We start from the raw sequence: 108865 nt of genomic DNA, 5'->3' as shown, positions 1-108865 counted from the left end.
CGAGGACGTGGTGGCGGAAGCGGATATGTTCGGTGGCGTAGTGGCGGCGGAGTGACAACTGTGGCTCATCTTGAAGATGTTTTCGATTGTCAGGCGTTCCTACTTACACCTTTGTTACACCTGATAAGTATGATGATATCAAAGTTTCTGTTCGCACCAAAGGAAGATGCCTTGTTCTTGAAGGGCCTTCAGGCATAGGAAAAACTACAACGATAACGAAGCTGCTCGAAGAACTTCAGGGAGATGTTTTTCCAACGGTTTTGAGTGCGCGGCGGCCTGCTGACCTAGAATACATTGAAGGCCTTCCCACAATTAAGGGAGCAGGAGTCGTTATCGTTGATGATTTTCACCGCTTGAATGATGATGCAAAGCAGTCATTATCTGACTACATGAAGGTGCTAGCAGATACTGAAGACAGAGATACTAAGCTGATACTTGTCGGAATCAACAAGTCGGGACAGCAACTTATTAGTTTTGGATCAGATGTTGGACTCAGAATTGACATTTTTCGTTTAGAAGCAAATTCCCCAGCGAAAATTCTCGAGCTTATCGCCAAGGGCGAAAGTGCGCTTAATATTGGCATCGAGCATAAGCGAGACATCGCCGAACGGGCTGGCGGCAGTTTCCAGATTGCACAACTGTTATGCCATAAACTATGCGCGTCAGCCGGAGTGTTAGAAACACCGAGTGACACAGTCCGCATTACACGTTCAGTTGATGCTGTCATCGAAGACACAATGACGGAGCTTTCGCGTCAATTTCAGCAGTCGTCTGTGCTATTTGCTAGAGGTCCAAAGATAAAGCGGGCAGGACGAGCACCTTATCTACATTTGCTACGCTGGCTCTCAGAGACTGAAGACGGAGCTCTAGATATCAGAGATGCGATGAACTCACACCAAGATTTAAAAGGAAGCGTTGGGCAAATCCTAGATAAGGAGTTTTTAAAACGCCATTTGGAGGATCTGGATAAAAAGGTAAATATAAGCTCAACTATATTCTTTGATCAGAGTTCTGGAATCATTGGAGCAGAAGATCCGAAGTACCTCTTCTTTCTCCGAAATCTCGTATGGAGAGCATTTGGACGCAAGTGCGGCTTTGCAGGAGATTATTTCCCGGGGCGCTATGACATAGCGCTTTCGTTTGCTGGATCTGAGCGCCCAGTAGCGAAGCGGCTTTACGAGACCCTTGTCGAGCATGATATACAGGTATTTCATGACTTTGCGGAGCAGCATAAAATTGCCGGTGCAAATGTTGAGGACTACTTAGCGCCTATATATAGGTCCGAGGCACAATATGTCGTTGCTTTACTTAGTCCGGAATATCCAAATAGAATTTGGACTAAAGTAGAGTCGGACCATTTTAAAGACCGTTTTGGAGATGGCTCCGTCATCGGTATACGGTATACAAACACGCGCCCTGGCTACTTCTCCGACGACGCGAGGTATGGAGGCATTGGATTTGATCCCGCTGGCGATGTCGATGAGCAAGTACATCAGATCTGCGACATACTGATCAAGAAGCTGTCTGACGAACGGGATCGAGCCTATCGTGCTTCAGCGGAAGAAGCATCTAATGATAACTACGACGAGTTAAAGTTAGATAGCTAACCTTACACTCGTATTATCATCTTCGCATACCTCCTAGAGCCCCCCCCTTCCCACACGAAGCACACAAACAGCCGCTCGCCAACCCGCCCCCCCACCTCCCCGCACCTGCAATGCAACCCGCGCGCCGCGCCGCGCGTCTGCCCCTCTCGGACCAACGGAGGATCGGTGGCGGGTCGGGTGAAGCGTAAGGCGGGGCTGGCGGAGGCGGAGGCGCTGGTCGCACGCGCGGCGCCGCCGCCCGTCTGCGCGCTGTGCGGCCGGCCGCTGGGCGTGAAGGTCGAGTGGCACCACGTCGTCCCCAAGAGCGAGGGCGGCACGCATACCGAGCCGGTGCACCCGATCTGCCACCGCGCGATCCACGCCGCCGCGGACAACCGCGCGCTGGCGGTCGCGGGGACGCTTGACGCGGTGCGCGAACTGCCGGTCATGCAGCGCTTCCTGCGCTGGATCGCGGACAAGCCGCCCGACTTCCACGCGCCGACCAGGCGCGCGCGCTGACTAACCGAGCAGCGGCGATCGCGCGCACTGTCCCGAGTCGCGGTGGTCGCGCGGCGATCCGGGGCAGCAAGGCAGAAGATGGCGGGCTACGGCGGCTTTGTGGCGGCTGCGCCACCCTACGGCGGCTTTGTGGCGGCGGCGTTCATCGTCGCGAAAGAAAGCGTGTCGTTCCAGTCACAGTCGCGATTTACTGCTCTGTTCCGCGACGATTAGCGCAACCCTGTTCATTTCCGCCGGTTACGTGGGCCTCGGGTTCGCCGCGTCGCGCGGTTGACCGCGATAAACATATAAAACTAACCGAGGTTCATCATGCGTAAGCTCGTTCTAGCGACGGCGGTTGCCGTCTCCGCGCTCGCCGCCGCTCCCGCCTTCGCGCAGGACGCGTCCTACCCGTCGACCACCGACACCAGCTACGGTCAGACGACCACCGATACGGCGACCGCGCCCGACGGCACCAAGGCGTTCGGCATCGACCCGTATTTCGCGATCCGCGGCGGCTGGGAGCAGTTCGACAGCGAGTCGAACAAGGCCGGCATCCCGCAGGTCGACCGCCGCAACAAGCTGAACGGTTCGCTGGTCGAGGGCCTGGTCGGCTTCAACGTGCCGCTGAACGCCTTCTTCGTCGGTGCCGAGGGCAACGTCGCCAAGGGCGTGTCGGGCGACATCGACTGGGAATACGGCGCCGCGGGCCGCTTCGGCTTCCGCGCGGGTGAGAGCGGCCTGTTCTACGGCAAGGTCGGCTACCAGTGGGTCAATTTCGACAAGCGCGTGAACACCAATCGCGACTATGACGACGTTACCTACGGCGTCGGCTTCGAGGTCGGCCCGAAGGACATCGGCCTGGGCGGCGTAACCGGCAACGCGGGCTTCCGCCTGCGCGGCGAAGTGTCGTCGTTCGGCTGGGTCCACAGCTTCCGTCCGACGCTGGGCATCGTGACCCACTTCTGATCGGTTGATCAAACCGCCGCGCCAGTTGCGTAGCGCGCGGCACGCGAGGGGAGCGGGACCAGCAGGGTTCCGCTCCCCTCCTCGCGTTCGGGGCCGAGGCGCGTGCGCAGTTACCCCGCACGACGAGCGACGGGCTCAGGCGCGCGGCAGCCAGTCGGCGAGGATCGCGTTGACCGCCTCGGGCGTCTCCTGCTGCACCCAGTGCGACACGCCCGGCAGCCGCCGGATCGTCAGGTCGCGCACGAACCGCTCGGTGCCATTGAGCGTCTCCAGCCCGAGCGCTGTGTCCTCCTCGCCCCAGACGATCAGCGTCGGCACCTCGACCCTGCCGCCGTTCGACAGCTTCATGCGGTCGCGGTGGCGCGCGGCGGCGCGATACCAGTTGATCATCGCGGTTGCCGCGCCGGGAGCTTGCGCCGCCGCGGCGTAGACGTCGAGCACGTCGTCGGGGAAGCGTGACTTGTCGACCGCCATACCGCGAAACGCGTGGCGCACCGCGGCGGCATCCCGCGCGGTCATCGCCGCCTCGGGCAGCCACGGCAGCTGGAACGCCGCCATGTACCAGCTGCGCCGCCGCTGCGGCCAGTGTTTCAGCGCCTCGGCGAAGCAGACCGGGTGCGGCAGGTTCATCACCACCAGTCGCTCCACGGCACGCACCCGGTTGATCGCGAACATCCACGCGATCGCCCCGCCCCAATCGTGCGCCACCAGCGTCAGCTTGGCCGCCCCGCTCGCGTCGAACAGCGCGGCAGCGTCGGCGACGATGCGGTCGGCGCTGTATTGCTCGATGCCGACCGGCCGCGACGAGGCCCCATAACCGCGCTGGTTGGGCGCCCAGACGCGGTAGCCCATGTCGGCGAGCAGCGGCATCTGGTGGCGCCACGAGAAGTTGAGCTCGGGAAAGCCGTGGAGGCACAGCGCCAGGTGATCGCCCGCCCCGGCCTCGGCCACCTCGAACGTCAGGCCGCCCACCGCGACCGCGCGCACCGCGATCCCGCTGTCTGCGGGCGGCGACCAGGCGGGGGTCACGCCCGGCGGCTGAGCTGGAAGGTCGGGGTCACCCCGCAGAAGTTCGGAATATCGGCGTTGACCTCGGCCGAGCGCGGGTTCGCCAGCGCCTGCTGGAACGCCTCCATCGACGCGAACTCGACCTGCGCGATGGTCGAGAAGGCCGGCTCGCCCGACAGGCCGGCGAGCGCGTGGTAGACGGTCGTGCCCGTCACCGCGTCGCCCCAGATCTCCTTCACCAGCGGCATGTGGTGGCTGGCGTAATAGCCCTCGTCGAACGGCTTGTCGGCGTCATAAGGGTAGACGACGGTCATGGTTACCACGGGCGCGCTCCTCTGCCTGACCGATCATCTACGCAGGTCGCGCCGTGATGGGTCCGGGCGTTGTCGTAACCGTTGTGGGGCGCGAGCGGCAAGCGAGCGCGAACGGGCCATGAGGTTAGCCGGCTCAGGTCATCCCGGATTAGATCCGGGATTCCGGCTTTCCATGCCTCGGCACAAGGAAGCGGGACCTCAAATCAAGTCCGAGGTGACGTTCAAGGCGGATTGTCCTAGCCGCGGCGGCGGCGCTTGGCCGGCGGGACCTGTTCCTGCAACGCGGCGAGCAGCGCGGCGGCGGCGGCGGTCTCCGCCTCCTGCTTGCTGGTCCCCGTCGCGCTCGTGTCGTCCTTGCCGACCGCGACGCGAACGGTGAAGCGCGGCGCGTGGCCGGGGCCGGAGCGATCGGTCACCTCGTATGCCGGGGTTGCGCGGCGATTGGCGGCGGCCCATTCCTGGAGCGCGGACTTGGGATGCTGCGGCGCGGCGGCGCCGGCGTGGAGGCGATCGGCCCACAGCCGGCGGACGACGTCGCGCGCCGCGTCCAGCCCACGCTCGCGGTAGAGCGCGCCGAGCAGCGCCTCCATCACGTCGCCCAGCACATTGTCGCTGCCCGCCGCGCCGTCGTCGCGCGCCTGCTTGCCGAGCCGCAGGTAGGGCGCGACGCCCAGGTCACGGATCACCGCCGCGCAGACCGAACCGGTGACGAGCGCGTTGAACCGCTTCGACAGATTGCCCTCGGGCTCGTCCGGGAACGTCTCGTACAACCACTCCGCCATGACGAGGCCCAGCACGCGGTCGCCGAGGAACTCCTGCCGCTCGTAACTGTCGCCGGCGTGGCTCGAGTGCGTCAGCGCGCGCTGGTACGGGGCGATGTCGCGCGGGCGATAGCCGAGCCGCGCCTCGATCCAGCCGGCGAGATCGCTCAAAAGCCCTCCCCGATGCGGCTCCACCGCGCCGCCGACACCCAGGTCCACGGCTTCAGCCACTCGGCCGATCCGTCGGTCGACCAGAAGTTGACGATCGCCTTGCCCTCGATCCGCTCCATCGGAATGTAGCCCATCCCCTCGGGCGGGGCGAAGCGGCTGTCGGCGCTGTCGTCGCGGTTGTCGCCCATCAGGAACACGTTGCCGGCCGGCACGCGGTACACCGGCGTGTCGTCGGCGATCGCGATATATTCCTGGTCGAGCACGCGGTAGCTTCGGCCGCCGGGCAGCGTCTCGCGGAACTGCGGGTAGCGGCAGATCGGCTGGTTGTCCGCGCTCACGTCCTGGAACTGCGTGCCGCACTTGTCCTCGGTGAAATTGGGCGTGATCGGCACGATGAAGTCGGCGACGCGCTGTTTCGGGATCGCGCGGCCGTTCAGGAACAATTGCCCGCGGCGCATCTGGATCGTGTCGCCGGGCAGGCCGATCACGCGCTTGATCACGTCGTGGTCGTCAGGCTCCATGCTGCGGAACACCACCGTGTCGCCGCGCGCCGGGTCGGAGGCGAAGATGCGCCCCGGGATCAGCGGCAAGCCGAACGGCAGCGACCAGCGCGAGTAGCCGTAGTTCCACTTCGACACGAACAGGTAATCACCGATCAACAGACGTGGCAGCATCGACTCCGACGGGATCGAGAAGGGCGCGAAGATGAACGAGCGCAGGATGAAGACGAACAAGGCGAGCTTGAGCAGGAAGCGAAGCGTTTCGTTGGTCTCGGACGCTGCGGTCTTGCCCGCGGTGGTGCTGGTGGCCATGAGCGTCCGGTCGCGCAAGCGGCGGTGCGCGTCAAGCGGCGGTTTCAGGACAGCTGTTCCGGGCTTCGGACCCTTGGCGCGGCTCGCCCGTTCGGGCGCACGACGGATGATCGAAGTGGGATGAGAGACAATGGCTGACTGGTCAACGATCGAGGCACTGCCGCAGGAACGACTGGAGGCGCTGTTCGCCGCCGATCCGGAGCGGCTGAAGCGGCTGACGCTCGACGTCGCGGGCATCCACTTCGACTGGGCGAAGACGCACCTGACGCCTGACATGATCGCGGCGTTCGAGCAACTCGCCAAGGAGTGCGACCTGGCGGGCAAGCGCGAGGCGATGTTCTCGGGTCAGCACGTCAACGTGACCGAGGACCGCCCGGTCGAACACACCGCCGAGCGCGGCGAGGGCAATCCGGACTCGGTCGCGCGCGCCGGCGCCTATCACGCGCGGATGCGCGCGCTGATCGACGCGATCGAGGCAGAGGCGTTCGGCGCGGTCAATCATATCCTGCACGTGGGCATTGGCGGATCGGCGCTGGGGCCGCACCTCTTGGTCGACGCGCTCGGGCGCGACAGCGACCGCTACGACGTGGCGATCGTCTCCAACGTCGACGGCATGGCGCTGGACGACGTATTCGACCGCTTCGACCCCGCCACCACCTTGCTGGTCGTCGCGTCCAAGACCTTCACCACCACCGAGACGATGATGAACGCGGAAAGCGTCATCGCCTGGATGGAGGGTGCGGGCGTCAAGGACCCGTACGGCCGCGTCGTCGCGGTCACCGCCTCCCCCGACAAGGCGATCGAGTGGGGCGTCGACGAGACGCGCGTCGTGCCGTTCAGCGAGGGCGTCGGCGGGCGCTACTCGCTATGGTCGTCAATCGGCTTCCCCGCCGCGATCAAGCTCGGCTGGGACCAGTTCGAGGAGCTGCTGGAGGGCGCGGCCGAGATGGACCGGCACTTCCGCCTGTCCGCGCTGCACGAGAACGCGCCCGCGCTCGCCGCCTTCGCCGACCTCTATTACACGCAGGTGCGCCACGCCGAGACGCGCGCGCCCTTCGCCTACGACGAGCGGCTGCGGCTGTTGCCGAGCTATCTCCAGCAGCTGGAGATGGAGTCGAACGGCAAGGGCGTGACCGTCGACGGCGAGCCGGTCGGGCGCCCGACCGCGCCGATCACCTGGGGCGGCGTCGGGACGGACGCGCAGCACGCGGTGTTCCAGTTGCTCCACCAGGGCACGCATCTGGTGCCGGTCGAGTTCCTGGCGGTGATCGAGGCGGGCGACACGTTGCCCGAGGATCACCACAAGAATTTGCTGCTCAACGCCTTCGCACAGGGTGCCGCGCTGATGAAGGGGCGCGCCAACCCCGACGATCCCGCGCGCGCCTATCCAGGCGACCGGCCGTCGTCGACCTTGCTGCTCGACCAGCTCGACGCGCGGACGCTCGGCTCGCTGATCGCCTTCTACGAGCACCGTGTGTTCGTGAACGGCGTGCTGCTGGGCATCAACTCGTTCGACCAGTTCGGCGTCGAGCTGGGCAAGGAGATGGCCAAGGAAGCGGCGAAGGGCGGCGGTGACTTCGACCCCTCGACCAACGACCTGATCGCGCGCGCGTTCGGCGACGACGAGAGCGACGAAGAACGGGCATGATCGTCGCGCTCGCCGTAGCGGCCGCGAGCGTGCCGAGCGTTGCCGAGATGCGGTGGCAGCGCCGCGTGCTTGTGGTCGCCGCGCCGGCGGCGGGCGACCAGGCGCTGGCGGCGCAGCGCGAGGCGCTGCTCGGCTGGCGACAGGGTGCGCGCGACCGCGACGTACAGGTGGTTGAGCTGATCGGCGATCGTGTGACGGGCGCACGCGACACGGCGGCGGCGTTGCGCGCGCGGTTACGCCTGCCGCTCGACCGGTTCGCGCTGGCCCTGATCGGCAAGGACGGCCACGTCGCGCTGCGCTCGGGCGAGCCGGTGTCGGCCGAGGCACTGCAAGATCGGATCGACGCGATGCCGATGCGGCGCGCGGGGCAGCGCTGATTGCGACGCCGCCGCCAAATCGCTATGTGTACGTCTTGACGGAGCAATACACATGCGCACCAACATCGAGATCGACGACGCGTTGATGGCCGAGGCGATGGAAGCGCTCGGCGTGACCACCAAGCGCGAGGCCGTCGACAAGGCGCTGCGGCGGATCGTCCGATCCACGCGCCAGTTGAAGGCACTCGACGCGCTGCGTGGCAGCGGCTGGGATGGTGATCTCGACGCGATGCGGACCGACAAGCCTCTACCCAGCCACGGATGATCCTGCCCGACTCGAGCGTGTGGATCGACCTGCTGGCGGCGCGCGACACGGCGCAGGCCAATCTCCTGCGGCAGTTGCTCAACGAGAATTTCGTTGTCGGGGTGGGCGACCTGATCCTGACGGAGGTGCTTCAGGGCACGCGCGGCGAGCGGCATTATCAGGAAACGCTGGCGGTGCTGTCGTCGTTCGAGCAGGTCACGATCGTCGGCAGGAACGTCGCCATCGCTGCTGCGCGCAACTATCGACACCTGCGTTCGCTCGGCATCACCGTACGCAAGACGATCGACACGCTGATCGCGACGCGCTGCATCCTCGACGCGATCCCGCTGCTATACAGCGACCGCGATTACGACCCGTTCGTCCAACACCTGGGCCTGCGCTCGGCGATGGACCTCGACCCCGGAGTGAATTGATGGCCGACTACGATTACGACCTGTTCGTCATTGGCGCGGGCTCGGGCGGCACGCGCGCGGCGCGGGTGTCGGCGGCGCACGGGGCGAAGGTGGCGGTGGCGGAGGAGTACCGCGTCGGCGGCACCTGCGTGATCCGCGGCTGCGTGCCCAAGAAGCTGCTCGTCTACGGCGCGCATTTCGCCGAGGACCTGAAGGATGCCAAGCGGTTCGGCTGGCAGGTGCCCGACCAGTGCGCGTTCGACTGGAAGACGCTGACCTCGAACGTGTTCGAGGAGGTCGACCGGATCAACCGCGCCTATACCACGACGATCGAGAACAGCGGCGGCGAGATCATCCACCAGCGCGCGACCATCTCCGGCCCGAACGAGGTGACGCTCGCCGACGGGACGAAGAAGACCGCCAAGACGATCCTGGTCGCGGTCGGCGCGCACCCGATGGTGCCCGAGTGCCCGGGGTACGAACATGGCATCACCTCCAACGAGGCGTTCCACCTGGACGAAGTGCCGCGCCGCATCCTGATCGCGGGCGCGGGCTATATCGCCAATGAATTCGCCGGCATCTTCCATCAACTCGGCGCGCACGTCATCCTGATGAACCGCAGCAAGGAGATCCTGCGCGGCTACGACCTGCAGATCCGCGACCGGTTGCTCCAGATCAGCATGATGAAGGGGCTGGAGTTCCGCTTCGACGCGACGTTCCAGGGTATCGAGAAGAACGACGACGGCTGCCTGACGGTCAGCATGGCAAACCACGAGCCCGCCACCGTCGACGTGGTGATGTTCGCGACCGGGCGCCTGCCCAACACGCGCGGGCTCGGGCTGGAGAGTGCGGGGGTCGAGGTCGACGAGCTGGGCGCGATCAAGGTCGACGCGGACAACCGCTCGACCTGTCCGTCGATCTACGCGGTCGGCGACGTGACCAACCGTATCCAGCTGACCCCGATCGCGATCCGCGAGGGGCAGGCGTTCGCCGACAATCTGTACGGCGGCAAGTCGACGCGGGTCGACTACGACTGCGTGCCGTCCGCGGTGTTCAGCCACCCGCCGATCGGCGCGGTCGGGATGACCGAGGCGGAGGCACGGCAGAAGCTGGGCTCGGTGCGGGTCTATTCCTCCGACTTCCGCCCGATGAAGAACGTGCTCGCCAACCGCGACGAGCGCGCGCTCTACAAGATGGTGTGCGACGGCGAGACCGACCGCGTCGTCGGCATCCACATGATCGGGCCCGACTGCCCCGAGATCATCCAGGCGGCGGCGGTCGCGGTCAAGGCCGGGCTGACCAAGGCGCAGTTCGACGCCTGCGTCGCGCTCCACCCGACGATGGCAGAGGAACTGGTGCTGATGAAGTAAGGTGCGGGCGGCTCGGGATTGCGACTGCAATCCCGAGACTCGCCACGTCGGGCAGCGGGCGAGCGCAGCTCGTCCGTCCGACGGCGTGGCTAGCCGGCGAGGCTCGACCAGTCGGCCGCGCCCATCCCGCCCTATCCTCGACCGCGAGCGATCGGGCGCCGCGCGCAATCCGTCCGGCGACCGAACCAAACTTTAATCTGCATCAATTCGCCCGGTTCGAGCGTATCTTCGTCGGCTCGATGGACGGGCCGGAGATGGATCATGCTACGCAACAAGATGTTCGGCGCGCTCGCCGCCGCGACGCTGCTCGCCGGTGCCCCCGCGATCGCCAAGACCAACCCGCGCGTCGGTGGCGCGGCGATGCTGCCGACCAAGACGATCGTCGAGAATGCGTCGGCGGCAAACAACCTGACCACGCTGGTCACCGCGGTGAAGGCGGCGGACTTGGTCAGCACGCTGAGCGGCCCGGGCCCGTTCACCGTCTTCGCCCCGACCAACGCCGCCTTCGCGAAGCTGCCCGCGGGCACGCTCGACACGCTGACCCGGCCGGAGAACAAGTCGCAGCTGTCCAACATCCTGACCTACCACGTCGTGTCGGGCAAGATGACCGCGAAGGACATCGCGGCGGCGATCAAGGCGGGCGGCGGCACCGCCACGCTGACCACGGTGCAGGGCGAGCCGCTGACTGCGAAGATGACGGGCGGCCGCCTGGTGCTGACCGACGCGAAGGGCGGCACGTCGATGGTGTCGACCAAGGACGTGATGCAGTCGAACGGCGTCGTTCACGTCATCGACACGGTGCTGATGCCGTGAGCCGGCACGCGGGCGGGAGCGGTCGCTCCCGCCCGCTCGCCTATGCCGCGACCGACCCGCGGTCGCGCGCGATGACCGCGAGCGTCAGGCGCGAGATGCAGACGAGCTTGCCCGCCTCGTCCTCGATCCGGATCGACCAGATCTGCGTGATGCGCCCGCGCGATTCCGGCCGTGCGGTGGCGTAGACGTAACCCTCGCCCGCCGGGCGCACGTGATTGGCGTTGATCTCCAGCCCGACCGCGCCGAACCGCGCCGGATCGACCGTCATCGCCCCCGCGATCGAGCCGATCGTCTCCGCCAAGACCACCGACGCGCCGCCGTGAAGCCGGCCGTAAGGCTGCTTGGTGCGATCGTTGACCGGCATCTTCGCACGAAGCCAGTCGTCGCCGACCTCGACGAACTCGATGCCGAGATAGCCCGGCATGCTGTCCGCGCCGATCGCGGTCAATTTCACCAGGTCGGGAACCCCGTCGTGCCAGATCATCGCGCATGTTCCCCTTTGTCGGTGCCGAACGGCAGGATCGTCTCGTACTGAACCAGCGGCGGCGCGCCCGCCACCTGCGCACCGCGGCGCAGCAGGAACGCGTGACGCACGATCTCCGCCTGCTGCTCCAACCCGTAGCGCGCGAGCGGCCAGCCGGGGCGGACCGTATAATCGTACCGGCAGAAGGGATGGCGCGCGAGCGGGAGGTAAACGCCGCGCTGGTGCTGCCAGACGTGGCACATCTCGTGAACGAACAACCCCTGCTCACCCAGCGACGCGTGCGCGAAATCGTCCCGCCACAGCTCGCCCCTGGGGTGGAAGTGGATCGTGCCCGCGGGCGCCATCACGGTACCCCGCGGCTGAAAGAAGATCCACTTGCGGTTCGACACCCGCACCCGCGCGTAATCCACCGCGTCGCCGTAGACCGAGCGCGCGAGGTTGATCTCGCCCTCGGTCAATGCGCGCGCGGTCGGATCGCTCATCCTCACTCCGGCCCGCTCGCCCCCGCGCTGACCACCTTGGCCTCGGCGACCGCGGTCTCGCCGTCGGCGAAGCGGAAGGTCATGGTCGCGGTCTTGCCGGGCGTGAGCGTTGCGGGCACGTCGAATAGCATCGCGTGGCGCCCGCCGGGCTCGAACGGCAGCGTCGCCCCCGCGGGCAGGTCGACGGCCGGGGTCGCGTCCATCGTCATCATGTCGCCCGCGGTCATGCGCGACAGGTGCAGCTCGACCCGCGGCACGCCCGCGACCGTGACGCCGGTCAGCTTTGTGTCCGCCCTGCCGCCGTGCAGCGTGAAATAGCCCGCCGCCGGGCGTCCCGGCACCGCGGCGAGCCGTATCCAGGCGTCGCTCGCCGCCGGCGCCTCGACCTTCGCGCACGACGCGGTCACCGCCGCCGCGGCCGCCAGCACCGCCCACATCCGCCTGTTCACGAAATTTCTCCCAGCCTGGAACAACGCAGCCGGACTAGTCGCGGCGAAATCTTGCGGCAAGGAGTGCGCCACCTATATCGCGCCCAGACATGGAGGGTTGCGCTGCCGTAACGGGGTGTAACTCTCGGTTTTTTTTCATCGTTGTAGGGGCTAGGCAAAGCACTCATGGCAAAAGTTATCGGTATCGATCTGGGCACGACCAACTCGTGCGTTTCGGTGATGGAGGGCGGCAAGCCCAAGGTGATCGAGAATGCCGAGGGCGCGCGCACCACGCCGTCGATCGTCGCCTTCGCCAAGGATGGCGAGCGGCTGGTCGGCCAGCCGGCGAAGCGCCAGGCGGTCACCAACGGCGACAACACGATCTTCGCGGTGAAGCGCCTGATCGGCCGGCGCTTCGACGATCCGGTGACCAAGAAGGACACCGAGCTCGTCCCGTATCACATCGTCAAGGGCACCAATGGCGACGCCTGGGTGCAGGCCGGCGGCAAGGATTACTCGCCGTCGCAGATCAGCGCCTTCACGCTGCAGAAGATGAAGGAAACCGCCGAGAGCTACCTCGGCGAGACGGTGACCCAGGCGGTCATCACCGTCCCCGCCTACTTCAACGACGCGCAGCGCCAGGCGACCAAGGATGCCGGCCAGATCGCAGGGTTGGAAGTGCTGCGCATCATCAACGAGCCGACCGCGGCGGCGCTGGCCTATGGCCTCGAGAAGCAGGACGGCAAGACGATCGCGGTCTATGACCTGGGCGGCGGCACGTTCGACGTCTCGATCCTCGAGATCGGCGACGGCGTGTTCGAGGTGAAGGCGACCAACGGCGACACCTTCCTGGGCGGTGAGGATTTCGACAACAAGATCGTCGATTTCCTGGCGCAGGGCTTCCAGAAGGACGAGGGCATCGACCTCACCAAGGACAAGCTCGCGCTGCAGCGCCTGAAGGAAGCCGCGGAGAAGGCGAAGATCGAGCTCAGCTCGGCGCAGTCGACCGAGGTCAACCTGCCCTTCATCACCGCCGACCAGAACGGCCCGAAGCACCTGGTCAAGACGATCAGCCGCGCCGACCTGGAGCGTCTGGTCGAGGACCTGATCAAGCGCACGCTGGAGCCGTGCAAGAAGGCGCTGGCGGACGCGGGCGTCAAGGCGGACGACATCAGCGAAGTGGTGCTGGTCGGCGGCATGACCCGCATGCCGCGCGTGCGCGAGGTGGTGAAGAACTTCTTCGGCAAGGACCCGCACACCGGCGTCAACCCGGACGAGGTCGTCGCGATGGGCGCCGCGATCCAGGCGGGCGTGCTGCAGGGTGACGTCAAGGACGTGCTGCTGCTCGACGTGACGCCGCTGTCGCTCGGCATCGAGACGCTGGGCGGCGTGTTCACGCGCATGATCGACCGCAACACGACGATCCCGACCAAGAAGTCGCAGACCTACTCCACCGCGGACGACAATCAGCAGGCGGTCACCATCCGCGTGTTCCAGGGCGAGCGCGAGATGGCGGCGGACAACAAGCTGCTGGGCCAGTTCGACCTGGTCGGCATCCCGTCGGCGCCGCGCGGCGTGCCGCAGATCGAGGTCACGTTCGACATCGACGCCAACGGCATCGTCAACGTCAGTGCGAAGGACAAGGGCACCGGCAAGGAGCAGCAGATCCGCATCCAGGCATCGGGCGGCCTGTCCGACGCCGACATCGACCAGATGGTGCGCGACGCGGAGAGCTTCGCTGAGGAGGACAAGAAGCGCCGCGCCGCTGCCGAGGCGAAGAACAACGCCGAGAGCCTGATCCACACCACCGAGCGTCAGCTCGCGGATAACGGCGACAAGGTCGACGCGTCGCTGAAGGGCGAGATCGAGGCGGCGATCGCCGAGGCCAAGACCGCGGTCGAGGGCGGCGATCCGGACCAGATGAACGAGAAGGCGCAGGCGCTCGCGCAGGTCGCGATGAAGCTCGGCCAGGCGATCTACGAGAAGCAGGCGCAAGGCGAGGCGAGCCCGGGCGGCGACGCCGACGCATCGGCCAAGAAGGACGGCGACGACGTGGTCGACGCCGAATTCTCGGAAGTCGACGACAAGTAATCCCTACCTCCCTCTCCCCGCCGGGGAGAGGGTCGGGGAGAGGGGCCGGGTTCTCGACAGAGAGACAGGCTTGTAGCCGCCCTCCCCTCTCCCAACCCTCTCCCCGGCGGGGAGAGGGCTAAATGAGGCCGGCATGAGCACCACGATCGACTATTACGAACTGCTCGAATGCGAGCGCACCGCGGACGCCGGCACGATCAAGTCGTCGTACCGCAAGCTCGCGATGAAGTACCATCCCGACAAGAATGCCGGCTGCAAGGATTCCGAGGCCAAGTTCAAGGCCGTCAGCGAAGCCTATGACTGCCTGAAGGACCCGCAGAAGCGCGCGGCCTACGATCGCTTCGGCCATGCCGCGTTCCAGGGTGGCGGTGGCGGCGGCGGCGCGCAGGACTTCGGCGGCTTCTCCGACATTTTCGAGAGCGTTTTCGGCGAGTTCATGGGCGGCCGCCAGCAGGGCGGACGCGCGCAGCAGCGCCGCGGCGCCGATCTCCGCTACGACATGGAGATCACGCTCGAGGAAGCCTATCACGGCAAGCAAAGCGATATCACCGTCGACATCTCGGTCGCGTGCGACACCTGCCACGGCTCGGGCGCGAAGCCCGGCACCCACGCGCACCAGTGCAAGACCTGCGCGGGCCACGGCAAGGTGCGCGCGCAGCAGGGTTTCTTCGTGGTCGAGCGCGCCTGCCCCGCCTGCCACGGCTCGGGCGAGGTGATCGACACGCCGTGCAGCGACTGCCGCGGCGAGGGCCGGGTCGAGCAGACCAAGACGCTGAGCGTCAACGTGCCCCCCGGCGTCGACGAGGGCACGCGCGTGCGCCTGTCTGGCGAGGGCGAGGCGGGTGCGCGCGGCGCGCCGCCGGGCGACCTCTACATCTTCCTCCACGTCAAGCGGCACAATCTGTTCGAGCGCGAGGGCACCACGCTGTTCGCGCGCGCGCCGATCAGCTTCACCACCGCGTCGCTCGGCGGCACGATGTCGATCCCCGGCCTCGACGGTCGCGCGCACGAGATCCGCATCCCCGCGGGCATCCAGTCGGGCAAGCAGCTGCGCCAGCGCGGCGCCGGCATGCCGGTCCTCCAGGGCCGCGGCCACGGCGACCTGGTGATCCAGATCGACGTGGAAACGCCGACCAAGCTGTCGACGCGCCAGCGCGAATTGCTGGAGCTGTTCCGCGAGACCGAGACGGGCGACGAATGCCCGCAGAGCCAGGGCTTCTTCTCGCGGCTCAAGAACGCGTTCGCCGGGGAGTGAGCGAGATTTCGAAAGTGGATACGGCCGCGCAGCGCTGCGGCCTCGTCGCCGTCGTCGGCGCGCCCAACGCGGGCAAGTCGACGCTGGTCAACGCGCTCGTCGGGCAGAAGGTCGCGATCGTCAGCCCCAAGGCGCAGACGACGCGCACCAAGCTGATGGGCGTGGCGATCCGCGACGAGACGCAGCTGCTGCTGGTCGACACGCCCGGCATCTTCGAGCCCAAGCGCCGCTTCGACCGCGCGATGGTCGCCGCCGCCTGGGGCGGCGCGGAGGGCGCGGACGTGATCGCGCTGGTGGTCGACGCCAAGGGCGGGCTCGGCCCCAAGGTGACCGAGATCGCCGAGGCGCTGAAAGGCCGCTCGGAGCCGATCTACCTCGTGCTCAACAAGGTCGATCTCGCCGACAAGCCCAAGCTGCTGCTCCACGCCGAGCGGTTGAACGCGATGCTGCCGTTCGCCGAAACCTTCTTCATCTCCGCGCAGACCGGCGATGGGGTGAAGGAGTTGAAGGACGCCTTCGCCGCCGCGATGCCCGCGGGGCCGTGGCATTATCCGGAGGATCAGGTCTCGGACGCGAGCGAGCGCGCGCTCGCCGCCGAGGTCACGCGCGAGCAGCTCTACCTCCAGCTCCACGCCGAGCTGCCCTACGCCAGCGTGGTCGAGACCGAGAAGTTCGAGGAACGCGCCGACGGCTCGGCCGAGATCCACCAGCAGATCCTGGTCGAGCGCGTGACGCAGCGTGCGATCGTGCTCGGCAAGGGCGGCGCACGCATCCGCGGGATCGGCGCCCGCGCCCGCGCCGAACTGGCGGTCCTGCTCGACCGCCCGGTCCACCTCTACCTCCACGTCAAGGTCAAGCCCGACTGGGACGAGGACCGCAGCGTCTACCGCGACCTGGGCCTCGACTGGGTCGACTGAGCACCCGCCACCCTCCCCGTTATCCCGGCCTCGAGCCGGAATCCCGCTACCTTCTCTACACCGGCAGACAAGCGGAACTCGGGACCGACAGCGCGCTCGCTCAACCGTGCCCCAGCACCGCCTCGACCCAAGCCGGCACCAGCACGCCCGCCGGCCCCAGCCGCGTTTCGTCGAACCAGTCGCTCCCGGCCGATCGCTCCAGGTTGAGTTCCAGCGTCCGCGCGCCGTGATGCGCCGCCAGCTGCACGAACCCCGCCGCCGGATAGACCGCACCCGACGTGCCGATCGACACGAACAGGTCGCACTGCGCGATCGCGACCTCGATCCGGTCCATCTGGTACGGCATTTCGCCGAAGAACACGATGTCAGGGCGCAGCGCATCCTCGCCGCAGTCCGGGCAGGGCGCGGCGGGCGGCAGCGCGCCCGTCCACTCGTGGCGAATGCCGCACAGGGCGCACAGGGCCGAGCGCAGCTCGCCGTGCATGTGGAGCATCCGCGTCGCGCCCGCGCGCTCGTGCAGGTCGTCGACGTTCTGCGTCACGATCAGCAGCTCGCCCGCCCAATCCGCGTCCAGCCGCGCCAGCGCCTGGTGCGCCGCATTGGGCTCGACAGTCGCCAGCCCCGCGCGACGCTCGTCGTAGAAGCGGTGCACCAGCACCGGATCGCGCGCCAGCGCCTCCGGCGTGCACACGTCCTCGACGCGGTGCCCCTCCCACAATCCGCCGGGCCCGCGGAAGGTCGCGATTCCGCTCTCCGCCGAGATGCCGGCTCCGGTCAGGACGACGATGTTGCCACCATTGCTCATCGCACCGGCTTAACGCCTTATCGCCCCACCCGCACCTGTCGCGTTTCATGAACGCGACGTTGTTTCCGGTTCATGCAACCCGTGGCAAACGCGGCTCGTTTCTTGAACGGAACTGATGAGAACCGGGAGATTGTTCATGCGTAACTTGATGCTTGCTCTGGGTGCCACGACCATGGTCCTGCCGACGCTGGTCGCGACCACGCACGACGCCGACGCGCGCAAGCGCTATTCCTACCGCGAGTGGCGCGGCAACGACGGCCGTCTGCGCTGCCGCAAGCCGAACGGCACCACCGGCCTGGTCGTCGGCGGCGTCGCGGGCGCGCTGGTCGGTCGCACGATCGACACGCGGGGCGACCGGACGCTCGGCACCGTGCTGGGCGGCGTCGGCGGCGCACTGGCGGGTCGCGAGATCGAGCGCAGCGGGGATCGCCGCTGCCGCTGATCGCGGACCAACCGCCGGCGCGGGCCGGCGCGTGATGATCGGTTGATGCAACCGAATGGAGCGGGTGCGGTTCTGTCGACGGAACCGCATCCGTTTATTTATCTGGATCAAGGAGCAATCATGTCGGTCAGAAGCGCATCCGCCCGTTACGAAGGTCTCGGCAAGAGCGGCAAGGGTCACGTCTCGACGCAGTCGGGCGTGCTGTCCGACAATGCCTACGGCTTCAACACCCGGTTCGAGAACGAGCCCGGCACCAACCCGGAGGAGCTGATCGCCGCCGCGCATGCGAGCTGCTTCACCATGGCGCTCAGCTTCGCACTCGCCGAGGCGGGGCACAGCGATGGCACGCTCGACACGAAGGCCAAGGTGACGCTCGACAAGGACGGCGACGGCTTCACCATCACCAAGTCGGCGCTCGAACTCACCGCCGATGTTCCCGGTATCTCCGCCGATGAATTCGCCAAGATCGCCGAAGAGGCGAAGGCCAACTGCCCGGTGTCGAAGTTGCTGAACGCGGAGATCACGCTGACCCACACGCTGAAGACTGCGTGAACGGGTCGTAGTTTTCCATTCACGCAACGTGCGCGTGCGCGGTTGGTTGTTGTTGCATCAATCAGGATGGAGTTGTTCGATGCGTATCATTCTTGCCGCCACGCTCGCCGCCACCGCGATCACCGCCGTGCCCGCGATCGCGCAGACGCCCAATCAGGCCCGGCGCGAGTACAACCGCGATGTACGCGACGCCCGCCGCGAGTACCGCGAGGACCTGCGCGACGCCGACAACCGCCGCGAGGTGCGCGACGCGCGGCGCGAGTATCGCGACAACGTGCGCGACGCCCGACGCGACTATCGCGGCGACGTGCGCGACTGGCGCCAGAACAACCGCTACGACTACAACCGGTTCGAGCCCGGCCAGCGCGGCTATTACGCCGACCGCTACTACCGCGACGGGCGCTATTACCAGACGCGCTCGCTCGGCCGCAATGACCGCATCTATCGCGGTCGCGACAACCGCTACTATTGCCGCCGCAATGACGGCACGACCGGTTTGGTCGTCGGCGGGCTGGCGGGCGGCGCGCTCGGCAACATCATCGCGGGCGGCGGTTCGCGGCTGCTCGGCACGCTGATCGGCGCGGGCGGCGGCGCCTTGCTCGGCCAGTCGGTCGATCGCGGCAACGTGCGCTGCCGCTGATCGGACGCGCGGTCGCGATGGAGGGGCCCGGCGTGATGCCGGGCCCTTTTCGCGTCAGATCAATCCGCCGCCCAGCATCAGGCGAAGCGAGAAGATCACGATCAGCACGAGGTTGAGGTTGCGCCCCGATTTCGACGACGACAGCGCGCCGAACGCGGCACCGACGATCGCAATCGGGATCACGAACCAGTAACCCCAGGCGAGGAACGGCAGGAACGGCACGATGCCAAGCACCAGCGCGACGAGGCCGATCAGGATCGAGAGGATATTGAGCATGACGCCGATGTGGTTCGCTTCGCGGTGTCTTGCAAGAGTGACACACATTTCGTCACACGCTTCCTTAACCGCGCGTGCGGCATGACGCCGCCATCGTTCGTGACGCGGTGGACCTGATGACGCGGCTTCTGTTTTCCCTGTTCCTGCCGCTCGCGCTCGCCGGCTGCGGCGACGCGCCCGAGCAGCCGAGCGCGGCCCCGGCCACCGCCGCGCCGGTCGTCGACACCGCCGCCTCCTCGCCCGCCGCCGACCCCGCGCTGACCGCCGCGCTGCGCGACCAGATCATGGTCGACCCCGCGCTGGTGCAGCAGGCCAACGCCGACGTGGTTCGCCCGCCGACCGAACCGCAGAGTGGGATGGTGCCGCCGACCGACATCGCCGCCGCCGCGCACGCGCAACCCGCTACCGGCGGAGCGGCAACCGGTGAGACGCTGCGCAGCGCCCCCGCCGCCACCGGCGATTGCCGCCAATGCGCCATCGCGCGCCAGTCGCTGACGCTCGGCGCGCTCGCCGCCGCGCAGGGCGGTCGCGCCGGGCAGTGCGCCGCCAACGTCGACTATTCCGCCGGCTGGGCCAACCGACTGCCGCGTGGGCTCCCGCTCTACCCCGACGCGCGCGTCGCGGAGGCCGCGGGCGCGGACGGCGACGGCTGCGCGCTACGCGTCGTCAGCTTCGCCAGCGCCGCGCCGATGCAGCGGCTGCTCGATTATTATTACACCAAGGCATCGGACGCCGGATACACCGCCGAGCACCACGCGAGCGGCGCCGAACACGTGCTGGCGGGCAATCGCCGCGGCGGCGGCACGTTCATGGCGACGATGCGCGCGCGCGCGGACGGCGGCACCGACGTCGACCTGATGGCGGACGGCGGCTGATCGGCCCTGCCTGAGGAGCCACTGACACCTAGTAGGAACTTCTCTCGTCACTCCGGACTTGATCCGGGGTCCCGCTACTGCCCAGCCGCGCGAGAACAAGCGGAATCCCGGATCGAGCCCGGGACGACGACCGGACCGAACACGTCGCCCCACCCGCCGCGCATTCCTTTCGCGGCCAAATCGCTGTACGGCGCCGTGATGAATGCCCTTTCCCTCGTCATGGCAGGCGGCGCGCTCGGCTCGGCCGGGCGCTACCTGACCGGACGCGCCACCACCTCGTTGCTCGGACCCGACTGGCCCTGGGGTACGCTGACCGTCAACATCGCCGGCGGGCTGCTGATGGGCCTGCTCGTCGGCGTGCTCGCGCGCGTGGCCGCACCGGAAGGGTGGCGGCTGTTCCTCGCGATCGGCGTGCTCGGCGGCTTCACCACCTTCTCCTCCTTCTCGCTCGACACGGTGACGATGATCGAGCGCGGCGCGCTGCTGCCCGCCTTCGGCTACGTCGCGGTGTCGGTGGTCGGCTCGGTCGCGGCGCTGTTCGCCGGCCTGTCGCTCGCGCGGGGTGTGGCATGAACAAGGTCGTCGAGAACGTCCGCCAGTTCGTTATCGCACCCGACGACGACGGCATCCGCGTCGACCGATGGTTCAAGCGGCACCTGGACGCGACCAGCTTCACCACGGTCGCCAAATGGGCGCGCACCGGGCAGCTGCGGCTCGATGGCGCGCGCGTCGGCCCCGGCGACCGCGTCCAGGCCGGGCAGACGCTGCGCATCCCCCCGGTTGAGGCGGTGCGCACCACCGCGCGCCCGCAGCGCGAGCGCACGCCCCTCACCGCGGACGAGCAGGCGTTCGCACAGGAGATGGTGATCCACCGCGACGCGCAGGCGCTGGTGCTCAACAAGCCGCCGGGCCTCGCCACGCAGGGCGGCACCAAGACCACCGCGCACGTCGACGGCCTGCTCGACGCGCTGCAGGACGACGCCGACGGCCGGCCCAAGCTCGTCCACCGGCTCGACAAGGATACCTCGGGTGCGCTGCTCGTCGCGCGCACCTCGCGCGCCGCCGCCTTCTTCGCCAAGACTTTCTCCGGCCGCACCGCCAAGAAGGTCTATTGGGCGCTGGTCGTCGGCGTCCCCTCGATCGACGACGGCATGATCGAGCTGCCGATCGCCAAGCAGCCCGGAACCGGCGGCGAGAAGATGCACGTCGACGAGGCGGAGGGTCAGGCGGCGCGCAGCCGCTACCGCGTGATCGAGCGCGCGGGCAACCGCACCTGCTGGGTCGAGCTGCAACCGCTGACCGGGCGCACGCACCAGCTACGCGTCCACATGGCGGCGATCGGTCACCCGATCGTCGGCGACGGCAAGTACGGCGGCCCCGCCGCCTTCCTGACCGGCGGGATCAGCCGCAAGATGCACCTCCACGCGCGCCGCATCCGCGTCGATCATCCCGACGGCGGCGAGATCGACGTGACCGCCGAGCTGCCGCAGCATTTCGCCGAGAGCCTGGCGAGCCTGGGGTTCGAGGAGATGGCGGGCAATTCGATGCCGATCAACGACTTCGTGCCGCCCACCCGCGAGGAGCAGAAGGCGAAGGCGCGCGCGCATGCCAAGGGCGTGCGCAAGGCGCGGCGCGGCGAGCGGCGCGGACGCGGCGCGCGGGACGGCTGACGCGGTCGGCGCCCGCGCGGTGCACCCCGATCCTGCCTTTCGCCTCGACGATGCGGCATGCCGCGACGTCGCGCACGCGGCCGCGTTCGCGCATGTGTTCGTGCACGGGTCGCGCGGCGCCGGGGTGATCCACGCGCCGTGCACGCTCGACGAGGCGGGCGACCTGCGCTTCCACTGTTCGGCGCGCAACCGAGTCGCCCCGCTGCTGCCGGGCGCGCGCGCGATCGCCTCGTTCAGTCCGGTCGACGGCTACGTCAGCCCCGACTGGTACGACACCGCCGGACAGGTGCCGACGTGGAACTACGTCGCGGTCGAGGCGGAGGGGCAGATCGAGCGGCTGTCGCGCGACGCGCTGATCGCGCAGGTCGACGCGCTCGGTGACGAACACGAGGCACGGCTCGCGCCCAAGCCCCAGTGGACGCGCGACAAGCTGCCCGTCGCCGCGTTCGAACGCATGGTCGCGGCGATCGAGGGCTACGTGATCCGCGTCGAGGCGTGGCGCGGGACCGCGAAACTGTCGCAGAACAAGCCCACCGTCGACCGCGCGGGCGTCGCCGACGCGCTGGACGCTTCAGGCCGCGACGATCTCGCCTCCGCAGTACGCACCGCGCGCTGATGACAAACTGGCTTCTCACCTAACGTCACCCCGGACAACACCGTCAGACTGCGCCGCCCAGATACGTCCACCCGGCGTATCCGAACAGCACCAGCGACGCGCCGCCGGTCAGCCCGACCAGCAGGTAACCGATCGCGCTCAGCATGACCGGATTGGGGCGACACAGCCGCGCGTTGCGCGACACGCCCGACATGACGAAGGTCATCAGCAAGCCGTAGGTGAAGGCGACCGCACCGAACATCCGAACCCATCCGCTACCCTGCCGCCCGACGCGGCCAGCGCGGTAAACCATATCCATGTTAGTCGAGCCACCCGGCGCGCCCGGCTTGGTCGCGCCGCCACCACGGCTCGCCGTCCGCGCCGCATCTGTTCCGTCGCCGCGCCGTTACGGGCGCCCGCGCGATTGGTCAGCGCGCCGCGTTGCTGCTACGGGGCGGCGCATGCCCGCACCGCCCGTCCGCCTCGCGATCTTCGATTGCGACGGCACGCTCGTCGACAGTCACGCCAACATCTGCCGCGCGATGGAGCGCGCCTTCGCCGGCGTCCGCGTCAACGCGCCCTCGCGCGCGGCGATCCGCGGCATCGTCGGACTGAGCCTGGTCGAGGCGGTCGCCGCACTAGCGCCGGACGCCGAGCCCTCGTTCCACGACACGGTCGCCGCCGACTACAAGGCCGCGTTCCAGCGGATGCGCGCGGACGGCGAGCTGGAGGCCGAGCCGCTCTACGACGGGCTGGTCGACGCGCTCGACGCGCTCGCCGCCGACGGCTGGATCTTCGGCGTCGCCACCGGCAAGTCGGATCGCGGCCTCGCGCACGTGCTCGCACACCACGGGCTCGCCGACCGGTTCGTCACGCTCCAGACCGCCGACCGCCACCCATCGAAGCCGCACCCCTCGATGGTCCACGCCGCGGTGGAACAGGCCGGCGCCGATCCCCATCTCGCGGTCATGATCGGCGACACGAGCTACGACATGGCAATGGCGCGCGCGGCGGGCGTTCGCGCGATCGGCGTCACCTGGGGGTACCACAACGCGGCGCTGCTTCACGACGCGGGCGCGCACGCGGTGATCCACCGCTACGCCGACCTGCCCGGCGCGGTGGCACCGGCGGCGTTGGAGGTAGGGGCGTGAGCGACCCCGCGCTGCCGCGTTGGGCGGCCTTGTCCGCGGTGCGTATTATCGGCAGCTTCGGCGCGGTGCTGGGCGTGATCCTGGTCGGCCGCGCCGAGACGACCGCGCCCAAGGTGCTCGGGGTCGCGATCGTGCTCTCCGCGCTGTGGATGCTCGCCAGCGTGCCCCGCGCGCTCGCGCGGCGCTGGCGGAGCCCGCGATGAAGCGCTTCTGGCAGGAGGTCCGGATCGACAACGATCGCGTCGTCCGGCTCGACGACCGCCCGGTGCGCACGCCCGGTCGCGCGCCGCTGGCGCTGCCGGGCGCCGCACTCGCCGAGGCGGTCGCGGACGAGTGGCGGGCGGTGGGCGACACGGTCGACCCGCGGGCGATGCCGCTGACCGGGCTCGCCAACGCCGCGATCGACCGCGTCGCGCCCGACCCCGCCGCGTTCGCTCGCGGGCTCGCCGCCTACGCCGACAGCGACCTGTTCTACTACCGCGCCGACCAGCCGCCGCAGCTTGCCGCGCGGCAGGCGGCGGCGTGGGACCCGCTGCTAGACTGGGCGCGGAAACGCTACGACGTGCACTTCGAGCCCGTCGCCGGCATCGTCCATCACGCGCAGCCCGCCGCCACGGTGCAGCGGCTGTCCGACGCGGTCAGGGCGCGCGCGCCCTTCGCGCTCGCGCCGATGTCGCCGCTGGTGACGATCACCGGTACCTTGGTCGGCACGCTCGCGCTCGCGGAAGGTGCGACCGACACCGATGGCTTGTGGAACGCCGCGCACGTCGACGAGGATTGGCAGGCGGAACATTGGGGCGAGGACAGCCTGGCGACTCAGGCGCGCGCGCATCGCCGCCGCGAATACGACGCCGCGGTGCGCTTCCTGTCGCTCGTCTGAGCCGCGCCGCTCAGGCGGGAGTGCGCAGCTTCCGGATGAAGCCGATCAGCCCGGTCTGGCGCGAGCGCTTCAACCGCTCCGCCGCCAAAATCGTGCGCACCTTGGCGAAGCACTGCTCTACGTCGTCGTTGACCAGCACGTAGTCGTAACCGTCCCAGTGGCTGATCTCGTTCGACGCGCGCGCCATGCGGCGGTCGATCACTTCAATCGCGTCGGTGTTGCGGTTGAGCAGCCGCTTGTGCAGCTCCTCCATCGACGGCGGCAGGATGAACACGCGCACCACGTCGCCGCCCGCGATCTGGTGCAGCTGCTGCGCGCCCTGCCAGTCGATGTCGAACAGCACGTCCTTGCCCGCCGCCAGCATGTCCTCGACCGGCCCGCGCGGTGTGCCATATCGCTGGTCGAACACGTGCGCCCATTCGAGGAATTCGTGCGCCGACACCATCTCGCGGAAGCGGTCGAGCGAGACGAAGTGATAGTCGCGCCCGTCCTGTTCGCCCGGCCGGATCGCGCGCGTCGTCGCCGACACCGACAGCGATAATTCGGGCTCGCTCGCCAGCAATTTGCGCGCGATGGTCGACTTGCCCGCGCCCGAGGGCGAGGACAGCACGAACAGCACGCCGCGGCGCTTGAAATCGTGGGTGTCGGGGTGAGGGGCGCCGTCCATGCACGCCTCTGGCCCGCGCACTGCCGCGGCGTCAAGTCGCGCAGGCGGCTGCCGGTACGGTTCGGCGGCGGCGTGGCGCCCGGGACACGACCGCCGCCGGTCGATCAGCGCAGCCGCGCGGCGTGCCAGGCGACGTGATCGGCCATGAAGGTCGACACGAACAGGTAGCTGTGATCGTAGCCCGGCTGCATGCGGAGCTCGAGCGCGATGCCCGCCTCGGCACACGCGCGCTCCAGCAACGCGGGCCGCAACTGCTCGCTCAGGAAATCGTCCGCCTCGCCCTGATCGATCAGCAGTTCGCGGACCCGCGCGCCGTCCTCGATCAACGCCACCGCGTCGTGCCGCCGCTTCGCCGCCGCGTCGTCGCCCAGGTAGCGATCGAGCGCCCTGCCCCACGGCACCTTCGTCGGCGCGACGATCGGCGCGAGCGCGGAGACCGAGCGGAAGCGCTCGGGATAGGTCAGCCCGATCGTCAGCGCGCCGTGCCCGCCCATCGAGTGACCGGTGATCCCCTGCCGCGCCACGTCGACCGGGAACGCCGCGCCGACGATCGCGGGCAGCTCCTCCGTCACGTAGCTCCACATCCGGTAGTTCGCCGACCACGGCGCCTGCGTCGCGTCGACGTAGAAGCCCGCGCCTTGCGCGAAATCCCACGCGTCCTCGTCGGGCACGTCGTCCCCACGCGGGCTGGTGTCGGGGGCGACGAAGATCACGCGGTGCTCCGCGCAGGCGCGGCGGAATTCACCCTTGTCGGTCACGTTGGCGTGGGTGCAGGTCAGCCCCGACAGGTACCACAGCACCGGCAATTGCTCGCCGGCCGAATGCTCGGGCACGAAGACCGAGAAGGTCATGTCCGTGCCCGTCGCGGCGGAGGCGTGGCGGTACACGCCCTGCACCCCGCCGTGCGCCTTCGCCTCCGAGACCGTCTCCAGCCCCGCCGTGGCGACCCGAGCGTCGCTCACGCCGCCTCGGGCTTCCGGTGCATCGCGCACAATTTGTTGCCGTCGGGATCGCGCAGATAGGCGAGGTACAGGCTCAGCCCGCTGCCGCTGCGCACGCCGGGCGGGTCCTCGACCGCGGTGCCGCCCGCCGCGACGCCGGCCTCGTGCCACGCGTTCGCCTGCTCCGGCCCGTCGACCGCGAAGCCGATCGTGCTGCCGTTGCCGTGCGTTGCCGCCTCGCCATCGATCGGGCGGGTGACGAGGAACAGGCTGCCGTTGTGGCGATAGATCAGCCGACCTTTCGGGTCCTGGAACCCCGGCTTGCCGCCGAGCACGCCGAACAAGGCGTCGTAGAACGTCTTCGATCGGTCGAGGTCGTTCGACCCCACCATCATGTGGCTGTACATTGCATACTCTCCTTCAATCGACCGCTCGGTGCGGCGGCCTGCGTCAGTAGATCACCACGCTGCGGATCGATTCGCCCGCGTGCATCAGCTCGAACCCCTTGTTGATCTCCTCGAGGCTCAGCCGGTGCGTGATCATCGGGTCGATCTCGATCAACCCGTTCATGTACCAGTCGACGATCTTCGGCGTGTCGGTGCGCCCGCGCGCGCCGCCGAACGCGGTGCCGCGCCAGTTGCGCCCGGTGACGAGCTGGAACGGCCGCGTCGCGATCTCCTTGCCCGCTTCCGCCACGCCGATGACGATCGACGTGCCCCAACCGCGGTGACACGCCTCCAGCGCGGTACGCATCACCTCGGTGTTGCCCGTCGCGTCGAACGTGTAGTCCGCGCCGCCGTCGGTCAACTCGAGGAGCCGCGCGATCGTTTCCTCGCGCGACATGCCCTTCGAATTGAGGAAGTGGGTCATCCCGAACCGCCGGCCCCATTCCTCGCGATCGGGATTGATGTCGACGCCGATGATCCGCGCGGCGCCCGCCAGCTTCGCGCCCTGGATGACGTTCAGCCCGATCCCGCCCAGCCCGAACACGACGATGTTCTCGCCCGGCTGTACCTTGGCGGTGTTAACCACCGCGCCGACCCCGGTCGTCACGCCGCAGCCGACGTAGCAGCTGGTGTCGAACGGTGCGTCGTCGCGGATCTTCGCCACGGCGATCTCGGGCAGCACGGTGAAGTTGGAGAAGGTCGAGCAGCCCATGTAATGGAAGATCGGCTGCCCCTTGTAGCTGAACCGCGTGGTCCCGTCGGGCATCAATCCCTTGCCCTGCGTCGCGCGGATCGCGGTGCACAGGTTGGTCTTCTGGCTCAGGCACGACTTACACTGGCGGCACTCGGGCGTGTACAGCGGAATCACGTGGTCGCCGACCGCGACGCTGGTCACGCCCGCGCCCACCTCGCGCACCACGCCGGCGCCCTCGTGCCCCAGCACGCTCGGGAACAGCCCCTCGCTGTCCAGCCCGTCGAGCGTGTAGGCGTCGGTGTGACAGATGCCCGTCGCCATGATCTCGACCAGCACCTCGCCCGGCTTCGGCCCCTCAAGGTCGAGCTCGACGATCTCCAGCGGCTTCTTCGCCTCGAACGCGACGGCTGCACGGGTCTTCATACGTATTCCTTCGATCTCTCGCCGCGCGGCCTCAAGCCACGCTGACCAGCAGCTTGTCGATGCGCCGCCCGTCCAAGTCGACCACCTCGAAGCGCCAGCCCTGCTCCTCGAAATGCTCGCCCTCGTTCGGCAGCTTGCGGAACGCGGCGAGCGCCAGGCCCGCGACCGTCGCATAGTCGCGGTCGTCCGGCAGCTCGATCCCCAGCCGATCGGCCAAGGCGTCCGCCGCCATCGTCCCCGCGACCAGCAGCGACCCGTCGTCGCGCTCGACCACGTTGGGCGTCTCGTCCGGGTCGGCGTCCGACGCGAACTCGCCCGCGATCGCCGACAAGAGGTCGGTCGGCGTCACAATCCCCTCGAAATGCCCGTATTCGTCGTGGATCAGCGCCATCGGCACGTCGGCGCGGCGCAGCGCGTCGAGCGCGTCCATCGCGTCGATCTGGTCGACCACCACCGGCGCCTTGCGCACCAGCCGCGCGAGCTCCAGCGTTTCGCCGCGGAACATCGCCGCCGCGACGTCGCGCGCCTGCACCACGCCGATCACCGCCTCGATCGAGCCCTCGCCCACCGGCAACCGGCTGTGCGACGACTCGAGCAGGCGCGCGCGGATCGCGGCATCGTCGAGCTGCGCGTCGATCCACTCGACCTCGGTGCGCGGCGTCATCACCTCGCGTACCGGGCGATCGGCGAGCCGCACCACGCCCGAGATGATCGAGCGCTCGTGCTCCTCGATCACGCCCGACTTGCTCGCCTCCGCGACCATCATGTGCAGCTCCTCGGCCGTCACCTGATCCTCGTTCTCGCGGTTCAATCGCAGCAGGCGGAAGATCAGCGCGCTGCTCTGGTCGAGCAGCCAGCCGAGCGGCTTGGTCGCGACCGCGAGGTAGGTCATCGGCAATGCGACCACGCTCGCGATCGCCTCGGGCGCGCGCAGCGCGAACTGCTTGGGCACCAGCTCGCCGATGATCAGCGACGCGTAGGTGGTCAGTCCGATCACCAGCGCGAACCCGACCGTCTCCGCCGTCTCGTGCGACAGCCCCAGCAGCTCCAGCCGCGCCGCGGTCGGCATGCCCAGGCTCGCGCCCGAGTAGGCGCCCGCCAGGATGCCGATCAGCGTGATGCCGATCTGCACGGTCGATAGGAACTTGCCCGGATCGGACGCCAGCTTGACCGCCGCCGCCGCGCCGCGCCGGCCGGCGCGCGCCATCGCCTCCAGCCGCGCCTTGCGCGCGGACACGATCGCGAGCTCGCTCATCGCGAAGACGCCATTCAGCGCGACCAGCGCGAGAATGATCAGGACGTCGAACCAGGGGAACGGCGGTAACATGGCTGCCACGACCATTGGCGGCAAACGCCCTCGCGAACAATCCGCTTTCTCGCGACCCGCGCCGGGCGACCCGCGCGTCTCGCGCTATCAGTCTATCTTCAGCCCGGCGATATCAGTGCACATCCGGAACAATCACCGCCACGGTCCCGTTCCGGACGCATGGAATTCGTGAAAGGGATAAGAATGAAGCTGCCGTCCAAGTTTCTCGCCGCCGCGGCGACATTGTCGCTCGTGACCACCGCCGCCTGCACCACCGATCCGCAGACGGGCGAGCGCCGGATCAGCAAGACCGCGATCGGCGGCATCGGCGGCGCGCTCGGCGGCTACCTGCTGGGCGACCTGGTCGGCGGTCGCCGTGACCGGACGGAGAAGATCATCGGCGCCGGCCTGGGCGGCATCGCGGGCGCGGGTATCGGTGCGTACATGGACAAGCAGGAGCGCGAGATGCGCGCGCGCACCGCAGGGACCGACGTCGAGGTCGTGCGCCAGGGTGACGACCTGCTGCTCAACATTCCGTCGGGCATCAACTTCGCGTATAACTCGGCCAACGTGCAGCCGCAGTTCCGCGCGACGCTCGACAAGGTGTCGTCGGTGCTCGCCGACTATCCGCAGACCTATATCGACGTCTACGGCCACACCGATTCGACCGGCAGCGACGCCTACAACCAGGACCTGTCGGAGCGCCGCGCGATGTCGGTCGCCGATTACCTGTCGAGCCACGGCGTCCAGGCCGCGCGCATCGCGACCAAGGGCTACGGCGAGACGCAGCCGATCGAGTCGAACGAGACCGAGCAGGGCCGCGCCGCCAACCGCCGCGTCGAGATCAAGGTCGTGCCGATCTCGCAGAGCGACCTGCCCCCGCGCTGAGGCGCCCGCCTTCGCGGGCGCTGTCCTACAACGGACAACGGGCATAACGGAGCGGCGTGGCACCAGCCACGCCGCTCCTTCTCATTTCCGAGACCCCGCCACGCCCGCTGACGCACCGACCGATGCGCGCGGCCACCCAAGCGCGTGCTGCGGTTCCTACGCGCCCGGCCACCCGCGAAGCGCCACCGCCCCGCACCTCGCCGCAGGCATGCGAGTGAGAACACATCGCGTGCGAAACCGAGCCTCGCCCTCAGCGCCATCGGCATCGCGTCCAGCCACTCCAACCCACCGTCATCCCGGCCTTGAGCCGGGATGCCGCTACCGTCTCCCGCGCTGCCCGAGAAGCGAGCCCCCGGATCGAGTCCGGAGTGACGAAACAACGTGCGTCAAACTGGTCGAGAGAACACTGCCCGCATGATCTCCACACGCCCGTATGACTCGGATCAGCTTCAATCCGCCCAACGCGACGCTGACGCCCGCATGACCAACTGCCATCACGCGCCACCCTCCACCACGCGCCTCGGCCTCACCTCAGCCACCGAACCGGTGCCGAACCGATCAGCCTACCGACGAGCACCTCAGACCGACGCCTTGGCCTCACCTTAGCCTCACCTTCCGCCCTCGCGCCGCTGCCGCACCGGTCAGACCACGACCGACGCCGCGCACCGACCGTCTTGGCCTCACCTTTCACCACCGCGCCGCTGCCGCACGGTCAGCCCACGACCGACGCCCCGCACCGACCGTCTTGGCCTCACCTCACCCTCACCTTCCGCCAGTGCACCGAGGCCGAACGGTCAGCCCACCCAGCCAGTGCCTCGCACCGACGCCTCGCACCGGCATCTTGGCCTCACCTTCTGCCACCGCACGAAGTCGAACCGATCAGCCCACCGACGGGCACCTCACATCGACGCTTTGGACTCACCTTAGCCTTACCTTTGGCTCACGGGATCAAGCAGCGCTCCTTCCAAGCCGCTGGATCAGACGTGCCGATATGATGGCGAACCGCCAGCCGCGACGACCGGTCACCACGCTCGTTGGACTGACTTTCGCCTCACCTTCCGCCCGATGGACCACCGACCGGCGCCTGACACCGACGCCTTGGCTTCACCTTAGCCTCACCTTTGGCTCATCGGCTCGAGCAGCGCTCCTTCCAAGCTGATGATCCAGACGTAACGACGCGGAGGCGAACCCCCGGGCGCCACGACCGGCCACCACGCTCGTTGGACTGACTTTCGCCTCACCTTCCGCCCGATCGGCCGCCGACCCACGACGAGGACCGCTCAGTCCGCGCGGGCACACGCTCCATGCCCCGCACCGCTGCCCATCACCGCCGCGCGGCGAAGAAGTCGCGCAGCAACCCCGCCGCCTCGCGCTCGCCGATGCCCGCGAAAAGTTCCGGTCGATGATGGCACGTCGGCTGCACGAAGAAGCGCGCGCCGTGCTCCACGGCACCACCCTTGGCGTCAGGCGCGCCGTAGAACAGCCGCGCGATCCGCGCGTGCGAAATGGCGCCGGCGCACATCGTGCACGGCTCCAGCGTCACCCATAGGTCGCAATCCTCCAGCCGGTCGCGCCCCAGCGCCTGCGCCGCCGCGCGGATAGCCAGCATCTCGGCATGCGCGGTCGGGTCGCGCAGCGCGCGCGGCGCGTTCGCCGCTACCGCGACGATCTCGCCGTCGCGCACCACGACCGCGCCGACCGGCACCTCGCCCGCCAGCGCCGCGTCGCGCGCGGCGTCGAGCGCGGCGCGCATCGGTTGGGGAAGCGGAAACATCCGCGCGGCCTAACCGGGATCGGATCGCGCGCCAACAATCCGCCGGCTTACTGCGCGGCGGGATCGCCCGGCTTGCGCACGGTGACCTGCGGCACCGCCACCGTCTTGTTCTCGGTGCCGACCGAGATGTCGGCGACGTCGGCGTTGAATTTGGGCGCCTGCCCGCCTTCCAGCCGCGGCAGCTGCGCCATCTGCGTCTGGTCGAATCGCAGAAAGCCCGTCAGCAATGCCGCCAGCACCAGCAAGGCGACGATGCTCAGCATCACCAGAAAAGCTCGCATCACACATTCTCCCCATTACGCTTGCGCAACCAACGCCGAACGCGCCTGCTTGTTGCAGCACCGAGGGCATGTCAGGTGTCCGAGGCGGGGCCGCGGATCGGCTGGCGACTTGACGGGCGCGCGGATCACCCGTATCGGCACCGGCTTTCCGGGCAACCGTATTTCAGGATCACAACCATGTCGCGCATCTGCGAGCTGACCGGCAAGGGCCGGCAGGTGGGTAACAACGTTTCCCACGCCAACAACAAGACCAAGCGCACGTTCCTGCCGAACCTGCAGAACGTCACGCTGATCTCCGACGCGCTCGACCGCTCGGTGCGGCTGCGCGTGTCGACCAACGGCCTGCGCTCGGTCGAGCACAACGGCGGGCTCGACAACTGGCTGGTCAAGACCAATGACGAGAAGCTGTCCCTCAAGGCGCGTCGCCTGAAGCGCGAGATCGTCAAGAAGCGCGCCGCGGAACCCGTCGCCGCCTGACATCCACCGTATCGACGGTCCCGAACGGCCTGCCATCCTCGGGTGGCGGGCCGCTTCGCGTTGTGCGTCTAGTCCAGGCGGAACTTGAGCAGCAACGTCGGGCGATACCAGGCCAAGTCGTTGTCGGTAACGACCCACAACATCGTGTGCCCGCGCTTGCGCGTCACGGCGAGCCCCTCGGGGTTCTCGCCCATCAGCGGCGGGCCCCAGCGCGCGATCTCGCGTCCGCTCACCGTCGCGCCCGCGCGAAGCTCCGCCAACGCCAACCGCACCAGCACCGCGTGGAAGCGTAGCCGACTGAATCGGCGGTTGAGCACCAGCACGTCGCCGTTCGGCAGCACCGCCGCGTCGCTCGGGTTGTAGCCCTCGGGCGGGCGGTACCGGAACCGCGCGACGCGAGTGCCTGTCTCGGTCGGGTCGCCGCTGAAGATCAGCGCCTGGCGCAACGCTCGCTTGCCCCCCGCCCGCGCCTGCTCGCTGATGACGACGAAGCGACCGTCGCGCAGCCGCACCATCGACTCGGGGCCGCCGTTAACCGGCCACTTGCGCATCGCCTGCGGGGCGGCGTGCTCCTGCGTGCGGCGCAGATCGGCCGAGTAGCGCCAGATCGCGTTCGCGCGCTCGTACCCGACCCAGGCGTGACCGCGCTCGTGGTCGACCGTCAGCGACTCGGTGTCGCGACTCTCCTTCGCCCAGCCGGTGCCCGGCCCGTCCGGCAGCGACCCCGCCGCCCGCGTGACCAAGTGCCTGCCCGAGATCGCGAAGCGCACGTAATTGCCGCCGTCGCTCAGCAGCGTCGCCGCCCCGTCGTGGATCGACAGCGCCGAGAAGCCGCCGAACGCGGGATCGCGCGACCACAATTGCACCGCCCCGACCGGCGTCAACGCGCCGATGCGGCCGGGCCAGCCGCCCGCCGGCACGTAGCCAGCCGCGTGGACCACCGCGTCGGGCGAGATGAGCGGCAGGCGGTCGAGCCCCGTCCATCCCGGAACCAGCGCGAACACCAGCGCGATCGATAGCGGCCACTTCACGGCACGGCTCTTACGGGTACGCGCCGCGCGCGCCTACCCGTCGTGGCCGGCCAGCATGAACGAACGATAACGAGCGCATTCAGGCTCGGCTCAATGCGAATCGGTCATAAGCATCTCAACGACGGGATGATCCCGCCGAACGATGGCAAGAAGAACGGGAGATCGTACCATGTTCAAGAACCTGACCCTGGCAGTGTCCGCCCTCGCGATGGGCACGGCGGCGCTGGCTCCGATGGCCGCGGATGCGCAGCGTTACGGTCACCGGTACGAGCGCAACTATCGCGATGGCTACCGCGACTATGATCGCCGCTACGACAACCGTCGCTACAACTATAACCGTCGCTGCTCGGGCGGCACGACCGGCACGATCGTCGGCGCGATCGCGGGTGGCCTGCTCGGCCGCACGATCGACAGCCGCGGCGACCGGACGCTGGGCACCGTGCTGGGTGGCGTCGGCGGCGCGGTCGCGGGCAACGCGATCGAGAAGTCGAACAACCCGCGCTACTGCCGCTAACCATCTCGGCCGGCGCGGTCTTGGGCTCGGACCCGGACCGCGCCGCCCTCCCCTACTCGCGTAGCGTATCGAGTTCCCCCGCGTAGCGTATCGGGGGCGCGGGCCGGTTGCCGAAAGGTGGCCGGCCCGTTGTGTTTGATCGCAGGTCCGCCAACGGACCGACGCGCGCAGCGCGGCGATCAAACCGGGCGGCGGGTCGGCGCCAAGCCGAACCCGTTCGACGTGACGGCGGCGGCTTCGCCGTCGCCTTGCTGTGGGGCGTGCTCATTGGGCACGCGCGCGGTGGGAGTGGTGCCGGAGAGCGCTAGCCGGCGACCTATCCTCCGACCTGTCAGATTGGCGGCTGACCGATGGCGCATCGAAGCACCCGCGGTGACGGCAAAGCCGCCGCCGTGACGTCGAACGGGATCGCTGGCGCGACCCGCCGGCCGTGCGCCGGTGGCGCACCGCGCCGCGGCTCTCGGCGCTCGGCCCGTCAATACATATGCTGCCCACCATTGATGCTCAGCGTCGATCCCGTCACGAACCCCGCGTCGTCCGAGCACAGGAACGCGACGCCCCGCGCGATCTCCTGCGCTTGACCCAGGCGACCGACCGGAATCTTCGCGACGATCTTCTCCAGCACCTCGCCCGGCACCGCGGCGACCATGTCGGTGTCGATGTAGCCCGGCGCGATCGCGTTGACGGTGATGCCGGCGCGCGCGCCTTCCTGCGACAATGCCTTGGTGAAGCCGTGGATGCCGCTCTTCGCCGCGGCGTAGTTCACCTGGCCGTACTGCCCGGCCTGGCCGTTGATCGAGCCGATGTTAACGATCCGTCCCCATTTGCGGTCGCGCATGCCGGGGAACACGGCCTTCGCCATGTTGAAGCAGCCGCCCAGGTTGGTGTCGATCACCTCGCGCCACATCTCGTAGCTCAGCTTCATGATCGTGCCGTCGCGCGTGATGCCCGCATTGTTGACCAGCACGTCGACCGGCCCGAGCTCGTCCGCCACCCGCGCCACGCCTATCTGACACGCGTCGTAGTCCGCCACGTCCCACTTGAACGCGGCGATGCCCGTCCGCTCGGTGAAGGCGCGCGCGCGCTCGTCGTTGCCGGCGTAATTGGCGGCGACCGTCAGTCCCATGTCGCGGAGCGCGACGCTGATCGCCTCGCCGATGCCGCGTGTTCCGCCCGTCACGATCGCTACGCGTGCCATTGTTGCGTCCTCTCCTTGTTCGTGCGCGAGGCTAGGAGCGCGGGCTCCAGCCTTCAAGCTCGCGCGTGATGACGCTGCGTAACATTTCGATGCCGACCGGCGTGTCGTTGAGGCACGGGAGATAGGCGAAGTGCGTCCCGCCCGCCTCCTCGAACGTCTCGCGTCCGCGAATGGTGAGTTCCTCCAGCGTCTCGACACAGTCGGCGGAGAAGCCGGGCGCGACGATCGCGACCTTCTTCACGCCGTTGCCGGGCATGGTGGCGAGCATCGTGTCGGTCGCGGGCTCCAGCCACTTGGCGGGGCCGAAGCGCGACTGGAACGTGATGGTCAGTTCCATGCTCAGCGCTTCGCTGAGCAGGCGGGCGGTTTTCTGGCAGTGGCAATGATAGGGGTCACCGAGTTGCAGCGTGCGCTTCGGCATGCCGTGGAAGCTCGCCAGCACCGCGTCGGGGGTGAAGTCGAGCGCGGCCAGCCCCGTGCGCACGCTGTCGGCGAGCGCGTCGATATAGGCAGGATCGTCGTAATAGGGCGGCAGCGTGCGGATCGCGGGTTGCCAGCGCATCGTCGCCAGGTGCGCGAACGCCTTGTCATTGGCGGTCGCGGTCGTCGCGGCGCAATATTGCGGGTAGAGGGGCGCGAGCAGGATGCGCTCGCACCCTGCGTCCTTCATCGCCTGCAGCCGGTCGGCGATCGCGGGCCGGCCGTAGCGCATCGCCCAGTCGACCAGCACGCCGTCGCCGAACGCGTCCTTGAGCGCGGTCGCCTGCGCGCGCGTGATCGCGGCGAGCGGCGAGCCGTCCTCGCTCCACACCTGGCTGTAGGCGTGCGCCGATTTCCTCGGGCGCGTGGTCAGCACGACGCCGCGCAGGATCGGCTGCCACGCGATCCGCGGCAGTTCGACGACGCGGCGGTCGGACAGGAACTCGGCCAGGTAACGCCTGACCGCCTTCGGTTCTGGCGCGTCGGGCGTGCCGAGGTTGATGAGCAGCACGCCGACGCGCGGTCGCGGGATCGGGGGATGGTCGGCAGGGATCATGGGAATAAGCCTCGAGCGCGAGGTTGCAGGGGCAGCGAGCGGAGCCGCTTACCGGTAACGGTGCGCAGCGCATTGGCAACGGCCGGGGCGACCGCCGGTATCCCGAGGTCGGACACGCCGCCCGGCTCCGCGCTGCTCGGGATCAGCTCCACGCTCACCTCCGGCGCGTCGGCGAGCGTCGGCAGCGCGAAGTCGCCGAACATCCGAGTGGTGGCGAGATTGCGCTCGATGCCGGTCGAGCAGCCGGTCGCGAGCGCGACGCCCAAGATCAGCCCGCCCTCGATCTGCTGCCGAACCACGTCGGGGTTGACGGCGCGGCCGCAATCTACCGCGGCGACCAGCCGGTCGACCCGCACCCGCCCGGCGTCGTCGACGCGTGCCTCCGCCAGCACCGCTATGAAGCTGCCGGCGACCGCGTGGGCGGCGATCCCCTGTCCGCTGCCCGCGACCCCGCCCTGCCACCCGCCGATCGCGGAAGCGGTGGTGAGGCAACGCGCGAGCCGCACGTTGCCCCACAGCATGCCAATCCGGTAGCTCATCGGCTCGTTCCCGCTCGCTTGAGCCAGTTCGTCGATGAAGCATTCGGTGAAGAAGGCGTTGTAGCCGTCGGCGAGCCCACGCAGGTGCCCGACCGGCACGCGGACGTTGGCCGGGTGATGGTCGATTGCGAACGCGGATATCGCGTATGGCGGCGTCGCGCCCGACATGGCGTAGCCGTCCGACCCGCCGGCGAGCGCCGCGGCCGCGCGGCGCAGCGGATCGTTCGGCAGCAGCCGCGTCGCGAGCTCGACGCCGGTGGCGGGTGCGGCGACCTTCGCCTGCCAGCCGAGGATCGCGCCGCCGGCCCCCAGTCGCGCGCTCATCCGCGCGCGCGCGGGTGCGCGAAAGCGGTCGCGCAAGGCGGCCTCGCTGCGCGACCAGCTGAGCTGGACGGGGCGCTGCAGCTCGCGCGCGACGGTCGCGGCCTGCGCGGCGACGTCGCTTTCCAGCGCCTGTCCGAACGAGCCGCCGACGAGCATGGTGTGAACGGTGACGCGCGAGGCCGCGATGCCGAGCGCCGCCGCCGCAGCGTCGCGCGCGCTCGTCGGCGCCTGCGTCCCGATCCAGAGTTCGAGCGCGCCGTCACGCCAGTGCGCGGTCGCGCTAGGCGTCTCGAGCGAGGGATGGAGCGCGAGGGCGGCGTGATAATCGGCGGTGTAGATCTGCGCGCCCCGGAACACCGAGGACAGGTCGCCGGCCGCGGTGACGCGGTAACCCTCGCCCGCCAGTGCAATGTCGAGCGCTCGGTCGATCGAGGCGGTGTCGAGCACCTGCCCGCGTGTCTCGAAGCGCGGATCGAGCGCGTGCAGCGCGCGGTTGGCCGCCCACCAATTGTTCGCCGCGACCGCCACCCAGGTGTCACGCGCGATCACGCCGGCGACGCCCCCCACCGCCTCCGCCGCTGCACGGTTGACCGATCGCAGCCACGTGTCGCCGAGCGGGCCCCGGCGGACGCTGGCGAACACCATGTCGGGCAGCCGCACGTCGCCGGCGTAATTGGCCGAGCCGTCCACCTTGGCAGGTGCGTCGAGCCGCGGCAGCGACCGGCCGCTCAGGCGCCGGTCGTCGCCGAAGCGCAGCGGAAGATCGTCGGGCAAGGCGTAGCCGGCCGCCGCCTCCGCCAGTTCGCCGAAGCGCAGCTTGCGCCCGTCCAGCACCACGAACCCGTCCGCGGTGTCGCACGCCTGCCAATCGGCGTCCCAGCGCGCCGCCGCCGCCTTGCACAGCAGCACGCGCGCGGCGGCGCCGGCCTCGCGCAGCACCTGCTCGAACCGGCGCAGCGAGGTCGAGCCCGCGGTCAGCATCACCGCGTCGCGGGTCAGATGCTCGGCCAGCAGCGAGCGTGGCACATGGTCGAACGCACCCGCGAACAGCGCATCGGCGGCGAGCGGGTTGGCGTGGAGCGGGTTGATGGGTGCGGGCTCGACCGCGACGGTGCGCCAGTCGGCGCCCAGTTCGTCGGCGACCACCTGCGGCAACGTGGTGAAGACGCCCTGCCCGTGCTCGACCTGCGGCACCGCGACGATCACGCGACCGTCGCGCGATACCTTGAGAAAGCTGCCGAACGACGTCTCGTCCGCCGCGACCGGCAGGTTGGGCGCGTAGCGACGCGGCCACGCGCCCCAGGCGACCAGCAGGCCAATGCCCGCACCGCCGGCGACGAGGATAGTGCGGCGCGTGGGCGTGGGCATCGCTCGCTCCTTACCGGTCAGGTGTCGCGGAGCAAGCCGGTCCGCGCCGGGCCAGGCACTGCGCTACACGCTCTCGCTCAACGCGAGCGCGCGATATTTGGCGCGCAGCGAGACCTTGTCGATCTTCTCGGTGCCCAGGCGGGGCAGCGGGTTCTCCGCGATCCAGATCTTCTGCGGCACCTTGAAGGAGGCGATATGCTGCGTGAGGAAGGCGACCAGATCCTCCGATTCGACCGCGCCAGCGTGGGCGAGATGGACGACGGCGCCCGGCACCTCGCCGTAGCGCTCGTCGGCGAGCCCGAACACCGCGGCCTCGGCGACCTCGGGATGCTCGTAGAACGCGGCCTCGACCTCCTGGCAGCTGATGTTCTCGCCGCCGCGGATGATGATGTCCTTCTTGCGGTCGACGATGAAGAGGTAGCCGTCCTCGTCGAGATAGCCGATGTCGCCGGTGCGGAAGTAGCCGTCGGCGGTGAAGGCGTCGGCGGTCGCCTGCGGATTGCCCCAATATTCCTCGAAGCAGGCGGCCGAGCGGATGCACACCTCGCCGCGCCCACCCTGCGGCAGCGGCTGCCCGGCATCGTCGAGGATCGCGAGGTCGACCAGCGGTGGCGAGGGGCGCCCCGCCGAGTTGGGCTTGGCGATGTAGTTGCCGCGCCAGTTGCCCGTGCCGATGCCGTTGGTCTCGGTCAGCCCGTAGCCGATCAGCGGCGCGCCCTCCATCTCGGCGTCGATGCGGCGGACGTGCTCGACCGGGCGCGGCGCGCCGCCCGCGGCGATGTCGGCGAGCGTCGAGAGGTCGTAGTTGCCGCGATTGGGATGGGTCAGCATTTCAAAGCTCATCAGCGGCACCCCGACGAAATAGGTCACCTGCTCGCGCTCGATCAGCCGCATCGCTTCTTCCGCGTCCCACTTGGGCATCAGCACCAGCTTGCGGCCGATCGCCATGCTCTGCAGGAACACGGGTACCTCGGCGGTGACGTGGAACAAGGGCACGTTGAGCAGGGTCGCGGGCTGGAGCGTGCTGGCGGTGCCGTCCTGCGCCGCAATGCCGAGCATCATCAGCGCGGAGGCGAGATAGTTGAAGATGCCCTGCACCACCTGAAAGTGGGTGGAGAGCGCGCCCTTCGACTTGCCCGTCGAGCCCGAGGTGAACAGGATCGTCGCGTAATCGCTGCCCGTCACCGTCGGCAGCGTCGCGCCCGACGCGTGCGAGACGATCCCGCCGACCGCCTCGTCCAGCGGGCGCAGATCGTCGAATGTCTCGACCCGCACCGACACGCCGTCGATCGCCGACAGCCGCTTCGCGCGCGGCAGGTCGGCGAAGATCAGGCTGACGTCGACGTCGCGGATCGCGGCCTCGAACTCCTCGGCCTGCCACCAGCCGTTGAGCAGGGTAGCCGTGCCGCCCGCCATGAGGATGCCCATGTACAGCACAATCCACGACGGCGAGTTGCGCGCCGCGACCCCGACGCGGTCGCCGGTCGCGACGCCATAGTGACCGACGAGTGCGTCCGCGACCTGTCGCGCGGCGGCATGGACCTGCCCGAACGTCAGCCGCTCGTCGCCCGCGACCAGGAACTCGGCATCGGCGTGCTGGGTGCAGAAATGCGCGAAGTAGGCGGTGAGCGTCGGCGGTGCAGCGGCGATGTACGGCAGCGACCGGCCGAAACGCTCGACCCGGCCGAGCGGCAGCTGACCGCCCTCGCCCGTCATCGCACCCATCACCGCATCCATCCGCCGGTCGAGCTCGGTTGCCATCATTCTCTCCGCTTGGTGTTGTGCTTTGGCGCCCTTATGGAGGCGGGAATGCTGAGGGAAAAGCCTTGATCCTGCCTATGCTCGCCGTCGCCGCCAACACGGGTGCCGGCCATATCCGCTTCGCCGATCTGGGCCTGCACCCCGACGTGTTCTCGATCGGCTTCTTCACGCTGCGCTGGTACAGCCTGGCGTATATCGCGGGCATCGTCGTCGGTTGGTGGTACCTGCTCAAGCTGCTGGCGCAGCCGGGCGCACCGATGGCGCGGCGCCACGCCGACGACCTCGTCTTCTACGCGACGCTTGGCATCATCCTGGGCGGGCGGATCGGCTACGTGCTGTTCTACGCGCCGGAGATGCTGTCTTCTCCCTTGCGCATCCTGCGGCTGTGGGACGGCGGCATGTCGTTCCACGGCGGGGTGATCGGCACGTCGCTGGGGATCGTCTGGTTCGCGCGCAAGCACGGGCTCAACTGGCTGCGTATTCACGATTACGTCGCCTGCGTGGTGCCGTTCGGGCTGTTCTTCGGCCGGCTGGCGAACTTCGTGAACGGCGAATTGTGGGGCAAGCCCGCCGACGTGCCCTGGGCGATCGTATTCGAGCGCACGGTGCCTACCGGCTTCATCGAGCCCGCGCGGCACCCGAGCCAGCTCTACGAGGCGGTCTTGGAAGGCATCTGCCTGTTCATACTGCTCGCCTACGCGTTCTGGCGCACCAAGGCGCGCTACCAGCCGGGCAGGCTGGTCGGGCTGTTCTTGCTCGGCTACGGCGTGGCGCGCTTCATTGTCGAGTTCTTCCGCGAGCCCGACGCGCAGTTCGCGGGCACATTCTTCGCCAACACGATCCACATGGGCCAGGTGCTGTGCATCCCGATGATCCTGGGCGGCGCGTTCCTGATCGCGACCGCGCCGGGGCGACGCCAGCGGATCGAGCCGACCGCGGGACTGGAGAGCGTCGCCTGAGCGGCCATCCGCTCGTCCCGCCGCCGGGCAGCCCCACCGGCGAGCCGCTGCTCGCCGAGCGGCTGGCGCGCGCGATCACGCTGGGCGGGCCGATCCCGGTCAGCCAGTTCATGGCCGCCGCCAACGCGCATTATTACGCGACGCGCGATCCGCTGGGCGCGGCGGGCGACTTCACCACCGCGCCTGAGATCAGCCAGATGTTCGGCGAGCTGATCGGGCTGTGGGCGGCCGACCTGTGGGATCGCGCCAGTCGGCCAGCGGTGGCGTGGGTCGAGCTTGGGCCGGGACGCGGAACGCTGACCAGCGACGCCCTGCGCGCTATGCGCGCGGCCGGGCTGACGCCGCCGGTCCACTTCGTCGAGAACAGTCCGGCACTGCGATCGGTACAGGCGCGCGCCGTGCCGGACGCGACGTGGCACGACGACGTGTCGACCCTCTCATCCGATCGCCCGCTGATCGTGGTCGCGAACGAATTCTTCGACGCGCTGCCGATCCGACAGTTGGTGCGCGGACCCGATGGCTGGCGCGAGCGGCTGGTCGCGTGCCAGGACACGTTGTTTCTGCCGATCGCGGGCAATGCGATGCCGCCCGGGATCATGCCCGCGGCGCTCGACGCGGCGACGGCGGGATCGGTGGTCGAGACCTCGCCCGCGAGCGTCGCGATCATGGCGGGGCTGGCGGCGATGATCGAGGCGCAGGGCGGCGCGATGCTGGTGATCGACTACGGCTACGAAGGGCCGGCGGTCGGCGACACGTTGCAGGCGGTACGCGGCCACGCCTACGCCAATCCGTTCGAGGCGCCGGGCGAGCAGGACCTGACCGCGCACGTCGACTTCGCGACTTTGGGGCTGGCGGCGGAAGCGTCAGGGTGCCGGCGGGTCGGGCCGGTTGGGCAAGGCGCGTTCCTGTCCGCGCTCGGCATCGACGCGCGCGCGGCGGCGCTGGGTACGCGGGTCGAGGCGGATCGCCGGCGGCTGGTCGAGGAGATGGGCGACCTGTTCCGCGTGATGGCGGTGACCAACCGCGAATGGCCCAAGCCGGCGGGTTTCGCGTGATCGCCTACCGCGACGCGATGCCGGACGACGGTCCCGCGATCGACGCGATGGCGCGGCGCGTGTGGCTCGACACGTTCGGCCATTCGGCGCCCGCGGCCGATATCGAGCGCTACCTGGGCGAGGCGTTCGGCGCAGACGGAGCGCTGATCCGCGATCTGTTCGATCCGGCGTTCGACTACCGCGTCGCGCTCAGCGACAATCGGGTGATCGGCTATGCCAAGATGGGTGCGCCAATCTTCACCGACGAGGTGAACGCGCGCGGCGCGCAGCAGTTGCGGCAATTGTACGTCGACGCGGACTTTCACGGCTACGGCGTCGCGCCGGCGCTGCTTGACTGGGCGCGGCGGATCGCACGGGCGCGCGGGGCGACCAGCCTGCTCTTGACCGTGTGGAAGGAGAATGCGCGCGCGCGGCGCTTCTACGCGAAGCATGGCTTCGTCCACGTTGGCGATTACGCGTTCCAGACCGGCACGCAGGTCGACCGCGACCTCATCTTGCGGCTGGCATTGTGAGCGCGGTGGAGGTGATCCGCGCCGGCGTGCTGAGCACGGTGCCGCACGGGTTCCTGGGACGGCGCGGCGGCGCATCGGACGGCGTGTTCGCGGGGCTGAACGTCGGCGCCGGGTCGAGCGACGATAGGGCGGCAGTGGCGGAGAACCGCGCGCGCGCGCTGGCGGCGGTCAGGCCGGGCGCGACGCTGCTGACGCCGTACCAGATTCACTCAGCCGATTGCGTCACGGTGTGCGTGCCGTTCGCGGGCGACGTGCGCCCGCACGCCGACGCGCTGGTGACCAACAATCCCGCGCTCGCGCTGAGTATCGTCACCGCGGATTGCGCGCCGGTGCTGCTGGCCGACGTGGAAGCCGGGGTGGTCGGCGCGGCGCATGCCGGGTGGAAGGGGGCGCTGGGGGGCGTCACCGATACGACGATCGACGCGATGGAGGCGCTGGGGGCGGAGCGCGGGCGGATCACCGCGGCGGTCGGGCCGTGCATCGCCCGGGCGAGCTACGAGGTCGATCGTGGCTTCCGACGCCGGTTCGAGGAGGCGGACGCGGCGAACGAGCGCTTCTTCGCCGACGGCCGGGAGGGGCACGCGCAGTTCGACCTCGAAGGCTATGTCGTCCACCGGCTGGCATCGGCGGGAGTGCGGCGGATCGAGGCCACTGGGGTCGACACCTACGCCGACGAGCGCCGCTTCTTCAGCTATCGCCGCGCGACGCACCGCGGCGAGCCCGACTACGGGCGGCAGATCGCGATCATCGCGCTGCCGGGCTGACAAAGGGCTAGCCCGGCTAGCAGCCTAGAGGACGAAGCGGCTGAGGTCGGCGTTGCGCGCGACGCTGGCGAGCTGCTGTTCGACGTAGGCGGCGTCGACCACCAGGCTGTCGCCCTTGCGATCTTCCGCGTCGAAGCTGACTTCCTCCAGCAGCTTCTCCATCACGGTCTGCAGGCGGCGCGCGCCGATATTCTCGATCTCGCCGTTCACTTCGGCGGCGATGCGCGCGACCGCGCGGATGCCGTCGTCGGTGAAGCTGACATCGACCCCCTCGGTTGCGATCAGCGCGGTATACTGCGCGGGCAGCGACGCCTTGGTATCGGACAGGATCGAGACGAAATCGTCCTCGGTCAGCCCCTTCAGCTCGACGCGGATCGGCAGGCGGCCCTGGAGTTCGGGCAGCAGGTCCGACGGCTTGGCGACGTGGAACGCGCCGCTGGCGATGAAGAGGATGTGGTCGGTCTTCATCGGGCCGTATTTGGTCGAGACGGTGGTCCCCTCGATCAGCGGCAGGAGGTCGCGCTGAACGCCCTCGCGGCTGACCGAGCCGCCGCGCACGTCGGACACCGCGATTTTGTCGATCTCGTCGAGGAAGACGATGCCGTTCGCCTCCGCGTCGGCGAGCGCCACGCGGCTGACCTCATCCTGGTCGAGGCGCTTGTCGGCTTCCTCCTCGACCAGCTTCTCCCACGCGGCGGGGACGAGCAGCTTGCGGCGCTGCTTGGGGCCCGCGTTGCCGAATGCCTTGCCCATCATCTCGCTGAGGTTGATCATGCCGACCGACCCGCCGCCGGGAATGTCGAACGGCATCTGCGGAGTCTGGCTCAGTTCCAGCTCGATCTCGGTCTGGTCGAGGTGGCCGTCGCGGAAGCGCTGGCGGAAGCTCTCGCGCGTCGCCTGGCTCGAATCCTTGCCGACCAAGGCATCGAGCAGGCGGTTCATCGCCGCTTCCTCCGCCTTGTCCTTGACCGCGAGGCGGCGGCGTTCCTTCTCCAGCCGCACCGCCTCCTCGACCAGGTCGCGCGCGATCTGCTCCACGTCGCGACCAACGTAGCCGACCTCGGTGAACTTGGTCGCCTCGACCTTCACGAACGGCGCGTCGGCGAGCTTCGCCAGACGGCGGCTGATCTCGGTCTTGCCGCACCCCGTCGGCCCGATCATCAGGATGTTCTTGGGCGTGACTTCATCGCGCAGGTCGGCGCCGAGCCGCTGGCGACGCCAGCGGTTGCGCAGGGCGACCGCGACCGCGCGCTTGGCGTCGAGCTGTCCGATGATGTGCGCGTCGAGCGCGGCGACGATCGCCTTCGGCGTCAGATTGTCTTGCATGGGAGAACTCAATTAGCCGAGTCGAGGGTTTCGACGACCAGGCGATCGTTGGTGTAGACGCAGACATCGGCGGCGATCTTCATCGCGCGACGGGCGATCGTCTCGGCATCCTGTTCGTAGTCGACCAGCGCGCGCGCGGCGGCGAGTGCGAAATTGCCACCCGAGCCGATCGCGGCGATCCCGGCCTCGGGCTCCAGCACGTCGCCGTTGCCGGTCAGGATCAGCGTCACGTCGCGGTCGGCGACGATCATCATCGCCTCCAGGTTGCGCAGATACTTGTCGGTGCGCCAGTCCTTGGCGAGTTCCACCGCGGCGCGCATCAACTGGCCGTTGTGGCGCTCAAGCTTGGCCTCCAGCCGCTCGAACAAGGTGAAGGCGTCGGCGGTCGCGCCGGCGAAGCCGCCGATCACCTTTCCTTCCTTGCCCAATGTGCGGACCTTGCGCGCGTTGGGCTTCATGACCGTCTGCCCCATCGAGACCTGGCCGTCGCCCGCCACGACGACCTTGCCGCCGCGCCGGACCGAGAGAATGGTGGTGCCGTGCCAGACCGGCATGGAATGTGGATCGTTCCCGCTCATGGCGCGGCATGTAGGTAGCGCGGCGCGATTGTGCCAACCCCGCGCGGTGGCGGCGAGAGCTGGGGAGAAGGTACTACGCGGCTGTGCATGAAACGGGCTGCACGTTTTCCTATGTTGTAGCAAAACGGGGGAAACAGGCGCATGCGATGCCCTCCTCCAAGGAGAGAATACGTGCGTACCGACGACGAAGACCGCGACTATTACAACCGCCGCGCGGAGGCCGAGATCGAGGCCGCGAGCGCGACCGACAATCCCGCGGCGTGCCGGGCGCATTACCAGATGGCCGAACTCTACCTCGAACGCGCCTATCCGGACGAGGACGCGGCGGCGGACGAGGCCGCCACCACCCGCTGACGCCTCAGCGCGCGCGCTTTCCCCACTCGCGCGCTACCGTGTAGCCGAGATAGCCGGTGCCGAAGAGCGCGTAGAGCGGTTCGGGCAGCGCGTTCAGATAGGCGGTCATGCCGCGTGCGATCGCCTGCGCGGCCGCCGGGCGCACCGCGGCGATCAGCCCGACGGGCACGCTCCACAGCAGCAATGCGTAGATGACGTAGAGGAAGGTCGGGCGGGCGCGCGCGACCCAGGGATCGGCGGCGCTCGCCTCCGCGATGAGCGCGGCGATTTGCGCGCGCACCGCGTCGAGTTCGTGGGTGCGCTCCAGCCGGAGCAGTTCGCGCTTGGCGGCGTCGCGAGTCTGCGGATCGGGAATGATGCGGTCGAGCAGCTGCGCGAGCGGCGCGACGAGGCCGTCGACCAGCGGAGCGATGGTGGGCATTTGGACTCCTCTGCTAGAAAATGGCGGAAAACCGCGCGGTTCGGACGATTGCAGAAATGCGAAGTGGAGGAAGTGGAGGTTGAAACGCGTTTTTGTCGCGCGCCTCCACTTCGCCCGGCGGGGCCTGTCGAGGCCCGGCGGGGCCTGTCGGGCGCGACGCGGCGCGCTCAGCCGAGCCGGTTGGCGAGCCAGCCGTAGAGGAACGCCTCGTTCGCCGGGCGCTGCTCGGCGAGGGCCATGTAGCGTTCGCCCTGCAGCGCCTCGATCGCCTTCACCAGAACCGTCTCCCCGCTCGCGCGGCGGGTAAGGAGGAAGCGGTCGAGCGCCGACAGCGTCTGCGCGCCGAGGCGGCCGTCTAGCGTGACATCCGCGTAGTCGCTGGCGCCGCGGTTGAGCGCGTTCAGGGCGCGCTGGAGAAAGGTGACCGCGACCGCCGGCCCCATGTTGACGCCGGTGTCGAACAGCTCGGCGGCGAGCGCGGGCGCGCGGGTCGCGACCTGGTCGAAGGCCGGGCGCGTCCAGTAAATGCGGCGGTAGATCGCGGCGGCGGCGCCGCGCGAGAAATGCCGCATGTCGCCGGCATAGCCGTTCGCGCACGCAACCGCTTCCGTGATGCCGAAGCGGGTCGCTCCGCCGCGGTCGGCGGGATGATCGGAATAGCCGCCTTCGCGGTCGATCACGGCGTCGATGAGTTGGTCAATCATGATCACATTCCCCCAAGGTTGAGGGCGGAACATTGCGGGAACATCGGCGTGTAGGACAGCGCGCGGCGTGGCAGCCAGACAGGCGGCGTCGTACAACCAGTGATGCAAGATTTGGTCGGGGCGACAGGATTCGAACCTGCGACCCCCACACCCCCAGTGTGATGCGCTACCAGGCTGCGCTACGCCCCGACCGAGCGGCGGCCATTACGCGGGGTGGCGCGGTGATGCAAGGGGATGTGTCGTGCCGGGTGTTTCGGACGGGATGGGCGACTGGGCGGAGAAAGAAGCGGGATCCCGGGTCGAGCCCGGGATGCCGGTGGTGAGTGGCTCCCCCCTTCTGCGCTGCGGTCCTGCCGTGACCCGGCTTACCCTTGTACCCGCAACCTTTGCGTCACCCGCCGACGAGGTTGCGCCATTGCCGGCCGTCCCACGCGTCGATCTTCATCGTCGACGGGGCGTGGGCGCGCAGCACGCGGCCGAACGCCTTCTGGTGATCGGCCTGACCGTGCGCGGCGAGTGCCTCGGGCGAGGACCAGCGCTCCGCGACGCGGATCAGATCGGGATCGGCGGTGTCGAAGGCGAAGCTGTATTCCTCACAGCCTTTCTCGGTCAGCACGGTCGCGACGTGATCGGCGAGCATCTGCCGCGCCTTTGCACCCTCACCCTCGCCCAGCTTGATCGTGCCCATCACCAGGATCGTCATCGCCCGTTCTCCTTCACCTGACTGGCCTAGCGACCGCGCGCCGGTTGCGCCAACCCTTGCGCGATGGTAGCGCCGCGGACTTCCTGCGCGTGGGGTTTCCCTGCGCGCGCCCCGTTTTGCGTGGACACGATGCTCATCTCCCCAGCTTATGCGCAGGCCGCCGGCGGCGCCGCACCCGCGAGCGGCGCGCTCGGCGGCTTTCTCGGGCTCGCGCCGCTTTTTCTCATCTTCATCGTCTTCTATTTCCTGATGATCCGGCCGCAGCAGGCGCGCGTGCGCAAGCTGCAAAACGCGGTCGCCGCGGCGAAGAAGGGCGATTCGGTGATCACCGCGGGCGGGCTGGTCGGCAAGATCACGCGCGTCGAGGACGCGTTCCTCGAGGTCGAGATCGCGCCCAACACGCGCGTGCGCGTGGTCAAGGCGACGCTGGCGGAGATCACCCCGCTCGGCTCCAAGCCCGCCAACGACTGAGCGGACAGGCGAAGATGCTCGATTTCCCGCGCTGGAAGGTTGTCTCGATCTGGGCGTTGCTGGCGGTGCTGGTCGCGCTGGCGATCCCGAGCGTCGTGCCCGGCCTCGCCGCGCGCCTGCCGTTCACCGCGCCGACGATCAACCTGGGGCTCGACCTGGCGGGCGGCAGCTACCTGCTGCTCGAGGCGGACACCAACGACGTGGCGGCGACGCGCATCGAGGTGATGCGCGAGCAGGTGCAGACCGAGATGCGCCGCCAGAACCCGCGGATCGAGATCGGCGAGATCTCCAGCCGCGGGGGGCAATTGTCGTTCCTGCTGCGCGATCCGTCGAAGGTCGACGCCGCGCGCGAGCGGTTGCTGGCGATCACCGGCGGCGGCGCGGGCATGACCGGGCAGCGCGAGTGGGACATCCAAGTGGTCGACACCAGCCGCTTCGTGCTGACGCCGACGCAGGCCGGGCTCGCGCAGGCGGTCGACACCGCGATGCAGGACGCGACCGAGGTCGTGCGCCGCCGCATCGACGAACTGGGCACGCGCGAGCCGACGATCGTCCGTCAGGGATCGAACCGCATCGTCGTGCAGGTGCCGGGGTTGCAGAACCCGCAGGCGCTGAAGGACCTGCTCGGCAAGACCGCGAAGCTCGAGTTCAAGCTGGTCGACGTCAACGCCGATCCGGCGCAGCTCGCCAAGGGGCAGGCGCCGGCGGGGAGCCAGGTGCTGCCCTACCCCGGCAGCCCGTCGGGCATCCCGTTCATCGCGGTGAAGCGCTCCGCGATCATCACCGGCGACATGCTGTCGGACGCGCGGCAGGAGTTCGACCCGCAGACCAATGCGCCGCAGGTGTCGATCACCTTCGACAGCCAGGGCGGTCGCCGGTTCGCGCGCACGACGCAGGAGAACGTCAACAAGCCGTTCGCGATCATCCTCGACAACAGCGTGATCTCCGCGCCCAACATCAACGAGCCGATCCTGGGCGGGCGCGCCGCGATCAACGGCGGGTTCACGACCGAGAGCGCCAACGCGCTGGCGATCGCGCTGCGCTCGGGCAAGCTGCCGGTCGCGCTCAAGGTGGTGGAGGAGTCGACCGTCGGCCCCGATCTGGGCGCCGACTCGATCCGCGCGGGCATCCTCGCCAGTGCGGTCGCGGTCGCATTGGTGGTCGCGTTCATGCTGGTGACCTACGGCCGGTTCGGCGCCTACGCGAACCTCGCGGTCGTCATCAACGTGTTCGTGATCCTGGGCGTGCTGGCGCTGATCAACGGCACGCTGACGCTGCCCGGTATCGCGGGATTCGTGCTGACGATCGGCACCGCGGTCGACGCCAACGTGCTGATCAACGAGCGCATCCGCGAGGAATTCCACCGCGGGCGCAGCGTGGTGCAGTCGGTCGAGCTGGGATACAAGGAAGCGAGCCGGACGATTTTCGAGGCGAACGTGACGCATGCGATCTCGGGCATCATCATGTTCCTGCTGGGGTCGGGGCCGGTCAAGGGCTTCGCCGTCGTGCTGCTGATCGGCATCGCGACCAGCGTGTTCACGGCCGTCACCTTTACCCGCATGCTCGTCGCCGGCTGGGTGCGCCGCACCAAGCCCAAGACGATCAACATCTGAGCCGGGCGCACCCATGAAACTTCTCAAGCTGGTTCCCGACAACACCAACATCGACTTCGTGCGGTTGCGCGGCTGGGCGTTCGGGTTGACGATGCTGCTCAGCCTGCTCGCGGTCGGGCTGACCGTGTACAAGGGGCTGAACTTCGGCGTCGACTTCGAGGGCGGGTTGATGATCGAGGAACGGTTCCGCCAGCCGCCCGACCTCGACCGCGTCCGCGCCGAGGTCGACCGGCTGGGCGTCGGCGAGGCGGCGTTGCAGCAGTTCGGCGATCCCAACACGATCACCATCCGTCTGCCCGTCCAGTCGGGCGGCGACGAGGGCGCGACCAACGCCGCGGTGAAGAAGGTCGAGACCGCGCTGGCGCGCACCTTTCCGGGCGCGGAGTTCCGCCGTTACTCGACCGTGTCGGGCAAGGTGTCGGGCGAGCTGATCCGCAACGGCGTGCTGGCGGTGGTGCTGGCGGTGCTGGGCATCGGCCTGTTCGCGATCTTCCGTTTCGAGTGGCAGTTCGGCGTGTCGACGATCGTCGCGATCGTCCACGACCTGCTGATGACCTTGGGCTTCTTCGCACTGACGCAGTTCGAGTTCGACCTGAACATCGTCGCGGCGGTGCTGACGATCATCGGCTACTCGATCAACGACAAGATCGTGATCGACGACCGTATTCGCGAGAACATGCGCCGGTACCGCAAGATGGAGATGCGCGAGATCATCAACCTGTCGGTCAACGAGACGCTGCCGCGCACCGTGATGACCTCGGTCACGATCCTGCTCGCGCTGGGTGCGTTGCTGTTCCTGGGCGGCCACGTGCTGCGCGGGTTCACCGCCGCGATGATCCTGGGCATCTTCGTCGGCACCTATTCGTCGATCTACGTGTCGTCGTCGCTGCTCATCACGCTGGGTCTGCGCGCCGAGCCCGAGGGTGGCGCCGCGCGGCCGGGACGCGGTGGCATGGAGAATGCCGAACGCGTCGGCCCAAGGAACTGAGCGGGTGGTCACGCGCGGTGGTGGGTCGATGCGGATGGACCGCGCGGGTGCGGCGGGGCCGCTGATCCGCGGGCTGGGGCCGAGCGGCTTTCGCGTCGACGAGAACGTCTACACCGCGCTGACGCTGACCCCGACGCGCGCGGACGGATGGTCGCCGCCGCCGCTCTCCGAATTGAGCGAGCAGGACCTCGCCGCGGTGCTGGAGGGCACGCCCGAGTTCGTGCTGCTGGGGACGGGCGCGAACCTGGCGCGGCCGCCGCGCGCGCTGGTCGCCGCGCTGGAAGCGCGCGGGATCGGCGTGGAGGCGATGGACAGCCGCGCGGCGGCGCGCGCCTGGGGCGTGCTGCGCGCGGAGGACCGGCAGGTGGTGGCGGCGCTCTACCCGATCGACGCGTGATCGGGCGCGGCCGCGCGCCGCGGCTCTCGTATTGCAAGCTTAGCTGCGCCGGTGGTCGGCGATCAGGCGTGACAGGTGAGCGTGGAGCGCCGCGGTGTTGGCGGCCCAGGTGAAGCGTTCGGCGTGGCGGCGCGTGGCGGCGCGCGGCGGTGGGTCGGCGATCAGCGCGCCGATGGCGGACGCGAACGCCGTCGGGGTGCGCGCGACGATGCGGCCGGCGTCGGCATCGGTCACCACCTCGCGCGCGCCGCCGGCGTCGGGGATGACGATCGGCGTGCCGCAGGCGAGCGACTCGATCCAGGCGTTGGCGAGCCCCTCCGAGGTCGAGGCGAGCGCGGTCGCGTCGGCGGCGGCGAGCCAGCGCGGCAGGTCGGCGTGCGGCACGCTGCCGAGCAGGCGGACGCGGTCGCCGACGCCGCGCTCGACGATCAGGCGCTCCAGCGCGGCGCGCTCCGCCCCCTCCCCCGCGATGGCGAGCGTGACACCGGGCAGGTCGGCCACGGCCTCGATCACGACGTCGTGCCCTTTGCGCGGGATCAGCGCGCCGACCGAGACGACGAGCGGACCGGGGACGCCGAGCTCGCGCTTGAGCGCGGCGCGATCGGCCGGTGCGAAGCGGTCGAGGTCGACGCCGGTGTGGTGGACGCGGATGCGGTCGCGCGGCATGCCGAGCGCGGCCATGTCGTCGCGCATCGCGGCGCTGACCGCTAGAAGGCCGTCCGCCCCCTGCCCCGCGCGGCGCACCTGCGCGGCGGTTGCGCGCGCGCGGCCCCAATGGTGGATGTCGGCACCGCGCGCCTTGATCGAGACGGGCACGCCATAGCGCGCGCCTAGCGCGACCGCGGCGAGGCCGTCGGGAAAGAAGAAGCTCGCATCGATCACGTCGAATGCGAAGTCGGCGCGGAGGCGGTCGAGCACCGGCACTAGCGCGCGCGCGAGCGCGGCGGCGTGGAAGCGGCCGGCGGTCGCGGGCAGCGCGGTGAAGCGCGGACGCAGCACGTCGAGCCCCCGCCACATCTCGCGCGGCGGCAGCGTCGCGAGCGCGCGATAGTGCGGGTGGCGCGTGAGCGGCCACGGCGGGAGCCCGCGCGGGGCGACGACGCGCAGCTCGACACCCGCGTGCGCGGCGAGACCGAGCGTCTGCTGCTCGACGAAGACGCCGAAATTGGGACGGGTCTCGTCGGGGAACAGGGTGGAAAGCGTGAGCACGCGCATGCCGCGCAGCTATAAGCGGCGGGCGTTAACGAGTAAGCGTATCGCGTTCGGCCACCCGCTCCGTGACGTGGACCAGACACGAAAAGGCCCGGACGTTTCCGCCCGAGCCCTTCCTGCTACCTGATCGCGGCTTACTTGTTCTGGTAGGTACCAGAGAAGCTGCTGTTCAGGTCGGTGTCGCTGCTACCCGCGCCGGCGCTTGACGACGCGCTGCTGCCGCTGGCGGCACTGCTCGACTGGCCCGTGCTCGACTGTCCGGACGTGCTCTCACCACTGCCGTAGCCGGTCGCGCGCGACGATTGCGAACGCTGGCCGGCCATGTTCTCGCTGGTGCGATCGCCGTAGCCGAACATCGCCTGCTTGTTCTCCTCGTCGCGCCACTGCTTCTTTGCCTCGTCAGCGGACTTGGACAGGGTCACCTTGTCGTCCTCGACCGACTTGATCCAGCTCGACGGGATCGAGTGGTGCTGACCGCCCGCGTCGACGTCGTTCTTGGTCAGGAGAATGCGGTCGCCGCGCACCTTGTCGACGGTGCCGACGTGGCTGCCGTCAGAGCCGACGACTTCGGCATGCTCCTTCACCTTGTCGAGCGAGTCGCGCTGCGTCTGACGATTGGTGCGCCACGAGCTGAACTCGTTCTGGAACTTGGTGCGGTTCTCGCTGCGATACTCGTCATAGTCGCGATCGAGTGCGGCGATCTGGCCCGAGCGCCAATGGTGGTAGTCGGAGTCGCGATCATGCGAGCCGCGCTGGTTGTACTCGCGTTCGTCGTAGCGATTGTCCATCTCGCGGCGGCGCTCCGCCTCGTCGTCGCCAAACCAAGAGCGTACCTCGTCTCCGGCGCGCGCGAAGAAGCCGCGGTCCTCGTAATCGTAGCCCTGCGGCGGGCGACCGTAATTGCCACCGCGCTGCGACGCGCCGCGATCGTTCCCGCCGTAGCGGTTCTGGTCGCTGCCGTAGCGGCCGCGCTCATCGCGGTTGCGGTCGCGATAATTGTCGTCGTCCCAGTGCTTGCGGTCGCCGACGTCGACGAAACGGCGCCCGTCCGAGCCGTAGCTGCCGTGATATTCGGTGCTGCCGCCCGAGCTATTTTGAGAACCGTGCTGGCGCGACTGGCCGTAATTGGACTGGCCGTAGTTCGACCGGCCGTAGCCCGAGCGACTATCGTCCGACCCGCGATCGTCCGAGCGGCCGTAGCTGGAGCGGCCGTAGTCGCGGTCGCGATCATAGTCGCGCGCGTAACCGGCGTTGCCGTACTCGCGCTGGCCGTAGGACGAACCCGAGCGGGAGCGGTCGCGATCACGGTCTCCGCGATAGTCGCGGTCATCGTCGCGACCCATCATGCCCGCGGACTGATAGTCGCGCGCGCTCGAGTAGCTGTATTGGCGGCCGGAGCCGTAGTCGCGGCCATAATCCTGCGGCTGGTCGCGATCGTAGTAATCGCCCTGGGGATTGGTGCCGCGCGGGTAACGTTCGTAGCCCATTAGGTCCTCCTTGCTGGACAGCAACGCGCCGATTTTCTGCGTCGTGTGCATGAGAAGAAAGCCTGAGCGCGTCGCTTCGTTCCTGTTGTTACGCCTATGCAACAGGGTCTTGTCGCACCTGGTGCATGGTTGATCTGCATCACGCCGGACAATCGCAGGGCGCGTACTTGCGTCGGCCGCGCGGCGTCGTGATGATGCGGGGGATGGAGAGCTTCATGGTCGAAGGCAGGCAAATGACAATCGCCGGCAGGGTCGCGGCGTCGCGCGATGGCGCTCCGGGCCGCACGCGGTGACGCCCGCCGACGCGCCCACCGCGCAGGTCGTCGACGCCGACGACCCCGACCTGCCTGCCGCGATCCCCGCCGCGACTCTGGTGATCTTCCGCGAGGTGGACGGTGCCGCGGCCGAGCTGCTGATGGTGGAGCGCGCGCAGAAGATGGTGTTCGCGGCGGGCGCGATGGTGTTCCCGGGCGGTCGGATCGACCCGGGCGACTACGCGCTGGCCGAGGCGCTGGCGCCGGCGGATGCGGAGGATGCCGCGGCGCGGATCGCCGCGATCCGCGAGACGATCGAGGAGGCGGGGCTGCCGGTCGGGCTGGCCGAGATGCCGACGCTGGGCGCGATCGAGGAGATGCGGCGCTCGCTCCACGCGGGCGCGGCCTTCGGCGACGTGCTGCGCGACGCGGGCGCGCGGCTCGACCTCGCCGCGCTGGTGCCGTTCGCGCGTTGGCGGCCGGCGCACCGGCACATGCGCATCTTCGACACGCGCTTCTTCCTCGCGCGCCTGCCCGCGGGTGCGCCGTGCGCGAGCGTCGACGAGACCGAGAACGTCCGGCTCGCCTGGGCGAGCGCGCGCGACGTGCTGGACGAGGCGGACGCGGGTCGCCTATCGATCATCTTTCCGACGCGGCGCAACCTGGAGCGGTTGGCGCAGTTCCCCTCGTTCGACGCGGCGGTGGCGCATGCCCGCGCCACCCCGCAGCGCGTCGTCACCCCCTGGGCCGAGACGCGGGACGGAGAGGAATGGCTCTGCATACCCCAAGACCTGGGCTATCCGGTGGCGGCGGAACCGACCAGCAGCGCGCTGCGGGGGTGACGCGGGGCGCCAAGGTCATCCGCGCGCTGCGTCGGTCGGCGCGGGCGTTGGTGGTGCTGGGCGTGCTGGCGACCGTCGCGCTGGTGGCCTGGGGATCTTTGCGCGGGCGGCCGCAGGACCTGCCGTGGACCCCGCTCGACCTGTCGCAGCCGATCGGCGCATTTACCGGACGGAAGCTGACCGCGCTGGGCGAGGATTTCGGCGCGTGTCGCGCGCTGCTCGACCGCGCGGGCGTGCGCTACACCGCGCTGCCGCCGCGCGATGGCGGCGGGCAGTGCGGCTACGACGACGCGGTGCGCTTCACCGACGGCGGGGCGCGGCGGATCAGCTACGCGCCCGCCGCGCTGGGCGTCGCCTGCCCGGTCGCGGCGGCGCTGGCGAAATGGGAGTGGGACGTGGTCCAGCCCGCGGCGGAGCGCTACCTGGGGTCGCGCGTCGCCACGATCGAGCATTTCGGCAGCTACTCGTGCCGGCGGATCTACGGTCGCGACGCGGGCAATTGGAGCGAGCATGCCACCGCCGACGCAGTCGATATCGCGGGGTTTCGGCTGGCGGACGGGCGGCGGGTGACGGTGGTGCGCGACTGGTCGGGCGACGGCGACGCGCGCGCGCGGCGGCAAGCCGCGTTCCTGCGCGCCGTGCGCGACGGCGCGTGCGAGCTGTTCGCTACCGTGCTGTCGCCCGATTACAACGCCGCGCACCGCGATCACTTCCACCTCGATCAGGCGAGCCGCGGGGCGATGGGGTGGCGGGCGTGCCGGTGAGTGGCACGGGGCGGCGGTCGGGTCGGTGACGGACTGTGAAATCACGCTCGATGCCGCGGCGTGGCGCGACTTTCGCGATATCTACGCCGCGCTGCTGACAGCGCTGGGTGCGCCCGAGTGGCACGGGCCGAACCTGGACGCGATGTACGACGCGCTGGTCGCGGGGCATTATCGCGCCTTGGCGGTGTCGCAGCCTGGGCCGGGCGAGAATGGTGCGCAGCGACGGCCGTTGCGGGTGACGGTGACCAACGCGGAGACGGCGAGCGCGGCGGGGCGCGCCTATCTCGCGCGGCTCGTCACCGTGTTCGACGACGCGCGCGCGCAGTATGGCGTGGAGGCGCGGCTGCTGATCGCGTGACGATCAGTGGAGCGGCGCGCCGGCCTCAACCTTCTCGACCCAGTGCGGGTAGAAGGCGGGTTGGCGCGACGACCAGCCCGACGCTGTCGCCGCGGCCTCGCTGATCGATTGCAGCAGCTTGCGTCGCAGCTCCGGGTGGAGGTGCGGGAGCGCGGCGGCCGAGCAGAAGGCGGCGGGCAGCCACGGGCGCACGCGCGCGCCGATCAGCCGCTCGTAGAGGAAGCGGTAAGCCGAGAAACTGAGCAGCCGACCTTGCCCGAGATCGAACGCCGAGGTGACAACCAGCGGGCTGAGGAACGGTTCAACCGAGTCGAGCCCGCTGTCGTCGGGTACGTTGGCGCGCAGGTCGTCCAAGCGGCGATAGTGGCGCGCCTGCGCGCGGATCGAGGCGGCCTCGACCACGTCGCGCGACCAGCGCAGCATCGCGTCCTGCCGATCAAGCCCGACGTCGAGGCTGCGGCGCACGTAGCGCTGCGTCGCGGCCGGGAAGCTCGCGAATTCCTTCATCTCCGCCAGCGTCATCGCGCCTTCTGCCGGTTTACTCCTCGCGCTCATCTGTCACCCCGCCCGATCCATGCCATGCGAAGCATCATGCGCCAGGATGGTTAACGCCAGCCTTAACGGATGCGTGCGCCGCGTCACAAATGCATCATGGAAGATGCCGCAACGCAACATGAATGCGGTGGAATGATCCCGCGAACACATTTGTTACGTGCGAGCGTGTCCTGCCGACAACGGGTCTGCGCGCCCTCAACGAGAAAAGGGCTGGCGCGCGGCCAGCCCTTTCCCATGTCGAACAGTACGGAGTGTCAGGCGTCGCGCTGGCGTTCCGCCTCGGCCGCGGCGTCGAAGCCCGACGAGGCGGGCGGCTCGTCCTTGCGGCCGGGGATGGTCGAGGAGATCGGGTCGGAGGCGTCCATCGATTCATCCAGACCCTCGTCGAGCTTGGCATCCTCGTTCGACGGGTCCTTCTGCAGCCGCTTGTTGATCATCTTGTCCTGGCCGGCGTCTTGGCGCGCGTCCTTGCTGCCGCCAGCGTTGCCGGCCTGCGTACCGTCGGGCGCGACCGACATGCTGTCGAGCGCGCGGTCGTCGATCGAGTTATCGGGCACCTGAACCTCCATCCATGTTTCGACACATCAACGACGCGCGCGCCCCCCTGTTCCTAGGTCCCGTTCCTAGAGGCGCGTCACCGTCACGCGCTGCTGCTGGAGCCAGGCGCTGCCGAAGATGGTCATGAACGCGATGTCGGTGGCGTCGCGCCCGACGCAGACGCGCGCGATCTCATCGGGGTGAGCCATGCCGGTGGGATCGACCAGGTGCCATGCGCCGCCGAGCCACAGTTCGACCACCGCGTGAAAATCGGGCGGGTCGACGCCGGGCGCGTAGGCGGCGACGCAGCGCGCGGGGATCTCGCCCGCGCGCGCCAGTGCGACGAGCAGGTGCGCGAAGTCGCGGCACACGCCGCGCCGCTCGGCGAAGGTATCGAGCGCGCCGCTGCGTCCGTCGCTGCCCGCACCGTCATAGTCGAGGTTGCCGCGCACCCAGTCGGTCAGCGCGATCGCGAGGCTGCCGCCGCGCAGGCCGGCGAAGGTGCGGCGGACGAAATGGTCGAAGCGGTGCGACTCGCAGTAGCGGCTGGGCAGCAGATAGGGGATCGTCTGCGGTGGAAGCAGGCCAGCGGGGGTGTGCGGCAGCGCGTGGAGCGGCGGCGTCGCGCGGTCGACGCTGACCACCGCGCGGTAATGCGCGACGAGGCGGTGCTCGGCGGTCGCCCAGGTGCGCTGTCCAATGCCCTCCTCTCCGTCCACCGCGCGGATCGGATGGTCGCTCTCGATCATGAGCGACTGCTGCTCGAGCCGCTGATCGGGCAGCGCCGCCGCCTCGATCTGGAGCAGCACGTCGGCGCGCTCGGGAAAGCCGTAATCGAGGAAAGCGTCGATCGAGAGGCGCAAGCGCGATGATCTTTCGTGAGAGTTGCGCGAACAGAAAAAAGGCCCGGCGGTGATCCGCCGGGCCTTCATTCACTAGCCTGTCTCGCTATCGTAGATCAATCGCGACCCGAGCCGAACAGGCGCAGGATGAACAAGAACATGTTGATGAAGTCGAGGTACAAGGTCAGCGCGGCGAGCACCACGGCCTTCGACACCAGCTCGCCGTGGCCGGCGACCTGGAAATACATGCTCTTGGTACGCTGCGTGTCATAGGCGGTCAGCCCCGCGAACAGCAGCACGCCAACCAGCGAGATGACGAGGCCGAGCGGGCCCGACTGGATGAACATATTGAGGATCATCGCGACCAGCAGGCCGACGACGCCGATGACCAGGAAGGTGCCGAACGCCGACAGGTCACGCTTGGTGGTGTAGCCGTAGAGGCTGAGCGCCGCGAAGCCGGCAGCCGTGGCGAAGAATGCCTGCGCGATCGCGACCGGCGAGTAGACGAGGAAAATCGTCGACAGCGACAGCCCCATCGCGACCGCGAAGCCCCAGAACATCGCGCGGAGCTGACCCGAGCTGAAGCGGTTCTGCCCGAAGCTCATCGCGAACACGAAGGCGAGCGGCGCGAGCACGATCACCCACTTGAGCGGGGTCTGGAACACCGCCGCGGCGTAGCCCGACAGCGCGAATGCGAGCGCGACGATGCCCGTCAGCAGCACGCCCGAGGTCATGTAGTTGTAAACAGACAGCATGTACGACCGGAGACCCGCGTCGTGGGCGGCGTCCCGCGTACCGGCCTGTTCCGCCCCGAAGCGAGCGGTAGAGGACCGAGGGTCCGACCAGTTTGCCATTGTCAAATTGCTCCTTCGTCCGGCATGGAACGCCGGATCAGTAACGAATATTGCGCGCGGGCGATCCGTTTTCAAGCGAGCCGGGGGTCAGGCGGGCGACCGAGCAATTGTTCGTTACACGCCTGGTCGCGCCGGTTCGCGGCGAATCGTGGAGGCACCATGCACCGCCTGTTCGTCGCCCTGCGCCCGCCCCCCGATATCCGCGACGCGTTGATCGACGCGATGGACGAACTGCGGGGCGCGCGGTGGCAGGACGAGGAGCAGTTGCACGTCACCTTGCGCTTCATCGGCGCGGTCGAGCGCCCCCAGGCGGAGGACATCGCCGCCGCGCTGGCAGCGGTGTCGGCCCCGGCGATCGAGGCGCGGGTCGACGGGGTCGGCACGTTCGACCGGCGCGGGCGGGTCGACACCCTGTGGGCGCGGATCGTGCCCGCGGACCCGCTCGCCGCGCTGCACCGCAAGGTCGACCAGGCGCTGGCGCGCGCGGGCGTGGCGCGCGACGAGCGCCGCTACCTGCCGCACCTGACGCTGGCGCGGTTCGGGCGGTCGAGCAGCGACGCGGGCGCGATCGCGCGCTGGGTGGCGGACCACGCCGCGCTGTCGACGCCGTCGTTCGTGCTGCCCCACCTGATCCTGTACGAAAGCCATCTGGGGCACGAGGGCGCGCAGTACGAGTCGGTCGCGCGCTGGCCGCTGGCGTGACTAGGTCGGGTGCGCGCTCGCCGCTGGCGCCGCGCTCCCCTGCCCGCTAGGCTCGGCGACAACGACACGAAAAGGGGACGGGGATGGCGGGACCAGAGACAGCGGGGTCGCCGATAGCCGGCGAGGTGCCGCAGAGCGAGGTGCGCGCGAGCGGTTACGCCTGGTACGTGCTGGCGTTGCTGTTCGTCGTCTACATCCTGAATTTCGTCGACCGGCAGGTGATCTCGATCCTGGCCGAGGACATCAAGCGCGACCTGCACCTGAAGGACGAGGACCTGGGGTTCCTCTACGGCACCGCGTTCGGCGTGTTCTACTCGCTGTTCGGGATTCCGCTCGGGCGGCTGGCGGACAGCTGGTCGCGGGTGCGGTTGATGACGATCGGGCTCGGGCTGTGGTCGACGATGACCGCGCTGTCGGGCTTCTCCTCGTCGGGCGCGCAGCTAACCGGGGCGCGGATCGGCGTCGGCGTCGGCGAGGCGACCGCGTCGCCATCGGCCTACTCGCTGATCTCGGACTATTTCCCCAAGAAGCTGCGCGCGACCGCGCTGTCGATCTACTCCGCGGGCATCTACGTCGGCGGGGGCTGCTCGCTGTTCATCGGCGGCGCGATCGTGCAGCGCTGGAATGCGGCCTATCCCGCGGGCGGACCGCTGGGGCTGGTTGGCTGGCAGGCGGCGTTCCTGGCCGTGGGGCTGCCTGGACTGGTGCTGGCGGTGTTGATCGCGACGGTGCGCGAACCCGTGCGCGGCGCGGTGGAGGGATTGCCCGAGCCCGAGCGGCACCCGGCGCCGTTCCGCGCCTTCTTCGACGAACTGGTCACGATCCTGCCGCCACTGACGCTGATCGGCGCGCTGCGCGGGGGGACGCGCGCGCTGCTGGTCAACCTGCTCGGGCTCGGCGTCGTCGTGGTCGCGGTGGTGGCGCTGCTGGCGGCGGGCGAGCCCGCGCCGCAGTGGCTGGCGGTCGGCACCGGCTGCTACGCGGTGTTCTCCTGGGCGTGCGCGCTGAAGCGGCGCGACCCCGCGACATTCGCGCTGATCGTCGGCACGCCCGCGTTCGTGTGCACGGTGGTGGCGTACGGGCTGAACGCCTTCCTGGCCTATGCCGCGAGCTTCTGGGCCGCGCCCTACGCAATGCGCGTGTTGGGCGTGGAGCCGGCTACCGCGGGGCTGATCCTGGGCAGCGTCGGCGCGCTGTCGGGGTTCCTGGGGGTGACGGTCGGCGGGGTTGTCGGCGACCGGCTGCGGCAGCGCAACCCGGCCGGGCGACTGGTGATGGTAATCGCGGGCGCGGTCCTGCCGGTGCCGTTCCTGGCGATCGGCTTCACCACCGGTTCGCCCGGCGTGCTCTATCCGTGCCTGTTCGCGGCGCAGTTCCTGGCCAGCCTGTCGCTCGGATCGGCGGCGGCGACGACTCAGGACCTGGTGCTGCCGCGGATGCGCGGCGCGGCGACCGCGACGTTCTTCATCGGCACGACGCTGCTCGGGCTCGCGCTCGGGCCGTATCTCGCCGGGCGGGTGTCGACGCTGTCTGGCAGCCTGTCGACCGGCATGCTGTCGCTGTTGCTAACGGTGCCGATCACGCTCGCCGCCGCGATCGCCGCCTATCGGCTCGTCCCCGCCGCCGAGCGGACGCGCGAGGAGCGCGCGCGCGCGGCGGGCGAGGTGATCTGAGCGCTCAGGCGGGCTGGAACACGCCGCAGGCGATGCGGTCGCCCGAATTGCCCGATGGGTCGGTCATCAGGTCGTCTGCCTTGGCGTGGACGATGAACGCCGCGCCGTCCGCGTCCATCAGCCCGGCCATGGTCGCGCCGGGGATCGTCGCGCCGACGGTGCCGCGCCCGCCCGAGTCGATCACGAGGTTGGGCAGATCGCCGTAGTGCGGCCCCTGCGGGTTCATCGTGCCGTGCTTGCGCTCCGTCGGGTTCCAGTGACCGCCCGCGGTGGTGAAGGCGGGCGCGTCGCAGCGGCCGGTCATGTGGACGTGCGCGCCGTGCGTGCCGACGGGCATCGACATCGCGTCGACGGTGAAGCGCAGCCCGCCCGCCACCTCGGTCGCGGTCGCGCGGCCCACGTCGGTGCCGTCCGCGGTACGCAGACTCGCCACCGCCTTCGCGCCGCCCGCCATCGGGGTGCCCGTCGCCATCTCCTCGCGCGCGCACGCGCCGAGCGCGAGTGCCGTGCCCGCTACCATCACCATCGCCAACCGCATGATCTTCTCCCTGTTATCCGAACGGATCAGGATCGAAACGGACCGAACGGCGGCGCGTTCCGTGCGGGCGGTCAGGCTTCGGCGGTCAGGCCCTGAGACGATCAAGCCCCGCGCGCGACGAGCGCGGCGATGCGGCGCGCGCTGGCGGCGCCTTGCAGGATCGCGAACACCAGCACGGCGTTGAGCAGCACGACTTCGATCAGGAAGAACCAGACGGCCGAGCCCGCGATCATGCTGAGCCCGAGCAGGATCGTGCGCGGATTGGCGCCGAGCAGCGCCAGTACCGGCAGCGTCCGCGCACCCGCCGCGCGCGCGATCTCCGCGATGCGCGCGCGCTGCACGCGGTCGTGCTCGGCGCCCACCACCAACGCATCGACGCGCCGCGTCGCGCCCGACATCCTGTTCCACGCCCACAGATAGGCGCGCGACAGCGCACCGCCGAGCCCCGGTTGCGGCGCGCGCTGGTTCTGCAGCCACGGCACGTCGTAGACCCACCATTGATAGCTGCGCCGTCCGCTCTCGGCGTAGACCGACTGCACCGCGCGCGAGATGCCGGCGGCGAGCGCCAGCGCCCAAGCGACCCAGCCGATCCGGTCGTCGAGTTGCGCGGCGAGCAGCGCGTAGAGGATGCCGTGGCCGAAATAGTCGCACATGCCGTCGACCACCTCGCCCGACGGCGAGGCACGCCCAGACAGTCGCGCGAGCATGCCGTCCGCGCCGTCGACGACGTGCCATGACAAATGGAGCAGGAACCCGATCGCTATGCCCCAGGCGCCGCCGACCAGCGTGTAGAAGACCCCGGCGGATACCACCATCAGCGCGCCGAACACCGACACCATGTTGGGCGTGACAGGCGTCGGCACCAGCGCGCGGGCGAGCGCGCCGGCGACCGGATGGTAGAGCCAGGCGTTCAGAAACCCTTGCAGTTCCCGCGGCTTTCCCGCCACAGTGGGGTTGGAATCGTTCACGTTTTCCCTCGTGCAGGAATGGCCGAGATCGGCTAGGGAGATCGCTTCGCTTGACAGCCGCAACGGTTCTGTCACGGAGCGGCAAACTTTCTGTCTTGTGCCGGGTGCGCCCGGCAAGTGGGGATCAATGAACACCATCAAGGTCGCGGTTATCGGTGTCGGCAATTGCGCCAGCAGTCTGGTGCAGGGCAAGTACCATTATACCGGCAGCAACACCGCCGCGGGCCTGATCCACGAGGACATCGGCGGGTACAAGGTGTCCGACATGGAGTTCGTGGCGGCGTTCGACGTCGACTCGCGCAAGGTCGGCCTCGACCTGGGCGAGGCGATCTTCGCCAAGCCGAACTGCACCAAGGTGTTCCACGCCGACGTGCCCAAGACCGGTACGATCGTGAAGATGGGCGCGAAGCTCGACGGCGTTGCCCCGCACATGCTGACCGCCGCGAACGACCGCGGGTTCGAGATCAACGACACGCGCGACGCGGAGAAGGCGGAGATCATCGCCGAGCTGAAGAGGTCGGGCGCGGAAATCCTGGTCAACTTCCTGCCCGTCGGCAGCCAGGAAGCGACCGAGTTCTACATGGAATGCGCGCTGGAGGCGGGGCTGGGCGTCGTCAACTGCATGCCGGTGTTCATCGCCTCGCGTCCCGAGTGGGAGAAGAAGTTCGCCGACGCGAACCTGCCGATCATCGGCGATGACGTGAAGGCGCAAGTCGGCGCGACGATCGTCCACCGCGTGCTGTCCAACCTGTTCGGCCAGCGCGGCGTGACGATCGATCACACCTATCAGCTCAACACCGGCGGCAACACCGACTTCATGAACATGCTCGACCGCAACCGGCTGGCGAGCAAGAAGGAGTCGAAGACCGAGGCCGTGCAGGCCGTCATCGCCGAGCGGCTGGCGGACGAGAACATCCACGTCGGCCCGTCGGACTATATCCCGTGGCTGGGCGACAACAAGCTGTGCTTCCTGCGCCTCGAGGGTGACCTGTTCGGCGGCGTCCCGATGAACCTGGAGCTGCGGCTGTCGGTCGAGGATTCGCCCAACTCGGCCGCGGTGGTCGTGGACGCGATCCGCTGCGTGAAGCTCGGGCTCGACCGCAAGGTCGGCGGCGCGCTGACCGGCCCGTCGGCGTTCTTCTGCAAGCACCCGCCCGAGCAGGTGACCGACGATGTCGCGGCGCAGATGACCGACGAGTTCATCGCCGGCCACGAAGCACGCATCGCCGCCGAGTAAGGCGCGAGCGGCCGAGGACCGATCCCGTGCACGCCGTGATCGTCGCAGCCGGCTATGGCAGCCGGCTGCGCGCGGTGTCGCCGTCGAAGCCGCTGACCCCGGTCGCGGGCGTGACGCTGATCGACCGGGTGATCCTGGCGGCGCGTGACGGCGGCGCGAGCGGGTTCACGGTCGTGACGGGGCACGAGGGCGACGCGCTGGAAGCGCATCTCGCGCGAACGGCGCGCGCGCACCGCCTGGATATCGGCTGCGTGCGCACCGACGATTGGTCGCGGCCAAACGGATACTCGGTGCTGACCGGCGCCGCGCGGGTCGGACCCGAGCGGCACTTGCTGATGATGGCGGATCACCTGTTTGATCCCGCATTGGTCGCGCGCGTGATCGCGGCGCCCCCTGCCCCGCTGGTGCTCGGCGTCGACCGGCGGCTGGACAATCCGCTGGTCGACCTAGACGACGTGACGCGGGTACGGAGCGTCGGCGAGCGGATCGTCGCAATCGGCAAGCACCTGCCCGCCTACGACTGCTACGACACCGGCGTGTTCGCGGTGGACGAGCGCTTCCACGACGCGTTGCGCCGCTCGATCGCAGCCGGCGGCGCGGGGTCGATTTCCGCTGGCGTCGAGGCGCTGGCGCTCGGAGGCGAGGCGCGGCTGATCGATGTCGGCGACGCGTGGTGGCTCGACGTTGACGATCCGCGCGCGCTGGAACAGGCCGAAGAGGCGCTGGCGGGGCGCGCGCCTGGGCTGGCGGCCTGAGCAGCAAGAATATGTAACCGTTGCGGCCGGAACGCCGCGGCGATCGCGGCGATTGGATTGGTTGATCCACGTTGAGGCCGCCAACCATGAACCGACGCTCCACCATCAGCCGCACCTTCTCCGGTTGGCCGGTGCTCGCCGTGCTCGCGATCCTGATCGCGGGCGTGCTCTACCTGACGCTGGCGCGCGAGGAGCCGGCGGTGCGAGTCAAGCCCGCGACCGGTTCGGCGCAGGCGATGGCGCTCGCCGCCGAACGCGACCAGCAAGCGGGCGATGCCTCCCAGCGATAGCGCGCGTGCGTGATTGCGGCGCGCGGGTGCGCGATCTAGGCAGGGGCAAACCACAGGAGAGCCCCTATGCGCGAAGCCGCTATCGTATCCACCGCCCGCACTGCGATCGGCAAGGCGTATCGCGGCGCGTTCAATGCGACCGAGGCGCCGGTGCTCGCCGGGCACGTGATGAACGCCGCGGTGGAGCGCGCCGGGATCGATCCCGCGCGGATCGACGACGTGTTCTGGGGTGTCGGTAATCAATGGGGCACGCAGGGCGGCAACGCGGGGCGCATGGCGATCTTCGCCGGCGGGCTGCCGAAATCGGTGCCGGCCTTCACGCTCGACCGAAAGTGCGGATCGGGGCTGACGGCGGTGGCGCTCGCCGCGCGGTCGATCATCGCGGGCGACATCGACGTCGCGCTGGCGGGCGGGATGGAGTCGATCAGCTACACGGTGACGAAGGACGCGCCGCGCTTCGTCAACGAGAGCGTCACGCGCAACGTGCCCGCCGCCTACATCCCGATGATCGAGACCGCCGAGATCGTCGCCGAGCGCTACGGCATCACGCGTCAGGCGCAGGATGAGTATGGCGCGATGAGCCAACAGCGCGCGGCGCGCGGGCTGGAGACAGGCGCGTTCGCGGAGGAGATTGTGCCGATCAAGGTCGAGAAGGCGATCTTCGATAAAGCGGGAAACAGGACGGGCAGCGAGACGGTCACGATCGCGCAGGACGAGGGCATTCGCGCGGGCACCACGGTCGAGGGGCTGTCGGGGCTGAAGAGCGTGTGGGCGGGTGGCGACTTCACCGGACCGGGCAGCAACGTGACCGCGGGCAACGCGAGCCAGCTGTCGGACGGCGCTGCCGCGCAGATCGTGATGGACCGCGCGACCGCCGAGGCCGAGGGCAAGGACGTGCTGGGCGTGTACCGCGGGTTCCAGGCGGCGGGGTGCGATCCCGACGAGATGGGGATCGGTCCCGTGTTCGCGATCCCCAAACTGCTCGACCGCGCCGGGCTGTCGGTCGGCGACATCGGATTGTGGGAGCTGAACGAGGCGTTCGCGTCGCAGTGCCTGTACTGCCGCGATCACCTGGGCATCGATCCGGAAAAGTATAACGTCAACGGCGGCGCGATCGCGGTCGGGCATCCGTTCGGGATGACGGGCAGCCGGCTGGTCGGCCACGCGCTGATCGAGGGGCGCAAGCGCGGCGTCCGCTACGTCGTGGTGTCGATGTGCACCGCGGGCGGCATGGGCGCGGCGGGGTTGTTCGAGATCGTCTGAGCGCGGATCGCGCATGCCGCCTTGCGCGTTGGGGCGGCATGAACGACAAGATGCGCAACACCGACGAGCGGAACGCGGACGCGCCGCTCGACCATGCCGAGGTCGATCCGGAGCGGTCGCACCAGCCCGAGCCGTTCAACCGCGCGTCGGGCTATAGCGGCGAAGGCTATAGCGCGGCCGACGAGCGCGCGATGGGCGCGGACCTGCCTTCCGGTACCGTCGCGGCGCGGCCGGGCGAGCGGGTCGCCGATCCGGCGCCGGTCCCGCCCGACAACGGCCAGCGCGCCTCGTTCGACCCCGCGACCGGCGCGGTGCACGGTAGCGGCAGCGGCGCGGGCGGCGGCAACCCTGGCGAGGATTTCGACGAGGACAGCACGGGCGAGAATGCCGAACTGTCGGGCGGCGCGGCGGCGGGACAGCCGGAGCGGCGCTAGTGGGATGAGCGCCGTTTGGTTGGGAAGCGATGTGGGTGTGTCGCTTGTCGCAGGCCACGGTGAACCAGCTGGCGACCGCGTGGGTGACTACTGATCTGGCATTCGGTTTCGCGGCCGTAACCAATAGTGAGCCTGCCCGAGCCGCTGATTACCACGATCGCTGCAGCGGCGGCTGTGCTGGAAGACGCACGCGAGCCGTGGTGGATTATCTCGGGTGCCGCGGCGGCAATCCATGGGGCGTACCCGATCAGCGTGGCCGACGTGGACGTGCTGCTCAGCGTGGGCGATGCGGAGCGCTTGTTCTTCCGCCTCGGCATCGCGCTGGCGCCGCCGTCCGACCACCCGCGCTTTCGATCTGCGCTATTCGGACGTTGGACCGCTACGCCGCTCGTTGTCGAGTTCATGGCCAGGTTCAGGTTGCGTGACTGCGACGGCATCTGGCGCGCCATCGAGCCCGCGACTCGCCGATCGGTGCGGGTCGGCTCGGCGCAAGTGTTCGTCCCGGCGCTGATCGAGCTGCGCAGCATGTTCGAGCGGTTCAGGCGCGCGAAGGACATGGCGCGGGTCGATCTGCTCGATCGCATCGACACAACCACTTGAGTGCGGAACGTCGTACTCCGAGTTCGAGCGGCGACTTAGCTTGCCGATAACGGCTTGGCTGGCGCCCGTTCCTCGAAACCGGATGCTGGATCGCAGGTAGACTTACCCCGCCGCTCATCCACGATGCCGCGCGGAACCGGGTTTGATCCCCATCCGTTCGCGCGGCTCCTTCATTCGGGAACACAGATACTGATGGCCGACGAGACTCGCGACGCTTCCACGCTGATCGGCAGCGCGCCGGCCGCGCCGACGCTGGAGACGGGGGAGATCGCGGCTGCGGCGGCCGAGTTGCTGGACGGCGGCGACGTGCTGATCGCGGCGATCGACGAGGCGCGCGGGATCGCGATCGCGCACGCGCTGGCGGCGGCGGCGCCGGCCGCGTGCGTGCTGTTCTGCCCGGGTAGCGACGCGCTGCCGGGCGACGACGCGCCGGCCTCCCCCGCCAACGTCGGGCAGCGCGTGTCGGCGCTGCGCCAGATGCGGCTGCTGACCGCGGGTGAGAAGCGCGCGCGGGTCGCCTGTGTCACGACCGGCGAGGCGCTGGCGCGCGCTTATCCGCCCCCCGCCGCGTTCGAGGCGACGCCGCCGACCGTGGAGATCAGGGCGCCTCTGGACCTCGCCGCCTTGTGCGACAAGCTGTTAGAACTCGGTTACATCGTCGACGAGCGGGTCGACGAGCCGGGCGAGGTCGCGCTGCGCGGCGCGGTGCTCGACGTGTTCCCCGCCGACGCCGACCTGCCGCTGCGCGTTGAGGTCGCGGATGGCAAGGTCACCAGCCTGCGCTGCTACGACCCCGCCGACCAGCGCACCGTGGGCGAGATCGAGCGCCGCGAACTCGGCCGCGTGTCCGAGCCGAAGCTGGACAAGGCGCGCGCGACGCTGCTCGACCACCTGCCCGGCGCGCGCGTGGTAATCGGTCCCGCGGCGGACGAGCGGCGGCGGCGTTTCCTGGCGCTGTCGGCCGACGCGGCGAAGCGACAGCCACGACGCGCGTTGAAGGACGTGGTGGACGAGGCGACTTGGGCGAAGGCGCTGGACGCCGCCGAGCAGGTGACGATCGAGCACGCGGGCGAACTGCCGCCGCGCTTCGTCGAGGGCAAGGCGCCGCTGCGTGCGTTCGCCAAGGCGGCACGCGCGGCGTGGGACGCCGGCGAGCGGGTCGTGCTGCTGGGCAGCGCGCGCGACCTGCGCTTCCTGCGCAGCCGCGTCGCGAAGGCGGTGAAGCGCGAGCCCGAGCAGGTCGCCTCCTGGGCCGAGGTCATGCAGGCGAAGGGCGACGCGTTCCTGCTGCTGGAGGTGGCGACCGACCGCGGGTTCCGGCGCGACGGCGTGCTGGCGATCGCCGCCGCCGACCTGCTCGGCAGCCGGGCGGAGCGCGACACGACCTCGACCGGGCCGGCCGACACCGCACTGTTCGACTTCGGCGAGATCCGCGTCGGCGACGTGGTGGTGCACGAGGAGCACGGCATTGGCGTGGTCGCGGGGCTGGAGCGGATGACCGCGGACGAGGCCAGCGGCGCGGGCAGCGTGGCGGGCGACGCGATCAAGCTGACCTACGCCGACGAGGCGACGCGGCTGGTGCCCGTCACCGAGGCGGATCGCATCTGGCGCTACGGCGCGGAGGCCGACGCGGTGACGCTCGACAAGCTCGACGGATCGAGCTGGCAGAAGCGGCGCGGCGAGATCGAGGAGACGATCGCCAAGGACGCGGCGGCGCTGACCCAGCTGGCGAAGGAGCGCGCCGCGCGCGACGCGCCGGTGCTCGACCCCGACACGGCGCAGTACGAGCGGTTCGCGGCGGGCTTCCCGTTCACGGAGACTGCCGATCAGGCGCGGGCGATCGAGGCGGTGCGCGCCGACCTCGCCTCGGGCAAGCCGATGGACCGGCTGGTGATCGGCGACGTCGGCTACGGCAAGACCGAGGTCGCGCTGCGCGCCGCCGCGCTCGCCGCGCTGGCGGGCGGGCAGGTCGCGATCGCGGCGCCGACGACGGTGCTCGCGCGCCAGCACTTGGAGAGTTTCGCCAGCCGGTTCGCGGGCACCGACGTAGTGGTCGCGGGCCTATCGCGGCTATCCAGCGCGGCGGAGAAGAAGGAGGTCAAGGCCGGGCTGGCCGACGGATCGGTCCACGTCGTGGTCGGCACCGGCGCGGTCGCGGGCAAGGGGATCAAGTACGCGAACCTGAGCCTCGTCATCATCGACGAGGAGCAGCGGTTCGGCGCGGCGGACAAGCAGCGGCTGCGCGACCTGTCGGCGGGCCACGTGCTGTCGCTGTCGGCGACGCCGATCCCGCGCACGCTGCAATCGGCGCTGGTCGGGTTGCAGCAGATGTCGGTGATCGCGACGCCCCCTGCCCGCCGCCAGCCAATCCGCACCGCGGTCAACAGCTTCGACCCCGAGGTGATGCGCGCGGCATTGCTGCGCGAGAAGGCGCGCGGCGGGCAGAGCTTCGTCGTGGTGCCGCGGATCGAGGACATGGCGCCGCTCGCCGAAAAGCTCGAACGGCTGGTACCCGAACTCGACCTGTTACAGGCGCATGGCAAGATGGCGGCGGGCGAGATCGACGACGCGATGGTCCGTTTCGGGCGCGGCGACGGCGACGTGCTGCTGGCGACCAACATCATCGAGGCGGGGCTGGACGTGCCGCGCGCGAACACGATGGTGATCTGGCGCGCCGACCGGTTCGGGCTGTCGCAGCTGCACCAGCTGCGCGGGCGCGTCGGGCGCGGCAACCGGCGTGGACAGGTGCTGCTGTTCACCGAGCCCGACCACGAGATCGCGCCGCGGACCTTGAAGCGACTGCGTACGCTGGAGGCGTTCGACCGGCTGGGCGCGGGGTTCGCGATCAGCGCGCGCGACCTCGACATGCGCGGCGCGGGCGACCTGCTGGGCGAGACGCAGGCCGGGCACATGAAGCTGATCGGGATCGACCTGTACCAGCAACTGCTCGAGGACGCGCTGCGCCGCGCGCGCGGCGAGGAGGCGGACCGCTGGACACCCGAGTTGCAGCTGGGTGTCGAAGGGTGCCTGCCGGAGGCGTGGATTCCGGACGAGGAGCTGCGCGTGTCGATCTACGGCCGGATCGCGCGGCTGTACGATGCGGAAGCGCTCGACGCGCTGGAGGAGGAGCTGGAGGACCGGTTCGGCGCGATGCCGGAGGAGGCACGCACGTTGATCGCGATCGCGCGGTTGCGGGCGGAGGCGCGCGCGGCGCAGATCCAGCGCATCGTCGCGGGCCCGGCGGCGATCGCGCTGGAGCCGCGGCCGCGGGTGACGCTGGAGGCGGAGGCGCTGGAGGAGAAGAACGGCCGCTACCTGCTGCGCGAGCGGATCGAGGACGCCGACGCGCGGCTGGCGAAGGTGAAGGAGGTGGTCGCGGCGCTCGCGGGGTGAGCCGGCGCTCGGAAGGTGAGGCTAAGGTGAGGCCAAGGCGTCGCCGCCGCGAGGTGGAAGGTGAAGCTAAGGTGAGGCCAAGAAAGCCGTCAACGTCGGGGAGCTAGTGACCTCAGGCGGCGCCCCTGGCCGTCGTGCATGGCAAGCCTGTGCACGCCGCCGTGATCGGCACGCGGAATGGATGCGGGTCGGTGTTATCAAAAAGCGGGCGAGACCGGCGATCGTGATCGGTCGCCGCGTACGCGACTCGGCCGGGTACCGGAGTGCGACGGTGTAGGACAGCGGCTCTAGTGTCTGAAGCCGGAAGCGAGCTGCAATTCGCCCTGGTCGAACCTATCGTTCCAGACGCAGCAAGGCGCGTGGGGCACCGCCCTAGCCCAGCCTCACAGGTTCGCCTGCTCCTCCTCGGGCAGGTCGGCGTCGGGGCCGTAGTAGAGTTCGGCGCATTCCTCGCGCAGGCAGCCGCCTTCGATCGTCAAATCGTCGCGGTAGGCATGGGTGACGAACGCGAGCGTGTCGATGCCGTGCGCCTCGAAGTACATCGGGTGCACGTCGGACCCTTCCGCGCCGTAGACCACCCGTTCGACCTTGGACCAGATCGAGGCCATGGTGCACATGCCGCACGGTTGCAGCGTCGAGTAGAGCGTCGCGCCGCGCAGCTCCATGTCGCCCACGCTCTCGCAGGCGCGGCGGATCGCCATCATCTCGGCGTGGGCGGTGGCGTCGGGCAGTTCGTGCGTCTGGTTGCGCTCGGCGGCGAGCACCTGCCCGTCGCGGACGATGACGCAGCCGAGCGGCGAGGTCGACGGATCGGACCCCTTCGAGCGTGCGACATCGAGTGCCATGCGCATCCAGCGTTCGTCATCCTGGGTCATCGGTGGTCCTTTCGCGCGGGGTAACGTGCGGGTGCGGCGAAGGTCGCATTGGCGTGCCGTGATGGCGCGTGAGGTTCGAAGGCAGGACCACGCGATGGTGAGTCGGTGGAGGCGCGACGGGCCCTGAAACGAGTCCAGGGCGACGGCATGAAGAGGATGGCGATGGGTGTAAACGCAGACGCGCCCCTGCCGGGGGGCGGCAGGAGCGCGTCGCGTTCGGTCCGCTGCAGGCGCGGAGGGGGGCTCAGGCGAGCGTCAGACCGACATCCACATTGCCGCGGGTGGCATTCGAGTAAGGGCAGATCTGGTGCGCGGCGTCGACAAGCTTCTGCGCCTGATCGCGCTCGACGCCCGGCAGGTCGACGACCAAGTCGGCGGTGATGCCGAAGCCGCCCTCCGCGCGCGGGCCGATGCCGACGGTCGCGGTCACCCGCGTGTCGGCGGGCACCTTGACCTTCATCTGCGCACCGGCCGCCTTCAGCGCGCCGATGAAGCAGGCGGAATAGCCGGCCGCGAACAATTGCTCGGGATTGGCGCCGTCGCCGCCCGCGCCGCCGAGTTCCTTCGGGGTCGACAGCTTGACGTCGAGCGCGCCGTCCTCGCTGCGCGCGGTGCCGTCACGGCCGCCGGTCGCCGTCGCCCTGGTGGTGTATTTGACGTCCACTGCCATGATGCACTCCGTCGCTATTAGCTGCGATATACCTTATCGCGATAAACGTCAAGTGGGTGTCCGGCGCGGACTTGTCCAGTCCTTTATGTACCACGATATGGTTTAATGAGGCCGGACGGATCGCCGGCACCGGAGTTCACCAGATGTCCGCCCCTCTGCCGCTCGATCACCAGATCTGCTTCTCGCTCTACGCGACGTCGATGGCGATCAATCGCGCGTACAAGCCGCAGCTCGACGGGCTGGGCATCACCTACCCGCAGTATCTGGTGCTGCACGCATTGTGGGAGGAGGACGGGCGCACGATCGGCGCGATCGCCGAGCGGCTAGCGCTCGAGTCGAGCACGGTGACGCCGCTGGTCAAGCGGATGGAGGCGGCGGGGTTGATGACGCGGACGCGCAATCCGGCGGACGAGCGGCAGGTGCTGGTGCGGCTGACGCCGCGGGGTCAGGCGATGCGCGAGGAGTGCGGATGCCTGGGCGAGACGCTGGTCGCGCGGTCGGGCATGACGCTCGACCAGCTCGACGCGCTCAACCGGCAGGTGCAGGCGATGCGCGACGCGCTGGCCGCGGCGGCGAAATAGGGTGGCGGGCGAGGTGTCCCCTCGCCCGCCCATGCGTCCTTTAGCGGCAGACGCGAACCTGGCGATTGTAGCGCCACGTCACGTGGCAGCGATTGTTGTAGCCGTAGCGGTTGCCGTAGCCGTAACCGCGCCCGTAGCGATGGGCGTAGGCGCGCCGATCCTGGCGATAGCGGCGCAGGTTGCGGCGATAGGCGCGGCGATCCTGCCGATAGGCGCGCCGGTCGGCGCGGTAGGCGCGGCGCGAGGGGCGGAAGTCGCGGCGGTCCTCGCGGAACTCGCGGCGGTCGCCCCAGCGGCCCTGCGCGTCGGCGGTGGCGGACACGCCCAGGCTGGCGACGATCAGCCCGGCGGCGGCGAACATCTGTGCGATCTTCATGGCAATGGTCCTCTCGCGGTGGTCGATGACGCAACGTTTAGCAGCGGCGATCGGCATCCAGGCTGAACCGGATTGTAGTGTCCGGTACAGGTTCACGCGCGAACACCCGCGCCGGTTGCCCGACGCGGGTGGGTGCGCAGCCTGCGGGAGTGGGGGTCAGGCGGCGAATTGATTCATCGTGTTGTGCGCGCCGCCCGCCTTCAGCGCGGCCTCGCCGGCGAAATACTCCTTGTGGTCGTCGCCGATGTCGGAGCCCGACATGTTCTGGTGCTTGACGCAGGCGATGCCCTCACGGATCTCGCGGCGCTGCACACCCTTGACGTAGCCGAGCATGCCCGCCTCGCCGAAATACTCCTTCGCCAGATTGTCGGTCGACAGCGCGGCGGTGTGATAGGTCGGCAGCGTGATCAGGTGATGGAAGATGCCGGCGCGCGCGGCCGCGTCCTTCTGGAAGGTACGGATACGCTCGTCCGCCTGGGCGGCGAGCTCGGTGCCGTCGTAATCGACACTCATCAACCGCGCGCGGTCGTAGGCGGAGACGTCGCGGCCCGCGTCGACCCAGGCGTCGAACACCTGCTGGCGGAAGTTGAGCGTCCAGTTGAAGCTAGGCGAGTTGTTGTACACGAGCTTGGCGTTGGGCACGACCTCGCGGATGCGGTCGACCATCGAGGCGATCTGCTCGATGTGCGGCTTCTCCGTCTCGATCCAGAGCAGGTCGGCGCCGTGCTGGAGCGAGGTGATGCAGTCGAGCACGCAGCGGTCGGCACCCGTCCCTTCGCGGAACTGGAACAGGTTGGAGGGCAGCCGCTTGGGCCGCATCAGCTTGCCGTCGCGGTTGATGATGACGTCGCCGTTGACGCTGGACAGGTCGGTGATCTCCTCGGCGTCGAGGAAGGCGTTATACTGGTCGCCGATGTCGCCCGGCTCCTTGGAGAAGGCGATCTGCTTGGTGAGGCCGGCGCCCAATGAGTCGGTGCGGGTAACGATGATCCCGTCGTCGACGCCGAGTTCGAGAAAGGCGTAGCGGCAGGCGCGGACCTTCGCGAGGAAGTCGTCGTGCGGCACGGTAACTTTGCCGTCCTGGTGGCCGCACTGCTTCTCGTCCGACACCTGGTTCTCGATCTGGAGCGCGCAGGCGCCCGCCTCGATCATCTTCCTGGCGAGCAGGTAGGTCGCCTCGGCATTGCCGAAGCCGGCGTCGATGTCGGCGATGATCGGGACGACGTGCGTTTCATAGTTGTCGATCGCGTGGATCAGGCGCTGCGCCTCGATCTCGTTGCCGGACGCGCGCGCCTGGTCGAGGTCGCGGAACATCATGCCGAGCTCGCGCGCGTCGGCCTGCTTGAGGAAGGTGTAGAGCTCCTCGATCAACGCGGGCACGCTGGTCTTCTCGTGCATCGACTGGTCGGGCAGCGGCCCGAAGTCGGAGCGGAGTGCGGCGACCATCCAGCCGGAAAGGTAGAGGTAGCGGCCCTTGGTGGTGCCGAAATGCTTCTTGATGCTGATGAGCTTCTGCTGCCCGATGAAGCCGTGCCAGCAGCCGAGCGACTGGGTGTAGTTGGCCGGGTCGGCGTCGTAGGCGGCCATGTCGCGGCGCATGATGCCCGCGGTGTACTTGGCGATGTCGAGCCCGGTGTTGAAGCGGTTCTGCAGCCGCATCCGCGCGACCGATTCGGCGTCGATGCCGTCCCAGGTGCCGTTCTGGCGCCCGATCAGCTGGGCGATCTGGTTGGTGTGGTCCTGGTAGGTCATGCTGGTCCCCTGATAAGCGTTGCGTGAAACGGGGCGCGTGGAAATGGCCGCCGACGCGTTGCCGCGCCGGCGAACCACCTTTCCTCCCCAGGAACTTGGTCACCCGCGCGAGAAGCGCGGGCGGTTTGCGTCAGCCGAGCCGGCCGAGGCGGTGATAGAGGTTGGAGAATTTGGCCGAGCGCGGGTCGTCCGCGATCTGGCGGACGTAATTGGCGACGGCTTCCTTCATCAGCCCGAAGTCTTCGGTCGAGAAGACGGCACGGCTGCGCTGCGGTTCGTTCGGCATGGACGTTCTCCTCTGGTGCATTGCCCGGCGGGTGTTGCCGTTGAAGCGGTCATACGTCCGCGAATCGGCTGGCGTGAACAAGGATTGACAAAGTTTCGTGTCGCGCGGTGCGTTCCGGCGGCGTAGAAGCTGTCATTCTGTCAATTTGTTTACAGGTGGCGAGTGGCGCGCGAGAAGGTGATGGGCGGGCACGCGGTCAGGCGTCTCAGGCGGCGCACCGGGCTGACGCAGGCGGCAATGGCGGAGATGCTGGGCGTGTCGCCGAGCTACCTGAACCTGATCGAGCGCAACCAGCGCGCGCTGCCTGCGGGACTGCTGGTCAGGATGGCGGAGGTGTTCGACTTCGACCCGCGCGCGCTGGTGGCGGGGGAGCCGGGCGGGGGTACGGAGGCGATCCGGCGGCGGCTGGCCGACCCGCTGTTCGCCGACCTGGAGATCGACCGCAGCGAGGTGGAGGAATGGCTCGCCGCCGCACCCGGCGGGGCGGAGGCGTTCGCGCGCGCGTTCGACCGCGGCGGCGCGGCGAGCGCGACGGCGGCGGTCGACGGCGACGATCCGACGGTGGCGGTCAGGCGCGAGATCGACCGCTGGCGCAACCACTTCCCCGACCTTGATGCTCTGGCCGAGGGCGTCGCGGACGAGCTGCGGCTGGCGGGCGCGGACCTGTACGGCGCGCTCACCGAGCGGTTGCGGGTGCGCCACGGCCTCGCGATCCGCATCCTGCCCGCCGAGGTGATGCCCGACCACCTGCGCCGGCTCGACCTGCACGCGCGGCAGTTGCAGCTGGGCGAGATGCTGTCGCCCGCCAGCCGGACGTTCGCGCTGGCGTTCCAGCTGGCGCAGCTGGAGGCGCGCAGCGAGATCGACGCGCTGGCGCGCGGGGCGGCGTTCGCGACGCGGGTGCCGGAGCGACTGTTCCGGCGGCACCTGGCGGGCTATTTCGCCGCGGCGGTGATGATGCCCTACGCGCGGTTCCTGCGCGCGTGCGAGGGGAGCGGGTACGATCTGGCCACCTTGCAGCATCGGTTCGGCGCGAGCGTCGAGCAGGTCGCGCACCGGTTGACCACGCTGTCGCGCGTCGGCGCGCGCGGGTTGCCGTTCTTCCTGCTGCGCGTCGACCGCGCGGGACAGGTGTCGAAGCGCTACGCCGGGGCGAGCGGGGCGGCGCTGGTCGCGGCGGAGGCGCGCTGCCCGCTGTGGCGGGTGCACCACGCGTTCGACCGCCCGGGGACGGCAGTGCCGCAACTGGTCGAGCTGGAGGACAATGCGCGCTGGTTCACGCTGCAGGTCGCGATGCCGGGGACGCGCTCGGTCGGGGTGGGGCCGAGCGCGGTGGCGGCCGAGTTCACGCTCTCGATCGGGGTGCCGGCCGAGCAGGCAACGACGCTGGCGGCGGCGCGCGGGCTCGACCTGGGCGGTGCGGCGACGCCGATCGGGCTCGGGTGCCGCCAGTGCCTGCGCGCCGAATGCCCGCAGCGCTCGCTGCCGCCCGCCGCGCGCGCGCTGGTGGTCAACGAGCGCGAGCGCCGGGTGTCGGCGCTGAGTTTCGCCGGCGATTGAGTGGAAGCAGGTGGGCGGGTAACGTCGCTTAGATGGCAGCGCTCGATTACTTCACCGGAGCCGCGCGGGGGTGGCGCGACGAGGCGGGCGAGCGGCTGGACGTGCTGATCGCGCGGCGCGGAATGGGCGCGGAGCGCTACATCGCCAAGCGGCTGGAACGCACGACCTGGGGATCGTTCGAGCGGCGGCGCTGGACCTATATCGCGGCCCTGCTGGAGCGGCGCGAGCGCGCGGTGGAGGCGCCGCGACTGGAGCGCGCGTTCATCGACCTGCGCGCGACGGGCGACGACGACGACGCGGCCTGGCCGGAGCACCGCGCCGGTTCGTGACGGTGGCGGGCGCGCGACTGGGCGTGCTGGCAACGACGGTGTGCCGATTCAGTGCGGCGCTGGCGAATGGCGGGCTGGTTTGACTGTTCGCCTGTGGCGACGGCGCTATCACGCCCAAGTAGTCGGCCGCCCGTCTGATTTGCCGCGGCCGTGACCCGGCCAGATCACCCCTGCTCGAGCGGGACGAGCGTCTGCCAAACCGGCCGGATCACGCGACAATCGCGCCTTTCAAGCTCGTCGCGCGGACGCTCAGGTCAGTTCACGCAACCGACCCACCCCCAGCCCCCCCTTGCAGGGAAGAGAGATCGTCGCGGCGTGATCGGGCGTCGTGGACAGCCTTGCCGTTGCTTGAAGAAGCGGGACCCCGGATCAAGTCCGGGGCGACGAGGTGGGGTCAGGGGCGGCGGCCCTGCGGCTTGCGCGGATTGGTCGGGCGGGCGCGGTGCATGGGCGCGCCGCGCGGGGCGACGCCGCTGCGCGGACCGCCGCGCGGGGCGCCGTTGCCGCCGGGCGCGGGTCCGTTGCCCGGGATGATGCGGATGCCGCTCTCGTCCTCGCCGTCCTCGCTGGCGGTGCGCTGGACCGCGGCGTTGAACTTGGCCGCGATCGCACTCGGCACCTGGAACCACGTCTCGTTCGGACCGATGCGGATCGCGCCGATCTCGTTGCGGGTGATGTGGCCGCGGCGGCAGAGCAAAGGCAGGATCCAGCGCGGATCGGCGTTCTGGCGGCGGCCGATGTCCATCGCGAACCACTGCGTGTCGTCGAAGCCGGGGCGGTGGCGATCGGCCTGCGCCGCGCGCTGCGCCTCCGGCGTCGCGGCGACTAGCTCCTCGGGCTCGGGCAGGCGCGCGCGGTGCGCCTGGACGAGCATCGCGGCGATGTCCTCGGGCGACTTCTCCGCGATCAACCGCTGCGCCAGCGCGCGATCCTGCTCGTCGATCTCGACGGGTTCGAGCAGCGTCGTGATCAACCGCTCGCGGTCACTGGCGCGGATGTCGTCGGCGGTCGGCGGGTTGGTCCACTCGACGTTGATCTTGGCCCCGCGCAGCATCATCTCGACGCGGCGGCGGCGCGGATAGGGCACGAGCAGGACGGCGGTGCCCTTCTTGCCCGCGCGGCCGGTGCGGCCCGAGCGGTGCTGGAGCGTTTCGGCGTCGCGCGGCAGCTCGACGTGGATGACGAGGCTCAAGCTCGGCAGGTCGATGCCGCGCGCGGCGACGTCGGTCGCGACGCAGACGCGCGCGCGCTTGTCGCGCAGCGCCTGGAGTGCGGCATTGCGCTCGTTCTGGCTATGCTCGCCCGACAGCGCGACCGCGGCGAACCCGCGCTCCTGCAAGGAGGCGTGGAGGCGGCGGACGTTGTCGCGCGTGGCGCAGAACAGCATCGCGGTCTCCGCCTCGTGCAACCGGAGCAGGTTGATCGCGGCATTCTCGATATCGGCCGGCGCGACCGTCACCGCGACATAAGAGATATCGCCGTGGCCGCGATCCTCGCCCTTGGTCTCGATGCGAAGCGCGTCCTTCTGGTAGCGCTTGGCGAGCGCCACGATCGGGCGCGGCATCGTGGCGGAGAACAGCAGGGTCCGGCGCTCGTCCGGCGTCGCGTCGAGGATTTCCTCGAGGTCCTCGCGAAAGCCCATGTCGAGCATCTCGTCCGCCTCGTCGAGGACGACCGCGCGCATCGCCGACAGGTCGAGCGCGCCGCGCTCGAGGTGGTCGCGCAGGCGGCCGGGCGTGCCGACGACGATGTGCGCGCCGCCGTTCAGCGCGCGACGCTCGCGCGAGGCGTCCATGCCGCCGACGCAGGTCGCGATGCGCGCGTGCGCGGGGGCGTAGAGCCATTGCAGCTCGCGGCTGACCTGGAGCGCCAGCTCGCGCGTCGGCGCGATGATGAGCGCGAGCGGCGCGGCGGCGGGCGGCAGCGTGCCGTCGGCCATCAGCTCGCCCGACATAGCGAGCCCGAAGGCGACGGTCTTGCCCGAGCCGGTCTGCGCCGAGACGATCAGGTCGCGGCCCAGCGCGTCGGGCTCGATCACCGCCGCCTGAACCGGGGTGGGAGCGGCGTAACCGCGCGCGGACAGCGCCTCGGCGAGAGGCTGGGGAAGGTTCGGGAAGGTCATGAGGCTTTCAAAATTGGGTCGGTGCGCGTTGGCTGCAAGGGCAGCACACCCGCCGGGGCGCTCGCGCATCTTCGTTCAGGACAAGTTCGGGCAGGTAGCGGTAATAGGGGCAGGTGTCGAGCATGAACGGTAAATGGTGGTGGGCGGCGGCCGCGCTCGTCGTCGGGGCAACAGGCGGGGGTGCGATGCGCGCTGACGCGCAGGTGCGCGCGAGCGTGCTGCCGGTGCCGCCGGCCGTCTCGCCCGTCCGACAATCTGCGGCAGCGGCGATCGCGCAGGACGCCGGCGAGTATGCGCACACCTACGACGTGTCGCTGGCGGAGGCGCGCGCGCGGCTGCTGGCGCAGGAGGAGACGGTGCCCGTCACCGACGCCCTCGCGATCGAGCTGGCCGACCGGGTGGCGGGAATTTCGATCGAGCACCGCCCGGCGTATCGCATCGTCGTGCTGCTGACCGGCGACGCGCCGATGCCGGACCGCGCGGTGGTGGCGGGCGGGATGACGGTACCGATCGTGTTCCGTACCGGCGCGGCGGCGACGCGCGGAGCGTTGGAGCTGGCGCTCGCGTCGCACCAGGCCGAGCTCGCCGCGGCGGTGGCGCATCCGCCGGGCATGGGAATCGACCTGGCGACCGGCGAGCTGGTGGTCGTCGTCAACCCCGACGACGCCGACCGCGAGGGGGCGGACGCGCTGTCCGCGCGGCTGTCGGCGATCGCGGGCGTGCCGGTGCGCGTGCGAAGCGACCGGGTGGTGGCGAGCGCCGATCTGGCGGCGGAGGGCGGCGCGCGCGTCGTCGGCGTCGATCCGGCGGACGGGCGCCGCTACGCCTGTACCACCGGCTTCGTCGTGACCGACGGCGCGCGCACCGGCATCGCGACCGCGGCGCACTGCCCCGACGAATTAAGCTATGTCGGCGCGGCGGGCGAGCGGCAGGTGCTGCCGTTCGTCGGGCAATGGGGCTGGGGCTATCAGGACGTGCAGGTCAACGCGAGCGACGTGCCGCTGGCGCCCAGCTTCTTCGCCGACACAGGGAAAACGGTCAGCCGCGCGGTGGCGGGCAGGCGCGCGCTGACCAGCACGCGCGCGGGCGACGTGGTGTGCCACCGCGGCGAGCGCACCGGCTACAGCTGCGCGGCGGTCGAGCTGGTGTCGTTCGCGCCCGCCGGGCAACTCTGCGGTGGGGCGTGCCTGCCGACGTGGGTGACGGTCGCCGGGCCGAAATGCCAGGGCGGCGACAGCGGCGCGCCGGTGTTCCTGGGCAGCCGCGCGTTCGGGCTGGTCAAGGGCGGCAGCTATAGCAGCGACCGCAGCTGCGCCTTCTATTTCTACATGTCGACCGATTACCTGCCGACCGGCTGGCGATTGCTGGAGGAGGCACCGGCCGTGCCGATCACGCCCGCGGCGCCCCCTGCCCCGCCGCCGCCGCCCTTCTACCCCGCGCAGGCACCGACGCGCGGCTGAACCGACGCTCACATACATTATGACGAAACATTGCGGCGCCGCGGAACGCACGCTCCGACGCTCACGTTCTCCTATCGTAACGAGGAAGATAATCGATGTTGTGGACGATCGCGGTAATCCTGCTGGTGCTGTGGCTGCTCGGGTTCAGCCTTCACGTCGCGGGCGGGTTGATCCACATCCTGCTGGTGGTCGCGGTGATCGTCGGGCTGGTGCAGCTGTTCCGCGGGCGCGCCGTCTAGCGGGTCGGAGTGGAGGCCGTCGCGCCGACGACGGTCTTCCACTCGGTCACGTGCCAGGCGGTGACCAGCCCATCGGTCACGTAAGCATCGCGCGCGGCGAACGCTTCCGCCGCCGCGGCGGAGGTGAACAGCAGCAGCGCGTGGGTCGGCGCGTCGCCGACCGCGCCGCCTAGCAGCAGATCGCCCGCGTCGCTCGCCGCCCAGGCGAGCGCCAGATGATCGGCACGCAGGCCCGCGCGCCGGTCGAGGTAGTCGGGCGCGAGTTCGTAGCGGAGCAGCCAGTGGGTCACGCGGTGGCGCTCAGCTCGGGGCTCAATCGGCGAACAACAGCACGGGCGTTTCCAGCAGCTTCTTGAGCGCCTGAACGTAGCTCGCCGCATCCCAGCCGTCGACGACGCGGTGGTCGCAGCTGATCGACAGGTTCATCAGCTTGGCGCGGATCACCTCGTCGCCCCCGGCGCGGAAGACCGGGCGCTCGACGATCTTGTTCGGGCCGATGATCGCGACCTCGGGGCGGTTGATGACCGGCGTGGTCGCGATGCCGCCGAGCGGACCGAGCGAGGTGACGGTGATCGTGCCGTTGCCGAGTTCGTCCGGCTTCAGCTTGTTCGCGCGCGCCGCCTCGGCCAGTCGCGTGATCTCGGCGGCGAGCTGCCACACGTTCTTGTCCTGCGCGTCGCGGATCACGGGCACGGTCAGCCCGGCATCGGTCTGCGCCGCCATGCCGAGGTGGACGCGGCCGTGCCTCGTCACCACGCCCGCCTCATCGTCGTAGCGCGCGTTGAGCATAGGGAAGTCGGGGAGCGTGCGGCAGATCGCGACGATCATCAGCGGCAGCATGGTCAGCTTGGGCCGGTTGCCGCGATTGGTATTCAGGTCGGCGCGGACGCGTTCCAGCTCGGTCACGTCGATCTCGTCGACGTAGGTGAAGTGCGGGATGTGGCGCTTCGACGCGGCCATGTTCTCCGCGATGCGACGACGCATGCCGATGACGCGGACCTGCTCGTCGTCGCGCGCGCGGCTGGCGTGCGGGGCGTGATAGCCCTGCGCCGCGCCGTAGCGCAGGTAGGCGTCGAGATCGGCGTGGCGCAGGCGATCGCCCTCCGCCTTCACCTCGGCGAGGTCGATGCCGAGGTCGCGCGCGCGGGCGCGGACCGCGGGGGAGGCGAGGACGGGGCGTGTCTGGTCGCTTCCCGCTGCAGGGTGTGAAGGCGTAGAGGAGGCGGACTCCTTCTCCCTGGGGTGAGGGGCTGAGTTGGGCGTTGCGCTTCCGGGCTGCCCCTCACCCAACCCTCTCCCCGGAGGGGAGAGCGCTTCTTGTGTTTCCTCGACGCCTGGGTTTTCCGCCTCCAGCGTGGCTTCTTCGGTCGCGGGGGACGCGGGTTCGTCGTCAGCCGCCGCCTTGGCGGGCGACAGGTCGCTGCCCGTCTCGTCGGTCGGCTGCGCGACGGCCCCGGTTTCACCTCCGCCCTCGCCTTCCGCGGCGTCGGTCTCGATCACCACCAGCGCGGCGCCGATCGACACCTGGTCGCCGACCTCGCCCGCGAGTTCGATCACCGTGCCCGACACCGGCGACTCCATCTCAACGGTCGCCTTGTCGGTCATCATGTCGGCGAGGCTCTGATCCTCCTCGACGCGGTCGCCGACGGCGACGTGCCACGCGACGATCTCGGCTTCGGAGATGCCTTCGCCGATGTCCGGCAGCTTGAAGGTGAAACGTGCCATCAGGGACGGGTCCTTGTTGCCGGCAATGCCGTGACGGGGTGAATGTTGGTGCGCGGATAGGAGCAAGGAGAGCGCGATGGTGAACCATCGTGATCGACGCGCGACGACGCCGCGGGCCAACAGGCGCCCCGCCGCGCAGCGGGCGCCCAAAGGGCGATCACGGTCTTTGCCGGCAGCAAGGACACGTCCTAGTCCTTCAGAATCTTCTTGAGCGCCTGTCCGATGCGGACCGGGCCGGGGAAATACGCCCATTCGAGGCTGTGCGGGTACGGCGTGTCGAAACCCGTCACGCGCTCCACCGGCGCCTCCAGGTGGTAGAAGCAGCGCTCCTGCACCAGCGCCGACAGTTCCGCGCCGAACCCTGCGGTGCGCGTCGCCTCGTGGACGATCAGGCAGCGGCCGGTCTTCTTCACCGACGCCTCGATCGTCTCGATATCGAGCGGCACGAGCGTGCGCAGGTCGACGATCTCGGCATCGACGCCGGTGTCGGCCACCACCTGCGCGCAGACGTGCACCATCGTGCCGTAGGCGAGCATCGTCACCGCCTCGCCCGCGCGCACCACGTTCGCCTTGCCGAGCGGGATCTTGTAGTAACCCTCGGGCACAGCGCCGGCGGGATGCTTCGACCAATTCTCCGCCGGACGATCCCAGTGGCCGTTGAACGGGCCGTTGTAGATACGCTTAGGCTCGAAGAAGATCGTCGGATCATTGTCCTCGATCGCGGCGATCAGCAGCCCCTTGGCGTCGTAGGGGGTCGACGGGATCACCGTCTTGATCCCCGACATGTGGGTGAACAGCCCTTCGGGCGACTGCGAGTGCGTCTGCCCGCCGAAGATGCCGCCGCCGAAGGGCGAGCGCACGGTGATCGGCGCGGTGAACTCGCCCGACGAGCGATAACGCAGCCGTGCCGCCTCGCTGACCAGCTGGTCGAGCGCGGGGTAGATGTAATCGGCGAACTGGATTTCGGGGACCGGGCGGAGGCCGTAGGCGCCCATGCCGACCGCGACGCCGATGATCCCGCACTCGGTGATCGGCGTGTCGAACACGCGCGTCTTGCCGTATTTCTTCTGCAGACCGGCGGTGGCGCGGAACACGCCGCCGAAATAGCCGACGTCCTCGCCCATGACGACGATCATGGGATCGCGATCCATCATCACGTCCATCGCGGAATTGATCGCCTGGATCATGTTCATGCGGACGGTCTCGCCCGCCGTGTCCTCTCCGGTGTCGGTCGGTGCGTCGCTTGCTCGCGTGTCAGTCATCACTTGCGATCCCACGGCCGGCCACTGGCGGTTTCCTCGTCGATCATCTGCTGGCGCTGCTCCTGCAGGTGCCAGGGCATTTCCTCGAACACGCCGTCGAACAAGGTGTCGAGCGGCTGGTGCAGGCCGTGACCGAGGATGCCGTTCTTCTCGGCCTCCTTCTGCGCCGCCTTCACTTCCTCGGCGACCTCGCGGTCCATCACTGCCTGGCGCTCGTCGTCCCACTCGCCGATGGCAATCAGATGATCCTTCAGCCGCGTGATCGGGTCGCCGAGCGGCCAGGCGGTCGGCTCGCCGGCGGAGCGGTACTGCGTCGGGTCGTCGGAGGTCGAGTGGCCTTCGGTGCGATAGGTGAAATGCTCGATCAGCGTAGGGCCCGCGTTGGTGCGCGCGCGCTCGGCTGCCCAGGCGGTCGCGGCGTAGACCGCGAGCGCGTCGTTGCCGTCGACGCGAAGCCCCGCGATCCCGTAGCCGACCGCGCGCGCGGCGAAGGTCGTCGCTTCCGCGCCCGCGAAACCCGAGAAGCTGGAGATCGCCCACTGGTTGTTGACGACGTTGAAGATCACGGGCGCGCGGTAGACGGTGGCGAAGGTCAGCGCGGAGTGGAAGTCGCCCTCCGCCGTGCTCCCCTCGCCGCACCACGTCGCCGCGATGCGGGTGTCGCCCTTCGACGCCGACGCCATCGCCCAGCCGACCGCCTGCGGGTATTGCGTGGTCAGATTGCCCGAGATCGAGAAGAAGCCGAAGCGCTTCTCCGAGTACATGATCGGCAGCTGCTTGCCCTGCAGCTTGTCGCCCTTGTTCGAGTAGATCTGGTTCATCATGTCGACCATCGGGCAGCCGCGCGCGATGAGCAGACCCTGCTGGCGATAGGACGGGAAGCACATGTCCTCGTCGTCGAGCGCGTGCGCGGCCGACACCGCCACCGCCTCCTCGCCGAGCGATTTCATGTAGAAGCTGGTCTTGCCCTGGCGCTGCGCGCGGAACATCCGTTCGTCGAAGGCGCGCACGGTCGCCATGTGGCGCAGCATGCGGCGCATCTTGTCGGGCGACAGTCGCGGGTTCCAGGGACCGACCGCCTGGTTGTCGTCATCAAGCACCCGCACCAGCGTGTAGGCGAGATCGGTGAACTGGCTGGCGGCTTCCGCGGTGTCGGGACGGCGCGCGGCGCCCGCGGGGGGCACGTCGACGTCGGCGAAGTCGACCGTGTCGCCGGGGCGGAACTTCGGCTCCGGCACGTGGAGCGACAGGCGGGGCATGTTGTGACCCGACACGTTCGGCCGCGGCAGATTATCAGGGGCGTCGCTCGCCACGTCACTCTCCATCATGCGTTCAATTGATGAACGCTCGAGATCGCTTTAGTCGCATTTGTAATTATATTTCAAGGGCACGCACCTCGTCACGGCGCCGGCGTAGCGCGCGGGCGGCGCGCGTCGATCGGGCAAGATCGTGGCGGGCACGCGGGTCGTCACGGTACCGCGCGTGCGTCGCCGCAGTCTGATCGGCAACAAAGCTGCGAGGGGGTCACCCGGGGTTATCGCGCCGCCCCGAGCGCTCGCGAGAAATTATCCACAGCCAAATGCCCGCGCCGGGACACGCCCGGTACGGCGGCGGATTGACACGCGCGCGCTCGTGAGAACAAAATAGGAACAACTATCGCAGCGAGTCGTATCACCACCGTGTCCCTATTGGCCGAACCACCGCTGGATACGCAATCGGGCGTGCTCGCGCAGCTGCGCGAAACGCTGCGCGCGATCGAGGGCGATGGACATCGCCGGCGCGAGACATTGCCGTTCGGCATTGGCGGGATCGATTCGAGACTGGCCGACAGCGGGCTCCGGCTCGACGCGCTGCACGAGGTGACCGCGGCGACGCCGTCGCTGGGCGACGACGCGAGCGCGACCTTGTTCATGGCCGGGATCGCCGCGCGCGCCTGGGGCCCGGTGCTGTGGGTGGTCAGGCGGCGCGACCTGTTCGCGCCCGCGCTGTACCAGGTCGGGCTGGCGCCCGAGCGCGTGCTCTACGCCGAGGCGGCCGACGATGCCGAGGTGCTGGCGCTGATGGAGGAAGGATTGCGCCACCGCGCGCTCGGTGCCGTGATCGGCGAGGCACGCCGCGTCGGCATGCCCGCGACGCGCCGGTTGCAGCTCGCGGCGGAAGGCGGGCGCACGATCGCGCTGCTGATGAAGCGCCACGCGCGCGAGGGCGCGGATACGCTCGGCGCGCCGTCCGCGGCGGTAACGCGCTGGCGCGTCGGCTCCGCGCCCAGCACGCCGCGGCCTGCGCCGGGTGTCGGGCGCGCGCGCTGGCACCTCTCGCTCGTCCGCCAGCGCGGCGGCGAACCCTTTCAACTCACAGTGGAGGCCAGCGATGAAACGGGTCGCATCGCTCTACCTGCCAAACTGGTCGATCGACCGCGTGCGGCGGGCGGAACGGCAGCACACGCCGCCTGAGCCGGCACGCGGCGATGGCATGGACGCGCGCATCAGCGCCGAGCTCGCCGCGCTGAAACAGGCCGGCGCCGCCGAGCAGGGCGGCACGCAGTGCGACGCGCCGCGCAACAGCGGCTGGCGCCCCGGCGCGCGCTGGGCGCGCAGCGAGGCGGCGGCGCCGGAGACGGCGCGCGGGGGCCGGCAGGCCGAGCGGCGCGGCGGCGACGATCGCGCCGAGGTCGAGCAGCGGATCGCGCGGATGACCGCGCATCAGCGCCCACCGATGCGCGAGATGGGGCGCCGCAGCGAGGCGGCGGAGCACGCGTTCAAGCGGCTGCCGGGCGACGACGGCGGGGCAAGTAGTGTTGGGGCGGGTGGCGTGGGTACCGGCTGGGCGGGCGCGGCGATGGTTCCCGTCCGCTTCGGCGGCGAAGGCGTGCGCCCGACGTCGGGGCAGCGGCGCGACGTGTCGGCGGCGATCGCGCGCGGGAACGATGCCGCCGCGTTCGATGGGGCGTCGAGCGTCCGTTACCTGGCCGACGACGATGCCGGATCGGCCAAGGACGTGGGACGTGCCGAAGGTCGTGCACCGGCGTCGCGCGCCTTGCGTCCGGCCGAGTCCGTGACCCGGCATCCGGGGAACATAGCAAATCCCGCGCCGGCGTCGCCCTCGCCGTCGCTCCGCTCAACGTCGGTCATGGATGACACCAACGATGCATCGCGCCTCGTCCTGCCCGCCGATGACAGCGAGGACGCGCACCCGCCGCCGCCGTGCCCGTCGTTCCCGGTAGTGCCGAAGGTTCGCGGAACGGGCGATGGATCGCCTCCCCCTGTTCCGGCCCGTCAAGGAGAAGTCGTGACGGGTGGCGGGGCGATTGCGGCTCGTCTGATGCACTGCCCTCATGCCAATGACGTTGGCGCGGGCTGCGACGTCAGGCCTGCGGGCCGCGACCGGCCGCCGGGGCTCGGCTCGTCGGCGCGCGCGGCGCATTCGGAGGGCCGATCCGCGGCCCGCCGCATCGGCGGCTCAGCATTCGTTGGCGAGCCGGGCGGGAACACTGGCGATCATCCATCGGCGCGCGCCTCGAACAACGGTTCGAGGCCGGCGCCATCGCTGCGCCTCGCGCTGCCCGCCATACCCGCCGATCGTCACCCAGGCGGGGAAGCCCACTCCGGCAGAACGGCAGATGGCAGGGTGGCTGGGAGCAACGGCATCGGCGAGCGTCCGATCACCGGCGCGGACGCCGAGACGCCGGGCGGTAGCAGCCATCGTGCCGGAGCACGGATCGGCTCCAACAACGCGGGCGCGCGCGTGCCGCCGGTCGAGCCGTTCTTCGACACCGGGCGCAGCACCGCGGGCGTGGTCGCGCGCGCCTGCCCGGCGGACGGCGTGGCCGCCGCCGCTGCGCTGCCGGTCGGCGCCGCGCCGCTCGTCGCCATTCCGCTCGTCACCGTTCAGAAGGTCGGCAGCCGCGTCGAGGTTGCCGCCGCCTGCCCTGCGGCGCGCGCGCTGGGCATCACGCCCGGGATGGCCTTAACGCAGGTCCGCGCCGCCAACCCAGGGATCGCGGTACGCGACGCCGATCCGGCGGGCGACCGCGCCGCACTCGACCGGCTCGCGACGACGCTGGCAGAGCGCTGGTCGCCGTGCGTGTCGATCTCGGACGCCGACGGCTTGTTCGTCGACCTGACCGGCGTGGCGCACCTGCACGGCGGCGAGCGGCGCATGGCCCAGCGGATCGTGCGGTTGCTCGACCGGCTGGGTTACGCCGCACGCGTCGGCGTCGCCGATACGCCGGCCGCGGCCTGGGCGCTGGCCCGCTACGGCGACACGCGCGCGGGGGCGGACGTGCATGACGCGGTCGCGCTGCTGCCGGCCGGGCACGGACTGCCGCCGTTCGCCGACCACCCGGTCGCGGCGCTGCGGCTGGACGAGACGGCGACCGAGCTGCTGCGGCGGCTGGGCATCGACCGCGTATCGCAGCTCGCCGCGCTGCCGCGCGCGCCGCTGGCGCGGCGGTTCGGGCGCGCGGTGACGACCCGGCTCGACCAGCTGACCGGCGCGGTCGCCGAGCCGGTCGAGCCGGTGACGCCGGAGGAACCCATGATGCTCGAGCAGCGCTTCGCCGAGCCGATCATGACCGCCGAGCCGATCGCGCACTGGATGGCGCAGCTGACCGCGCGGCTGGCGCAGGTGCTGGCCGAGCGCGGGCGCGGCGCGCGGATGGTCGCGCTGGCGCTGACCCGCGTCGACGGCGACGTGCAGGTGGTGCGCGTCGGCTTCGCGCGGGCGACGCGCGATCCTGCGCACGTGCTGCGGCTGCTCGCGCGGCGGATCGAGCTGATCGATCCGGGCTTCGGGATCGAGATCATGGCGCTGCACGTCACGCGCGGCGAGCCGCTGGGGCCGCAGGTGCTGGCGGGCGACCTGGAGCAGCAGGTGCCCGACCTGGCGGCGCTGGTCGACGCGATCGTCAACCGGATCGGCGCGAACCGGCTGTGGCGCTCACGCGCGGTGGAGAGCGACGTGCCCGAACGCTCGGTTGCGGCGGCCGCGCCGCTCGACCAGGCGGCGGGCGCGGGCACGACGCTGACCCACGACGACGTGCGACAGCTCGACGCGCGCGAGGCCGCGCATCCGTGGCACCCGCGCTGGCCGCGCCCGGCACGGCTGCTGCGCCGGCCCGAGCCGATCGACCACGTGATGGCGGAACTGCCCGATTCCTACCCGCGCCGTTTCCGCTGGCGCGGGCAGATGCACCAGGTGGTGTGCGGCGACGGGCCGGAGCGGATCACCGGCGAATGGTGGCGCCGCGTCGCCGAGCGCCAGGCGGTGCGCGACTATTTTCAGGTCGAGGACGAGGCGGGGCAGCGTTTCTGGCTGTTCCGCCGCGGCGACGGCCAGCGCGTCGAGACGGGCGACATGACGTGGTACATGCACGGCACGTTCGCGTGAGGGGGTGGTCGAGCTACTTCTGCCGCTCTGACCTGATCCTGTGTGGAAAAAAAAGCGGGATCCCGGATCAAGTCCGGGATGACGGGATAGGCACGGGTGAGCGTCGATCCGGGTTCGGCGCTGTCGAATTGTGCTGTGTCCTCACCCAGGCCCTTGCACTCACCAAGCGGTTTCCGACCGGCCTGATCCACCGTCATCCCGGACCTGATCCGGGATCCCGCTGCCTTCTCCTGCCCGCGAGGCGAGCCCTCGAACCGAATCCGTGAAGGTGGTCGGAAAACGTACCAGTGCGGCGTGACGCGGCCGCGTCAGTGCCAGTGTCAGTGTCAGTGAAAGTCGTGGCTGCGGATCGGGATCACGTTCTCGGGGTCGCAGCCGTTGCGGAACGGGGGATGGTAGTCGCTGCGCACGCGCGCCTTCCAGCCGGCGTCGCCGCGGTCGGGGGAGCCGGGGTGGGTCGCGCCGTCGCCGGGGCTGGTCAGCCGCGGCATGTCGATGTCGCCGACCTGGCGCAGCATCGCGGTGCGGTCGTGAATGCGGTCGGCGATGACGTGGATCACCGCGCCCTCGCGCTGCACGACGCCGGTGACGCCGATCATCGCCGACGACATCACCACCGTGCGCTGCGCCTCGAACCGGTCGGGCCACAGGATGATGTTGGCGACCCCGGTCTCGTCCTCGATCGTGATGAACAGCACGCCCTTGGCCGAGCCGGGTTTCTGCCGCACGAGGATAATGCCCGCGATCTCGACGCGGCGACCGTCGCGGACGTGGCGAAGGTCGGCGCACGCGATCACGCGCTGCCGCGCCAGCGACTCGCGCAGGAAGAACAAAGGATGCTGGCGCAGCGTCAGCTGCGTCGCGCGGTAATCCTCCACCACCTCACGCCCGGCGGTGAGCGGCACCAGGCTGACCGGCGGCTCGTGCCGCTCGGCCGCTTCCAAGAGCGGCAGCGGCTTCTCGCCCAGGCCGCGGATCGCCCACAGCGCCTGACGCCGGTCGAGCCCCAATGCGTGAAAGGCGTCGGCCTTGGCGAGTTTCTCCAGCGTGGCGAGCGGCACGCCCGAGCGGCGCCACAGGTCCTCGACCGAGCGGAACGGCTTTTCGGCGCGCGCGGCGACGATGCGCGCCACGTCGATCATCGCGACGCCGTGGACGACGCGCATGCCCAGGCGAAGCGGTAGCCGGGCACGCGCGCCCTCGCCCGGTCCCTCGCCCGGTCCCTCGCCCGCCCCCTCGCTAGGCCAATCACCAGATGCCGCCTCGTCCCCGCCGACCAGCCGCGTGTCCCACAGGCTGTCGACGACGCACACCGGCCTGATCTCGACCGCGTGGTCGCGCGCGTCGCGCACGATCTGCGCGGGCGCGTAGAAGCCCATCGGCTGCGCGTTGAGCAAGGCCGCGCAGAACACGTCGGGGTGGTGGCATTTCATCCAGCTCGACGCGTAGGCGATCTTGGCGAAGGAAGCGGCGTGGCTCTCCGGAAAGCCGTAGGAGCCGAAGCCCTCGATCTGCTTGACCAGCCGTTCGGCGAAGTCGGGGCCGATCCCGCGCGCGGCCATGCCCTCGATCAGCTCGGTTTTGAACTGCCCGACGCCCTGCGTGTACTTGAACGTCGCCATCGCCTTGCGCAGCTCGTCGGCGCGCGCGGGCGTGAACCCCGCGCCCTCGATCGCGACCTTCATCGCCTGTTCCTGGAACAAGGGCACGCCCAGCGTCTTCTCGAGCACCGCCTTCAGCGCCGGGCTGGGATAATCGAACTCGATCCTGGGATCGCGGCGACGCTGCTCGCGGCGTTTTAGATAGGGGTGGACCATGTCGCCCTGGATCGGCCCGGGCCGAACGATCGCGACCTGGATCGCGATGTCGTAGAAGTTGGTGGGCAGCATCCGCGGCAGCATCGCCATCTGCGCGCGGCTCTCGATCTGGAACACGCCCAGCGTGTCGGCGCGACGGATCATCTCGAAGGTCGCAGGGTCGTCGGTCTGCAGGTCGGGATGGTCGAGCGTCAGGTCGACCCCCTTGTGCGCGGCGAGCAGGTCGAACGCGCGGCGCATGCAGCCGAGCATGCCGAGGCCGAGGATGTCGACCTTCATCATGCCGACCTCCTCCACGTCCTCCTTCTCCCACTCGATCACGTAGCGGTTGGCCATCGCGGCGGGCTCGATCGGCACCAATTGGTCGAGCCGGTCGCGCGTGAGGACGAAGCCGCCGGGATGCTGCGACAGGTGGCGCGGGGTGCCGATCAGCTCGCGCGCGAGCTCCAGCGTGAGCGCGAGCCGCAGGTCGCCGCGATCGAGGTTGAGCGCGTCGACGTGGCGGTCGGCGACGCCCTCTTCCGACCAGCCCCACACCTGCCCCGCGAGTGCTGCGGTCACGTCCTCGGGCAGGCCGAGCGCCTTGCCGACCTCGCGCACCGCGCCGCGCGCGCGAAAGCGGCTGACCACCGCGGTCAGCGCGGCATGGTCGTGGCCGTAGGTCTCGTAGATCCACTGGATCACTTCCTCGCGCCGCTCGTGCTCGAAATCGATGTCGATGTCGGGCGGCTCGGCGCGGTTCTCCGACAGGAAGCGCTCGAACAGCAACTGGTGGACGACCGGATCGATCGAGGTGATCCCCAGCACGAAGCAGATCACCGAATTGGCGGCCGAACCGCGCCCCTGGCACAGGATGTCCTGGCTGCGTGCGAACTCGACGATCGAGTGGACGGTCAGGAAGTAGGCGGCATAGTTGAGCTTGGCCACCAGCCCCAGTTCCTTGGCGAGCAGGTCGCGGTAGGCGCGCGGCGGATCGCCGTCGAAGCGCGCGGCGAGCGCGCGGGTGCTGAGCTTCTCCAGCGCCTGCTGCGGCGTGTGCCCCGCCATCACCGCTTCCTCAGGGTAGAGATACTGGTCGCGCAGGTCGCGCGGCGAGAAGGTGCAGCGCTCCGCCACCGCGCAGGTCGCGGCGAGCGCGTCGGGGAAGCGCGCGAAGCGGCGCGCCATCTCGTGCGGCGGGTGGAGGCAGCGGTCGGCCGAACGCTCACGCCGCAGACCCAGTTCGTCGAGCGTGGTCTTCTCGCGGATCGCGGTGACGACGTCCTGCAACAGGCGACGATCGGGCTGGTGGTAGAGCACGTCGCCGGTCACCAGCGGGGTCAGCCCGAAACGCCGTGCCACCTCGGCGGTGCGGTGGAGGCGATGCGCGTCGTCGGGCCGGCGCTGCTGCGTCAGGCAGATGTGGCCGCGCGCCCCGTCCGACCTGCCACCCGATCCGGCGCCGAACAGGTCGGCCATCCAGCGCACCTGGCCCTCGTCCAGCCCCGAGATCGCGGGAACGAGCGCGGCGACGAGGCCCGCGGCATGGTCGGCGACGTCCTCCCAGTGGAGGAAGCACTGCCCCTTCTCGCCGTGCTGCGGGCGGGCGCGCGCCTTGCCGATCGTCAGCAGGCGGGTCAGCCGGCTCCACGCGGCCAGATCCTCGGGCCAGACGAGCAGGGAGGCGCCGGTGACGAGATCGAGCCGGCAGCCCGCGACGAGGCGAACGGCATTGCCCTGTCGCGACACCTTTTCCGCCGCCACCATCGCGCGGACGATGCCGGCGACCGAGTTGCGGTCGGTGACGCCCAGCGCGGGCATCCCCATCGCGGACGCGGTCGAGAACAATTCCTCGCACGACGAGACGCCGCGCAGGAAGCAGAAGTGGGTCGACACCTGAAGCTCGGCGTAGGTCATCGAACACCCGCCGCGCGCCAAGCCGACCTACCGGCGCGTCCGCGCGGAACGGTCGCGGCGGGCGGGCATGCGCCGCCATCGAACCAGGAACGACTCGCACCAAACATGTTCCTGTTTTGTTCTGCCGAGTAGGTAGCTGTCAAGGTGCCGCTGGCCGGCGCCCGCACCCGGGTTCACGAGCAATAACAACGACGTCGCTCGGCACCCTCGCCCCCCCGCCGGACCTCCGGCGCGTAACCGATACCGACCGCTGCGAGCTTGACGCTGTCCTGATCTATGGCATGGACTTAACCACTTCCCATCAGGTCGTTTCCGTGCCTCTACCCGACAGTCCCGAACCTCAGGCCCCCTTCGTCACGCGGTCCGGCAGCGGTCGGGATGGTGGGCAGTATGACGAGGTCGCCTATCTGGCGGCACAACTCTGCGCCGCGCCGGTCGCGATCGTCAGCACGATCGAGGCGGGGCATCAGGTGCCCAAGGCCAGCATCGGCATCCACGTGTCGACCACGCCGATGAGCGGCGTGGTCTGCCGGCACACCGTGGCCGAGCGCGACCTGCTGGTGATCCCCGATCTGCTTGCGGACGCGCGCACCGACGCGCATCCGCTCGCCACCGCCGACGAGCCGCTGCGCTTCTACGCCGGCGTGTTCCTGGCAAGCCCCGACGGCGTGCCGCTCGGCACGCGGTGTGTAATGGACCGCGCGCCGCGTCCGGCCGGGCTGACCGACGATCAGGCCGAGGCGCTGCGCGCGCTGGGACGGCAGGTCGTGACGCAGCTAGAGCTCACGCGCCAGCGCACGCGGCTGACCACGGTGTTCAACAGCGCGGTCGATTACGCGATCGTGGTCATGGACCGCGACGGCACGATCACCGACTGGAACGAGGGCGCGACCAGGATCCTGGGCTGGACCCGCGACGAGATCGTCGGGCGCAACCTGGAAGCGTTCTTCACGCCCGAGGACCGCGCCGCGGGCATCGCCGACAAGGAGATGGAGGGCGCGAGGAAGCTCGGCCGCGGGATCGACGAGCGCTGGCACCTGCGCAAGAACGGCGAGCGCTTCTGGGCGAGCGGCGAGATGATGCCGCTGCGCGACGGCGACGAGGAGCTGACCGGCTACATCAAGATGCTGCGCGACCGCACGGACGCGCGCCTGGCCGAGGAGCGGCTCGCCGCCAGCGAGAAGCGCTGGCGCGAGCTGTTCCAGAACATGACCGAAGGCTTCTTCATCGGCGAGCTGATCCGCGACGAGCGCGGCCGCGCGGTCAACTACCGCTTCGTCGAGGTGAACGACGCCTTCGCCAGCCAGTCCGGCATCCCCGCGTCCGGCGTCGGCAAGACGATCCGCGACTTCGCCCCCGATGTGCAGCAATGGTTGATCGACCGTTACGCGCTGACCGTGGAGACCGGCGAGCCGCAGCGGTTCGAGGTCCACCTGCCCGACCTGCACCGCTGGTTCGAGGTGCGCAGCACCCGGAACGACGTCGAGCGCTTCTCGTGCCTGTTCCTCGACATCACCGCGCGCAAGGCGATCGAGGCGCAGCTCGCGCTCAACGACGAGCGGTTGCAGATGGCGCTGACCGCGTCGGGCGTCGTCGGGCTGTGGGACTGGATGGTCGACACCGACCTGCTGCACGGCGACGCCAATTTCGCGCGGTTGTACGGGCTCGATCTGGCGGCGACGGCGGCCGGCCTGACGATGGAGGAATATCAGGAGTACGTCGTCGCCGAGGACGTCGCGCCGCTGCGCGAGCGTATCAGGGCCGTGTTCGAGCGCGGCGAAGACTTCCTGGTCGAGTATCGCCTGGCGATCCCCGGCGAGGCGCTGCGCTGGGTCGAGTGCCGCGGCGGCATGGTGTACGACGACGAGGGCGCGCCGATCCGCTTCTCCGGCACCGCAGTGGACGTCACCGAGCGCAAGACCGCGGAGGAGCAGAAGCACCTATTGATGGAGGAGATGTCGCACCGGGTGAAGAACACCTTCGCCATGGTGCAGGCGGTGGTGTTCCAGACGCTGCGCGGGATCGACCCTTCCATCTCCGACACGTTGCAGAACCGGCTCGCCGCGCTCGGCCGCGCGCACGACGTGCTGCTGCAGCGCAGCTGGTCGACGACGACGATCCGCGACCTGATGGAGCGGGTGCTGCGGCTGGAGGCGGAGGGCACGCGCTTCGAGCTGAGCGGCCCCGACTTCGAGATGAAGGCGGAGGCGGCGCTGTCCTTGTCGCTGCTGCTCCACGAACTGGCGACCAACGCGGTGAAATACGGTGCCCTGTCGAACGACACCGGCCGCGTGACGGTGCGTTGGATGGTCGAGGACGGGCATTTCCGGCTTCAATGGGAGGAGCGCGGCGGTCCGCCCGCGACCGAGCCGACCCGCAAGGGCTTCGGATCGAAACTGGTGGGCATGGGCCTGTGCGGCAGCCGACGCACGATGCTCAGCTACACCGAGGCCGGCTTCTCCGCCCGGTTCGAGGCCGAGCGCAACCAGGTCAACGCGACGGCGCTGACGGCGGGGTGACGTTCGACGAGTAAGCCGCCCCGCCGGAGCGGAGCGGCCCTGTTCACCCCGGGGCGTGATCAGACCTTGTCGTTGAACGCGCCCTTGACGCTGCCCTTCACGTCCTGCCCGGTGCCCTTGAGCTGCTGCGCCTTGCCTTCGGCTTCGAGTTGCTCGTTGTCGGTCGCCTCGCCGTACAGCTCCTTGGCCTTGCCCGCGATCTTGTTGCCAGCCGCGTCGAGCTTGTCGGTGAACTCACCCATGTCGATCTCCTATTTCCGGCCATCCGAATGTGATCCGGTTGCCCGACCAACGGCAGGCTGCGTCGGCGGTTCCCTGCCCTCCTGCCGCGGCGAAAGGCGGATCGTCGCGGCCGTCGGTTATCGACCGGAAGGCTGAAGGCGAACGTCGTCGCGCCGGGTCCGGGTGGCGCGGCAATCGTGATCGCGCGAGCGCGCGCCCTGATCGTCACGCGGTGCGTTGAACCGCGTGATGTTCTCCCGCTGGTTCACCGAAGCAGGCACTCTCCTCGCCCGCGTGGCCGCGTCGCCGCGCGCGCGCGCGCTGCTGGGGATCGCCGTAATGATCGCGGTCCTGTGGATCGCCTTCGGTGCGCTCCGCGAGATCCTGGCCGGGCTGCGCTGGTCGGACGTGCGTGCCGACCTGGCGCGCGTCTCGACGGTGCGCATCGCGTGCTCGGTCGCGTTCACGATCGGCAGCTACGTCGTGCTGACCGGCTACGACGTCGTGTCGCTGCGGATCATCGGGCGCTCGGTCGGGTACGGCACGGCCGCGCTGGCGTCGTTCACCAGCTACATCTTCAGCCACAATTTCGGCTTCGCCGCGCTGACCGGCGGGGCGGCGCGGCTGCGCATCTACGGTCGCCGCGGACTGTCGCTCGGCGAGGTGGCGCAGATCATGGCGATGACCGGTGTCACCTTCTGGATGGGCGTCATGCTGCTGATCGGCATCGGCTTCGTCGCCCTGCCCGGCACGCTGGCGCTCGGCGGCTGGCACGCGTCCTACCCCCATCAGGCGGCGGTCGGCGGGCTGATCCTGGCGGGGCTGGCAACCTATCTCGTCGTCCTGCACCGTCGCGCGGGCCGCGCGCTGCGCGTGTTCGGCTGGACGCTGGTTCTCCCGTCGGTTGCGACCGCGGGCGTGCAGTTCCTCCTCGCGGCGGTCGACCTGATGTTCGCGACCGCGGCGCTGTTCGTGCTGGTGCCGGACCTGCCGCTGTCGGCATTCCCGCTCGTGCTGATGGCCTACCTCCTCGCGTTCCTGTCGGGCCTGCTCGCGCACGCGCCGGGCGGCGTCGGCGTATTCGAGGCGGTGCTGCTGTTGGCGCTGCCGCAGGTCGACCGCGCGACGCTGCTGGCGGCGCTGCTGCTGTTCCGCGTCATCTACTACCTCGTCCCGCTCGCGATCGGCATCGTCCTGTTCGCGGCGCACGAACTCTACGCGCGCGCCGGCGGACCGATAGCGGCCGGGCGCGACGCGCACGAGGCGATCCTTCTTCGGCGAGTCCGCGATGGAGCGGCGTGAAGTGGCCGCAGCGCTATATTCGCCGCGCCGAATTGCGGCATGGGAACGATCCCGTTCGCGCCGCGACGGCTGATCGCGTACGCGATTGACCTTGCCGAGCCCGGTCGCCCACGACAGTCTCGAACCGATCCCGCCAAGACAGGACGACGACATGGCCGACCTCGATCATCCCGACGATACGTCCGTCGTCGCTGGCGGCGTAGCAGCCCGTATCTCTCAAGCGTCGAACGGCAGGCTCGCGGATGATGACCTGTTCGGTGAGGCGCCGGTCGACACCGTGACGAGTGAGCGCGACGAGGCGACGCTCGCGAGTGAGATCGTCGAGCGGCCCCGGCTCGCCGCATGAGGCAGTGGATGACAGATAGCCGCCGGGCCGCTGGCCGCTGGCCCTTGCTCGTCGCGGCGGTCGCCGCAGCCGTTCTGGCCGCGGTCACGCCGCTCCACGCGCAGGACCTGCCGGGCGAGCCCGCACCCGCGGAGACGCCCGCGCCGCAGACCTCGCCCGCGATCGCGACGAGGACCGAGGTCACCTCCGACGCGGACATCGCGCTGCGCATCCGCAGCATCTTCACGGAGATTTCCGCGCTGCGCGACGTCCAGGTGCGGGTGTCGGCGGGCGTCGTGACGCTGACCGGGACCGTTCCCGCCGCCGCCGACGTCGCGCGGGCAGAGGCGATCGCCTCGCGCGTCGCGGGCGTGGTCACGGTGCAGAACGACGTCGCGCGCGACCTCGACGTGGACAGCAACCTGTCGCCGGTGCTCGGCAAGTTCGGCGCCGACCTGCGCGCGCTGCTGCGCGCGCTGCCACTGATCGCGGTCGCGTTCGGGATCGCGCTGGTCATCGGCTATCTCGGCTACCTGCTGGCGTCGCTGGGTTGGTTCTGGCGGCGGATCAGCCCCAACGCCTTTCTGGCCGAACTGCTCGCGACGCTGATCCGTTTCGCTTTCGTCATGCTCGGCATCGTCGCCGGACTCGAGGTGCTGGGCGCCACCGCGCTGCTCGGCGCGGTGCTCGGCGGCGCGGGAGTGATCGGCATCGCGATCGGCTTCGCCGTGCGCGACACGGTCGACAATTACGTCTCCAGCCTGATGCTCAGCCTGCGCCAGCCGTTCCGCGCCAACGATCACGTCGTGATCGAGGGGAACGAGGGCCGCGTGGTCCGCCTGACCAGCCGCGCGACCATCCTGATGACGCTGGAGGGCAACCACCTGCGCATTCCCAACGCCACCGTCTTCAAGGCGGTGATCCTGAACTACACCCGCAATCCGGAACGCCGGTTCGACTTCGACCTGGGCGTCGATGGCGACGACGATCCGGTCGACGCGATGGCGACGGGGCTGAAGGCGATCCGCGGGCTCGGCTTCGTGCTCGACCAGCCGCGCGCCACCGCGATCATCCGCGAGGTGGGGGACTCGAACATCGTGCTCAGCTTCCGCGGCTGGCTGGATCAGGCGAACACCGATTTCCTGAAAGGGCGGAGCCTGGCGCTGGATGCGGCCAAGCGCGCGCTGGAGGACGCTGGCTTCGCGCTGCCCGAGCCGATCTACCGCCTGCGCTTCGACGACGCGGCGACGATCGCGGGCCGTAGCGTGTCCGACACACCGCCGGGCCGACCGTCGCGGAGACCGCCCACCACGAGCGACGGCGCGATCGCCGAGGATGCCGCTCCCGACACTCATATCGAGAAGCTGGTGGCCGACGAGCGCGCGCAGACCGGGGACGAGGACCTGCTCGACAGCGGCAGGCCGATCGAGTGACGGCGGCTACAACCAGCGCAGCTTGCGGAAAACGACGATCTGGACCGCCAGCACGGCGACGAGCAGCGCCACGGTGATCCAGAAGCCGTCGTCGGAATGCATACCCGGGATGCCGCCGACGTTGATGCCGAGCAGCCCGGTGAAGAAGCTGAGCGGCAGGAAGATCGCCGCGATGATCGACAGCATGTAGATCGTCTTGTTCGACTGCGCGGTGGCGCGGTTGTTGATGTCGTCCTGGATGACGAGCGCGCTCTCCTTCGACACGTCGAGATCCTCGATGTAGCGGCTCAGCCGGTCGATCGTCTCGCGGATGTCGCGGCGGTTGGTCTCGCTCAGCCAGTCGGGCGGGTCGCGGCCGATCTGGAGCAGCGCCTCGTGCTGCGGCGACATGTAGCGCTTGAGCGCGAGGCAGTTGCGGCGGATGTCGGCGATCGTGGCGAGGATATCCTCGACCGGGTAATCCTCGTCGGCCGCCTCCAGTTCGTCGATCCGGTCGTTCATGTCGACGATCGACCGGTTCATCTTGGCGACGGTCTGCTCGACCAGTTCGGTGAACAGGTCGCCGGCCGTGCGCGGGCCGCGCCGCTGCTCCATCGTCGCCAGCACGTCGAACGGCGTCTGCAGCCGCTGGCGCCGGAGCGTCACGACGCGCGTGCCGTCGCACCACATCTGCATCGCGACCATGTCCTCGGGTTGCGCGTCCGGGTTGAAGTTGATGCCGCGCAGGATGGTGACCAGCGCGTCGCCCTCGCGAAACGCGCGCGGGCGGTTCTCGGTCGATGTCAGCGCATCTACCGTCGCCTCGGACAGGCGCAGGCCGCCCGCGGTGGCGTCACCCAGCCACGCGATCACGCCGGGGTCGGTGCGATCGAGGTGCAGCCACAGGAAGTCGCCGGGTTGGCGGCACGTCCACGCCTGCGCGGCTGCCCAGTCGATCGTCTGCAACGTCCCGTCGGCCGCAACGACGCGGGCGAAGATCAGCCCGCCGTCGCGCGCGACGACACCGTCGTCCGCGCCGACGTCGTGCCGGTGCGCATCACGGTCCAATATCGATCGCCTCTGCCTTGGCTTTCCCGGTCTCGGCGGCGTCGAACCCCAGCTTGACCGCGACCGCGTCGTTCCAGCCATAAGGGTCGGTGCGGACCGACACCGCGCCGTCGTCCGCGACGAAGGCGTTCTGGTAGAGCAGCCGCACCGGGATCTGCCGCGGCAGGTCGACGATCTCGTAGCTGCCGGACTCATGCGCCTTCTGCCACGCCTCGCCGACGCCTTCCTGATCCGCGAGCATCCTGGCGAAGCCGAGCGCGTCGGCCACGCGGATGCAGCCGTGGCTCAGGTGACGCTGGCTGCGGTCGAAGAGCTCGGGCGACGAGGTGTCGTGCAGGTAGATCGCCTGGTTGTTCTGCATGTCGAACTTGACCAGCCCCAGCGCATTGTCCGGTCCAGACGGCTGGACCCAATAGCCGTTCACGCGGCGCATGTGCTTCGCGCGGACCGTGGCCGAGGATACGTCGATCGACTTGGGCACCGTCCAGGTCGGGTTGGCGACCAGCCGGTAGATCGGGGAGCCGAGCGGCGGCGTCTCGCGGCCAGGCTCGCCGACGATCACCTTGCGCCGATCGACCAACTGGCCGTCGCGGTAGTAGCGCAGCTCCGCGGCCGCGGTGTTCACGTCGATGCGCGTGGCGGGCGGCGTGCGCGACAGCCAGCGGCGACGCTCCAGCGCGACCGCCAGCGCGCGCGCGCGGTCGCCCGGGCGCAGGTTGATCACGGCCAGGGTATTCGGCCCGACGATCCCGTCGCGCCGGATGCCGTAGTCGCGCTGGAGCGACTTCACCGCGTCGGCGATCGCCGGCGAGTAGCTGCCCGCCTCGGCGTCGCCCGGCACCTGCGCGAGATAGCCGTCGTCGGCGAGTTGCCGCGCGATCGCCGCGACGCGCGGGTCGGTGTCGCCGGCGTGGATGCTCTTCGTCACCGGGATCGTCGGCGCGCCCGTCGCGGTGGCGCGGACGGCCGCGCGATAGGCGTCGGACAATGAACGGTACTCGGCGTCGTCGGGTGCGAGGCCGTTCAGCCACTGCTCGAGCGTGCCGTCGCGAAGCGCCGTCGCGAGCTCCGTCTCCGGATCGCTCGTCGGCCGGGCGACCGTGTACACCTCGTGCAAGGATGATGGATCGCTCAAGCCGTGCGCGAGCGCCGCGGCATAGTCGAGCGCCGCCTTGTTGTACGCCTTCGTGACGGACGCCGCGTCACCGCTGTCGGCGACCGGCGAGAGGAAGGCGACCCGATCGAGGCCGTGCCGATCGCGCTGCGCGAGCACGCTCCTGAACGTCGCGCGATTGGCGTCGCTCCAGCCGCCGCGTTCGGTCTGGGTAGCGTCGGCGCGCGCAGGTCCGGCGAACGCCGGCACCGCGAGGCAGGAGAGCGCCGTCGCGGCGAGCAAGGTGGTGAGTCTGGGTATCATCCCCGATCAACGATCCTGGGACCGGTTCGGACCCGGCGACGAACCGTCGCCCTGCGCCGCACTCCCGTCCTGGGCCGCGCCTGCACCATCGCTCCGGACGAGCTCGACCCGGCTGAGCGGGCGCGCCTCGGGCACGTCCTCACCGGCGGGCCAGCCCTCGCGCTGTTGACGCCGGTTACCGTCGGTCGCCTCGGTCTGGTCGTGGAACAGGATCTGCTGCGTCGGGAACGGCAGGTCGATGCCTGCGCCCACCAGCGCTTCGGCAATTGACTGGAGCACGCGGTCGCGCACGGCCACCACGTCACCACGCTGCGGCTTGGTCCACCAGCGCACCCGCAGGTTCTGCGACGATCCCGCGAGGTCCCACAGCAGCACGTCGGGTGCCGGGTCGGCGAGCACGCCCTCGATGCCCTTGACCGTGTCCAGCATGATCGAGCGCGCGCGCGAGACGTCGTCGCCGTAGCCGATCCCGACGTCATATTGCTCGCGCAGGATGCCGTAGGCGGTGATGACGGTGACCGGCTCGGTATAGATGATCGAGTTGGGCACGATGATCCGCTGCCCGTCATAGGTGCGGATGTAGGTCGCGCGCGTCTCGATCGATTCAACCGTTCCGGTAAAGCCGCCGCTGGTGATCTCGTCGCCGGTGCGGAACGGATGGCGGATCAGCAGCAGGATGCCGGCCAAGAGGTTCTGGAAGATGTCCTTGAACGCGAAGCCGATCGCGACACCGCCGACCCCCAGCGCCGAGAACAGCTTGGCCGGTGTGACCGACGGAAACGCGATCGTCACCGCCACCAGCACCCCGAACAGCATGATGCCGATATAGGCGAGCCGGCCGAACGCGACCCCGGCGCTCGGAAACTCGGAGCGACGCGCGGCGACGTTGGTCACCAGCTTGCGGGGTGCCCGATGCGATCGCCCAGAAGATCAGGAACACCACGATCCCCGTCGCGATCAGCGGCAGCATCGCGAACAAGCCGTTGATCATGCCGTTCGCGGTCGCCCAGATCTCGGACGGATGGACGCCGCTCGCGCTCGGTGTGGTCTCGGTCATCTCGGGTCCTTCGTCATGCAGTTCCGCCCAGGCACACGGCGCATAGCCCAAGGCGGCGACCGATACCCGCGAAAGCGTGCCGGCGAGCACGATCACTCATCCGGCGACGGGCAGCGGCCGAGCGGGGCGGGGTGAGCGATGAAGGCATAATGGCGCGACGGTTAGTGGCCGGGGTCGCGTAGCTTCGCTTGCAGAAAGCCTTGACACGGTGATCAGAGCATGAGCCTCGATCGGCCCGCCGCCACGAGAGCGGGAGCGTACTCCGGTTGCCAAAATTCGAGGGCATCTTTAGGGATTGGTGCTTTGGATGAGTTGTTGATGACCGTGTCCATTGTTCCGATCAATGATCTTCGGCGGGTGCCTGGCGATCTTCAGGCCGAGCTCGCCGAGGCGGCCGCCGCGACGCTTGGATCCGGGTGGTTCCTGAATGGGCAGCGGCTCGACGCGTTCTGCCGAGCGTTCGCGGATTACCTCGGCGTTGCCGACTGCGTCGGTGTGGCGAACGGCACCGACGCTCTCGAGATCGCGATGCGCGCAGTGATCCAGGTGCGCGCTCCGAGCGGCTCGGAGGTGGTGACGGTCGCGAACGCCGGCGGTTACTCCAGCTTTGCCTGCCGGCTGCTCGGGCTCGTGCCGGTCTACGCCGACATCGACGAAGCAACGCAGTTGGCGTCGCTTGACTCCATACTGGCCTGTATCGGCGCGGACACGGCGCTGGTGGTCGCGACGCATCTCTACGGCAGCCCGCTCGATATCGTCCGGTTGCGGACGATGATGGATGCGGCGGGGCATGCTCACGTGACGATCCTGGAGGATTGCGCGCAGGCACACGGCGCGACGGTTAACGGTCGGCGGGTCGGCAGTCTGGGCGATATCGCGACGTTCAGCTTCTATCCCACCAAGAACTTGGGCGCTTCCGGTGACGCGGGCGCGATCGTGAGCAACGATCCCGCGTTGCTCGATCGGGTGAGATCGCTAAGCCAATATGGCTGGGGCAAGAAGTACGAGATCGTGACACCGCTCGGCCGCAACTCGCGGTTGGACGAAGTGCAGGCGGCGCTTTTGTCCGTGTTGCTGCCACGGCTGGACGCGGGCAACGCCCGGCGTCGCGCGATCGTGCAACGCTACATCGCTGCCGCGCCGCCCGGCGTGACAATCGTCGATGGCGGGGATGGTTCGGTCGGTCACCTCGCCGTGGCACTCTGCGACGATCGCGATGGCATGAAGGCGCATCTCGCCGCCCGTGGCATAGCGACCGAGGTACATTACCCGATCCTGGACGTGGACCAGCCGGCCTGGCAGGCGCTGCCGCAGCGCACGGCACCTGGCGGGCTGCCGGTGTCGAGACGCAGCGTGTCGCGCCTGTTGACGCTACCCTGCTTCCCGCAGCTCGACGATGACGAGGTAGACCGGGTCTGTGCCGCGCTTGCCGAGTGGCAGGCGTGAACGAGGTGAGCGTGGAAGGGGAATGCCGTCGCTCGCTGGTGATCCCGGTGTACCGTAACGAGGAGAACATCCCCTCGCTGATGGAAGCGCTGACCGCGCTCAACCACGATCTCGGCGGTGACCTGGAAGTGATCTGCGTGGTGGACGGTTCGCCGGACCGCTCCGGCGAGCAGTTGATCGAAGCAGGGCGAACCGCTGCCTTCCCGCTCCGTGTAGTGTTCCACAGCCGCAACTTCGGCTCGTTCACCGCCATTCGCACCGGCATGGAATTTGCCGGCGGCGCGAACGTGGCGGTGATGGCAGCCGATCTGCAGGAGCCGCCCGAGCTGATCCACCGCTTCTTCACCATGCTGGAGGCGGACGAGGCCGACGTGGTATTCGGGCAGCGTTCGGGGCGACACGATGCATGGCTGCGCGACGCGCTTTCCAATGCGTTCTGGGCGCTCTACCGAAAGCTCGTCATTCCCGATCTGCCGCGCGGCGGGGTCGACATCTTCGCGTGCAACCGCCCTGCCGTGCAGGCCGTACTTCAGATCGAGGAACCGAACAGCTCGCTGGTCGCGCAGCTGTTCTGGATCGGTTTTCGTCGTCGCTTCGTGCCATATCATCGTCGTCAGCGGCAACACGGTACCAGCGCCTGGAACCTCACGCGGCGCATGCGCTACATGATGGACAGCATCTTCTCGTTCACCGACCTGCCTATCCTGCTGGTGCTGTGGTTCGGCATCCTGGGCTGCATCGCCAGCCTGCTGATCGGCGGCGGCATCGCGACGGCGCGGCTTGTCGGCCTGATCCAGGAACCGGGCTATGCCGGACTCGCGGTGCTGATCACCTTCTCGGCTTCCGCCACCCTCGCCGTGCAGGGCGTGATCGGGTCCTATCTCTGGCGGACGTTCGAGAACACCAAGCGGCGGCCGTTGCGACTGGTGAGCAGGATTGTGAACAACAGGGACCCGGCGCCGAAGCTTGCGGCGCCGACGTCGATGGAGCGGTACGCATGAGCCTTGATGACGTGTTCGTTCACCCGCAGGGCATCTGCGAGTCCGCCACCGTCGGCGCGGGCACGCGCGTCTGGGCGTTCGCGCACGTGCTGGGCCGCGCGCGGATCGGGCGCAACTGCAACATCTGCGATCACGTGTTCGTCGAGAATGATGTGACGGTGGGCGACGACGTCACCATCAAGTGCGGCGTCCAGCTGTGGGACGGCACCCGTGTCGGCAACGGCGTGTTCATAGGTCCCAACGCCACTTTCACCAACGACCGCTTCCCGCGTTCCAAGCAATATCCCGACGACTTCCTGCCGACCACGCTGGAGGATGGCGTCTCCATCGGCGCCAACGCCACCATCCTACCCGGCCTGCACATCGGCACGGGCGCGATGGTAGGCGCGGGCGCGGTGGTGACGCGCAACGTGCCGCCCCACGCGATCGTGGTGGGCAATCCGGCGGTGATCGTCGGCTATTGCCAGGATCAGACCGCCGAGCAGGACGGCGGTGGCGCAGCGGGCACCTTCGACGCGAGCGGCCTTCCCGCCGAGATCGGCGCACGTCGCGATCTAGGCGTGCGGGGCTGCTGGATCGAGCGGCTGCCCAATTTCGCCGACATGCGCGGCAGTCTCACCGCACTCGAGTGCGGCAGGGGGCTGCCGTTCGTTCCGGAGCGCGTGTTCCTGGTCTATGGCGTTCCGAGCGACCGAGTACGCGGCGAGCACGCGCATCATCGCTGCCGTCAGTTCCTGGTCGCGGCCAGCGGAGGCGTCTCCGTCGTGGTGGACGATGGCACGGCACGGCGCGAGGTGCGGCTGGAGGATCCCTCGGTCGGGCTCCATCTCGCGCCCATGACGTGGGGTACGCAATACAAGTTCAGCCGCGAATCCGTGCTGCTGGTAGCTGCGTCCGACCGGTACGACGACGCCGATTACATCCGCCGCTACGCCGACTTTCGTGCGCTTGCCGCAGGGGGTGCATAGTGCGCGCCGCCTGGCGCAGTCATGGCGGTGACGCCGTCCGCTTCCTGCTCGCCGGGGGGCTCAACACGCTTTTCACCCTCTTGGTCTATCAGCTGCTGCTGTTTGTAACCGGGCCGACGGCCGCTTATGCGATCAGTTGGTTCTGCGGGCTCGCGATTGTGATCATCTTTTATCCATCGCGCGTGTTTGCCGGGGCGCGAACCGACCTGCGCGCCCGGTTGGGCCTGGCGGCGAGCTACGCGGCAATATTTTGTCTCGGCGTCGTCGCGTTGCGCGTGCTGGCGGCCGTCGGCATACCGCCACGGCTGGCGATCCTGGGGGTGCTGGCCGTGACGACCATTGCCAATTTCCTGATCGGTCGCCTGATCCTGCGGCCCGCAGGGCTCGTGCGGGCGGCCGGCTAGCCATGGTACGCGGGCTGTCAAAGGATGGGCGCACGATCGTCGTCGTTGCCCTCGCCTACGCGCTGCTGGTCGTCGCCTGGTCGCTCGTCATACCCTACGATCGCGGGCCGGACGAGCGGACCCACTTCTTCCTGCTCGAATATTTCTACCGCTTCGGTCGCATGCCCGTGCCCGAGGTTGACCCCGTGGAACCGTTGCGCGGCGTGCTGAGCAACGACGTCTTTACCCGCGATACCTTCTGGTATTACGGGCTGCCTTACCTGCACACGCTGGGCGCGACATTGTTATCGCTGGCCTTTGCACCGCTGCTGCCCGACGGCCTCGGCTATCTGGCGCCGCGCGCGTTCAACTGGTTGCTGGCCGGCATCTTCATGGCGTCCCTGCTGGAGGTCGCACGCAACCAGCGGCTGACCCGCGGGCAGGCGATCGCTGCAGCCGCGATCGTCGCGATGATCCCGCAGGTGACCTTCGTCTTCGCCTATTTCAACTCGGACGGGTTCGGGCTCACCGCGTGCGCGCTCGCACTGGCGCTGCTGTCTCGGCACCTGCGCGAACCATCGCGTTCCGGTCGGCTGCTCGCATTCGGCTGCGCGTGCGGGCTGATCCTGTGCAGCAAGCTCTATTACTATCCTGCGCTGGTGTTCTTCGCAGGACTGATCCTGGCTGAACGGTTCGCCAATCCTGCCCGCCGGCTCGTGGCGGATGCCGGCTGGGCGCTACTGGGTATGGCTGTGATTGCGATCCCGGTACTCGGCACAACGTATCTGCAATTCGGTGACATCAGCGGCATGCGCGGGCAGGCTGCCTACGTCGCGCTCAACCGTTCTGAGCCGACTGCTATGTACGGAACCTGCTTCTTGTTCTGTGCTGACGGGATCATCAACACGACGACGTTACGTTGGTGGCTACCCATCACCGCGCGAAGCTTTTTCATGACTACCGGGTGGATGGACACGTTGCTGCCGGGCTTCGTCTACAAGCTGTTTTTCTATCCTCTTACGCTCGCGCTGCTTGTCTGGAGTGCAGTGGTTCTCCTTGGCGTTCTTCGAAGAATGCGACAGCTGTGGCGCACAAGCCTCATCCCCCTGGCAGTTATCGTATTATTCTGGAGCATGGCAGTTGCGGTGCTGGTGATGAACCTGCTTGGGCAGCAGAACCTGCTACCCCAGCCGCAGGGTCGATACATGTTCGTGGTGCTGCCGTTTGCGGCGCTGCTGCTGGCGCTGCTGCGCGCACGCGCCATGAGGGAGAACAACGGGGTAATGGCACGTTGGACCGGCCCAATGATCATCGGAGTCGCTGCGGCCATGCTGAGCGTGAACCTTTTATCGCTCGGCTTAACCGCGCAGGTGAACGCGAAATATCTCGCGCTCGGCAATCATGCCGGACAGAATGGCCTTTCTACCAGATAGCCAACGAGAGTCCGAACGCGGTGTGGGCCGCTCCAGGGTCAGAACCCAGTGATGTGAGGCACGCAATCTGATTTCTGGCTCTACGAGGAGATGAGCAGCTGGCGCAGCGGCGGCCGTTCTTCCACTATAGTCACGGCAGGTCGCGGGTGAACGATTGCCGGGTGCTGCGCGGGCTCGTGTTCGGCAACAAGAACGGCCTGCGCTGACGCAATGCGCCGAATGCCGACAGGCCATCCAAGACGCTGTTCAATCGGTGAACGCGGTCGGGCGCGGCGGGCGTGTTCGCTCCCTTGATGAAGGGTTGACAGGCGTCAGCATGATCGACGTGATGCACGAGGCGGAAGAGCTCGGGCGCGGGCTACCGCTGGCGGAACGGCTCGATCGCCGCTGGGTCGTCAGGGTGGGCGTGAACGGCTTCTTCAACTGGGCCGAGGACACCATGCGCCGCATCTCAAGCAAGGCCGCGTTGGCCGACGCCATTAACTATGCGGTGAAGCGGCGCGAGGTGCTAACCCGCCTCTGCGACGACGCCCGGCTCAAGGCCGACAACAACCGCGCCGAGAACTGCCTCCGTCCCGTGGCGCTCGGCCGCAAGAACTACCTCTTTGCCGGCTCGGACAAGGGCGGCGAGCGAGCAGCCGCGATCTACACGCTCATCCAGACCGCCCGGCTCAACTTCGTCGACCCCGAAGCCCGGTTGCGCGACGTGCTCACCCGCATCGTCGACGGGCACCCCGCCACTCGCGTTGGCGCCGTGATGTTAGAACACTGGTCCGAACCAATCAGCTTTTCAAGCGGCTGACAACGTTCCCGCCCCGCGCTACTCTGCTTGCATGATCTGGCATTCCAAGGCGGACCTCGAACGACTTGGCCCACCTCTTCGCAAGGATATTCTTTGGGTCTCGATGGTCATCATTCCCCTCATGGCGCAACTCGGCGCAGAGATCATTAGATTAGTCGACGCCTTTAACGGGAAACCATTGATCATCTCAAAGGTGCTGGGTATCTCCATCACGTGGGGTGCCTCACCCGTCCAATACGTGCTTGGATGGGTATTTCATCTCGTACTGCTGGCGCTTCTTGCCTTAGGGCTGTGGGGGTGTTCCCTCTGGCTACAGCAATGGGCTTACTTCCGTCGGCGGTAACTCCGCGCACCGGTTTCCACTCGAACAACATGAAAATAGCTCACGTGCCTACGTGCCTACGTGCCTTACCAGACGCTTACAGGCCGGACGATCAGTCTACCGGTTGTATGTTTAATCTGATTGCGAGGGCCGGACATGGCCCGCAACATCAAAAGGCGCGCGAGGGGCGCCGAATGTTTGTTTGTGTTGGTTGCGGGGACAGGATTTGAACCTGTGACCTTCAGGTTATGA

The 108865-nt window shown here is 69.2% G+C and carries 115 protein-coding genes and 1 tRNA gene; 65 read left to right on the top strand and 51 right to left on the bottom strand.

The genetic code is table 11. The features are described from left to right. The first annotated feature begins 86 nt into the window (after positions 1-86). The 4 genes from ACFDS6_RS04690 to ACFDS6_RS04675 all read left to right on the top strand — a co-directional run bounded on the left by ACFDS6_RS04690 (position 87) and on the right by ACFDS6_RS04675 (position 3053). Positions 87-1607 carry a TIR domain-containing protein gene (locus ACFDS6_RS04690; RefSeq protein WP_375270944.1) on the top strand — a complete coding sequence of 507 codons (1521 nt, stop codon included), beginning with the start codon at positions 87-89 and terminating at the stop codon, positions 1605-1607. A gap of 177 nt (positions 1608-1784) precedes the next feature. Beyond that, positions 1785-2105 (top strand): HNH endonuclease signature motif containing protein, encoded by a 321-nt coding sequence (locus ACFDS6_RS04685; protein ID WP_375270943.1) that lies wholly within the window; start codon positions 1785-1787, stop codon positions 2103-2105. Positions 2106-2183: 78 nt separating this feature from the next. Continuing rightward, positions 2184-2318, top strand: a complete 135-nt coding sequence (locus ACFDS6_RS04680) for a hypothetical protein (RefSeq protein WP_375270942.1) — start codon at positions 2184-2186, stop codon at positions 2316-2318. A gap of 96 nt (positions 2319-2414) precedes the next feature. Next, positions 2415-3053 (top strand): opacity protein, encoded by a 639-nt coding sequence (locus ACFDS6_RS04675; protein WP_375270941.1) that lies wholly within the window; start codon positions 2415-2417, stop codon positions 3051-3053. Between the two features lie 135 nt (positions 3054-3188). Here ACFDS6_RS04675 and ACFDS6_RS04670 read toward each other — a convergent pair whose 3' ends face one another. The 4 genes from ACFDS6_RS04670 to lepB all read right to left on the bottom strand — a co-directional run bounded on the left by ACFDS6_RS04670 (position 3189) and on the right by lepB (position 6119). After that, positions 3189-4082 (bottom strand): alpha/beta fold hydrolase, encoded by an 894-nt coding sequence (locus tag ACFDS6_RS04670; RefSeq protein ID WP_375270940.1) that lies wholly within the window; start codon positions 4080-4082, stop codon positions 3189-3191. Continuing rightward, the gene (locus ACFDS6_RS04665) at positions 4079-4375 is read right to left on the bottom strand and encodes an EthD family reductase (RefSeq protein ID WP_375270952.1); all 297 of its coding nucleotides are present in this window, start codon (positions 4373-4375) and stop codon (positions 4079-4081) included. The genes ACFDS6_RS04670 and ACFDS6_RS04665 overlap by 4 nt, the downstream gene beginning before the upstream one ends. Before the next feature lie 236 nt (positions 4376-4611). Beyond that, positions 4612-5307, bottom strand: coding sequence for a ribonuclease III (gene rnc / locus ACFDS6_RS04660; RefSeq protein WP_375270939.1), 696 nt, complete (start codon positions 5305-5307; stop codon positions 4612-4614). After that, complete coding sequence (gene lepB / locus ACFDS6_RS04655; protein WP_375270938.1) at positions 5304-6119, bottom strand: signal peptidase I; 816 nt, start codon at positions 6117-6119, stop codon at positions 5304-5306. Before lepB ends, rnc begins: the two co-directional genes overlap by 4 nt. A 130-nt stretch (positions 6120-6249) precedes the next feature. On the opposite strand from lepB, the gene pgi reads away from it, so the two are divergent. From pgi to ACFDS6_RS04625, 6 genes are all read left to right on the top strand, one after another. Further along, complete coding sequence (gene pgi / locus ACFDS6_RS04650; protein WP_375270937.1) at positions 6250-7767, top strand: glucose-6-phosphate isomerase; 1518 nt, start codon at positions 6250-6252, stop codon at positions 7765-7767. Then, on the top strand, positions 7764-8144 hold the full coding sequence (locus ACFDS6_RS04645) for a DUF4174 domain-containing protein (RefSeq protein WP_375270936.1): 381 nt from the start codon (positions 7764-7766) through the stop codon (positions 8142-8144). The genes pgi and ACFDS6_RS04645 overlap by 4 nt, the downstream gene beginning before the upstream one ends. A 52-nt stretch (positions 8145-8196) precedes the next feature. Continuing rightward, positions 8197-8409, top strand: coding sequence for a type II toxin-antitoxin system VapB family antitoxin (locus ACFDS6_RS04640; RefSeq protein ID WP_375270935.1), 213 nt, complete (start codon positions 8197-8199; stop codon positions 8407-8409). Continuing rightward, positions 8406-8822, top strand: a complete 417-nt coding sequence (locus ACFDS6_RS04635; protein ID WP_375270934.1) for a PIN domain nuclease — start codon at positions 8406-8408, stop codon at positions 8820-8822. Before ACFDS6_RS04640 ends, ACFDS6_RS04635 begins: the two co-directional genes overlap by 4 nt. After that, positions 8822-10171: a glutathione-disulfide reductase gene (gorA, locus tag ACFDS6_RS04630; RefSeq protein WP_375270933.1), complete on the top strand. Its 1350-nt coding sequence runs from the start codon at positions 8822-8824 to the stop codon at positions 10169-10171. Before ACFDS6_RS04635 ends, gorA begins: the two co-directional genes overlap by 1 nt. A 261-nt stretch (positions 10172-10432) precedes the next feature. Then, on the top strand, positions 10433-10984 hold the full coding sequence (locus ACFDS6_RS04625) for a fasciclin domain-containing protein (protein WP_375270932.1): 552 nt from the start codon (positions 10433-10435) through the stop codon (positions 10982-10984). 40 nt (positions 10985-11024) lie between these two features. Here the strand turns inward: ACFDS6_RS04625 and ACFDS6_RS04620 are convergent, their stop codons facing one another. The 3 genes from ACFDS6_RS04620 to ACFDS6_RS04610 are packed head-to-tail and all read right to left on the bottom strand — an operon-like array spanning position 11025 to position 12399. Next, positions 11025-11468, bottom strand: a complete 444-nt coding sequence (locus tag ACFDS6_RS04620) for a hotdog fold thioesterase (protein WP_375270931.1) — start codon at positions 11466-11468, stop codon at positions 11025-11027. Next, the gene (locus tag ACFDS6_RS04615; RefSeq protein ID WP_375270930.1) at positions 11465-11950 is read right to left on the bottom strand and encodes a vgr related protein; all 486 of its coding nucleotides are present in this window, start codon (positions 11948-11950) and stop codon (positions 11465-11467) included. The genes ACFDS6_RS04620 and ACFDS6_RS04615 overlap by 4 nt, the downstream gene beginning before the upstream one ends. 2 nt (positions 11951-11952) lie before the next feature. Then, positions 11953-12399: a copper chaperone PCu(A)C gene (locus ACFDS6_RS04610; RefSeq protein ID WP_375270929.1), complete on the bottom strand. Its 447-nt coding sequence runs from the start codon at positions 12397-12399 to the stop codon at positions 11953-11955. A gap of 165 nt (positions 12400-12564) precedes the next feature. Here ACFDS6_RS04610 and dnaK point away from each other — a divergent pair, with 165 nt between their 5' ends. The 3 genes from dnaK to era all read left to right on the top strand — a co-directional run bounded on the left by dnaK (position 12565) and on the right by era (position 16641). Next, positions 12565-14469, top strand: coding sequence for a molecular chaperone DnaK (gene dnaK, locus ACFDS6_RS04605; protein WP_375270928.1), 1905 nt, complete (start codon positions 12565-12567; stop codon positions 14467-14469). Between the two features lie 133 nt (positions 14470-14602). Beyond that, complete coding sequence (dnaJ, locus tag ACFDS6_RS04600; RefSeq protein ID WP_375270927.1) at positions 14603-15724, top strand: molecular chaperone DnaJ; 1122 nt, start codon at positions 14603-14605, stop codon at positions 15722-15724. Next, a complete protein-coding gene (era, locus tag ACFDS6_RS04595) occupies positions 15721-16641 on the top strand; it encodes a GTPase Era (protein WP_375270926.1) in 921 nt (306 codons plus the stop codon). The genes dnaJ and era overlap by 4 nt, the downstream gene beginning before the upstream one ends. A 100-nt stretch (positions 16642-16741) precedes the next feature. Here era and ACFDS6_RS04590 read toward each other — a convergent pair whose 3' ends face one another. Further along, positions 16742-17446, bottom strand: coding sequence for an NAD-dependent deacylase (locus ACFDS6_RS04590; RefSeq protein ID WP_375270925.1), 705 nt, complete (start codon positions 17444-17446; stop codon positions 16742-16744). A gap of 136 nt (positions 17447-17582) precedes the next feature. Here ACFDS6_RS04590 and ACFDS6_RS04585 point away from each other — a divergent pair, with 136 nt between their 5' ends. The 3 genes from ACFDS6_RS04585 to ACFDS6_RS04575 all read left to right on the top strand — a co-directional run bounded on the left by ACFDS6_RS04585 (position 17583) and on the right by ACFDS6_RS04575 (position 19080). Then, positions 17583-17888, top strand: coding sequence for a glycine zipper 2TM domain-containing protein (locus tag ACFDS6_RS04585; protein WP_375270924.1), 306 nt, complete (start codon positions 17583-17585; stop codon positions 17886-17888). Between the two features lie 120 nt (positions 17889-18008). After that, a complete protein-coding gene (locus tag ACFDS6_RS04580; protein WP_375270923.1) occupies positions 18009-18440 on the top strand; it encodes an OsmC family protein in 432 nt (143 codons plus the stop codon). A gap of 79 nt (positions 18441-18519) precedes the next feature. After that, the gene (locus tag ACFDS6_RS04575) at positions 18520-19080 is read left to right on the top strand and encodes a glycine zipper 2TM domain-containing protein (protein WP_375270922.1); all 561 of its coding nucleotides are present in this window, start codon (positions 18520-18522) and stop codon (positions 19078-19080) included. A gap of 54 nt (positions 19081-19134) precedes the next feature. On the opposite strand, the gene ACFDS6_RS04570 is transcribed toward ACFDS6_RS04575, so the two are convergent. Beyond that, positions 19135-19356: a hypothetical protein gene (locus ACFDS6_RS04570; protein WP_375270921.1), complete on the bottom strand. Its 222-nt coding sequence runs from the start codon at positions 19354-19356 to the stop codon at positions 19135-19137. Between the two features lie 116 nt (positions 19357-19472). On the opposite strand from ACFDS6_RS04570, the gene ACFDS6_RS04565 reads away from it, so the two are divergent. The 4 genes from ACFDS6_RS04565 to ACFDS6_RS04550 all read left to right on the top strand — a co-directional run bounded on the left by ACFDS6_RS04565 (position 19473) and on the right by ACFDS6_RS04550 (position 22517). Next, a complete protein-coding gene (locus ACFDS6_RS04565) occupies positions 19473-20231 on the top strand; it encodes a hypothetical protein (protein ID WP_375270920.1) in 759 nt (252 codons plus the stop codon). A 198-nt stretch (positions 20232-20429) separates the two neighbouring features. Next, a complete protein-coding gene (gene crcB / locus ACFDS6_RS04560; protein WP_375270919.1) occupies positions 20430-20804 on the top strand; it encodes a fluoride efflux transporter CrcB in 375 nt (124 codons plus the stop codon). Next, the gene (locus ACFDS6_RS04555) at positions 20801-21901 is read left to right on the top strand and encodes an RluA family pseudouridine synthase (protein ID WP_375270918.1); all 1101 of its coding nucleotides are present in this window, start codon (positions 20801-20803) and stop codon (positions 21899-21901) included. The genes crcB and ACFDS6_RS04555 overlap by 4 nt, the downstream gene beginning before the upstream one ends. Before the next feature lie 19 nt (positions 21902-21920). Next, positions 21921-22517, top strand: coding sequence for an FMN-binding negative transcriptional regulator (locus tag ACFDS6_RS04550; RefSeq protein WP_375270917.1), 597 nt, complete (start codon positions 21921-21923; stop codon positions 22515-22517). Positions 22518-22560: 43 nt separating this feature from the next. Here ACFDS6_RS04550 and ACFDS6_RS04545 read toward each other — a convergent pair whose 3' ends face one another. Further along, on the bottom strand, positions 22561-22815 hold the full coding sequence (locus ACFDS6_RS04545) for a hypothetical protein (RefSeq protein ID WP_375270916.1): 255 nt from the start codon (positions 22813-22815) through the stop codon (positions 22561-22563). A gap of 142 nt (positions 22816-22957) precedes the next feature. On the opposite strand from ACFDS6_RS04545, the gene ACFDS6_RS04540 reads away from it, so the two are divergent. Genes ACFDS6_RS04540 through ACFDS6_RS04530 form a run of 3 tightly spaced genes read left to right on the top strand, consistent with a single transcriptional unit; the run spans position 22958 to position 24527 of the window. Continuing rightward, positions 22958-23647, top strand: a complete 690-nt coding sequence (locus ACFDS6_RS04540) for an HAD-IA family hydrolase (protein WP_375270915.1) — start codon at positions 22958-22960, stop codon at positions 23645-23647. Next, on the top strand, positions 23644-23850 hold the full coding sequence (locus ACFDS6_RS04535) for a hypothetical protein (RefSeq protein ID WP_375270914.1): 207 nt from the start codon (positions 23644-23646) through the stop codon (positions 23848-23850). The genes ACFDS6_RS04540 and ACFDS6_RS04535 overlap by 4 nt, the downstream gene beginning before the upstream one ends. Next, entirely contained in the window at positions 23847-24527 is a 681-nt protein-coding gene (locus tag ACFDS6_RS04530) for an ATP12 family chaperone protein (RefSeq protein ID WP_375270913.1), read from the top strand. The genes ACFDS6_RS04535 and ACFDS6_RS04530 overlap by 4 nt, the downstream gene beginning before the upstream one ends. 10 nt (positions 24528-24537) lie before the next feature. Here the strand turns inward: ACFDS6_RS04530 and gmk are convergent, their stop codons facing one another. From gmk to ACFDS6_RS04505, 5 genes are all read right to left on the bottom strand, one after another. After that, the gene (gene gmk / locus ACFDS6_RS04525; RefSeq protein ID WP_375270912.1) at positions 24538-25194 is read right to left on the bottom strand and encodes a guanylate kinase; all 657 of its coding nucleotides are present in this window, start codon (positions 25192-25194) and stop codon (positions 24538-24540) included. Between the two features lie 104 nt (positions 25195-25298). Then, on the bottom strand, positions 25299-26156 hold the full coding sequence (gene fghA / locus ACFDS6_RS04520) for an S-formylglutathione hydrolase (RefSeq protein ID WP_375270911.1): 858 nt from the start codon (positions 26154-26156) through the stop codon (positions 25299-25301). Next, positions 26153-26542: a VOC family protein gene (locus ACFDS6_RS04515; RefSeq protein ID WP_375270910.1), complete on the bottom strand. Its 390-nt coding sequence runs from the start codon at positions 26540-26542 to the stop codon at positions 26153-26155. Before ACFDS6_RS04515 ends, fghA begins: the two co-directional genes overlap by 4 nt. Before the next feature lie 43 nt (positions 26543-26585). Beyond that, positions 26586-27698 (bottom strand): S-(hydroxymethyl)glutathione dehydrogenase/class III alcohol dehydrogenase, encoded by a 1113-nt coding sequence (locus ACFDS6_RS04510; protein ID WP_375270909.1) that lies wholly within the window; start codon positions 27696-27698, stop codon positions 26586-26588. A 31-nt stretch (positions 27699-27729) separates the two neighbouring features. Beyond that, positions 27730-29025 carry a hemolysin family protein gene (locus ACFDS6_RS04505; RefSeq protein WP_375270908.1) on the bottom strand — a complete coding sequence of 432 codons (1296 nt, stop codon included), beginning with the start codon at positions 29023-29025 and terminating at the stop codon, positions 27730-27732. 183 nt (positions 29026-29208) lie between these two features. Here ACFDS6_RS04505 and ACFDS6_RS04500 point away from each other — a divergent pair, with 183 nt between their 5' ends. Further along, positions 29209-29892, top strand: coding sequence for an OmpA family protein (locus ACFDS6_RS04500; RefSeq protein ID WP_375270907.1), 684 nt, complete (start codon positions 29209-29211; stop codon positions 29890-29892). A 1324-nt stretch (positions 29893-31216) separates the two neighbouring features. On the opposite strand, the gene ACFDS6_RS04495 is transcribed toward ACFDS6_RS04500, so the two are convergent. Both ACFDS6_RS04495 and ACFDS6_RS04490 read right to left on the bottom strand, forming a co-directional pair. Then, positions 31217-31666 (bottom strand): nucleoside deaminase, encoded by a 450-nt coding sequence (locus tag ACFDS6_RS04495; protein WP_375270906.1) that lies wholly within the window; start codon positions 31664-31666, stop codon positions 31217-31219. Between the two features lie 47 nt (positions 31667-31713). After that, positions 31714-31947 (bottom strand): hypothetical protein, encoded by a 234-nt coding sequence (locus ACFDS6_RS04490; RefSeq protein WP_375270905.1) that lies wholly within the window; start codon positions 31945-31947, stop codon positions 31714-31716. Between the two features lie 177 nt (positions 31948-32124). On the opposite strand from ACFDS6_RS04490, the gene rpmB reads away from it, so the two are divergent. Beyond that, positions 32125-32424 carry a 50S ribosomal protein L28 gene (gene rpmB, locus ACFDS6_RS04485; RefSeq protein ID WP_093005311.1) on the top strand — a complete coding sequence of 100 codons (300 nt, stop codon included), beginning with the start codon at positions 32125-32127 and terminating at the stop codon, positions 32422-32424. Between the two features lie 68 nt (positions 32425-32492). Here the strand turns inward: rpmB and ACFDS6_RS04480 are convergent, their stop codons facing one another. Next, the gene (locus tag ACFDS6_RS04480) at positions 32493-33455 is read right to left on the bottom strand and encodes an esterase-like activity of phytase family protein (RefSeq protein WP_375270904.1); all 963 of its coding nucleotides are present in this window, start codon (positions 33453-33455) and stop codon (positions 32493-32495) included. Positions 33456-33624: 169 nt separating this feature from the next. On the opposite strand from ACFDS6_RS04480, the gene ACFDS6_RS04475 reads away from it, so the two are divergent. Further along, the gene (locus tag ACFDS6_RS04475; RefSeq protein ID WP_375270903.1) at positions 33625-33969 is read left to right on the top strand and encodes a glycine zipper 2TM domain-containing protein; all 345 of its coding nucleotides are present in this window, start codon (positions 33625-33627) and stop codon (positions 33967-33969) included. Between the two features lie 475 nt (positions 33970-34444). Here ACFDS6_RS04475 and phbB read toward each other — a convergent pair whose 3' ends face one another. From phbB to ACFDS6_RS04455, 4 genes are all read right to left on the bottom strand, one after another. After that, the gene (gene phbB, locus ACFDS6_RS04470) at positions 34445-35167 is read right to left on the bottom strand and encodes an acetoacetyl-CoA reductase (RefSeq protein ID WP_375270902.1); all 723 of its coding nucleotides are present in this window, start codon (positions 35165-35167) and stop codon (positions 34445-34447) included. 31 nt (positions 35168-35198) lie between these two features. Continuing rightward, a complete protein-coding gene (hemH, locus tag ACFDS6_RS04465) occupies positions 35199-36203 on the bottom strand; it encodes a ferrochelatase (RefSeq protein WP_375270901.1) in 1005 nt (334 codons plus the stop codon). Then, positions 36200-38434, bottom strand: coding sequence for a molybdopterin cofactor-binding domain-containing protein (locus ACFDS6_RS04460; protein WP_375270900.1), 2235 nt, complete (start codon positions 38432-38434; stop codon positions 36200-36202). Before ACFDS6_RS04460 ends, hemH begins: the two co-directional genes overlap by 4 nt. Positions 38435-38497: 63 nt before the next feature. Then, positions 38498-40195: a class I adenylate-forming enzyme family protein gene (locus tag ACFDS6_RS04455; RefSeq protein WP_375270951.1), complete on the bottom strand. Its 1698-nt coding sequence runs from the start codon at positions 40193-40195 to the stop codon at positions 38498-38500. A gap of 77 nt (positions 40196-40272) precedes the next feature. On the opposite strand from ACFDS6_RS04455, the gene lgt reads away from it, so the two are divergent. The 4 genes from lgt to pgeF all read left to right on the top strand — a co-directional run bounded on the left by lgt (position 40273) and on the right by pgeF (position 43485). Next, on the top strand, positions 40273-41154 hold the full coding sequence (lgt, locus tag ACFDS6_RS04450; RefSeq protein WP_375270950.1) for a prolipoprotein diacylglyceryl transferase: 882 nt from the start codon (positions 40273-40275) through the stop codon (positions 41152-41154). Positions 41155-41264: 110 nt separating this feature from the next. Further along, a complete protein-coding gene (locus tag ACFDS6_RS04445) occupies positions 41265-42209 on the top strand; it encodes a class I SAM-dependent methyltransferase (RefSeq protein WP_375270949.1) in 945 nt (314 codons plus the stop codon). Then, a complete protein-coding gene (locus ACFDS6_RS04440) occupies positions 42182-42721 on the top strand; it encodes a GNAT family N-acetyltransferase (protein ID WP_375270899.1) in 540 nt (179 codons plus the stop codon). The genes ACFDS6_RS04445 and ACFDS6_RS04440 overlap by 28 nt, the downstream gene beginning before the upstream one ends. Beyond that, the gene (gene pgeF / locus ACFDS6_RS04435) at positions 42718-43485 is read left to right on the top strand and encodes a peptidoglycan editing factor PgeF (protein WP_375270898.1); all 768 of its coding nucleotides are present in this window, start codon (positions 42718-42720) and stop codon (positions 43483-43485) included. The genes ACFDS6_RS04440 and pgeF overlap by 4 nt, the downstream gene beginning before the upstream one ends. Before the next feature lie 24 nt (positions 43486-43509). Here the strand turns inward: pgeF and hslU are convergent, their stop codons facing one another. After that, complete coding sequence (hslU, locus tag ACFDS6_RS04430) at positions 43510-44811, bottom strand: ATP-dependent protease ATPase subunit HslU (RefSeq protein ID WP_375270897.1); 1302 nt, start codon at positions 44809-44811, stop codon at positions 43510-43512. An 8-nt stretch (positions 44812-44819) separates the two neighbouring features. After that, a complete protein-coding gene (gene hslV / locus ACFDS6_RS04425) occupies positions 44820-45365 on the bottom strand; it encodes an ATP-dependent protease subunit HslV (protein ID WP_375270896.1) in 546 nt (181 codons plus the stop codon). 195 nt (positions 45366-45560) lie between these two features. Here hslV and ACFDS6_RS04420 point away from each other — a divergent pair, with 195 nt between their 5' ends. Next, positions 45561-45743: a hypothetical protein gene (locus ACFDS6_RS04420; protein ID WP_375270895.1), complete on the top strand. Its 183-nt coding sequence runs from the start codon at positions 45561-45563 to the stop codon at positions 45741-45743. 4 nt (positions 45744-45747) lie between these two features. Here ACFDS6_RS04420 and ACFDS6_RS04415 read toward each other — a convergent pair whose 3' ends face one another. From ACFDS6_RS04415 to ACFDS6_RS04400, 4 genes are all read right to left on the bottom strand, one after another. Then, complete coding sequence (locus ACFDS6_RS04415; protein WP_375270894.1) at positions 45748-46164, bottom strand: 3TM-type holin; 417 nt, start codon at positions 46162-46164, stop codon at positions 45748-45750. A 167-nt stretch (positions 46165-46331) separates the two neighbouring features. Beyond that, positions 46332-46868: a glycoside hydrolase family 108 protein gene (locus ACFDS6_RS04410; RefSeq protein WP_375270893.1), complete on the bottom strand. Its 537-nt coding sequence runs from the start codon at positions 46866-46868 to the stop codon at positions 46332-46334. A 112-nt stretch (positions 46869-46980) separates the two neighbouring features. Next, positions 46981-47057, bottom strand: a tRNA-Pro gene (locus ACFDS6_RS04405). A gap of 202 nt (positions 47058-47259) precedes the next feature. Further along, complete coding sequence (locus tag ACFDS6_RS04400) at positions 47260-47571, bottom strand: putative quinol monooxygenase (protein WP_375270892.1); 312 nt, start codon at positions 47569-47571, stop codon at positions 47260-47262. A gap of 129 nt (positions 47572-47700) precedes the next feature. On the opposite strand from ACFDS6_RS04400, the gene yajC reads away from it, so the two are divergent. Genes yajC through ACFDS6_RS04380 form a run of 4 tightly spaced genes read left to right on the top strand, consistent with a single transcriptional unit; the run spans position 47701 to position 51040 of the window. Next, the gene (gene yajC / locus ACFDS6_RS04395; protein WP_375270891.1) at positions 47701-48042 is read left to right on the top strand and encodes a preprotein translocase subunit YajC; all 342 of its coding nucleotides are present in this window, start codon (positions 47701-47703) and stop codon (positions 48040-48042) included. Between the two features lie 14 nt (positions 48043-48056). After that, on the top strand, positions 48057-49655 hold the full coding sequence (secD, locus tag ACFDS6_RS04390; RefSeq protein ID WP_375270890.1) for a protein translocase subunit SecD: 1599 nt from the start codon (positions 48057-48059) through the stop codon (positions 49653-49655). Between the two features lie 13 nt (positions 49656-49668). After that, positions 49669-50643, top strand: coding sequence for a protein translocase subunit SecF (gene secF / locus ACFDS6_RS04385; RefSeq protein ID WP_375270889.1), 975 nt, complete (start codon positions 49669-49671; stop codon positions 50641-50643). A 28-nt stretch (positions 50644-50671) separates the two neighbouring features. Further along, positions 50672-51040, top strand: a complete 369-nt coding sequence (locus ACFDS6_RS04380) for an Mth938-like domain-containing protein (protein ID WP_375270888.1) — start codon at positions 50672-50674, stop codon at positions 51038-51040. Positions 51041-51079: 39 nt separating this feature from the next. Here ACFDS6_RS04380 and ACFDS6_RS04375 read toward each other — a convergent pair whose 3' ends face one another. Both ACFDS6_RS04375 and ACFDS6_RS04370 read right to left on the bottom strand, forming a co-directional pair. Further along, positions 51080-52255: a glycosyltransferase gene (locus ACFDS6_RS04375; RefSeq protein WP_375270887.1), complete on the bottom strand. Its 1176-nt coding sequence runs from the start codon at positions 52253-52255 to the stop codon at positions 51080-51082. A 131-nt stretch (positions 52256-52386) separates the two neighbouring features. Then, complete coding sequence (locus ACFDS6_RS04370) at positions 52387-53739, bottom strand: DUF2171 domain-containing protein (protein ID WP_375270886.1); 1353 nt, start codon at positions 53737-53739, stop codon at positions 52387-52389. Between the two features lie 343 nt (positions 53740-54082). On the opposite strand from ACFDS6_RS04370, the gene ACFDS6_RS04365 reads away from it, so the two are divergent. The 3 genes from ACFDS6_RS04365 to ACFDS6_RS04355 are packed head-to-tail and all read left to right on the top strand — an operon-like array spanning position 54083 to position 55957. Beyond that, positions 54083-54835, top strand: coding sequence for an NUDIX hydrolase (locus ACFDS6_RS04365; protein ID WP_375270948.1), 753 nt, complete (start codon positions 54083-54085; stop codon positions 54833-54835). Between the two features lie 17 nt (positions 54836-54852). After that, the gene (locus tag ACFDS6_RS04360) at positions 54853-55599 is read left to right on the top strand and encodes an extensin family protein (RefSeq protein ID WP_375270947.1); all 747 of its coding nucleotides are present in this window, start codon (positions 54853-54855) and stop codon (positions 55597-55599) included. Positions 55600-55624: 25 nt separating this feature from the next. Then, positions 55625-55957 (top strand): barstar family protein, encoded by a 333-nt coding sequence (locus ACFDS6_RS04355; protein ID WP_375270885.1) that lies wholly within the window; start codon positions 55625-55627, stop codon positions 55955-55957. Between the two features lie 3 nt (positions 55958-55960). Here ACFDS6_RS04355 and ACFDS6_RS04350 read toward each other — a convergent pair whose 3' ends face one another. The 4 genes from ACFDS6_RS04350 to ACFDS6_RS04335 all read right to left on the bottom strand — a co-directional run bounded on the left by ACFDS6_RS04350 (position 55961) and on the right by ACFDS6_RS04335 (position 58745). Then, positions 55961-56512, bottom strand: coding sequence for a hypothetical protein (locus tag ACFDS6_RS04350; protein WP_375270884.1), 552 nt, complete (start codon positions 56510-56512; stop codon positions 55961-55963). Positions 56513-56766: 254 nt separating this feature from the next. Further along, on the bottom strand, positions 56767-57069 hold the full coding sequence (locus ACFDS6_RS04345) for a hypothetical protein (RefSeq protein ID WP_375270883.1): 303 nt from the start codon (positions 57067-57069) through the stop codon (positions 56767-56769). A gap of 66 nt (positions 57070-57135) precedes the next feature. Beyond that, positions 57136-57912: a transglutaminase family protein gene (locus ACFDS6_RS04340; protein WP_375270882.1), complete on the bottom strand. Its 777-nt coding sequence runs from the start codon at positions 57910-57912 to the stop codon at positions 57136-57138. 95 nt (positions 57913-58007) lie between these two features. Next, complete coding sequence (locus tag ACFDS6_RS04335; protein ID WP_375270881.1) at positions 58008-58745, bottom strand: Bax inhibitor-1/YccA family protein; 738 nt, start codon at positions 58743-58745, stop codon at positions 58008-58010. 159 nt (positions 58746-58904) lie between these two features. Between ACFDS6_RS04335 and thpR the strand changes: the two genes are divergently transcribed. Next, a complete protein-coding gene (gene thpR / locus ACFDS6_RS04330) occupies positions 58905-59447 on the top strand; it encodes an RNA 2',3'-cyclic phosphodiesterase (RefSeq protein WP_375270880.1) in 543 nt (180 codons plus the stop codon). Positions 59448-59530: 83 nt separating this feature from the next. Then, a complete protein-coding gene (locus ACFDS6_RS04325; RefSeq protein ID WP_375270879.1) occupies positions 59531-61120 on the top strand; it encodes a spinster family MFS transporter in 1590 nt (529 codons plus the stop codon). A gap of 4 nt (positions 61121-61124) precedes the next feature. Here the strand turns inward: ACFDS6_RS04325 and ACFDS6_RS04320 are convergent, their stop codons facing one another. Next, entirely contained in the window at positions 61125-61658 is a 534-nt protein-coding gene (locus tag ACFDS6_RS04320; protein WP_375270878.1) for a superoxide dismutase family protein, read from the bottom strand. Positions 61659-61759: 101 nt separating this feature from the next. Further along, positions 61760-62626 carry a CDP-alcohol phosphatidyltransferase family protein gene (locus ACFDS6_RS04315; RefSeq protein WP_375270877.1) on the bottom strand — a complete coding sequence of 289 codons (867 nt, stop codon included), beginning with the start codon at positions 62624-62626 and terminating at the stop codon, positions 61760-61762. A 127-nt stretch (positions 62627-62753) separates the two neighbouring features. On the opposite strand from ACFDS6_RS04315, the gene ACFDS6_RS04310 reads away from it, so the two are divergent. The 7 genes from ACFDS6_RS04310 to ACFDS6_RS04280 all read left to right on the top strand — a co-directional run bounded on the left by ACFDS6_RS04310 (position 62754) and on the right by ACFDS6_RS04280 (position 70598). Continuing rightward, positions 62754-63863, top strand: coding sequence for an inositol-3-phosphate synthase (locus ACFDS6_RS04310; RefSeq protein ID WP_375270876.1), 1110 nt, complete (start codon positions 62754-62756; stop codon positions 63861-63863). Between the two features lie 26 nt (positions 63864-63889). Continuing rightward, entirely contained in the window at positions 63890-64618 is a 729-nt protein-coding gene (locus ACFDS6_RS04305) for an NTP transferase domain-containing protein (protein ID WP_375270875.1), read from the top strand. Positions 64619-64704: 86 nt separating this feature from the next. Continuing rightward, positions 64705-64908 (top strand): hypothetical protein, encoded by a 204-nt coding sequence (locus ACFDS6_RS04300; RefSeq protein ID WP_375270874.1) that lies wholly within the window; start codon positions 64705-64707, stop codon positions 64906-64908. Positions 64909-64974: 66 nt separating this feature from the next. Next, positions 64975-66171 (top strand): acetyl-CoA C-acyltransferase, encoded by a 1197-nt coding sequence (locus tag ACFDS6_RS04295; RefSeq protein WP_375270873.1) that lies wholly within the window; start codon positions 64975-64977, stop codon positions 66169-66171. Positions 66172-66209: 38 nt separating this feature from the next. Further along, positions 66210-66605 carry a hypothetical protein gene (locus tag ACFDS6_RS04290; RefSeq protein ID WP_375270872.1) on the top strand — a complete coding sequence of 132 codons (396 nt, stop codon included), beginning with the start codon at positions 66210-66212 and terminating at the stop codon, positions 66603-66605. Between the two features lie 126 nt (positions 66606-66731). Beyond that, on the top strand, positions 66732-67205 hold the full coding sequence (locus ACFDS6_RS04285; protein WP_375270871.1) for a hypothetical protein: 474 nt from the start codon (positions 66732-66734) through the stop codon (positions 67203-67205). 192 nt (positions 67206-67397) lie between these two features. After that, a complete protein-coding gene (locus ACFDS6_RS04280; protein WP_375270870.1) occupies positions 67398-70598 on the top strand; it encodes a TRCF domain-containing protein in 3201 nt (1066 codons plus the stop codon). A gap of 383 nt (positions 70599-70981) precedes the next feature. Here ACFDS6_RS04280 and ACFDS6_RS04275 read toward each other — a convergent pair whose 3' ends face one another. After that, positions 70982-71473 (bottom strand): nucleoside deaminase, encoded by a 492-nt coding sequence (locus ACFDS6_RS04275; protein WP_375270869.1) that lies wholly within the window; start codon positions 71471-71473, stop codon positions 70982-70984. Positions 71474-71717: 244 nt separating this feature from the next. Next, on the bottom strand, positions 71718-72143 hold the full coding sequence (locus tag ACFDS6_RS04270; RefSeq protein ID WP_375270868.1) for an organic hydroperoxide resistance protein: 426 nt from the start codon (positions 72141-72143) through the stop codon (positions 71718-71720). Positions 72144-72286: 143 nt separating this feature from the next. Between ACFDS6_RS04270 and ACFDS6_RS04265 the strand changes: the two genes are divergently transcribed. Next, the gene (locus ACFDS6_RS04265; RefSeq protein ID WP_375270867.1) at positions 72287-72724 is read left to right on the top strand and encodes a MarR family winged helix-turn-helix transcriptional regulator; all 438 of its coding nucleotides are present in this window, start codon (positions 72287-72289) and stop codon (positions 72722-72724) included. Between the two features lie 40 nt (positions 72725-72764). Here the strand turns inward: ACFDS6_RS04265 and ACFDS6_RS04260 are convergent, their stop codons facing one another. The 3 genes from ACFDS6_RS04260 to ACFDS6_RS04250 all read right to left on the bottom strand — a co-directional run bounded on the left by ACFDS6_RS04260 (position 72765) and on the right by ACFDS6_RS04250 (position 75138). Further along, a complete protein-coding gene (locus ACFDS6_RS04260) occupies positions 72765-73100 on the bottom strand; it encodes a hypothetical protein (protein WP_375270866.1) in 336 nt (111 codons plus the stop codon). 156 nt (positions 73101-73256) lie between these two features. Further along, on the bottom strand, positions 73257-74852 hold the full coding sequence (locus tag ACFDS6_RS04255) for an isocitrate lyase (RefSeq protein WP_375270865.1): 1596 nt from the start codon (positions 74850-74852) through the stop codon (positions 73257-73259). A 130-nt stretch (positions 74853-74982) separates the two neighbouring features. Next, a complete protein-coding gene (locus tag ACFDS6_RS04250) occupies positions 74983-75138 on the bottom strand; it encodes a hypothetical protein (protein WP_174191678.1) in 156 nt (51 codons plus the stop codon). Positions 75139-75300: 162 nt separating this feature from the next. On the opposite strand from ACFDS6_RS04250, the gene ACFDS6_RS04245 reads away from it, so the two are divergent. Together ACFDS6_RS04245 and ACFDS6_RS04240 are read left to right on the top strand one after the other, a co-directional pair. Then, the gene (locus tag ACFDS6_RS04245) at positions 75301-76698 is read left to right on the top strand and encodes a short-chain fatty acyl-CoA regulator family protein (RefSeq protein ID WP_375270864.1); all 1398 of its coding nucleotides are present in this window, start codon (positions 75301-75303) and stop codon (positions 76696-76698) included. A gap of 32 nt (positions 76699-76730) precedes the next feature. Next, positions 76731-77027, top strand: coding sequence for a hypothetical protein (locus ACFDS6_RS04240; protein ID WP_375270863.1), 297 nt, complete (start codon positions 76731-76733; stop codon positions 77025-77027). A gap of 394 nt (positions 77028-77421) precedes the next feature. Here the strand turns inward: ACFDS6_RS04240 and ACFDS6_RS04235 are convergent, their stop codons facing one another. After that, positions 77422-79149: a DEAD/DEAH box helicase gene (locus tag ACFDS6_RS04235; protein WP_375270862.1), complete on the bottom strand. Its 1728-nt coding sequence runs from the start codon at positions 79147-79149 to the stop codon at positions 77422-77424. A 122-nt stretch (positions 79150-79271) separates the two neighbouring features. Here ACFDS6_RS04235 and ACFDS6_RS04230 point away from each other — a divergent pair, with 122 nt between their 5' ends. Both ACFDS6_RS04230 and ACFDS6_RS04225 read left to right on the top strand, forming a co-directional pair. Then, positions 79272-80609, top strand: coding sequence for a hypothetical protein (locus ACFDS6_RS04230; RefSeq protein WP_375270861.1), 1338 nt, complete (start codon positions 79272-79274; stop codon positions 80607-80609). A 95-nt stretch (positions 80610-80704) separates the two neighbouring features. Then, positions 80705-80848: a lmo0937 family membrane protein gene (locus ACFDS6_RS04225; RefSeq protein WP_019515722.1), complete on the top strand. Its 144-nt coding sequence runs from the start codon at positions 80705-80707 to the stop codon at positions 80846-80848. Here the strand turns inward: ACFDS6_RS04225 and ACFDS6_RS04220 are convergent. The 4 genes from ACFDS6_RS04220 to ACFDS6_RS04205 all read right to left on the bottom strand — a co-directional run bounded on the left by ACFDS6_RS04220 (position 80845) and on the right by ACFDS6_RS04205 (position 85094). After that, positions 80845-81138: a YciI-like protein gene (locus ACFDS6_RS04220; protein WP_375270860.1), complete on the bottom strand. Its 294-nt coding sequence runs from the start codon at positions 81136-81138 to the stop codon at positions 80845-80847. The two genes, ACFDS6_RS04225 and ACFDS6_RS04220, sit on opposite strands and share 4 nt — an antisense overlap. A gap of 22 nt (positions 81139-81160) precedes the next feature. Beyond that, positions 81161-82573, bottom strand: a complete 1413-nt coding sequence (locus ACFDS6_RS04215) for a dihydrolipoamide acetyltransferase family protein (protein WP_375270859.1) — start codon at positions 82571-82573, stop codon at positions 81161-81163. A 188-nt stretch (positions 82574-82761) separates the two neighbouring features. Continuing rightward, positions 82762-83766: an alpha-ketoacid dehydrogenase subunit beta gene (locus ACFDS6_RS04210; protein ID WP_375270946.1), complete on the bottom strand. Its 1005-nt coding sequence runs from the start codon at positions 83764-83766 to the stop codon at positions 82762-82764. 68 nt (positions 83767-83834) lie between these two features. After that, positions 83835-85094 (bottom strand): 3-methyl-2-oxobutanoate dehydrogenase (2-methylpropanoyl-transferring) subunit alpha, encoded by a 1260-nt coding sequence (locus ACFDS6_RS04205; protein WP_375270945.1) that lies wholly within the window; start codon positions 85092-85094, stop codon positions 83835-83837. Between the two features lie 429 nt (positions 85095-85523). Between ACFDS6_RS04205 and ACFDS6_RS04200 the strand changes: the two genes are divergently transcribed. Next, the gene (locus tag ACFDS6_RS04200) at positions 85524-86288 is read left to right on the top strand and encodes an ImuA family protein (protein WP_375270858.1); all 765 of its coding nucleotides are present in this window, start codon (positions 85524-85526) and stop codon (positions 86286-86288) included. Then, positions 86206-89223: a hypothetical protein gene (locus ACFDS6_RS04195; protein WP_375270857.1), complete on the top strand. Its 3018-nt coding sequence runs from the start codon at positions 86206-86208 to the stop codon at positions 89221-89223. Before ACFDS6_RS04200 ends, ACFDS6_RS04195 begins: the two co-directional genes overlap by 83 nt. A gap of 326 nt (positions 89224-89549) precedes the next feature. Here ACFDS6_RS04195 and ACFDS6_RS04190 read toward each other — a convergent pair whose 3' ends face one another. Beyond that, on the bottom strand, positions 89550-92936 hold the full coding sequence (locus ACFDS6_RS04190; protein ID WP_375270856.1) for an error-prone DNA polymerase: 3387 nt from the start codon (positions 92934-92936) through the stop codon (positions 89550-89552). A gap of 314 nt (positions 92937-93250) precedes the next feature. Here ACFDS6_RS04190 and ACFDS6_RS04185 point away from each other — a divergent pair, with 314 nt between their 5' ends. Further along, positions 93251-95455, top strand: coding sequence for a PAS domain S-box protein (locus ACFDS6_RS04185; RefSeq protein WP_375270855.1), 2205 nt, complete (start codon positions 93251-93253; stop codon positions 95453-95455). Positions 95456-95514: 59 nt separating this feature from the next. Here ACFDS6_RS04185 and ACFDS6_RS04180 read toward each other — a convergent pair whose 3' ends face one another. Next, entirely contained in the window at positions 95515-95697 is a 183-nt protein-coding gene (locus ACFDS6_RS04180) for a CsbD family protein (protein WP_375270854.1), read from the bottom strand. 229 nt (positions 95698-95926) lie between these two features. On the opposite strand from ACFDS6_RS04180, the gene ACFDS6_RS04175 reads away from it, so the two are divergent. The 3 genes from ACFDS6_RS04175 (at position 95927) to ACFDS6_RS04165 (ending at position 98737) form a co-directional block, all read left to right on the top strand. Then, complete coding sequence (locus ACFDS6_RS04175) at positions 95927-96979, top strand: lysylphosphatidylglycerol synthase domain-containing protein (protein WP_375270853.1); 1053 nt, start codon at positions 95927-95929, stop codon at positions 96977-96979. Positions 96980-97130: 151 nt separating this feature from the next. After that, positions 97131-97325: a hypothetical protein gene (locus ACFDS6_RS04170; RefSeq protein ID WP_375270852.1), complete on the top strand. Its 195-nt coding sequence runs from the start codon at positions 97131-97133 to the stop codon at positions 97323-97325. Positions 97326-97333: 8 nt separating this feature from the next. Continuing rightward, complete coding sequence (locus ACFDS6_RS04165; protein WP_375270851.1) at positions 97334-98737, top strand: mechanosensitive ion channel domain-containing protein; 1404 nt, start codon at positions 97334-97336, stop codon at positions 98735-98737. A 6-nt stretch (positions 98738-98743) separates the two neighbouring features. On the opposite strand, the gene ACFDS6_RS04160 is transcribed toward ACFDS6_RS04165, so the two are convergent. The 3 genes from ACFDS6_RS04160 to ACFDS6_RS04150 are packed head-to-tail and all read right to left on the bottom strand — an operon-like array spanning position 98744 to position 102095. Beyond that, positions 98744-99784 carry a zinc transporter ZntB gene (locus tag ACFDS6_RS04160; RefSeq protein WP_375270850.1) on the bottom strand — a complete coding sequence of 347 codons (1041 nt, stop codon included), beginning with the start codon at positions 99782-99784 and terminating at the stop codon, positions 98744-98746. Then, positions 99774-101201 (bottom strand): L,D-transpeptidase family protein, encoded by a 1428-nt coding sequence (locus ACFDS6_RS04155; RefSeq protein WP_375270849.1) that lies wholly within the window; start codon positions 101199-101201, stop codon positions 99774-99776. Before ACFDS6_RS04155 ends, ACFDS6_RS04160 begins: the two co-directional genes overlap by 11 nt. A gap of 6 nt (positions 101202-101207) precedes the next feature. Continuing rightward, complete coding sequence (locus tag ACFDS6_RS04150; RefSeq protein ID WP_375270848.1) at positions 101208-102095, bottom strand: mechanosensitive ion channel family protein; 888 nt, start codon at positions 102093-102095, stop codon at positions 101208-101210. Positions 102096-102106: 11 nt separating this feature from the next. On the opposite strand from ACFDS6_RS04150, the gene ACFDS6_RS04145 reads away from it, so the two are divergent. The 7 genes from ACFDS6_RS04145 (at position 102107) to ACFDS6_RS04115 (ending at position 108291) form a co-directional block, all read left to right on the top strand. Beyond that, complete coding sequence (locus ACFDS6_RS04145) at positions 102107-102304, top strand: hypothetical protein (RefSeq protein WP_375270847.1); 198 nt, start codon at positions 102107-102109, stop codon at positions 102302-102304. 257 nt (positions 102305-102561) lie between these two features. Next, a complete protein-coding gene (locus ACFDS6_RS04140; protein ID WP_375270846.1) occupies positions 102562-103704 on the top strand; it encodes a DegT/DnrJ/EryC1/StrS family aminotransferase in 1143 nt (380 codons plus the stop codon). After that, a complete protein-coding gene (locus ACFDS6_RS04135) occupies positions 103701-104705 on the top strand; it encodes a glycosyltransferase family 2 protein (protein ID WP_375270845.1) in 1005 nt (334 codons plus the stop codon). Before ACFDS6_RS04140 ends, ACFDS6_RS04135 begins: the two co-directional genes overlap by 4 nt. Then, complete coding sequence (locus ACFDS6_RS04130; protein ID WP_375270844.1) at positions 104702-105673, top strand: WxcM-like domain-containing protein; 972 nt, start codon at positions 104702-104704, stop codon at positions 105671-105673. The genes ACFDS6_RS04135 and ACFDS6_RS04130 overlap by 4 nt, the downstream gene beginning before the upstream one ends. Further along, positions 105673-106077, top strand: coding sequence for a GtrA family protein (locus tag ACFDS6_RS04125; RefSeq protein WP_375270843.1), 405 nt, complete (start codon positions 105673-105675; stop codon positions 106075-106077). The genes ACFDS6_RS04130 and ACFDS6_RS04125 overlap by 1 nt, the downstream gene beginning before the upstream one ends. Before the next feature lie 2 nt (positions 106078-106079). Beyond that, positions 106080-107489, top strand: coding sequence for a DUF2142 domain-containing protein (locus ACFDS6_RS04120; RefSeq protein ID WP_375270842.1), 1410 nt, complete (start codon positions 106080-106082; stop codon positions 107487-107489). 316 nt (positions 107490-107805) lie between these two features. Continuing rightward, positions 107806-108291, top strand: coding sequence for a transposase (locus tag ACFDS6_RS04115; protein WP_375270841.1), 486 nt, complete (start codon positions 107806-107808; stop codon positions 108289-108291). The last annotated feature ends 574 nt before the right edge of the window (positions 108292-108865 follow it).

Origin of the sequence: Sphingomonas sp., from assembly GCF_042095875.1 — a bacterium.
Classification (GTDB): domain Bacteria; phylum Pseudomonadota; class Alphaproteobacteria; order Sphingomonadales; family Sphingomonadaceae; genus Sphingomonas.
The sequence above is the reverse complement of the archived record's forward strand: the minus strand, read 5'-3'. Positions and strand labels throughout refer to the sequence as shown.

What these genes read in the sequence shown, in the direction of transcription:
- ACFDS6_RS04130 (WP_375270844.1), top strand. Translation starts at nt 104,702, where the DNA reads ATGAGCCTTGATGACGTGTTCGTTCACCCGCAGGGCATCTGCGAGTCC.
- ACFDS6_RS04350 (WP_375270884.1), bottom strand. Translation starts at nt 56,512, where the DNA reads ATGAGCGCGAGGAGTAAACCGGCAGAAGGCGCGATGACGCTGGCGGAG.
- ACFDS6_RS04445 (WP_375270949.1), top strand. Translation starts at nt 41,265, where the DNA reads ATGGCCGCCGCCAACGCGCATTATTACGCGACGCGCGATCCGCTGGGC.
- ACFDS6_RS04540 (WP_375270915.1), top strand. Translation starts at nt 22,958, where the DNA reads ATGCCCGCACCGCCCGTCCGCCTCGCGATCTTCGATTGCGACGGCACG.
- dnaK (WP_375270928.1), top strand. Translation starts at nt 12,565, where the DNA reads ATGGCAAAAGTTATCGGTATCGATCTGGGCACGACCAACTCGTGCGTT.
- thpR (WP_375270880.1), top strand. Translation starts at nt 58,905, where the DNA reads ATGCACCGCCTGTTCGTCGCCCTGCGCCCGCCCCCCGATATCCGCGAC.
- ACFDS6_RS04170 (WP_375270852.1), top strand. Translation starts at nt 97,131, where the DNA reads ATGGCCGACCTCGATCATCCCGACGATACGTCCGTCGTCGCTGGCGGC.
- ACFDS6_RS04240 (WP_375270863.1), top strand. Translation starts at nt 76,731, where the DNA reads ATGGCAGCGCTCGATTACTTCACCGGAGCCGCGCGGGGGTGGCGCGAC.
- ACFDS6_RS04475 (WP_375270903.1), top strand. Translation starts at nt 33,625, where the DNA reads ATGTTCAAGAACCTGACCCTGGCAGTGTCCGCCCTCGCGATGGGCACG.
- ACFDS6_RS04190 (WP_375270856.1), bottom strand. Translation starts at nt 92,936, where the DNA reads ATGACCTACGCCGAGCTTCAGGTGTCGACCCACTTCTGCTTCCTGCGC.
- ACFDS6_RS04510 (WP_375270909.1), bottom strand. Translation starts at nt 27,698, where the DNA reads ATGAAGACCCGTGCAGCCGTCGCGTTCGAGGCGAAGAAGCCGCTGGAG.
- ACFDS6_RS04275 (WP_375270869.1), bottom strand. Translation starts at nt 71,473, where the DNA reads ATGACCCAGGATGACGAACGCTGGATGCGCATGGCACTCGATGTCGCA.
- ACFDS6_RS04195 (WP_375270857.1), top strand. Translation starts at nt 86,206, where the DNA reads ATGAAACGGGTCGCATCGCTCTACCTGCCAAACTGGTCGATCGACCGC.
- ACFDS6_RS04635 (WP_375270934.1), top strand. Translation starts at nt 8,406, where the DNA reads ATGATCCTGCCCGACTCGAGCGTGTGGATCGACCTGCTGGCGGCGCGC.
- gmk (WP_375270912.1), bottom strand. Translation starts at nt 25,194, where the DNA reads ATGGACGGCGCCCCTCACCCCGACACCCACGATTTCAAGCGCCGCGGC.
- ACFDS6_RS04380 (WP_375270888.1), top strand. Translation starts at nt 50,672, where the DNA reads ATGCGGATGGACCGCGCGGGTGCGGCGGGGCCGCTGATCCGCGGGCTG.
- ACFDS6_RS04580 (WP_375270923.1), top strand. Translation starts at nt 18,009, where the DNA reads ATGTCGGTCAGAAGCGCATCCGCCCGTTACGAAGGTCTCGGCAAGAGC.
- ACFDS6_RS04230 (WP_375270861.1), top strand. Translation starts at nt 79,272, where the DNA reads ATGAACGGTAAATGGTGGTGGGCGGCGGCCGCGCTCGTCGTCGGGGCA.
- ACFDS6_RS04255 (WP_375270865.1), bottom strand. Translation starts at nt 74,852, where the DNA reads ATGACCTACCAGGACCACACCAACCAGATCGCCCAGCTGATCGGGCGC.
- ACFDS6_RS04410 (WP_375270893.1), bottom strand. Translation starts at nt 46,868, where the DNA reads ATGATTGACCAACTCATCGACGCCGTGATCGACCGCGAAGGCGGCTAT.
- ACFDS6_RS04640 (WP_375270935.1), top strand. Translation starts at nt 8,197, where the DNA reads ATGCGCACCAACATCGAGATCGACGACGCGTTGATGGCCGAGGCGATG.
- ACFDS6_RS04645 (WP_375270936.1), top strand. Translation starts at nt 7,764, where the DNA reads ATGATCGTCGCGCTCGCCGTAGCGGCCGCGAGCGTGCCGAGCGTTGCC.
- ACFDS6_RS04310 (WP_375270876.1), top strand. Translation starts at nt 62,754, where the DNA reads ATGAACACCATCAAGGTCGCGGTTATCGGTGTCGGCAATTGCGCCAGC.
- ACFDS6_RS04325 (WP_375270879.1), top strand. Translation starts at nt 59,531, where the DNA reads ATGGCGGGACCAGAGACAGCGGGGTCGCCGATAGCCGGCGAGGTGCCG.
- ACFDS6_RS04300 (WP_375270874.1), top strand. Translation starts at nt 64,705, where the DNA reads ATGAACCGACGCTCCACCATCAGCCGCACCTTCTCCGGTTGGCCGGTG.
- ACFDS6_RS04375 (WP_375270887.1), bottom strand. Translation starts at nt 52,255, where the DNA reads ATGCGCGTGCTCACGCTTTCCACCCTGTTCCCCGACGAGACCCGTCCC.
- ACFDS6_RS04590 (WP_375270925.1), bottom strand. Translation starts at nt 17,446, where the DNA reads ATGAGCAATGGTGGCAACATCGTCGTCCTGACCGGAGCCGGCATCTCG.
- ACFDS6_RS04505 (WP_375270908.1), bottom strand. Translation starts at nt 29,025, where the DNA reads ATGTTACCGCCGTTCCCCTGGTTCGACGTCCTGATCATTCTCGCGCTG.
- ACFDS6_RS04400 (WP_375270892.1), bottom strand. Translation starts at nt 47,571, where the DNA reads ATGACGATCCTGGTGATGGGCACGATCAAGCTGGGCGAGGGTGAGGGT.
- rpmB (WP_093005311.1), top strand. Translation starts at nt 32,125, where the DNA reads ATGTCGCGCATCTGCGAGCTGACCGGCAAGGGCCGGCAGGTGGGTAAC.
- ACFDS6_RS04665 (WP_375270952.1), bottom strand. Translation starts at nt 4,375, where the DNA reads ATGACCGTCGTCTACCCTTATGACGCCGACAAGCCGTTCGACGAGGGC.
- ACFDS6_RS04215 (WP_375270859.1), bottom strand. Translation starts at nt 82,573, where the DNA reads ATGGCACGTTTCACCTTCAAGCTGCCGGACATCGGCGAAGGCATCTCC.
- ACFDS6_RS04280 (WP_375270870.1), top strand. Translation starts at nt 67,398, where the DNA reads ATGGCCGACGAGACTCGCGACGCTTCCACGCTGATCGGCAGCGCGCCG.
- lepB (WP_375270938.1), bottom strand. Translation starts at nt 6,119, where the DNA reads ATGGCCACCAGCACCACCGCGGGCAAGACCGCAGCGTCCGAGACCAAC.
- ACFDS6_RS04265 (WP_375270867.1), top strand. Translation starts at nt 72,287, where the DNA reads ATGTCCGCCCCTCTGCCGCTCGATCACCAGATCTGCTTCTCGCTCTAC.
- yajC (WP_375270891.1), top strand. Translation starts at nt 47,701, where the DNA reads ATGCTCATCTCCCCAGCTTATGCGCAGGCCGCCGGCGGCGCCGCACCC.
- hslU (WP_375270897.1), bottom strand. Translation starts at nt 44,811, where the DNA reads ATGCAAGACAATCTGACGCCGAAGGCGATCGTCGCCGCGCTCGACGCG.
- dnaJ (WP_375270927.1), top strand. Translation starts at nt 14,603, where the DNA reads ATGAGCACCACGATCGACTATTACGAACTGCTCGAATGCGAGCGCACC.
- ACFDS6_RS04460 (WP_375270900.1), bottom strand. Translation starts at nt 38,434, where the DNA reads ATGCCCACGCCCACGCGCCGCACTATCCTCGTCGCCGGCGGTGCGGGC.
- ACFDS6_RS04235 (WP_375270862.1), bottom strand. Translation starts at nt 79,149, where the DNA reads ATGACCTTCCCGAACCTTCCCCAGCCTCTCGCCGAGGCGCTGTCCGCG.
- phbB (WP_375270902.1), bottom strand. Translation starts at nt 35,167, where the DNA reads ATGGCACGCGTAGCGATCGTGACGGGCGGAACACGCGGCATCGGCGAG.
- ACFDS6_RS04260 (WP_375270866.1), bottom strand. Translation starts at nt 73,100, where the DNA reads ATGAAGATCGCACAGATGTTCGCCGCCGCCGGGCTGATCGTCGCCAGC.
- ACFDS6_RS04625 (WP_375270932.1), top strand. Translation starts at nt 10,433, where the DNA reads ATGCTACGCAACAAGATGTTCGGCGCGCTCGCCGCCGCGACGCTGCTC.
- ACFDS6_RS04115 (WP_375270841.1), top strand. Translation starts at nt 107,806, where the DNA reads ATGATCGACGTGATGCACGAGGCGGAAGAGCTCGGGCGCGGGCTACCG.
- ACFDS6_RS04155 (WP_375270849.1), bottom strand. Translation starts at nt 101,201, where the DNA reads ATGATACCCAGACTCACCACCTTGCTCGCCGCGACGGCGCTCTCCTGC.
- hemH (WP_375270901.1), bottom strand. Translation starts at nt 36,203, where the DNA reads ATGATCCCTGCCGACCATCCCCCGATCCCGCGACCGCGCGTCGGCGTG.
- crcB (WP_375270919.1), top strand. Translation starts at nt 20,430, where the DNA reads ATGAATGCCCTTTCCCTCGTCATGGCAGGCGGCGCGCTCGGCTCGGCC.
- ACFDS6_RS04575 (WP_375270922.1), top strand. Translation starts at nt 18,520, where the DNA reads ATGCGTATCATTCTTGCCGCCACGCTCGCCGCCACCGCGATCACCGCC.
- ACFDS6_RS04335 (WP_375270881.1), bottom strand. Translation starts at nt 58,745, where the DNA reads ATGGCAAACTGGTCGGACCCTCGGTCCTCTACCGCTCGCTTCGGGGCG.
- ACFDS6_RS04555 (WP_375270918.1), top strand. Translation starts at nt 20,801, where the DNA reads ATGAACAAGGTCGTCGAGAACGTCCGCCAGTTCGTTATCGCACCCGAC.
- secF (WP_375270889.1), top strand. Translation starts at nt 49,669, where the DNA reads ATGAAACTTCTCAAGCTGGTTCCCGACAACACCAACATCGACTTCGTG.
- ACFDS6_RS04440 (WP_375270899.1), top strand. Translation starts at nt 42,182, where the DNA reads ATGGCCCAAGCCGGCGGGTTTCGCGTGATCGCCTACCGCGACGCGATG.
- pgi (WP_375270937.1), top strand. Translation starts at nt 6,250, where the DNA reads ATGGCTGACTGGTCAACGATCGAGGCACTGCCGCAGGAACGACTGGAG.
- ACFDS6_RS04370 (WP_375270886.1), bottom strand. Translation starts at nt 53,739, where the DNA reads ATGGGCTACGAACGTTACCCGCGCGGCACCAATCCCCAGGGCGATTAC.
- ACFDS6_RS04675 (WP_375270941.1), top strand. Translation starts at nt 2,415, where the DNA reads ATGCGTAAGCTCGTTCTAGCGACGGCGGTTGCCGTCTCCGCGCTCGCC.
- ACFDS6_RS04270 (WP_375270868.1), bottom strand. Translation starts at nt 72,143, where the DNA reads ATGGCAGTGGACGTCAAATACACCACCAGGGCGACGGCGACCGGCGGC.
- ACFDS6_RS04615 (WP_375270930.1), bottom strand. Translation starts at nt 11,950, where the DNA reads ATGAGCGATCCGACCGCGCGCGCATTGACCGAGGGCGAGATCAACCTC.
- lgt (WP_375270950.1), top strand. Translation starts at nt 40,273, where the DNA reads ATGCTCGCCGTCGCCGCCAACACGGGTGCCGGCCATATCCGCTTCGCC.
- gorA (WP_375270933.1), top strand. Translation starts at nt 8,822, where the DNA reads ATGGCCGACTACGATTACGACCTGTTCGTCATTGGCGCGGGCTCGGGC.
- hslV (WP_375270896.1), bottom strand. Translation starts at nt 45,365, where the DNA reads ATGCCGGTCTGGCACGGCACCACCATTCTCTCGGTCCGGCGCGGCGGC.
- ACFDS6_RS04210 (WP_375270946.1), bottom strand. Translation starts at nt 83,766, where the DNA reads ATGAACATGATCCAGGCGATCAATTCCGCGATGGACGTGATGATGGAT.
- secD (WP_375270890.1), top strand. Translation starts at nt 48,057, where the DNA reads ATGCTCGATTTCCCGCGCTGGAAGGTTGTCTCGATCTGGGCGTTGCTG.
- ACFDS6_RS04175 (WP_375270853.1), top strand. Translation starts at nt 95,927, where the DNA reads ATGTTCTCCCGCTGGTTCACCGAAGCAGGCACTCTCCTCGCCCGCGTG.
- ACFDS6_RS04455 (WP_375270951.1), bottom strand. Translation starts at nt 40,195, where the DNA reads ATGGCAACCGAGCTCGACCGGCGGATGGATGCGGTGATGGGTGCGATG.
- ACFDS6_RS04545 (WP_375270916.1), bottom strand. Translation starts at nt 22,815, where the DNA reads ATGGATATGGTTTACCGCGCTGGCCGCGTCGGGCGGCAGGGTAGCGGA.
- ACFDS6_RS04205 (WP_375270945.1), bottom strand. Translation starts at nt 85,094, where the DNA reads ATGCCCCGCCTGTCGCTCCACGTGCCGGAGCCGAAGTTCCGCCCCGGC.
- ACFDS6_RS04295 (WP_375270873.1), top strand. Translation starts at nt 64,975, where the DNA reads ATGCGCGAAGCCGCTATCGTATCCACCGCCCGCACTGCGATCGGCAAG.
- ACFDS6_RS04570 (WP_375270921.1), bottom strand. Translation starts at nt 19,356, where the DNA reads ATGCTCAATATCCTCTCGATCCTGATCGGCCTCGTCGCGCTGGTGCTT.
- ACFDS6_RS04515 (WP_375270910.1), bottom strand. Translation starts at nt 26,542, where the DNA reads ATGTACAGCCACATGATGGTGGGGTCGAACGACCTCGACCGATCGAAG.
- ACFDS6_RS04565 (WP_375270920.1), top strand. Translation starts at nt 19,473, where the DNA reads ATGACGCGGCTTCTGTTTTCCCTGTTCCTGCCGCTCGCGCTCGCCGGC.
- ACFDS6_RS04500 (WP_375270907.1), top strand. Translation starts at nt 29,209, where the DNA reads ATGAAGCTGCCGTCCAAGTTTCTCGCCGCCGCGGCGACATTGTCGCTC.
- ACFDS6_RS04290 (WP_375270872.1), top strand. Translation starts at nt 66,210, where the DNA reads ATGAACGACAAGATGCGCAACACCGACGAGCGGAACGCGGACGCGCCG.
- ACFDS6_RS04620 (WP_375270931.1), bottom strand. Translation starts at nt 11,468, where the DNA reads ATGATCTGGCACGACGGGGTTCCCGACCTGGTGAAATTGACCGCGATC.
- ACFDS6_RS04530 (WP_375270913.1), top strand. Translation starts at nt 23,847, where the DNA reads ATGAAGCGCTTCTGGCAGGAGGTCCGGATCGACAACGATCGCGTCGTC.
- ACFDS6_RS04495 (WP_375270906.1), bottom strand. Translation starts at nt 31,666, where the DNA reads ATGTTTCCGCTTCCCCAACCGATGCGCGCCGCGCTCGACGCCGCGCGC.
- ACFDS6_RS04585 (WP_375270924.1), top strand. Translation starts at nt 17,583, where the DNA reads ATGCGTAACTTGATGCTTGCTCTGGGTGCCACGACCATGGTCCTGCCG.
- ACFDS6_RS04250 (WP_174191678.1), bottom strand. Translation starts at nt 75,138, where the DNA reads ATGCCGAACGAACCGCAGCGCAGCCGTGCCGTCTTCTCGACCGAAGAC.
- ACFDS6_RS04180 (WP_375270854.1), bottom strand. Translation starts at nt 95,697, where the DNA reads ATGGGTGAGTTCACCGACAAGCTCGACGCGGCTGGCAACAAGATCGCG.
- ACFDS6_RS04225 (WP_019515722.1), top strand. Translation starts at nt 80,705, where the DNA reads ATGTTGTGGACGATCGCGGTAATCCTGCTGGTGCTGTGGCTGCTCGGG.
- ACFDS6_RS04490 (WP_375270905.1), bottom strand. Translation starts at nt 31,947, where the DNA reads ATGCGAGCTTTTCTGGTGATGCTGAGCATCGTCGCCTTGCTGGTGCTG.
- ACFDS6_RS04680 (WP_375270942.1), top strand. Translation starts at nt 2,184, where the DNA reads ATGGCGGGCTACGGCGGCTTTGTGGCGGCTGCGCCACCCTACGGCGGC.
- ACFDS6_RS04415 (WP_375270894.1), bottom strand. Translation starts at nt 46,164, where the DNA reads ATGCCCACCATCGCTCCGCTGGTCGACGGCCTCGTCGCGCCGCTCGCG.
- ACFDS6_RS04120 (WP_375270842.1), top strand. Translation starts at nt 106,080, where the DNA reads ATGGTACGCGGGCTGTCAAAGGATGGGCGCACGATCGTCGTCGTTGCC.
- ACFDS6_RS04165 (WP_375270851.1), top strand. Translation starts at nt 97,334, where the DNA reads ATGACAGATAGCCGCCGGGCCGCTGGCCGCTGGCCCTTGCTCGTCGCG.
- ACFDS6_RS04320 (WP_375270878.1), bottom strand. Translation starts at nt 61,658, where the DNA reads ATGCGGTTGGCGATGGTGATGGTAGCGGGCACGGCACTCGCGCTCGGC.